The sequence below is a fragment of the Streptomyces sp. NPDC087310 genome (genome assembly GCF_044744405.1).
Classification (GTDB): domain Bacteria; phylum Actinomycetota; class Actinomycetes; order Streptomycetales; family Streptomycetaceae; genus Streptomyces.
In genome coordinates this window covers 55908-170479 of sequence record NZ_JBIUYF010000003.1, presented here as the reverse complement: position 1 = coordinate 170479, position 114572 = coordinate 55908, and the positions used below count along the sequence as shown (strand labels likewise).

Genomic DNA, 114572 nt, shown 5'->3' with positions numbered 1-114572 from the left:
CCTGATCAACGTCTGCTGTCCCGGCTATGTCGCGACGGACCTCAACGGCTTCCAGGGGGTGCGCACCCCCGAACAGGGCGCGGCGATCGCCGTCAAACTCGCGACCCTGCCCGACGGCGGCCCGACCGGCAGGTTCTTCGAGGACGCGGGCGAAGTGCCCTGGTGACGCACACGACAACCCGCTTGCGTGACCGGTCTCACCTGGGGTTTTCCTGAGAGTGGGCTCGGTCGGCACTTCCAACCAGCCTGCTCAGCGGTTGATCCGGGCACCGAGCAACACGAAGGCGGCTCCTCCGCCCCCGCGCAGGGGGTGGAGGAGCCGCCTTCGTCCGTCACGTCGACGGAACGTCCGGTGCGGGTGCGGCGTCCGGTTCTCCGATGTGCGCGCAGCCAAGGAGACCGTGGCCTCGGTGGAGAGGGCCGGAGGTGACCCGCCCGGTGACTCAGCCCCGGTAGAAGACGAACATGCTGCCCGGGTTCTGGGGGTCGCGTTCGCAGTGGACGATCGTGACGTGGCGGCCCGCTCCCTGGTCCATCTGCCGCTGGGTCTCCTGGGTGAAGCAGTCCGTCGCGGCGTCGCCCTGCGTTTCGACGAAGGGGAGGTCGGCGGCCTGGGCGGCTCCGATGGCCAGGCCGGAGAAGGCCAGGACGCCGGCGGCGGCGACTGCTGCGCGCTGGAACTTGCGCATGTTTTCTCTCCTTTACGTGCCTACGTGCAGCGGTGTGCGCCTCTGCGGCGCACGGGCCCGCTACTCGCGGAGCGCGGCTGGATCGGACCGGCCCCGCAGTCGGCCGGAGTCGTGTCCGGCCGCGACGAAGCGCCGCGCTCCAAGATCTTTTCGGACATCTGAACCCCACCACACGCTCGGATGACGCTTCAAGGGCTCAAGATCCTTCGTTACGGGGTTATCACAAGCCGGCCGGAGCCCTTGCTTTGCCCGACCCCTCCCACTGGCACGACCCCGACCCCTACTGAGGAACTGACACGCCCCTGAGACGGCACCTCAGCGACACGACCTGAGACCACCAGAAGAACCGCAGGTCACGGCGCTGACACCGCCTTCCGACCAGCGACGTCCCTGAGAGATGGCCACTTCGGCACTGTTTCGGCAAAGGGGTGCGCGTCGTGATGGCGGACGGGATCGCCGGTTACGTGGCCGGGCTGTGGGGATGCCCTCGGAGGGACCGCAGGGGCAGATCCCTCCGTGGGAAGGCACAACGCGCCGCCCGGACGGCGCCAGTTGTGCTCCTGTCGCCTTCTCGTGCCGTGCGGCACGTGCCGCACGCAAAACACCCCCCTGGCCGCGTTTCCGCAGGTCAGGAGGGTGTGAGAGCGGTAGCGGAGGGATTTGAACCCTCGGTGAGTTTCCCCACACTCGCTTTCGAGGCGAGCTCCTTCGGCCGCTCGGACACGCTACCGAGAGAGAGCTTAGCCCACGGTGGGCCGTGCTTTGAAATCGATAGGCCGTCGGGGGTCAGCGGGATCGGAAGAAGGCGGTCAGGAGCGTGGCGCACTCCTCGGCCAGGACGTCGTGGATGACTTCCGGGCGGTGGTTCAGGCGGCGGTCGCGTACGACGTCCCAGAGGGAGCCCGTCGCGCCCGCCTTCTCGTCGAGCGCGCCGAAGACCACCCGGTCCAGCCGGGACTGGACGATGGCGCCCGCGCACATCGTGCAGGGTTCCAGCGTCACCACCAGCGTGCAGCCCGTCAGGCGCCACGCGCCGAGCTTTTCGGCGGCCCTGCGGATCGCCAGGACCTCCGCGTGGGCCGTCGGGTCGCCCGTCGCCTCGCGTTCGTTGTGGGCCGTGGCGAGCGTCGTGCCGTCCGGGGACAGCACGACGGCGCCGACCGGTACGTCACCGGACCCGCCCGCCCGTACGGCCTCGTCCAGTGCGAGGCGCATGGGCGCGAGCCACGGTGCGCGTACCGGGTCGGGCGCCGGGTCGGACTCGCCCATCTAGCGCACGGTCTCCAGTACTTCCGCCGCGCCCAGCGCCTCCGCGATCTCGGCCATCGCGTCGGTCTCCAGCGCCAGCAGATCGGCCTCGGAGAGGCCCAGGTCGGTCAGGATCTCGCGGTCGCCGACGGCGCCCGTGGGCACGGTGTCGGCGGCCGTGGCGGGGGGGTCGGTGTCGGTGTCGGTATCGGTTCCTTCGTACTCGTCGTCCGGTTCGCCGTCCTCCGTACCGTCGAGGTCCAGCGCGTCGAGGTCGTCGGCCGGGTCGTCGTCGTCCCTGCCGAGCAGTTCATCAATGAGGATCTCCCCGTACGAGGAGCGTGCGGCCGCGGCCGCGTCGGAGACGTAGATACGAGGATCTTCCTCGCCCTCCACGCGGAGGATGCCGAACCAGGCGTCCTCCTGCTCGATGAAGACGAGCACTGTGTCCTCGTCCACCGAGGCTTCGCGGGCCAGGTCGGTGAGATCCGACAAGGTCTCCACATCGTCGAGCTCTGTATCGCTCGCTTCCCACCCGTCTTCGGTGCGCGCGAGCAGTGCGGCGAAGTACACCGTGACTCTCCCACTGGTCAGAGGTGTGACGGTCCGGCGGTGCGCTGCTCGGCGCCGCCTACTCGGAATCGTGGCAGAAACCGGCGCTTCGCGAGAGGTCTTCCGCCGTTGCGTCGTGGCGCCATTTTATTGGCCCCCTGTTCGGACCCGGTCGCAGGATGGCTTCCTCCGGGTCCGGGGGCGGGCAGGAGGCCGCCGGGATCCGGTCTCGTGGCCGGGCGTGGCTCCGCGTGGCTACCAGCGGAACGTACGCATCCGCATCTGCTGGCGCATCCGTGCCGCGCGCGCCTGCCGGGGCTTCACGCGCTCGCGGAGCGCCTTGGCCTCGTTCAGCTCCCGCAGGAACTGCGCACGGCGCCGGCGGCGGGCCGCCTCGGGCTCGCTCTCGCCGTCAGCGTTGCCGTCGCCCGTGGGCTCCGGACCCGAGGGCTCCGGACCCGAGGGTGACTGGGGACTCATCGACGCCTCACCACCTCAAGGCTGTGTCCTGGGCCCTTCTACCTTCCCTCGCCCACGGGGGTTGATGCCAGCCGGTTCCCGCCCGTTCCCGGCATTCCGTACGTTCCTGGCAGCGCGTAATGCCTTGGCCCCCGGTTACTGTGGACGCCATGCGGATTCACGTCGTCGACCACCCGCTGGTCGCGCACAAACTCACCACCCTGCGCGACCGGCGCACCGACTCCCCGACCTTCCGGCGGCTCGCCGACGAACTGGTCACCCTGCTGGCGTACGAGGCCACCCGGGACGTACGGACCGAACAGGTCGACATCGAGACCCCGGTGACGGGGACGACGGGGGTGAAGCTCTCGTACCCGCGTCCGCTGGTCGTCCCGATCCTCCGGGCCGGTCTCGGCATGCTGGACGGCATGGTGCGGCTGCTCCCGACCGCCGAGGTGGGCTTCCTCGGCATGATCCGCAACGAGCAGACGCTCCAGGCGTCCACGTACGCGACCCGGATGCCCGAGGACCTCTCCGGCCGCCAGGTGTACGTACTGGACCCGATGCTCGCGACCGGCGGCACGCTCGTCGCGGCGATCCGGGAGCTGATCAAGCGCGGCGCCGACGACGTGACGGCCGTGGTGCTGCTCGCGGCGCCCGAGGGCGTCGAGGTGATGGAGCGCGAGCTGGCGGGCACGCCGGTGACGGTCGTGACGGCGGCGGTCGACGAGCGGCTCAACGAGAACGGCTACATCGTTCCCGGGCTGGGCGACGCGGGCGACCGGATGTACGGCACGGTCGACTAGGGCCCGGTCCGGTAGGGCTTGGTGCGAAGGGGCGTTCCCTCCCCGCGGGGAGGGAACGCCCCTTCGGCCGGTTCAGCAGGACGGCGTCACCGGGGCGCTCAGCGTGGCCAGTGCCTGGTCCGCGTCCTTCTGGACGTTCAGTGTCTTGAAGGCCGAGCCGATGATCAGGTCGACGTCCTTCGTCGTACGGGTGTCGGCCTTCGGCGTGGCGCCCTTGAGCTGGGTCCCGAGGACGGTGAGGGCGCTGTCCGAGACGGTCGTCGCCCCGAGGAGCATCCCGGTGCCCGGGACCTTCTTGTCGTACGTCTCGGGGGCGTTGCCCACCTTGCCGATGACGAAGCCGCGTTTCCTCAGCTCGTCGGCGGTGGTCTTGGCGAGCCCGCCCCGCGAGGTCGCGTTGTAGACGTTGACCGTGATCTGCTCCGGCTTGGGGAGCGCCTTCGCGGGCGTCGTGGGGGAGGGGGACGGCTTGCAGTCGGGCGTGGTCCGGCCGCTGGCGGTCGTGGTCTTCGTGCTGTCGCCGGAGAAGACGTCGATGAGCTGGAGCGTTCCCCAGCCGGCCAGGCCGAGGGCGACGACGGCGGCGACGGCCGCGAGCACGATCCTGCGGCGGTGACGGGGGCGGCGCATACGCGGGTACTTGGACCCCGTGATGCGGTACTTTCCGCCCATGCCGGGGGGAGTGAGCATGCTCATGGGCGCAGCGTAGTGCGCGCCGTGTGTGTTTCCTACTAAATGATCAACCGTTTGGGCGATCGGGGGTGGTTAAAGAGCCCGAAAGGCTCAGTGAGAGCCACTCCGGGTTGCGGAACCCGGCCCCGTCAGCCCATGTCCAGCTCCAGCACGCGCGCGTGCAGCACCTGACGCTGCTGGAGCGCGGCGCGTACGGCGCGGTGCAGCCCGTCCTCCAGGTAGAGGTCGCCCTGCCACTTCACGACGTGTGCGAACAGGTCCCCGTAGAAGGTGGAGTCCTCGGCGAGCAGCGTCTCCAGGTCGAGCTGACCCTTCGTCGTGACGAGCTGATCGAGGCGGACCGGGCGCGGCGCGACATCCGCCCACTGCCGGGTGCTTTCCCGGCCGTGGTCGGGATACGGCCTCCCGTTACCGATGCGCTTGAAGATCACACGGAAAGCCTACCGGGCAAGCGGCTCCGGGCGCAGCCATGGCGCAGGAGCGCAAAGGTCGCATTCGGTGTCAAAGGGGGAGCGAAGCGAGAGTGGAGCGGGTGGGAAGGGCTGTGGAGGGGCGGCGGAATCAGGCCCTCCGCCTTGCGGCGCGCCGGCCCGTCGCCGGCCCGCCGGACGTCCTAGACCGGCGGCGTGCCCGGCGGGGACTGGCGGTGCGGGTGGGGTGGGGCGTGCGGGCCCGGGTGTGGGGAGAGCGGCGGGCGGCCCGGGTGGCCGTGTCCGCTGTCGCGCGCGGGCACTTTCACTCTTACCCGGCGCGGCATGAGCCCGTAGATTCCCAGCGGTGGAAAGAGGTCGACCCGTCTCGGATAGTTTCCCTGCGCGCATTCGAGGCAGAGAAGATCTCGTGTGCCGTCCGGTGTGGTGCGTACCGCCTCGACGCTGTTTTTCCAGCACGCCTCGCAGTACCAGCAATCCATTTTCGACAGCAGCACGGTCGCCCTGGGCAAGGGGTCCCCTTTCCTCGGCGGAGTTCGTCCCGTTTCCGCAGAAACGGTCATTCGTAAAGCGGCCCGAACGGTCCGAACGGTCAGAGAGGGGCGGTGCGCGCGATGGGGACGGTGAGAGCCGTGGGGGCGGCGGGGGCGCCCGGGGAGGTGCCGGGGACATGAAGGGACGGGAGAGGTGCGAGCGGCTTCGCCACGACGGGGCCCAATTCCGGTGTGGGGATAGGGATTGAGTTCGAATCACTGCGCATTGTCGTCCTCGGGGCGATACAACTACATTGCGTGGGACCAGCGTTGCCCTGCGCCAGGCGGGTGCGCAACGCCGTGTGCGTGCCAGACAGGATCTGTCACCTGAGGAAGGAAGACCAAATGGGGCGGCGCAATGCGGAAGGCGGGGAGAAGACAGCCGGTACGGCGGCCGTATTCGGTGAAGTGCTGAAGCATTCACGGGACTCCGTCGGCCTCACCCAGGCGGGACTCGCGGAGAGAGTTCCGTGTGACCGGTCGTTCGTAGCACGTGTGGAGGCGGGGACGCGCGTTCCCGACGACAAGTTCACCGACACGTGCGACACGGTTCTGCGGACCGGCGGGATCCTGCGCAAGCTCTGGGACCGGATCGACTGGTATCCGGAGGTGGAGCACCCCGACTGGTTCAAGCGCCGCGCCGCCATGGATGCCCAGGCGGTGGCCCTGCGGGAGTACCAGAACCAGGTGATGCCCGGACTGCTGCAGAACGAGGAGTACGCGCGCGCCCTTTTCGCCCAGGTCTACACGGGCGACGAATTGGAGGACATGGTCCGCGCGCGCCTCAGCCGGCAGCACCGGTTCCTTTCGACCGGAGGGCCGCTGCTCATCGCCGTTCTGGACGAAAGCTGTATCCGGAACATCGTCTTCAGTAATGCCGTCATGCGGAATCAGTGTGCGCATCTTCTCCGGGTGGGGAAGCTGCCCAACATTCGTGTGCAAGTCGTCCCGGCCGGCTCCCCGAGCGTGGTGCGCCCCAGTACGTCCATGTCGCTCATCACCATGCCCGACGGCCAGTTCTGGGTGTACTCGGAATCGCTCGACCGCGGGCACTTCAGCGACGATCCGGCGGTTACCGCCCGTCATGCCCAGTCCTATGATGTGCTCAGGGCGGATGCCCTGTCCGCTTCCGAGTCGGCCGCGCTGCTCCGTGACGCGATGGAAGGGTATGACCACCATGAGGAACCGCGATGTGACATCGGCGGCGTGGGTCAAGAGCAGCTACAGCAGCAACAGCGGCGGAAACTGCGTGGAAATAGGACTCGGTATCCCCGGATCCGTTCCTCTTCGTGACAGCAAGAGCATCGAGGGGCCCGTGCTCGTTTTCCGTACCGGCGCCTTCGGCACCTTCCTTTCGGGTGTCAAGAGACCCCTCCTCTGATCCACCTCCGGTCCCTCCTGTTCCCCCGTACCGGGCCTCCTGGCGTTTCGGCGGCATCTTTCCGGTCAATTCCGCCGTAATCTCTGGCCGCATGGCCACGGAATACAGGAATGCAGGAAAGGCAGGGTGTACGACGTGCTCACCACCGAATTCGTGACCGGCTCCCCCAACTGGCTCGATGTCGCCAGCCCCGACATCGCCACCTCGGCCGCCTTCTACACCGCCGTCTTCGGCTGGACCTTTCAGTCGGCCGGCCCGGACGCGGGGGGCTACGGCTTCTTCCAGCAGGACGGCAGGACGGTCGCGGCCCTCGGGCCTCTCACCGAGAACGGCGCCGACGCCGCCTGGACCGTGTACTTCAAGAGCCAGGACGCCGACGCCACCGCCCACTCCGTCACGCGGCACGGCGGCGCCGTACGGGTCGACCCCATGGATGTGATGGACGCCGGGCGCATGGCGTGCTTCACCGACCCCCAGGGCGCGGACTTCGCGGTCTGGCAGCCCGTCTCCGTACGCGGGCTCGAATCCACCTCCGAGCGCGGCACCCTCTGCTGGGCCGAACTGCACACGGACGACGGCGCGGGCGCGCTCGCCTTCTACCGGGCCGTCTTCGGCTGGCGCTTCCAGGAGTTTCCGATGCCCGGCATGACGTACACCGTGCTCTCCACCGGCGAGGGCGAGCAGGAGGACGCCACGTTCGGCGGGGTCGCCCCGGTCCAGGGGGACGAACGGTCGCGCTGGCTGCCGTACTTCGCCGTCGACGACGCCGACACGCTGGTCTCCGCGGTGCGGGACAACGGCGGCTCCGTCGTCATGCCCGCCACGGACGTGCCGGACGTCGGCCGCATGGCGCACCTCGCCGACCCCTTCGGCGCACGGTTCGCCGTCCTCAGGCCCGCCCCGCCGCAGGGGTAGGGGCTCCCGGGGACGGGTGGGGCACGCCGCGTTTTTCCTTGCGGCGTGCCCTGGCCCTGTTGTTTTTCGAGCGGCTACGAGGCCGGTGTGTGGCCCTTGTCGCGTGCCGGAGCCGCCTTCTTGGCGGACTGCGCCGACTGCGCCGACTGTGCCGACTGCGCCGTCGCCGGCTTCTTCAGCGAGCTGACGTCATGGGCGTACGTGCCCACGGCGTTCGCGATCACGTCGACGTTGATGTCGAAGGCCCGCATGCTGATGTTGGAGAGGTCGTCGCAGGCCGCGTGGTAGCACGGGTCGTACGCCACGCCCGCCTCGCCCCCGTACCGATTCGCCTGCTCCTGCGACTTGATGCCCTCCGCGCCCGTGAACGTGCCGCCCGAGGCGATGCCCGCGTCCATGAAGGGGCCGTAGTCGGAGCGGCCGTCGAAGTCCGTTCCCTCGTGCGGAACGTTTCTGCTGTCGAGGAAGTCGGTGATGCCCTTCTCGATCTGTGCCGAGCCCTCCGGTCCCGCGCCCGCGCCCTCGCCGTCCGAGTCGTCGCCGTCGTAGACGAACTGGGCGTGGTTCGGCGAGGCGATCATGTCGAAGTTGAGGTAGAGCGAGAGGTCCGCGCGCTGCTGGGCGGTGAGCTTTCCGACGTACGACTCGGCGCCCAGCAGGCCCAGTTCCTCCGCCGACCACCAGGCGAAGCGCACCTTGTTCGCCGGCTTGTCATGCGTCCTGGCGAGCTTGAGCGCGACCTCCAGCAGGCCCGCGGAGCCCGAGCCGTTGTCGTTGATGCCGGGGCCCTCGGTGACCGAGTCGAGGTGGGCGCCGAGCATCACCGTACGGTCGGACCTGCCGCCCCTGGTCTCGGCGATCACGTTGCGGGTGGTGCGCTCCTCCTGGAGCTGGCGTACGTCCAGGGAGACCGTCACGGGGCCGGCCGCCACGTCGGCGGCGAGCGCCTCGCCCGCCTCCTTGGTGACGCCCCCGGTGGGGATCACTCCGGCGTCAGGGCCGCCGAGCGTGCCGCTGAGGGAGCCCTCGGTGTTGTTGTAGATGACCGCGGCGATCGCCCCCGCGGCGCCCGCCTCCCGCTGCTTGTCGGCGAAGGCGCAGCCGCCGCGCTGGATGAGCGCGATCTTGCCGGTGTAGTCGGCGGAGGCGTAGTCGCCCGCCTCGCACCCGGTCGTCGCGTCGAGCGGTACGGCGGCCAACTCGGCCTCCACACCGCCCTCCGGGGTGGACCTGGTGTACGACATGGCGGTGATCGTGACGTCGCGGGGCGTCGGCGCGGTGACCGTCAGCTTCTCGGCGAGGGTCTCGATGTAGGTGATGTCGAAGGTGTCGTACGAGACTTTGTAACCGGCCTTCTTGAGCTGGCCGTACACATAGGCGGCCGACTTGTCGTGGCCGGTCGTGCCCGCCGCGCGGTTGCCGTTCGACTCCTCGGCGATCTGCTGGAACTTCTCCAGATGCCGGTACGCGTCCTTCGCGGAGGCCGAACGCACCAGCTTCTTCGAGAGTTTCGCGGCGTTCCGCGCGGCTTCCCTCGCCGGGTCGTGCGCTCGCGCGGCTGCGGGGGAGGAGGCGGAGAGCAGAAGCGGGGCGGCGAGCGCGGTGGCGGTCGCTACGGCCATGAGTCTGCGGGACGTTGCGTTCACAAGGGTCCTTCCGGTGCGAACGAATGTGAGCGAATGTCGGAGAAAAGTAGCGAGCGCCGCGTCTTCTGGGAACAGATGTGGCGCAGGTCACGGAACGTTCCGGTCGATCCCGTACTCCGCGTGGATCAGCGCCCCTTGGTCGACTTCTCCGTTTTCGCCGACTTCGCCGTTTTGGCCGCGCGCTTGGCCTCCTGCTTGAACGCCCGTACCTTCGCGAGCGATTCGGGGCCCGTGATGTCCGCCGCCGAGCGGTAGGCGCCCTGGTCGCCGTACGCGCCCGCCGCCGCGCGCCAGCCTTCGGGCCGTACCCCGAACTGCTTGCCCAGCAGCGCCAGGAAGATCTGTGCCTTCTGCTTCCCGAAGCCGGGCAGCTCGTTCAGCCGGTCCCGTAGCTCCGTACCGGTGGCGACATCGCGCCAGACCGCCGTGGGGTCGCCGTCGTAGTGCTCGACCAGGTACTGGCAGAGCTGCTGGACGCGCCGGGCCATCGACCCCGGGTAGCGGTGCACGGCGGGTTTGTCGGAGAGCAGGGCGGCGAAGGCGTCGGGGTCGTACGCGGCGATCGCCTGGGCGTCGAGGTCGTCGCCGCCCATGCGGACGGCGATGGTGTACGGGCCGGAGAAGGCCCACTCCATCGGGACCTGCTGGTCGAGCAGCATGCCGACCAGGGCGGCCAGGGGGCTGCGGCCGAGCAGTTCGTCGGCCTCGGGCTGCTGTGCGAGCCGGATTGTGGTGCTCATGGGCCGATGATCACCCGGGGCCGCGGGGACGCGCGGACAACACGCGCTGGTGATGTGCTCATATGACTATTTTGTGGTCCGTATGGGCGAGCAGGGGCACGGGTAGATCGCGGTGCAGGCTGAGACCGCCCGTATCGCCGGGCGGTCTGCATCGCTCATGTTTCGTGAAAGGCCGCTCACCCGTGACGCACCCCTTTGAACTGCCGGATTTCTACCTGGCGTATCCGGCCCGACTCAATCCGCACCTGGAGGAGGCCAGGGAGCACTCCAAGAAGTGGGCCAGGGACATGGGCATGCTGGAGGGCTCGGGCGTCTGGGAGGAGCACGACCTCGACTCCCATGACTACGCGCTGCTCTGCTCGTACACCCATCCCGACTGCGACGGACCGGCGTTGTCGCTGGTCACCGACTGGTATGTGTGGGTCTTCTTCTTCGACGACCACTTCCTGGAGGTCTACAAACGGCCACAGGACCGCGAGGGCGGCAAGGCGTATCTCGAACGGCTCGCGGCCTTCATGCCGATGGACCTGTCGGCCGGGTTCCCCGAGCCGACCAACCCCGTCGAGGCGGGGCTCGCCGACCTCTGGGCGCGTACGGTCCCGAGCATGTCCCTGGCCTGGCGCGAGCGGTTCGCCGAGTCGACGGAGAACCTGCTCAACGAGTCCGACTGGGAACTGGCGAACATCAACGCGGAGCGCGTCGCGAACCCCGTCGAGTACATCGAGATGCGCCGCAAGGTGGGCGGGGCGCCCTGGTCCGCGGGGCTCGTCGAGTACGCGGCGAACGCCGAAGTCCCCGCCGCCGTCGCGGACTCCCGGCCGCTGCGGGTGCTGAAGGAGACGTTCTCGGACGCGGTGCATCTGCGCAACGACCTCTTCTCGTACGAGCGGGAGATCGAGGAGGAGGGCGAGCTGAGCAACGGCGTGCTCGTCCTGGAGACCTTCCTCGGCTGTACGACGCAGGAGGCGGCGTACGCGGTCAACGACCTGCTGACCTCCCGTGTCCAGCAGTTCGAGAACACGGCGCTGACCGAGCTGGGGCCGCTCTTCGCGGAGCGCGGGCTCGGCCCGCAGGAGTGCGCCGACACGCTCGCGTACGTGAAGGGGCTCCAGGACTGGCAGTCGGGCGGCCACGAGTGGCACATGCGCTCCAGCCGCTACATGAACGGGGTGGGCGAGGGCGGAGGCGCCGGGGTGGTTGCTGCCGGGGCCGGTGCCGGAGCTGGGTGGCCCGGGTTCTCCATGACCCCCGTCGGGCTCGGGACGACCGCCGCCGACATCGCGCGCGCCATGGGGCTGGGGACGATCACCCCCCGGAGCATCGCCGCGGGCGCGCAGGCGCGGGTGCGCAGCCACAGCCATGTCCCCTACCAGCGCGTCGGGCCCTCCGTGCTGCCCGACTTCGACATGCCGTTCGCGCTCTCGCTGAGCCCGCATCTCGCCCACTCGCGCGAGCACGTGGCCGAGTGGGCCCACCGGATGGGCATCCTGGAGGCGCAGCCGGGGGTGCCCGGTTCCGATGTCTGGGACGAGGAACGGCTGCGCAGAATCGATCTGCCACTCTGCTCAGCCGGTATCCATCCGGACGCCACCCCGGAGGAGCTGGACCTGACGTCGGACTGGCTGGCGTGGGGGACGTACGGGGACGACTACTTCCCCGTCGTGTACGGCAACGCGCGGGATCTCGCGGGCGCGAAGGCGTGCAACGAACGGCTGGCCCTCTTCATGCCGGTCGACCTGTCCCCGACCCCGCCACCGGCCACCGGGCTGGAGCGCGGGCTGGCCGATCTGTGGGTCCGTACGGCGGGCCCCATGGAGGAGTCCGCGCGGCGCACGTTCCGCACGTCGGTCGAGGACATGACGGCGTCGTGGGTGTGGGAGCTGGCCAACCAGGTGCAGAACCGTATCCCTGACCCGGTCGACTACATGGAGATGCGCCGCGCGACCTTCGGCTCGGACATGACGATGTCCCTGTCCCGGCTGAGCCACGGCCGTCAGGTGCCGCCGGCGGTCTACCGCACGGGGCCGATGAAGTCCCTGGAGAACGCGGCGCAGGACTACGCGTGTCTGCTCAACGACGTCTTCTCGTACCAGAAGGAGATCGAGTTCGAGGGCGAGGTGCACAACAGCGTGCTCGTCGTGCAGAACTTCTTCAACTGCGACTACCCGACCGCGCTCGCCATCGTGGACGACCTGATGAAGTCGCGGATGCGTCAGTTCCAGCACGTGGTGGCCAACGAACTGCCCGTGCTGTACGACGACTTCGCGCTGGACGACGACGCGCGGCGGGTGCTCGACGGCTATGTGAAGGAGCTGGAGAACTGGCTCTCCGGAATCCTCAACTGGCATCACGGGTGCAAGCGTTACAAGGAGCACGAACTGCTGGAGGAGCGGGCCGGGACCACGCGCTGGGTTCCTCCGGTCCCGACCGGTCTCGGTGTCTCGGCGACGCGCGTCCGGTTCCCGGGGTGGTCCCCGACCGTCGGTGCCGTGCGTCCCGCGCCCGCGTCGGCTGTCCCCCAAATGGCGCAGTAACCCCCCTGCCCGGCAGGGAGTTTGACATCCGGTCGACGTGGTCGACGGCGAACGTGAACCGGATGGGGGGCCCTTGAGTGGCGAGCGGGCAGGTCCGGGGAGCCCGGGGTGCGCGGACGGCGGTGCTGGAGGCCGTCGCCGGATGGGTCCCGGGCGAGCCGGTCCGTAACGACGCGCTGCCCGCCGCGTGGGGTGTGGACGACGCGTGGGTCCGCAGGCGAACGGGCATCGGGGCCCGCCACCGCGCCGGGCCGGGGACCGCGACGGGGGACCTCGCGTACGAGGCGGCGCGCCTGCTGATCGGCGACGGGGGCGTGGGTGGGGGCGTGAGTGGGGGCGTGGCCCAGGGGGGTTCCGGGGCGCGTGAGGGCTCCGGGGCACACCGTGGTTATGGGGCGTACGGAGGTCTCGCGGGCTCCGGGTTCCACGGGGGCCTCGGGGGCTCGGGGTTCCACAGGGGCCCCAGGGACTCCGGGGGTGCCAGGGGTTCTGAGGGCTCCGGGGGCGCCAGGGGGTCCGGGGGCCCCGGAGGCGCCGGGGGCCTCGGGGTCGGCTGTGTACGCGCGGCGTGTGGTGCGGCGGTGGACCGGGCCGTGGACGGTGTCGATGTCGTGGACGCCGTCGTACTGGCCACCGCCACCCCCGACCACCCCTGCCCCGCGACGGCGCCCGAACTGGCGGCGCGGCTGGGGCTCGGCGCCGTGCCCGCCTTCGATCTGGGCGCCGTGTGCAGCGGCTTCGTCTACGGCCTCGCGGTCTGCCACGGCCTGGTGGTGTCCGGGCTCTACGACCGGGTGCTGCTGGTGGGCGCGGACACATACTCGACCTGGCTGGACCCACGGGACCGCGCGGCGGGCGTGGTGTTCGGGGACGGCGCGGGGGCGGCCCTGATCGGCGCCGGCAGAACCGGTTCCCCTGGCGAGTTGCTCGGGTTCGACCTGGGCAGCGACGGCTCGGGACGGGAGCTGATCACCGTGGCCGGAGGCGGTTCACGGGCCCGCGCCCAGGCCCGGCCCCCGGACCCGTCGCCCCCGGCGGCCGAGCGGGCCGGCTCCCCGGACCGGGCGGGGCCGGCCGACCCGGCCGCCGGAAGCGACACGGCGGGTCCGGCCGCCGGGGGCGACGCGTACTTCCGGATGCGCGGCCGGGCCGTCTACCAGCACGCGGTCGAGCGGATGACCGCCTCCTGCCGCACCCTGCTGGGCACCGTGGGCTGGGACCCGGCCCAGGTGGACCACTTCGTACCGCACCAGGCCAACGCCCGCATCCTGCGGGCCGTCGCCGACCGGGTGGGGATCGGCGCTGACCGCTGCGTCACCCACCTCGACCGCGTCGGCAACACCGGCGCGGCCTCCATCCCCCTGGCCCTCGCGGACGCGGCGGCGCGGGGGCGTCTGCGCGCGGGCGACCGCGTGCTGCTCACCGCTTTCGGCGGCGGCCTCACCTGGGGGACGGCGGCCCTGACCTGGCCCGGAACCGTACGGGCCGCGCCTCTCGACGGAAGGTACGCACCATGGGAAGGAACGCATCATGACGGGGACGGCTGAGCGGGTGGCGCGGGCCGGGGTGGCGGTGACCGGGCTGGGGGTGGTGACGCCCGCGGGCATCGGCGAACCGGCCTTCTGGGCCGGGCTGTGCGCGGGACGGTCCGTCGCCCGGCGGCGGCCCGAACTGGCGGGCATGCCGGTCGACTTCGTGTGCGCGATCGGCGACCCGTCGGATCCGGAGGTGGATCCGGGGGCGGACCCGGAGATGGATCCGGGGGCGGGCGGGGCGCCGTACGACACAGCGCCCGGCACCCCGTACGCCGCACACGTCCCGCACACCCCGCACGCCCCGCACGCCCCGTCGTACAGCGTGCTCGACGTGGACACGGCGGTGGGCGGGCGCTCCGTGTGGCGCATGGCGCGGTTCGTGAAGCTGGCGCTGATCGCCGCGCGGCAGGCGGTCGCTGACGCCGGTCTCGACCCGGCCACCTGGGACGGCGGCCGGGTGGGGGTGGTCCTCGGGGTGGGCGTCGGCGGGGTCTCCGTACTCGCCGACAACGCGCTCAAGCTCCAGGCGCACGGGCCGCAGTCCGTCTCGCCGCTGCTGGTGCCGATGATGATCCCGAACGCGGCGGCCGGCGAGGTCGCCATCGCGCTCAAGGCCCGGGGGCCCAGCCTGGCCCCGGTGACCGCCTGCGCTTCCGGGGCGACCGCGCTGATCCTCGCCCGCGACCTGCTGGTCGGCGGGCAGTGCGACGTGGTGGTCGCCGGGGGCGCCGAGTCCGTGCTGACCCCGCTGGTGGTGACGGCGTTCGCGCGGATGGGCGCGCTGTCGACGCGTACGGACGACCCGGCCGGGGCGTCGCGGCCGTTCGCCGCCGACCGGGACGGGTTCGTCATCGGGGAGGGCGCCGGGATGCTCGTACTGGAACGGGAGGCGGACGCCCGCGCCCGGGGCCGGGTGCCGCGCGCGCTGCTGGCCGGCGCGGGCGCGAGCACGGACGCGCACCATCCGACGGCGCCCGCGCCGGACGGCCGGATCGCGCAGGTGGCGGTGGAGACGGCGCTGCGGGAGGCGGGGTGGAGCGCGCACGACGTCGAGCACGTCAACGCGCACGGCACCTCCACGCCGCTCAACGACGCCATGGAGGCGTCGCTGATCGAGCGGGTCTTCCCGCACGGGCCGCCGGTCACCGCGGCGAAGGGCGTGGTGGGGCACACGCTGGCGGCGGCGGGGGCGATCGAGGCGGTGGCGACCGTACTGACGCTGGAGCACGGGCTGATCCCGCCGATCGCCAACCTGGACGCGCCCGCGGTGGAGTTCGACCTCGACTGTGTGACGAAGCAGGCGCGCCGGCAGCGGGTGCGGAGCGCGGTCAGCCACAGCTTCGGCTTCGGCGGGCACAACGTCGCGCTGGCGTTCGAGAGGGCCTGACGGGGTACGGGGCGTGCGGAACGTGAGGAACGCGCTGGTGACGGGCGCGCGGAGCGGATCGGCCGAACGAATGTCTTGTGGCCCGGAGTGCGGCAAAGTCGTTTCTTCATCAACCGTCGCTCGTTCTTCTCAGGTGAGCGTAATGATCAACAGCGGTGCCGTGGACGCGGGAAAGGCGACGGCGAGGCGGCTGACGCGCGTGCTGTACGGAGACGGTTTCGAGCGGGAGCACGGACCATGGCGGCGGTTCGCCGCCGACGGCCTCTTCCGCAGCCGCCCGGACGCGACACCCCCGGAGCGGCTGTCCCTGGCGTACGAACGGCTGCGGGCCGTGAACGGGGCGATCGACAGCCCGGCGGAGCTGGCCGCCGACCCGCGCGGGGTCGCGGCGCTGCACGAGTGGCTGGGGCCGATCGACCCGTCCTTCACGACCGTGGCGGGGATCCACTACAACCTCTTCCTCGGCAGCCTGCTCGACCACGACCACGCCGCAGACGGGGACCCCGGCGCCGCCGAGCGCGATCTGGCCGACTTCCTGACGCTGCGCCGGATCGGCACCTTCCTCTGTACGGAGGTGGCCCACGGCAACGACGCGGTCGCCCTGGAGACGACGGCCACGTACGACCGGGTCAGGGACGGCTTCGTCCTGCACACGCCGCACGCGGGCGCGCAGAAGTTCATGCCCAACACCAGCACCACGGGCGGCGCGAAGAGCGGGGTGGTGGCCGCCCGGCTGCTGGTGGACGGGGCCGACCACGGCGTCTTCCTCTTCCTGACGCCCCTGACGGACGGCTCCCGCACGCTCCCCGGGGTGCGGGTGCGGCTGCTGCCCGAGCGGTTCGGCAGCCCGCTGGACCACTGCGTGACCTCCTTCGACCGGGTCTTCGTCGGGCGGGACGCGCTGCTGGGCGGCGTACGGGGGCAGCTCGGCCGGGTCACCGGGGACGGCGCGTTCAGCAGCGCGGAGGCCAACCGGAGGCGGCGTTTCCTGGCCTCGATCGGCCGGGTCACCGCCGGGAAGCTCTCGATGAGCGCGGGCGCCCTCGGCGGGGCGCGCGTCGCGCTGGCGCTCGCCGTACGGTACGGCGGCCACCGGCTGATCTCGGGGCCCCGGGCGGTGGAGCGGGTGCCCGTCTTCGCGCACCGCAGCCACCACGGGCCGCTGACCGGGGGCCTGGCGACGGTCTTCGCGATGACACTGCTGCACCGTACGGTCGTCGACGCGTGGGAGACGCGTACGGAGGCCAACCGGGGCGAGACCGAGCGGCTGGTGGCGGTCGCCAAGGGGTGGATCACCTGGCGGGCCCGCGAGATCATCGTGGAGTGCCGTGAACGGTGCGGCGCCCAGGGGCTGTTGGAACACAACGGCATGACCGAGATGCTGGCGAACATCGAGGGCGCGATCACGGCGGAGGGCGACAACACCGCGATCTACGCGAAGGCGGCGGCGGAGCTGCTGTTCTCGGCGAGGACCCCGGAGCGGAAGCCGGGGGCGGGGGCGGCGGCGGGGGCGGCGCAGGATCCCACGGCGGATCGGGACGCGGATCCGCGCCCGGATCGGGACGCGGGGCAGGACGCGGATCGGAACGCCGGGCAGGACGCGGCGGGGACCCCCGATCCGGGCGCGGATCCGGTGGAATGTGACGCGAATTACGTCTCCCTGGAGCTGTCCGACACGGGCCATCTGGGTGATCTCCTGCTGGCGGTCGAGCAGTTGTGGCTGGACCGGGCCCGCCGCCGGATGGGCCGCGCGCCGCAGGGCGACCCCCTCGCCCGATGGAACGCGGCGTCCGGCGCCGCGCTGCGCGCCGTGGAGGCGCACGCGTACCGGCGGGCGGCCGAGGCGTACACGGCGGCGGAACGGAAGCTGTGGGAACGGGAGCTGAGGGATACGGAGCCGGGCGTGGAGGCCGGGTCCGTATCCGTCTCCGCGCCCGGCTCGGCGCCCGCCCTGCTCCGCTCGCTGCACCGGCTCTTCGTGCTCCAGTGGATCGACCGGAACAGCGGTGACCTGCTGGCCCATGGTCTGCTGACGGCCCGTCAGCTCGACGAACTCCCCGAGATGATCGAGCGACTCATCGCGGAACTCGCCACGTACGCGACCACCCTGGTCGAATCCTTCGCACTGCCCGAGGAGATGCTCGCCGACCGGCCCATCTCCGGCGCCGGGTACGCCGACGCGTACGACGATCCGGAGGGCGCGTGGACCGTACCGGAGGCGTTGTCGCGGTGCGCGGCCTGCCGGCAGTCGCCGCCGCCTGCCATGCCCGTATCAGATCGATTTCGTATTGTCCATCGGCTTTTGAGGTTTATCAACAATTTGAGAAACTTGCCGCACTGAGCCCCTTGGGCCCCTTGAGTGCCTTGAGTACCTTTTGAAAGGACATGCCATGAATGCGACCCGTCAGGCGATCCATCCGAAGATCACGGAGGTCCTTGCCGAGACCTTCAAGGTGCCGGCCGTCGAGATCCACCCCGAAGCCACCATGGACAGCCTGGAGATGGACTCCCTCGCGGTCGCCGAGTTCGCCGTCATCATCAAGGAGAAGCTGGGCGTCGACGCCGACTCGGAGACGCTGCTCAAGGGCGCCACCCTCGCCGAGATCACCGCGTTCCTCGACATGGCGGCCGTGGGCGTCGGCCGATGACCGGTGGAGCCAGGCCCGCCGTCGCCGTCACCGGACTGGGGATGATGACCCCGGCCGGGAACGACACGGAGTCCACCTGGAACGGGGTGTGCGCGGGCGTGTCCCCCGCGCGTACGGTGCCCGAACTGCGGGGCTGCGTCGTCGACTTCGCCTGTACGGTCGGCGGCGTCGACCTGGACGAGGCGATCGGCGGGCGGACGGCGTTCCGGATGGGCCGCCATGTGAAGTTCGCGCTGCTCGCCGCGCGCGAGGCCGTCGCCGACGCCGGGCTCGACCCGCAGAGCTGGGACGGGACCCGGGTCGCCGTCATCGTCGGGACGAGCAGCGGGGGTTCGGCGAGCGTCACGGAACAGGCCGTCGCGCTCGACCGGCGCGGCGCCGAGGCCATCTCGGCCACGGGCACCCTGCTGACCATCCCCAACATGGCGGCGGCCGAGATCGCCATCAAGATGCGGGCCACCGGGCCCAGCATGGCGCCGTGCACCGCCTGTTCCTCGGGGGTGACGGCGCTGTCCGTCGCCCGCGACCTGCTCGCCACCGGACAGTGCGACATCGCGGTGGCGGGGGCCACGGAGGCCACCGTCTTCCCGCTCGCCATGACCGGGTTCGCCCGCTCGGGCGCCACCGCGATCGCGGGACCCGGCGACGACCCCGCGCTGCTCTGCCGCCCCTTCGCGGCCGACCGCGCCGGGCTGGTCATGGGCGAGGGCGCCGCGATCATGGTGCTGGAGCGGGAGCAGGACGCGCGGGCGCGTGGCGCGCGCCCGCGCGCGCTGATCGCGGGCGCCGGCGCCACGACCGACGCCCACCACCCGACGAGCCCGCACCCCTCGGGCGCCGTCGCCCAGCGGGCCGTCGAGGTGGCGCTGCGCGACGCGGGCTGGCGGTCCGGCGACGTCGAGCACGTCAACGCGCACGGCACGTCGACCCCGCTCGGCGACGCGACCGAGGCCGCGCTGATCAGCCGCGTCTACCCGCACCGGCCGCCGGTCACCGCGCCCAAGGGCGTGCTGGGGCACTGCATGGGGGCGGCCGGGGCGATGGAGGCGGCGCTGACCGTGCTCACCCTCCAGCACGGCGTCGTACCGCCGATCGCCAACCTGGACGCGCCCGCCGTCGAGTTCGACCTCGACTGCGTGACGAAGCAGCCACTGCGGCAGCGGATCGACCGGGCGGTCAGCCACTCGTTCGGCTTCGGCGGCCACAACGCGGTACTGGCACTGGAACGCGCCTGAGCCCCCGCCCCGACCCGACCCGTGCGCCTCGTACGCCTCGTGAGGCACGACGAGGCGTACGGCACCACATTCACCCCCCCGTCCTCATCCCACCCCCTGTTCGCCCTGTTCGGAGGCCCACCCATGCGCAGGCGCCCGCCCCTCCGGGGCCGTACCGTCGTCATCACCGGCGCCGCGCGCGGTGTCGGCGCCCAGCTCGCCCGTACCCTCTCCGCACGCGGTGCCAGGGTCGCCCTCGTCGGCCTGGAGGAGCGCGAACTGGCCTATATCGCGACGGAGTTGGTCGGCGAGACCGCGTACTGGCACGTCGATGTCACCGACGCGGACGCCCTGCTCCGTACGGCACGGTCCGTCGAGGCGCTCTTCGGTACGGTCGACGCCGTCGTCGCCAACGCGGGTGTCGCGACGGGCGGCCTCTTCCGCCACTCCGATCCCGAGGCGTGGCGGCGCGTCGTCGAGGTCAACCTCTTCGGCAGCGTCAACACCGCCCGCGCCTTCCTCCCCGCGCTGATCCGGTCACGCGGCTACTACCTCCAGATCGCCTCGCTCGCCGCCCTCGCGCCCACGCCGCTCATGACGGCCTACTGCGCCTCGAAGGCGGCCGTGGAAGCCTTCGCGCACTCCCTGGAGGCCGAGACCGCCCACCACGGCGTACGCACCGGGGTCGCCTACCTGAGCTGGACGGACACGGACATGGTGCGCGCCCCGGAACAGCGGGCCGCGCTCGGCCGCCTCCGCGCCGACCTGCCCTGGCCCACCGGCCGCACCTACCCGCTGGCCCCGGCGGTGGACCGCATCGCCACCGGCATCGAACGCCGCGCCCGCCACGTCTACGCCCAACCCTGGCTCAGAGCCGCCCAGTTCCTCCGCGCCACCCTCCCCACCCTGGCCACCCGCAACGCCCGCCACGCCGTGGCCGAACTGGAATCCCGGCCGGGGGCGCCGGTACCGGCCCCGGCGGTCGCCGGTCCTGTGGTGTGACGCCGGGGTGCGAGCAGGAGGGTAGCGCCGTGTCACCGGTTCACTCCAAAGCGCCATCGAGCCGCCGACCAGGCGTGGGCCGAGGCGCAGCGCCTGCTCGACGGCTTCGACGCGGACGCGATCAAGGCCGTACAGACGGGCCTGGCACGCAGCGAGTCGGAGGGCCAGCAGCGCATGCCGGCCCTGCACGGCGGCTCCACGGACGGGCTGGAGATCTCACCGAACCTGTGGGCGCACCCGGCTGCGGGCGGCGGCACGGCCGTGGCTCCGGCGGCGGTGCCGTTCGCGACGGAGGTACGGCGCTGACGCGGCCCTGGGGAGCGAGGGCCGCGCTCACCTCGCCCTAGTGGCGATGCGTCCGCTCGGCGTTGTCGGCCTGGAGGGCGGTGTGGAAGGTGCGCCAGGCGGTGGGGGTGATGTGGAGGATGGGGCCGGACCGTCTCTTGGAGTCACGTATGGCGACGGTGGTGGGTATGTTGCGGGCGACCTCGACGCACGAGTTCTCGGGCGCGCCCCCGCTGTAGCTGGACTTGACAAACTCATAACCGGGCACGCGATTACAGCTCCTCGACGATTCCGTTGATCAGTGCAACTGAGTCCTGCTCGGACAGCCCCATCTGAGCGAGATGCGCGAAGAGCTGACCATGTCGCTTCGCATCAGTCTCTCCTTCCAGCCAGACACCCGACGAAGCGGTGTCCATATGCACGACATCGAGGGCGCCCGCTTCGGCGAACGACAGGATGCTGAACGCAATGCCCATGGTCGGATGAGCGCCTACGGAGTAGGGCACTACCTGCACCTTCACGTTCGGACGCTTGGCCATGTCCAGCAGGTGCCCGAGCTGGTCCTTCATCACAGTGTGACCACCGACGAGCTGACGCAGAACTCCCTCATGGAGAACTACCCACAGTTCGAACGATTGCTCTCCCAGTAGCCGTGCTTTTCGGGCCATCCGGGCCTCGACGAACGGCTCGATCTTCTCCGGGTCTGACCAAGCGCCACTGCCCACGGCAAGCGCTCTCGCGTAGTCCGGTGTTTGCAGTATCCCGGGCAGGACGGCGACTTCCCAGGAACGGATGTGTGTGGCGATGTCTTCAAGCGCCACCAGTTCAACCAGAGAGCGTAGATCGGTGTAGTGGTCCCACCAACCCTTCGCCTTGCGGCGGTTACGGTCGGCCTCTGCCAGCTCCAAGAGCAGGTCTATGGCACCTTCATCGCCTTCACCGTAGAGATGACACAGCGCGCGGATGTCCGGATCGCGCATGGGGACCAGACCGCGTTCCATCTTCGCGACCTTGGTGACGGAAGCCGTCAGTGCCTTGGCCGCAGCCGCCTGCCCCAAGTTGCACCGCAAGCGCATGCGCAGCAACTCGCTCCCAAGCCTTCGGCCGAGAACGGTTGAGACCGTCTTTCCGCGATCCGGGTTGCTACCGGCCACCTTGTGTCTTCCTCTCGTAGGTCGCCTCATCTTGGGGCCTCGACTGCGTCGAACTCAAACAGGGCAGCCAATTAGCTGCCCGCCATCTTGCTGCGCAGTGGACTTGCCCGCTACGGTGAGTGCGCAGCCGCTCGCGCAGCGGAGTCTCTGGCGGAAGTGCACCGCCCTGCCCTGCCTAACGGCAGCCGCAGGCCCTGGTATCGCCACCGCCGCGCTTCCGCCTGTACGGGCAACGTCCCCGACCGCACGTGGAGGTGCGCGTCCATGTCCTCACCCTTTGAAAGCCCTGACCGGGAGCCGGTGTTGTACGAGGACCGGTTGAACTACACCCCCGTGGCCGGCAGCGTGAGCCTGGCGCGGCATCGGACGTCGCGGCTCATTGCCGAGTGGGGGCACCCCGAACTCGCCTGGGTCACTGGCCTGGTCGTGAGCGAGCTGGGGACCAACGCCCTGCTCCATGGATGTCTGCGGGACCGGCTCTTCCAGGTCGCCGTCGTTCTGCGGTCCACGCTCTTCCGTATCGAGGTCAGCGACCCGCGTGGAGAGCGGCTGCCGATGCTGCGGAACGCCGACGAGGACGAGTGCTTCGGGCGCGGGCTGCCGCTGGTCGTCCAGGTCACCGACCGGTGGGGAACCGAGCCCCGGGTCGTCGGCAAGACGGTCTTCGCGGAGATCGACCTGAAGCCCGTACGGCCCGACTCGCTGCCCCGGCGGTGACCGCCGCCGTGGTCGACGAGACGTTCTGGGGAGTCGTCGCGCTCTCCATCAGCCTGACCGCGCTGGTGTTCGGCGTGCTGTACGCGGCCCATGGGCGACCCGGGGCGGAAGAGGGTGTCCCGGATCCGCCGTTCGTCGCGGCGGAGGAGACGTACTCGTACACCTGCCACTGCCATCGCGAACCGGTGCACATCACCATCCGCGCCCGCCAGATCCCCCGCATGGTCGGGCGGGGGCGATGGCTGCTGTGACGGTGTCGGGTGCGGGTTCGGGCCGGCCTGTGGGGGTGGGCCGGGTGTGTTTTATGGCGGACCGCCCGTCATGAGGCACCGCCGGACCGCCCCGGCAGGCCGGCCTGAACCCGCACATGCTCGGCCTCAGGGTGACGTCTGAATGCCGCCGGACTCCTTGCCTGCGGCGCGGAAGCATCGTCATGTACGTGAACCCCTACCTAGCGAAGAGATGGGCGAAATGACTGCGGTGACTGCCGTGCTTGACGGCAAAGTGGCATTCGTGACCGGCGGCAGCCGGGGTATCGGCGCGGCGGTGGCGCTTCGGCTTGCCGAGGACGGTGCCGATGTCGCGCTGACCTACCAGCAGAGTGAGGTGCGCGCTGCGGAGGTGGTCGACCGGATCAAGGCGCTGGGGCGCCGGGGCTGGGCCGTGCGGGCCGACAGTGTGGATCCGGCGGCGATGCGGGCGGCCGTGGACCGGGCCGCCGAGGAGTTCGGGCGGCTCGACATCGTGGTCAACAACGCGGGGCTCGGGGTGCTCGGCCCGGTCGAGGACCTGGCGCTGGAGGATGTCGACCGGGTGCTGGGCATCAATGTGCGGGCGCCGTTCGTCGTGTCCCAGGCGGCGCTGCGGCACATGGGCGCGGGCGGCCGGATCATCAACATCGGCAGTTGCATGGCCGAGCGGGCCGCGTTCGCAGGCGGCTCCCTGTACGCGACGAGCAAGACCGCGCTCGCCGGGCTGACCAAGTCGCTCGCCCGTGAGCTGGGCCCCCGGGAGATCACCGTCAACCTGATCCACCCCGGGCCGGTGGAGACGGACATGAACCCCGTCGGCGGCCCGGGGTACGAGTTGCAGAAGGGCCTTACCGCGCTCGGCCGTTACGGGCAGCCCTCGGACATCGCCGCGACCGTGGCCCACCTCGCGGGGGAATCCGGCCGGTATGTCACCGGGGCCGCCATCGCGGTGGACGGCGGCTTCGCGGCCTGAGGTGGCCCGAGACGGCCTGAGGCTGCCTGAGGCGGGGGCGTGCCCCCGCTTCAGGCGGCTCTGTCCGGGCCCGCGCTGCCGTGCGAGGCGTTGGAGCGGGCCTGGCGGTCGAGGCGGTGGCGGGCGTCGTCCCAGGTGGAGCGCGTCCCGGGTCTCCCAGGCGGACAGCAGGTCACCGGCTCGGTGTCGGCTCGGCACCGGCTCGTGAAGCGGAATGGGCGGGCCGGAAATATGATGAATGCGGTGATTCGTGCGGGCTGTGCTGACGGCTGTCCGCGCGGGTCGCCGTACGTACGCCGCCGCGCGGAGACCCCGGGGCGGTCCATGACAGACGGTCCATGACGGACGTACCTCGGAGCGGTGGATGAGCCGGCGTCGTCCCACACGGTCCACCCCCGCCACGAGCGCCGACGACCTGCTGACCACCCTCGGCCGGCTCACCGCCCAGGCGCGGCGGGGCGCGGAGCTCCAGCATGCCCGGGTGGAGCTGGCCGAGGCGTTGCAGCGCGAGATGCTGCCCGCCGTCCTGCCCGCGCTCCCCGGGCTGCGGACGGCCGCCCGGTACGCACCCGCGCGGGACGGGCTCGACATCGGCGGGGACTGGTACGACGGCTTCACGCTGCCCGACGGCACGCTCGCCCTCTGTGTCGGGGACGTACAGGGCCATGATGTCGAGGCCGCCGCGATCATGGGGCAGGTACGGATCGGGCTGCGGGCGGTGGCCGCGACGGCGACCGACCCGGGCGAGGTGCTGAGCCGCGCCAACGACCTGCTGCTCTCGGTGGGCTCCAGCCTCTTCGCGACCTGCTCCTTCCTCCGCTTCGACCCGGCCACCTGGGAGCTGCGGAGCGCCCGGGCGGGCCATGTCGCCTCCGTATGGGCCACGGCCGACGGGCGGTCGGGGGTCGCGGAGGACGCGGGCGGGCTGCCGCTGGGCATCCAGCCGGGCGAGGCGTACCCGGTGACCCGGCGCAGGCTGACCGAGGCGGGCGTCTTCGTGCTGCTGACGGACGGGGTGGTGGAGGGCCCCTCGTTCCCGATCGAGGAGGGGCTGGCGACGGTGGCGGGGGTGCTGGCCCAGGGCCTGCGCGAGGGTACGGATCCGGGGGAGCTGGCGGCCGAGGTGATGAAGGTGGCCGAGCTGACGGGCCACTCGGACGACGCCGCCGTCCTCGTCCTGTGCCACGACGCGGGACCCCCGGACGGCTAGGCCCTGTCCGGCGGAACTTGGCTGATGGTCGACAGCAGGCGTGGGACCAGGGGATTACGGTCGTGTGTGAACCCTGCTGCGGTGCACAGGCCGATGATCTGGTCGTGCAGTGGCGGGCCGGCCGTGCGGGGCAGCAGTACGAAGGGTGAGTCCGCCAACTGCGCAAGCCGTACGGTCCGTTGGGCGGCCAGAGGATGGGTGGACGGCAGCACGGCCACGAAGGGCTCGCTGAGTACCGTCCCGAAGCGAGCTCTCTCTCGCCGGTGGGGGGAGGGGGCATGGGGTTGCACCTTCCGTAGCGGCATGTGGTCCGGTGGACTTACGTCCTGGTCCCTTGAGAAAAGGTCCCTGCTCATGCATTCGTCCTTCATCCCACCGCGCCAGGTCAAGATCGGTGACGCGGCGGCCTTCGTCGGCACCACACCGCGGGCGATCCGTCACTACCACGAGATCGGCCTGCTCCCCGAGCCCGTGCGGGGTGGCGACGACCGACGCCGCTACGGGTACGAGGACATGATCCGGCTGCTGTGGATCCGCAGGATGGCCGACGCGGGGATCGCCCTGGACGACATCCGTGACGCCTTCGCCGACACCGCTTCCGCCGGAACGGACGCCGGTACGGACATCGGTACGGACGGTGGAGACGGTATCGCGGGCATCCTGGAGCGGGTGGAGGAATCCCTCGCCGAGCAGGAGGCGGAATTGCGGCGGCAACGGACCGCCGTGCAGCGGATGCGCACCGAAGGCAGCCGGATGGGCCTGCTCTCCGACCTGGTCACCGACCGCCTCAAGAGCCTGCCCGAGGGGTCCCTGCGCCAGGCGGACCTGGACAGTCTGCTGGTCACCGAGCGGATCTTCGGCCCGCTCGGCGCGGCTGTCCAGGCCACCCGCTTCATCGTCCTGGCCACGCATCCCACTCTGCGGGAGGACTCCGACCGTATCGATGACGCCGAGGAGGCGCTCGATGACAGCGTCGCCGTCGATGATCCACGGGTGGCTCACGTGGCCGTCGAGCGGCACGCCTTCGAAAGCGCCTTGCATGCCGTCATCGAGGAGTCCGGCCTGGACAAGGACGACGACGCCCTCTGCGACGCCTGGGAAACCCTGCACCCTGCCACCGCCGATGACGGCGAGGACGAGGCCGGCCTCGGCTCCGGCGGGCGGGAGGCCGGCTCCATGAGCGCGTTCGAAGCCATCGGCAAGATGCCCTACGACTTCTCCCCGGCCCGCCTGCGCTGTATGGAACTGGCCGAAGAACTCTCCGCCCAGGACTCACCCGGTACCTGAGAACACGGCCCGGTGCCGGGAGGGGCACGGGACCGGGCCTGGGGGCTTTCGTTGGCGTGTCACGGCCGACCTGGGCGGAGCGCGGCGGCGGACATTGTCTGATGGCCGGTGTGGTGCGTACCGAGCAACTCCGCCGTCTCACCGTCCGCGCTCTCCCGGCCCTCGGCGTCGCCGTCGCCTATTACGCGGTCGGGCAGCTCGGGCTGGTGAGACAGGTAAGGGTCGAAGGTGCGATCGTCACACCGCTGTGGCCGCCGACCGGCGTCGCCCTGGGCTGTCTGCTCCATCTGGGCCTCGGCGTCTGGCCGGGGATCTCGCTCGGCGCCCTGCTGAGCATCGTCACGATCAGCGTCTTCCACCCCACGGACATCGTGATCATCGCGGGGAACACCCTCGCCCCGGTCTGCGCGTATCTGATGCTCCGCCGGGCCGGCTTCCGCCGTGAGGTGGACCGGCTGCGCGACGGGGTGGCGCTGGTGTTCCTCGGTGCGCTGGGCGGGATGCTGATCAGCGCCACCGTCGGTACGGGCGTACTCGTGCTCAGCGACCGGCTGCCGCGCCACGGGTTCTGGCCGACCTGGACCGCGTGGTGGACGGGCGACGCCATGGGGGTCCTGGTGATCACCCCGCTGCTGCTCCTGCTGCGCCGGGTCCGGCTGCCCGGGACGGGCGACCCGGAGCGCGCCGGGCAGGACCGGGGAGAGGGCCACGGTCACGGGCGGCGCGGGCGGCGCTGGGGGGAGGCGGCGGCCCTGCTGGTCACGGCCGTCGTCGTCACCCCGGTCGCCGCCAGGAGCCCGCTCTGCCTGCTCTTCCTCGTCTTCCCGCTGCTGATCTGGGCCGCTCTGCGCTTCCAACTGGTGGGCAGCGCGCTGTGCGTCCTGCTGGTCTCCGTCGTGGTGATCTGGGCGGCGACCGACCATGTCGGCCCGTTCACCCACCACGACCTCACGGAGACGATGATCAGCCTCCAGGCCCTGAACGGCTCGGCCGCGCTGACCGGGCTGCTGCTGGCGGCGATCGTCACCGAGCAGCGGAACATCCGGCGGAAGGTGGAGCAGGCATGCATGGAACTGGCGGAGGTGGTCGGCCGCCTCGCCCCGGACCCGCCGGGGCGGCGCCCCGGCCCCGGCGGATCCGGCCCCGGTGTCTCCGGCAGAGCGGCCGAAGGAAGTGCCGACGACTAGTTCGTGGCGGTACGGGCTCGTGGAGCTACGCCGCGCGACCACAGGCCGTCCACGAAGAGCGTCGCGGCCAGCAGATGCGCGCTCCCCCTGGGGCGCAGCCCCGCCGCGCGCAGCCGGGTGTCGAAGGCGTCCAGCGCGGACCGGCCCGCCGGGGTGGCCGTACCGCCCGCGTCGAGGACGTCGCGGGCGCCGTTCTGCACCAGGCGCAGCCCGTGCGGGCCCGCCGTGTGGAGCAGGCCGGTGTCCTGGAGGGTGGACATCACCGTGAGCAGGGCGTCCAGCCGGGCCCTGGGCTCCCGCGCCCCGGCGTCCCGCGCGCTCCGCAGGGCCGCCAACGCCTTGCGTACGTGCGGGAATCCGGCCCGTGCCTCGCCGCGCGCGCCCGCCGCGCCGTACCGGGAGGCCACCGCGGAGCCGGGGGTGGGGCGGCGCGGGGCCGCTCCGTCGGTGAAGGTGACGATCCGCCGGGCGACGGCGAGCAGTTCGTCCGGGGCCTTCGCCGGTTCCAGCGCGGCGGCGGCCACCAGCAGGCCCAGCGGCCAGAGCGCGCCGTGGTGCAGCGCCGTACCGGCGTTGGCGCGCGCCATGGAGCGTTCGGTGGAGCGGCCGATCGAGCCCAGCTCCGCCCGTAGCTGACGGCTCGGTCCCTCTGCTGTACGGCGGGCAGCGGCGGCCATCGCCGCGAGGCCGGGCACCAGTGACCCGGCCGACCAGCGCAGGGCGCCGAAGTCGGCCTCGCGGGTGTCGGGGAGACCGGGCTTGGGGGTCAGTTCCGCCTCGGCCAGCAGGGCGTCCGACGCGGCCCGTGCCAGCGCCTCGTCCTCGCGCCGCACGGCTACGAGGTGGCGGACGAGGACGAGGACGAGGAGGACGCGGAGGATGCGGAGGATGCGGAAGCGGAGGCGGGCGCCGTGTCCCCCGCCGGGTCCGCCGCGAACGCGCTGTATCCGGCCGCGACCGCTCCCGCGCCCGCGACGACGCCCCCGCCGATGGCCAGTGCGCGCCGCCTGCTCACCTTGGTGTCCGCGTGTTTCGCTGTCATGCACGGGACCTTAGGGAGCGATGCTGGGAGTGGGGTGGCCCCAGGCTGTCAGCTTCCTGTGAGCCAGCTTCCTGTGAGCCAGTTCTCTGTGAGCCAGTTCTCTGTGAGTCAGTCCCCGTGAGCCAGTCCCTGTGAGTCGGCTTCCTACGGGCCCGCGTGGGCCCGTTTCCCCCCTCGCCTGATGTCCGTATCGTCCCGAACGTGTGGCCTGTGGGGCGGAGTTGTGTTCCTGGGGTCTGTTGACACGGGGGAGGCCCTCTCGCTTTACTCCTCGAAACGCCGGAGCTGAGCACCTAGAGCGCTGAGTCTGCGGTACCAGAGGTACGCCTAGCCGGTGAGCGCCAGGGCCCCCACGGCCCCGCAAGCCCGGACAGAGTCGCCAGGATCACTCCAGGGTCCGAGGCGGGGACGTGCCCCCCACTCCTTCTGGAGCTCGACAGTGAGCATCAACCGTGCCCGTACCCGCCGGATCTCCGCCGCGGTCGCGGCCATCACGGCAGCGCTGGTCGCCCCTCTCCTCTCCGCCTCGCCCGCGGGCGCGGCGGCGGCCGCCGTCACCCTTCCCCCGGCACACGCCGGGTTCGACTACCAGATCGGCGGCGCGTACACCCCGCCGGCCGGGGTGACCGTGGTCAGCCGTGACCGCGAGGCGTCGCCCGCCCCGGGCCTGTACAACATCTGTTACGTCAACGCCTTCCAGGTGCAGCCGAACGAGCTGGACGAGTGGGACGCCGACCTCCTCCTGCGGGACTCCGCGGGCAACGTCATCATCGACGAGGAGTGGGACGAGGCCATCCTCGACGTGAGCACGGCCGCCAAGCGCGACCGGATCGCGGCCAAGGTGAACGGCTGGATCGACGGCTGCGCCGCCAAGGGGTTCCAGGCGATCGAGCCCGACAACTACGACAGCTACGACCGCAGCCGGGGCAAGTTCGGCACCGACGCCGCCATGGCGTACATCGCCAAGCTCTCCGCCCACGCGCACACGAAGGGTCTGGCGATCGCGCAGAAGAACACCGCCGACCTCGCCGAGTACCGCGCCACCACCGGGCTCGACTTCGCCATCGCGGAGGAGTGCGGGGAGTGGAACGAGTGCGACTCCTTCACCGACCACTTCGGTGACAACGTCATCGTCATCGAGTACAGCTCCAAGGGCATGACGACCGCCTGCAACGGGTGGAAGGACAAGCTGTCCATCGTCCGCCGTGACATGGACGTCTCCCCGATCGGCAGCAGCGGCTACCTCCGCCAGACCTGCTGACCCCACACCCTCCCCGTCCGGAACCCCGGCTCGCCGGCCTTCTTGGAGGAAGGCCGGCGGCCCTCCGTGAACAGGGCCCTCGCTGAACTTTGCTGAACTTCGCCGAGCTTCGCCGAAATCCGGTGAACTTCGCCGGAATCCGGCGAACTTCGGTGAACAAGGGCCTTCGGCGATACGGCACGGCGTGCCCCGCACGCCTTCCAGGGAGGTAGACATGGCCGCGGACTCCCGCATGCCCAGCTCGTCCCCGTCCCAACCGCCTCATCGGCTTCACCCGTCCCTCCCGTCCCGGCGCGGGATGCTGCGCACGGGCACCGGACTCGCGCTCGGCGCCGCCGCGTCGGCCGCGCTCTCCGGGTGCGGCGCGGGCGCGGCGGACGAGGTCGGCGCCGACGGCCGGGTCACGGTGGAGCTGTGGCACGGCCAGACCGACTCCGGCCGCGCCACGATCGAGGCGCTGGTACGGGAGTTCAACCGCGGCCACCCCGGGATCCGGGTCAGGCCCGGCGGCGGTGTCCTCGCCGACGCGATGCTCCAGAAGATCACCGCGGCGCTCGCGTCCGGTTCCTTCCCCGACATCGCGTACGTCTTCGGCTCGGACCTCGCCAGCGTCTCCCGCAGCCCCTCGGTGGTCGACCTGAGCGGTACCGTCCGCTCGGGACCCGTCCCGTGGGACGACTACTGGAAGCCCGCGCGGGACGCCGTCACCGTCAACGGGCGGGTACGGGCGGCCCCCGCCCTGATCGACTCGCTCGCCGTCGTCTGCAACAAGAAGCTCTTCCGCGACGCCGGCCTGCCCCTGCCCCAACCCGGGTGGACCTGGCAGGAGTTCACCGACACGGCGGCGCGCCTCACCGACCGGCGGCGCTCCGTCTTCGGCACCGGCTGGCCGGGCGTGGGGGACGAGGACACGGTGTGGCGGCTGTGGCCCATGGTGTGGGACCTGGGCGGTGAGGTCATCGCGCCGGACGGGAAGTCGATCGGCTTCGCGAAGACCGGCGTACGGGCGCTGGAGACGGTGGACACGCTGGCCCGGGCGCGGAGTGTGTACGTCGACCCCAAGCCCGGCAGCGAGCAGATGTACCAGGTCTTCCTCTCCGGGCGGATGGGCATGGTCGTCACCGGGCCGTGGCAGCTCCCCGACATCCGCGAGGCGGAGATCGAGTATCACGTCGTCCCGCTCCCGAGCTACAGCCGTCGTCCGATGACCATCTCAGGGCCCGACACCTGGACGGTCTTCGACAACGGCTCAGCCCGGGTGCGGGCCGCCCGGACCTTCCTGACCTGGCTGATGCAGCCGGACCAGGACGTGCGCTGGGACATCCAGGCGGGCAGCCTGCCGCTGAGCCGGCCGACCGCGGCGCTGCCCGCCTGGCGGAAACAGGACGCGGAGACCGAAGGGCTCTCGGTGTTCACCCGGGCGCTGGACTCCGCCCGGGTGCGCCCCGCGCACCCCGCGTATCCGCAGATATCGCAGGCGCTCGGGCAGGCGATCGCCGCCGTACTCCTCGGCAGGAGCACTCCGGCCGAGGCGCTGCGCCGGTGCGCGCGGGAGGCCGACGCCGCGCTCCTCATCCCGCGCTGACCGGTACCGCAGCCCGTACCCCGGCACGGGACATGTGACCGGGGCGGCCCGCCCGCACCCCGCGCTGCCCGTACCCCGCGCCGGTCGGGTGAACAGCGCTGCCCGTGCCCGGCGTTGACCCGTGTAGTCCGCGTACACCGCGCTCAGGAGAACCGTCATGCCGCGACTGCCCGCCCCGCTCACGCTCCCCGACGCCGCCCGAGACCGCCGTACGGGCGGACAGGACCCCGGCGACCCTGCCGACCCGGCCGCCGGAGGCCGTTCCCGCCTGCCCGGCTTCCTCCGCCGCCCCGGTGGCTCGCCGCTGCGCCGTGGTGAGTCCGTCACCGCCTGGGCGTTCATCGCGCCCGCCGTCCTGATCATCCTCGGGCTGAGCATCGTCCCCGTCGGCTGGTCGTTCCTGCTCTCCTTCCAGGCGGACGACCTGGTCACCCCCAGCCGCTGGGTCGGCCTCGACAATTACCGGGCGCTGCGCCTGGATCCGCACTTCGGCCAGGCCGTACGGAACACCCTGCTCTACACGGCGCTGTACGTGCCGCTGTCCATCGGCCTCGGGCTGGCGCTCGCGCTCGTACTGAACCGCCGCATCCGGTTCGTGGGGCTCTACCGGACCCTGATCTTCGTGCCGTTCGTCGTCTCGGCCACCGCGCAGGGCGTGCTGTTCTCCTTCATCCTCGACCCGGAGTTCGGCGCCGCCAACTCCGTACTGCACACGCTCGGCATCTCCCCCCAGGGCTTTCTCTCCGACCCGGGACAGGCCCTGCTGGTGCTGGTGGCGATCTCGCTCTGGAGCGGCACCGGCTTCTGCGTCGTCGTCCACCTCGCCGCCCTCCAGGACGTCGAGCCGTCCCTGATCGAGGCGGCGCGGCTGGACGGCGCCGGGCGGTGGCACCTCCTGCGGCACGTCAAGCTCCCCGCGCTGACACCGGTGAGCGTGTTCCTGCTGGTGTGGCAGACCCTCAACGCCCTTCAGGTCTTCGACCTGGTGTACGTGACGACCAAGGGCGGCCCGCTCGGCTCCACCACCGTGATCGTCTACTTCATCTGGGAGCAGGCGTTCAAGAACTTCACGGCCGGTTACGGCGCGGCGGCGGCCTATGTGCTCGCCGTGGCGCTGGGCGTGGTCACCGTGGGGATGCGGCTGGTACGGCGCCGTTCCGCACGCTCCGTACGACCCGCACCCGTCGAAGGAGCCGCCACATGACGGTCACCACCCCCTCCGCGCCGCGCCCCCGGGGCCGGTCGTGGCTGCCCTTCAGCGCCTGGCACCTGCTGCTCGCCCCGCTCGCCCTGGTCTTCGCGGTCCCGCTGATCTGGCTGGTGCTCAGCTCCGTGATGAGCAACGCCGAGATCAACCGCTTCCCGCCGGCCCTGTGGCCCTCGGGGATCGACCTCGGCGGCTACCGCTATGTGCTCGGCAACGCGATGTTCCCCCGCTGGTTCGCCAACTCGCTGATCGTCTCGTCGGTCGCGGTCACGTCCAACCTGGTCTTCGGCGCGCTCGGCGGGTACGCGTTCGCCCGGATGCGGTTCGCCGGGTCCCGGGTGCTGATGGGGCTGATGCTGGCGACGATGGCGATCCCGTTCCAGCTCACGATGATCCCCACCTTCCTGGTCATGAAGCGCCTCGGGCTGATCGACACCCTCGGCGCGCTGATCGTGCCGTCGCTGGTCACCCCGTTCGCGGTGTTCCTGCTGCGGCAGTTCTTCCTCGCGCTGCCCAGGGAGCTGGAGGAGGCCGCCTGGATGGACGGCTGCTCGCGGCTGCGCGTGCTGTTCCTCATCGTGCTGCCGATGTCGCGGCCCGCGCTGAGCACCGTGGCGGTGCTGACCTTCCTGACCACCTGGAACGACCTCACCTGGCCGCTGATCGCCATCAACCACGACACGCAGTACACGCTGCAACTCGGGCTGACGACCTTCCAGGGCCTGCACCACACGCAGTGGGCGGCGGTCATGGCGGGCAACGTGATCACCGTGCTGCCGGTGCTGCTCGCCTTCCTCCTCGCGCAGAAGTCGTTCGTCCAGTCCATCACCTCCTCGGGGCTCAAGGGATGAGACGGCGCTGAGCCGGACCACCGCCCCGCCCACCCCTCCGTACTCAGGGAAGCCGGATGCCGCAGCACGCCACGCCGCACACGCCGCACACGCCGCACGCCTCGCACGCCTCGCACATCTCTCACTCCTCTCATACCTTCGATCTGCTGGTCATCGGGGACGCCAACCCCGACATCGTCCTCGGACCGCTCGACGCGCCCCTCGCCTTCGGCCAGCGCGAACAGCTCGTGGACACCGGCCTGCTGACCCTCGGCGGCTCCGCCGCGATCATGGCGTGCGGCGCCGCCAGGCTCGGGCTCAAGGTCGCCCTCGCGGGGCGCGTCGGGGACGACGAGGCGGGCCGGTTCGTCGTGGCGGCGCTCGCCGCGCGGGGCGTCGACACCGGCGCCGTACGGCTCGACCCCGCCCTGTCGACCCCGCTGACGGTCGTGGTGACGCGCGGCGACGGCGACCGTACGATCCTCACCGCGCCCGGCACCCTCACCGCCACCGGCGCCGACGACGTACCCGAGGCGCTGCTCCGCGACAGCCGGCATGTGCACGCCGCCTCGTACTTCCTGCTGCCGAATCTCGCCGGGGCGCTGCCCGCGCTCTTCCGTACGGCCCGCGCGCACGGGGCCACCACCTCGCTGGACACCAACGACGACCCGGCCGGGGCGTGGGACGCGGGCGGTTCCGGCGGGCTCGGGGCGGTGCTCGCCGTCACCGACTTCCTGCTGCCGAACGCCCGTGAGGCCCGCGCGCTGGCCGGGCTGCCCGAGGACGCGCCGGTGGCGGAGGCGGCCCGTCAACTCGCCGCCCGTGGACCGCTGGTGGCGATCAAGGACGGCGCGGACGGTGCCCTCCTGCACGACGGCCGCACCCTGTTCCGTACCCCCGGCATCCCCGCCGAGCCGCTGGACACGGTCGGCGCGGGCGACAGCTTCGACGCGGGCTTCGTCGCCGCCATGCTGGCCGCCCGGCCCGTCCCCGAGGCCCTCGAACTCGCCGCCGTCTGCGGGGCCCTGTCCACCCGGGCGTACGGCGGCACCCCCGCCCAGGCCACCTGGGACGAGGCGTGCGCCGCGCTCCCCGCCGATTCCTCTCCCTCTCCCTCTCCGACTTCTGACCTCTGACCTCTGTCTCCACCGTCTCCTCTGTCTCCACCGTCTCCACCCGCAACGGAAAGAACGTGTCATGACCACCACGAAGATCGCCTTCATCGGCGCCGGAAGCGTCGTCTTCACCCAGGGGCTCCTGACGGACCTCTTCGCCTTCCCCGAACTCCGCGACCTCCACATCGCCCTGCACGACATCGACCCGGAACGGCTGGAGACCGCCGAGGGCGCGGCCCGCCACATCGCCGACCGGGCCGGGATCACCCCGTACGTCACCGTCAGCGCGCACGCCGACCGCCGCGAGGCCCTGGCCGGCGCCGACTTCGTCATCAACATCGTCCAGGTCGGCATGGGCGGGTCGACCCGTACCGACTTCGACGTACCGGCCGCCTTCGGCGTGCGCCAGACCATCGGCGACACCCTCGGTGTCGGTGGCATCTTCCGCGCGCTGCGCACCTTCCCCGTACTGAAGGCGCTCGGCGCGGACATCGCGGAGCTGTGCCCCGACGCCTGGCTGCTCAACTACACCAACCCCATGGCGATGAACGTCCAGTACCTCACCGCCGCCACCGGGCTGACCCGCGTCGTGGGCCTGTGCCACTCCGTCTACTGGACGCTGCGCGACCTGTCCGCGCTGCTCGACGTCCCGTACCAGGAGGTCACGTACCGCGCCGCCGGGGTCAACCACCAGGCGTGGATGCTGCGGTTCGAGCACAACGGAGTGGACCTCTACCCCCGGTTGGACGAACTCATCGCCTCCGACCCGCAGTTGCGGCGCCGCGTACGCGTCGACATGTACCGGCGGCTCGGCTACTACCCGACCGAGACGAGCGAGCACTCCGCCGAGTACGTGCCCTGGTACCTCCACCACGACAGCGAGATCGAGCGGCTGCGGCTGCCCGTCGGCGCGTACCTGGAGATCGTCGAGGAGAACGTCGCCCTGTACGGGAAGACCCGCGACGCGCTCGCCGCCGGGACCCCGCTCGACGTCGAGGCCACGATGGAGTACGCGCCCCAGATCATCCACAGCGTCACCACGGGCACCCCGCGCACCGTCTACGGCAACGTCCCCAACCACGGGCTGATCTCGAACCTCCCCGCGACCGGCACCGTCGAAGTGCCGTGCCTGGTCGACGCGTCGGGCGTGCAGCCCACCAGGATCGGCGCGCTGCCCGCCCAGTGCGCGGCGCTCAACCGCACCTACCTGAGCATGAACGACCTGGTGGTCAAGGCCGCGCTGGAGGACGACCCGCGCGCGGTACGGCAGGCCGCCATGGCCGACCCGGCGACCGCCGCCGCGCTGCCCGTGGAGCGCATCTGGGAGCTGTGCGACGCCATGGTGGTGGCCCACGGCGACCTCCTCCAGCCGTCGCTGAGGGCCACGGGCCTGCTCTGACAAGCAAGAACAGAACCAGTAGCAAGAAAGCAAGAAAGCAAGAACGAGGAAGAGGAACCATGCCCCTGACCCCCACCGGCGACCTGGTCGACCGGACCGCGAGCGGCGTCGGTGCGTTCAACGTCGCCCTCCTCGAACAGCTCGAAGCCATCCTCGCGGGCGCGGAACGGGCGGCCCTCCCCGTCGTCGTCCAGATCAGCGAGAACGCCGCCGGCTACCGGGGCGCCCTCGGCCCGCTCGCCGCCGCCGCGCACGCGGCGATCGCGGACGCCCAGGTGCCCGTGGCGCTCCACCTGGACCACGCCACCAGCACCGACCTGGTCAAGGAGGCCGTACGGCGCGGCTTCACCTCCGTCATGTACGACGGCTCGCTGCTGCCCTGGGACGAGAACGTCTCCCGTACCCGCGAGATCACCCGCTGGTGCCACGACCACGGCGTGTGGGTGGAGGCCGAGCTCGGCGCCGTCGGCGGCAAGGGCGGACCCGAGGACGGCGTCGGCGTCATGGAGAGCGCCCACACGCCGGGGGTGCGCACCGACCCGGCCGAGGCGGCCCGGTTCGTGGCCGACACGGGCGTGGACGCGCTGGCCGTCGCGGTCGGCACCGCGCACCGGATGACCCGGCGCACGGCGGCGATCGACCTCGCGCTCGTCGCCGAGCTGCACGCGGCGGTGCCCGTACCGCTGGTGCTGCACGGCTCGTCGGGGGTGGACGACGGCACGCTGGTGGCGGCCGTGCGGGCCGGGATGCGCAAGATCAATATCTCGACGCATCTCAACGGCGTCTTCACGGCGGAGGTACGGGACCGGCTCGCCGCCCGCCCGGAGACCGTCGACCCGCGCCGCTATCTGGGCCCGGGGCGGGACGCGATGGCCGGGGAGGTGGAGCGGCTGCTGCGGCTGCTGGCGGGGAAAGCGGAGGCGGGACCTACGTGACGGCACCCAGCGCCGCCACGTCCGCCGCGCTCCAGTGCCCGGCCGCACCGGGGCAGGCCGCCAGGTAGGCCGCGATCGTGGCCGGGTCCCAGGCGCCCGTCTCCCGCAGTCCGGCGTACAGATGGGCGAGGTAGACGGCGGAGGGCGGGTTCCCCGGGACGTCGTGCAGATGCCAGGGGGCGGTGAAGGTGAGGAGCGGCAGGCCGTCCCGCGTGCCCGCGCGGACCAGCGTCTCGTACCGCCCGTCCCCGAGCGTCTGCCGGCCGGTGGTCAGCGCCCGCGTCAGATCGAGATCGGTGCCCGGCTCCCGGTACATCTCCTGCGCCGCGATGTCCGAGAACTGGCCCACGGTGACGAGATGCGCGCGGGCGAGGACGCGGCCGGGGGCGTCCGGGTCGTAGAAGGCGCGTCCGCCGCCCCACAAGTCCGATTCGGTGGCGAAGTACAGCGCGCCCGGCAGCTCGACGGGTACGGAGGCGGCCGGTGGACGCCGGTCCCGGCACCCGGGGTGGACGCGCGAGGCGCCGGGCGGGCGACCGCCGTTGATGTAATGGGCGAGCCGGCCGAGGTGCGTGTTGGAACCGTACGAGGTGTACCAGACCTGGCGCGATGAATGCGGGGCCGTATCCGCGGACGAATGCGGAGACGTGTCCGAAGACGTGTCCGAAGACGAACGCGGAGGCGTGTGCGGAGGCGGGTACGGGCGCGAGCGGGACGGTTCGTCGCCGACCGGGCGGAGGTACCCACTCCTTTCCACTCTCAACGTATAGCGCATGGGGGGCCTTGCCACAAGCCCCGGTACGTACCGCAGAATCGGCGGCCGAAGCGGGAATCCGCGGGAATCCGATGGACATCTGGGGGTCATGAAGTGCGTGTGCTGTTGTCGACGTACGGGTCGCGTGGGGACGTCGAGCCGCTGGTGGGGCTCGCGATGCGACTGCGGGAACTGGGCGGGGAGGTGCGGGTGTGCGCCCCGCCGGACGAGGACTTCGTGGCGCGGTTGGCGGGCGTCGGCGTGGAGCTGGTGCCGGCCGGCCCGTCGGCGCGTGCGATGACGAAGGCGGCGCCCCCGCCGTCCTCGCTGCCGCAGCGCGCGGCCGAGGTGGCCGCCGGCATGGTCGACGCGGTCACCGCGGCGGCCGACGGCTGTGACGTGGTGGTGGCGACCGGTGTGTACCCGGCGGTGGCCGCCGCGCGGTCGGTGGCCGAGAAGCTGGGCATCCGCTCGGTGCACGTGACCTTCCAGCAGCTCACCCTGCCGTCGCCGCACCGCCCGCCGCTGGCGTACCCGGGCCGGCCGTTCCCGCCGGAGGTGACCGACAACCAGGAGCTGTGGGACCTGGACGCCCGGAGCATCGACGCGCTGTTCGGCGCGGCGGTCAACACCCCGCGGGCGTCGATGGGCCTGCCCCCGGTGGACGACGTCCGCGGGTACGTCATCGGTGAGCGGCCCTGGCTGGCGACGGACCCGGTCCTGGACCCGTGGCGGAGGACGCCGGACCTCGACGTCGTACAGACCGGTGCGTGGCTCCTCCCCGACGAGCGCCCGCTGCCGGACGGGCTGCTGGCGTTCCTGGAGGCGGGACCGCCGCCGGTGTACGTGGGCTTCGGCAGCATGCCCCTGCACGGTTCGGGGGACGCCGCGCGGGTGGCCGTCGAGGCGGTGCGCGCGCAGGGCCGCCGCGTACTCGTCTCCCACGGCTGGGCCGACCTGGCGCTGATCGACGACCGGGACGACTGCTTCGCCGTCGGCGAGGCCAACCACCAGGCGCTGTTCGGCCGGGTGGCCGCCGTCGTGCACCACGGCGGCGCGGGGACGACGGCGACGGCCACCCGGGCGGGCGTGCCGCAGGTGGTGGTCCCCCAGTTCGCGGACCAGCCGTACTGGGCGGGCCGGGTGGCTGAGCTGGGCATCGGCGTGGCGCACGACGGTCCGGCGCCGGCTTTCGCGTCCCTGTCGGCCGCACTCGCCACGGCCCTGGCCCCCGGGACCGGGGCACGGGCGAAGGCGGTGGCCGCCACGGTCCGTACGGACGGGGCGACGGTGGCTGCGGAACTGCTGCTCGCGGCCGGCGCCGGGAGGGACGCCGGCTAGGACCGCGGCCGGTGCCGGGAGAGGCACCGGCTAGACCGCGGCCGGCTAGGACGGCAACCAGTGTGGACCGCAGTCAGTCAGGACCGCAGTTCCAGTACGACGAAGCCGCCCGCCTCCCCGGCGATCCGGAACGCCTCCTTCGGGTGGAGCTGTCTCGCGAACGCCAGTGAGTCGCGCTCCGGGGAGCGCCGGTTGTCGAGGGCGATGTAGTCCGGTGCGACGCCCCGCGTGTTGCCCAGCCAGAAGACCCGGCAGCGCGAGGTGAGCCGGCTGATCGGGGCGGTGTTGGCCTCGACGCTCGCGCCGTCGGGGATCCGGTCCAACAGCGCCTCCACCTCTCTGACCTGGTCGGTCACCCGGTACGCTGCGGGCTCGGTCAGCGCGGAGAGCGGCAGCGACGGCGTCAGGGCGAGCGCGGCGGCGGCGACCGCGGGGGGCAGGTGGTACGCGTACGAGCGCACCCACGGCCGGGCGCGCGAGGCGCGGCGCACGCCCGCGCACGCGTCCGCGAGCGCCAGCGTGACGACGGGCATCAGGACGGCGCTGTAGTGCCAGGAGGTGCCCCAGTAGTGCTCCTCCGACGAGAGGAAACGCCAGCCGAGGGTGGGCAGGGCGGCGAGCAGCAGCGGGGAGCGGAGGGCGAGGAGGCCGGTGGTCGGCAGCAGCACCCACAGGAGCGTACGGAACTTGATGTCGACGCCGTCGAGCGGACCGCCCCCGCCGCCCATCTTGGCCCAGTAGTCGTACGTTTCGGCCGAGTTGAAGGCCGGGATGACGACGGTGAAGGTGAGGAGCGCGGCGAGCGTCGTCAGCGCCGCGGCCCCGAGGGCGTACGGGACGACGCGCGAGGCCGACGGCGTGCGCCGGGCGCGTACCGCCACCAGCAGCGCGAGGGCGGCGGCGGTCAGCCCCAGGTCCTCCTTCACCAGGACCAGCGGGACGGCCCACCACAGCGCGGCCCGCCAGCGGTGCGAGAGCAGCGCTTCGAGGGAGAAGGCGATCAGCGGGACGGCGAAGGCGATCTCGTGGAAGTCGACGGCGATCGCGCGCTGGAGCCCCCACGACATGCCGTACGCGACGCCGAGCGCGAGCCCGGGGCGGCGGCCGAGGAGACGGCTCGCGGCGCGGGTGACGGGCACGGCGGAGAGCGCGAACAGCGCGGCCTGGGCGATCAGCAGGGTGAGGGGGGTCGGGAAGAGCCGGTACGCGGGCGCGAGGAGCGCGGTCACGGGGCTGAAGTGGTCGCCGAGGATGTGCGTGCCGCGGCCCTTGATGTCGGCGATCGGGGCACGCAGCTCCGCGTACGCCCGTACCGCCTGCTCGAAGATCCCCAGATCCCAGGAGGCGGTCGCCATCAGGCGGTGGCGGCAGACGGTGAGGGTGGCGTACGCGCAGAACAGGGCGAGGGCGAGGGCGTACGGGGCCAGGGCGCCCGGGTCGCGCAGCAGGCCGCGGACGCGCTCGCGCAGGGGCCGGCGCGGGGCCGGCTCGGGTATGGGGTCCGGTGTCCGGCCGGCCCCCGCCGGGTCGGTCGGGGCGAGGCTGGCTCCGTGCATGAGGTCGGTCCCGTTCTCGCGGTCTCGGGTGTGTCAGGGCGTAGGAGCGATGGTCTCCCACGCTGGTTCCCGGTTCCGGAGAGGGGCCGCCGGAGTTTCGCGCCGGGCCCGCGAGCGCCCCGCGTTTTCAGGGCCGGGCGAGTGTCTCCCCGAGGGCGTCGGCGAACCCCGTGACCATCGCCGCGGCGGCCGGGGTCGCCGGGAAGCGGGCGCGCAGGAAGAGGCCCTCGTGCGTGCGGGAGAACCAGAACTGGGCGTCGTCGGCCGTGGTCACGCTGCTGATGTGGTGGGCGTTCGCGTCCTGGTGGTGCGCGGCCCCCGGCAGCCGCCGGTAGTCGATGTACGACACCATGAACACGTCGTCGCGGGTACGCCGGAAGGCTCCGCCCAGCAGGGGCAGGACCTGCGCGAACGGCACCTCGGCCAGCGCCCGCGCCGCCCGGAACGCGTCCCGCGCGCCGCGTACGCCGTCCTCGATCCCGCGTACGCCGGTGATGTCCAGGGTGAGCGGGGCGATCGTCGTGAACCAGCCGACCGCGTGCGTCCACCGCTCCTCGTACCGGGTGTGGAGCGGTGTGCACAGCCGCAGGACGTCCCCGCCGCCGAGCCCGCGCGCGGCCAGGGCGACGGCGGTGAGCACCCCGGTGAAGGCGCTGCCCCCGGCCGCCCGGCAGCGCGCCTCGAACGCGTCCGCCGCGTCCGGGCCGAGCAGCGGGCGGGTATCCGTACCCTGCGGGACCCGTGCGCCGGGCGGCACGCCGAGGGGGAGCGGGAAGGCGGGCGTGGTCCCGCCGCAGCCGGCGAAGAACGCCGCCCAGTCGCGTACCCGGGGATCGCCCGCGTCCACCGTCCGGGCCGACGCCCGCGCGGCCTCCTCGGCGCAGTGGTCGACGAAGCTGCCGGTGGCGGGCAGCGCGCCGGCGGCGCCGGCGTAGCTCTCGCGTATCTCCCGCACGGCGACGGCCAGCGAGTAGGCGTCGGCGTTGCAGTGGTCGAACCCGCAGTACACCGTCCCGCCGCCGGGCCGTACCACCACGGCGAAGAGGTACGAGGGCCAGTTCAGCGGCCGGCAGGCCGCGCCGAGCCGCCGCGTCAGCCACTCCCGTACCTCCGCGCCGCGCGCGAACGCCCCGGCGTCGCGCGCGACCAGCCGGTACGCCGGGGCGCCCACCACGAAACGCCCCGGGTCGGCGGCCGGGGCGCGGAAGCCGCTGCGCAGCGTCTCGTGCCGCCGCCCCCACGCCTCGAACGCGGCCCGCAGCGCTTCGAGGTCGACGGGCCCGTCCGGGAGGTCGAAGGCGCAGGCGAGCCAGTGCCCGGCGCCCTCCGGGGTGTGCTCCGCGGTGGCCAGATGGAAACGCTGGTTGACGGACGGCGGTACGGGGACGGGCGGGGCGCCGTCCGCCGCGCGGAGCGCCGCGGGGGACGGTACGAACTCGACCACCCGGCCGGGGGCGGGCTCGTACCGGTCCATCGTCGTGACGCGCACGGACTCAGTCCCCCGTGGCCCGCACCCGGTACTCGCCGCTCCGGGCGATCTCGCGCAGCACGTCCCGCAGCCGCTCCAGGAAGCGCGGCACGTTCTCCCGGGCCGCCGCCGTGTCCGGGTAGGTGACCTTCACATACGTACGGTCCCAGAGGCGGTTCACCCAGATCGGTACGTCGGTGCTGGTCCCGGGCCCGGCCAGGCCGTGGCAGTTCGCCTCCGCCCAGTCCTTCGAACCGGGCGCGTGGCGCAGGTCGATGTACGACACCATGGGCAGCACGGCCCCGGCGCCCGGCTGCACGGCGAGCCCCGGCACCAGCTCGGCGACCCGCACGGGGGAGACCCCGGCCAGCTCACGGGCGCGGGCGAAGGCGGTCCGCGCGCCCGCCAGGATGTCGGCGAGGGTCGGCTCGGTGTCGGCGGGTGTCGCCTCGGTGCCGGCCGTCGTCTCGGAGCCGGCCGGGGCGACCGGGAACTGAACCGGCACCAGATTGATGAACCACCCCTGGGACAGCAGCCAGCGCGGCTCGTCCCTGGTGTGGACGACGGAGAGCGCACGGTACGTACGGTGCCCGCCCAGCTCGTACCCGCTGATGCCGAGCGCCCCGAGCACCCCGGCGGAGAACCCGGCGCCGTGCGTCCGGCAGACCTTGGCGAAGGCGTCCGTCTCGGCGGCGTCGAGCAGATCCACGGAGAGCGAGAGCTTGGGGTACGTCGCGCCCGGCTCGGTGCCCAGGTCCAGCGGGAAGGTGGGGGGCGGCCCGGCGCGGAAGAACTCCAGCCAGCGGTGCACCTCGGGCGAGTCGGCCGTCAGCAGCGCGGACCGCTCGCGCTCCAGGGCGCAGAAGTCGACGTAACTGCCGGCCGGGGGCAGCTCGGCGACCGTCCCGGCGACCTCCGCCTCGTACAGCGCGCGCAGTTCGCTGAAGACGAGGAGCGCGGAGAGGCCGTCGCTGTGACAGTGGTCGACGGCGTAGTAGACGGTCGAGACATCGTCCCGTACCACCGAACCCACCACGAAAGGCGGCCAGTTGAGCGGGTCCGTACCGGTGTCGAAGAGCTCCAGCAGCCAGTCGCGGATCGCGTCGGGGGAGTCGTAAGGGCCGAGGGACGCGGCCTCCACCGCGACGGCGGAAGGATCGACAACACGCCGCACGATCCCCGACCCGCCCTCGCCCTCCTCACCCTCCTGGAGGGAGAACCAGGTGAGCAGGGTCGGATGCCGCAGCACCCACCGGTTCAGCGCGGCGGCCATGGCGTCGGTGTCCAGCCGCCCCGGCACGTCGTACATGATCCCGACCCACGCGGACTGGGCCCGGCCCGCCGCACGGTTCGCGAGCAGCCGCCGTACGTGGTTCTCCTGGACGTACGAGAGCGGCGCGGGCGAGACGGCCGAGGGCGCCTCGTCGGCACCGGGCACCTGGAAGCGCACCAACTCGCCCGGCGCGGGCGAGAGTTCGAGAAGGGGTGTCATCAACACGGGGCGGGCTCCTGCTGCCGGGCGGGCACGAGGTCCCGCAGAAGAACGTCTTTCACATCGGCCGGTTCGCCGGGCGGACCCACACCGGCGACACGGTTCATCAGCCGTCCGGTCCCGGCGACGAGGCGGGAGACGGCGAGCCGGGCGTGCTCGGTGGCGGGGTGGCGGAAACTCAGGTACACGCCTTCGTACGTGCGGTTGATCCACAGGTAGACCTCGTCGGGGTCGACGCAGCGGCTGCGCAGCGCCGCCGCCTTCCACGCACCCCACTGGCGCGCGCCCGGCGTCCTGCGCATGTCCATGTACGACACGACGAACCGCGGCCGCAGCGGCGTCCCGAGCAGTTCGGAGACCCGGGGGAACGGTATCGCCGCCATCTCCCCGGCCCCGTCGAGCGCGGCGGAGGCGGCGGGCAGCAGGTCGGCGAAGGTGTCGCCGCCGCGCACGGCGAAACGCAGCGGCGCCAGCCCGACGTACCAGCCGACGGAGTACGCCCACCGCGCGTCGCTGCGCGTGTGGAACGGGGTGAGAGCCCGGAACTCGCCCTGGCCCCGCGGGTCCAGGCCCATGTCCGGATCCAGGTCCCGGCTCGCGAGCGCGAGGCAGGCGAGGACACCGGTGAGGAAGTTGCCGCCGTGGTCGCGGCAGGCGCTCTGGAAGGCACCGGCGGCCGAGGCGTCCAGGAGCCACTCGCACCCGCCGATCTGCTCTCCCACGGCGTCGTCCGGCCGGCCCGAAGCGCCCGGCCCGTCCGGCCCGGTCAAGGCGCCCAGGCCGCTGAAGGCGCCGCCGGCCGCGCCGGGAAATTCAGGCAGCCGACCACCCCCGGAGCCAAGGAATTCACGCCACCTCACCACGGCCTCGTGCTCGTCGTGCACGAGCGCCGCGTATTCCCGTTCGGTGTCGGCGAAGTCCAGATAACTTCCGACCTCGGTGAGCGCGGCCGGAGTTCCGGAGGCGACCGCCGCATACAGCTCACGTATTTCATGCGCGATGAGCAGGATGGAATATCCGTCCACATTGGAGTGGTCGAAGCCGAGATACAGCGTGAGACCACCGGCATGCTCAACGGTGGCGAACACGAATGACGGCCAGGCGAGCGGATCGGTCTCCGCGTCGAACACATCCTCAATACGGGAGGCGAGCAGCTTCCCCGACTCGAAGTGCCCCTCGACACCGCGCCGCAGCGCCACAGCTCCGGCCGGCAGGGTGACACGCCGCAGCCCTCCACCGGCCGCCTCGTCCACCTCGTCCGCCTCGTCCGCCGGTACGAGCCGGCTGCGCAGCGACTCATGCCGGTCGATCCACGCGAGCAGCGCCCCCTCCAGCACCCCCGCATCGGCCCCCGGCATCTCAAAAGCGCTGGCCAGCCACGCAGGAGCCCGCTCCGCACCCCTTCCGCCCGCCAACGCCCCGGCGATATGGGCCTCCTGCACATACGAGGCGGCCCGCCCATCGGCCACCCACCCGGCACCCCCCACCCCCACCGGCGCACCCCGCGGCACGGCCCGCCAGACGGTGAGCAGTCCCGGCGTTACATCCAACTCGTCCATACTCGTGAATTTCACGTGCCTGCCTTGCGCTCAATTCGTGCGTGTGGGGGTGAGCGTGGTGAATGAGCTGTTTCCCCGCTATTCCATAGGGGTTTCATTCCGCTCCGCGGCCGGATGAGGCCATCGCCACTCGGCGCCCGGCGGACAGCGGTGGCCATCGGCGCGTGACGGGATCGTGGCCGGATTCCGTCGGTGACGAATGCTACGCAGATTCGAGCCGACGCTGCAACAGCGCAAATGTCAGGTATTCGCAGGTCGTTGGCGGTAGCGGCACATCGGCGGCACATTGTTTTCACCTCTGTGTCACGTGAGTTACGGGATCCACTCTTCGATGAAGTCCGTGCCGTTCTCGCCACCCCTCCACCCGTGGGTGCGGTCGGCGTGCCGTACTCCGGTCACGTCCGTTCCGTGGGCGTCCGGAGCCTTGCCGACCCGGCGGGGAGCGCCCTACCCTCACGGTTGGAAAGCGCTTTCTCCCGCTTGGTGTCATGAAATGTCATGCGCATGGCATGTGGCGACGAACGATGAACGACGAACGAGGAGAGACGGATATGACGGATATGACGAAACGAGTCGCACCACGATTCCGTGCTGCGCTGGTCACCGTGGCCCTCGCGGCCGTGACCGGTGCGGTGGTGTCGGTACCCTCGGCGTCGGCCGCGGTCGGTGGCGCCACCGGCTACGCGACCCAGAACGGGGGGACCACCGGCGGGGCCGGCGGGCAGACCGTACGGGCCACCACGGGGACCGCGATCCATCAGGCGCTGTGCGGCCGGGCCAGCAGCAGTACCCCGATCACCATCGAGGTCGAGGGGACCATCAACCACGGCAACACCAGCAAGGTGTCGGGCGCGAGTTGCAACACCGCCGCCGGTCTGATCGAGCTCAAGCAGATCAGCAACGTCACGATCTTAGGTGTCGGCAGCGGCGCCGTCTTCGATCAACTCGGCATCCACATACGCGAGTCCAGCAACATCATCATCCAGAACGTGACCGTGCGGAACGTCAAGAAGTCCGGCTCGCCCACGTCCAACGGGGGTGACGCCATCGGCATGGAGCGGAACGTCCGCAACGTATGGGTCGATCACACCACCCTGGAGGCGTCGGGCGGGGAGTCGGAGGGGTTCGACGGCCTCTTCGACATGAAGGACAACACCCAGTACGTGACCCTGTCCTACAGCGTCCTGCGCAACTCCGGCCGCGGCGGGCTCGTCGGGTCCAGCGAGAGCGAGCTGTCGAACAGCTTCATCACGTACCACCACAACCGGTACGAGAACATCGACTCCCGTACGCCCTTGCTGCGCGGCGGCGTCGCCCACATGTACAACAACCACTACGTGAAGCTCAACGAGTCCGGCATCAACTCCCGGGCCGGGGCCCGGGCCAAGGTGGACAACAACTACTTCGAGGACTCCAAGGACGTCCTCGGTACCTTCTACACCGACACGGTCGGTTACTGGCAGGTCGGCGGCAACACGTTCGACAACGTCACCTGGTCCACCCCGGGCAGCGAGAACAAACCCGCCGGGCCCAACCCGCAGTCCACCACCACGGTCAGCATCCCGTACTCCTACAGCCTCGACGGGGCGGCCTGCGTACCGAACATCGTGAGCCGGACCGCGGGCGCCGGCAAGGGGCTACAGGTGTCGGACGGTAGCTGCTAGGCAGCGACCGGGGCCGGTTCCGCGTCCAGGGCGGCGCGCAGCCACTCCTGGGCGGCGCCGAGGGTCGGTTCGAGGGGGCCGGACAGTTCGCCGCTGAGTTCCCAGTAGCGGTCGAGGACGGGATCGGCGGTCACCGTGAGCAGGACGCGGAGCCGCTGCCGGAAGACCGGGGTGTCCCGCGCGTGGTACGTACGGGCGTGGGCGGCGACGAAGCAGTCGAGCGCGTCGCCCGCGTACGGCCGCCGCCGCGCCCGCAGTTCCGCCGAGGCCAGCTCGAACGCCTCGCCGAGCCCCTCGAAGAGCACGGCGGGGCGCACCTCGTCGTCCGTCCTGCCGCACATGGTCCGGCCGGCCGGGGAGCGCCAGTGGTCGACGGGGGGCCTGGCGTCGGATACGAGCGCGTGCAGCCGGGCGAAGACCAGGACCTGGGCGGGCGTCGGATCCACGGGAGGCTGCGGAACCGCCGCGTCCACGATCGAGGCGCGCAGCCCGGCCGGCAGCCGCGCGGGCAGTTCGCGGCGCCAGAAGCGGGCGAGCGCGGTGGTGCTGGGCGGCGCGGTCATGGCGCCGACGAGGCGCAGCCGTTCGGCACGTTCCCCGGGGGCGCAGTCACGGAGCGACTGGAGCGCGGCCTCCTGCCAGCGCAGCGCGGCCAGCCGCGAGCCGACCTCCCGCAGCCGCGCGGCGACGGCGTCCTCCAGCGCGGCGTCCTCCAGCGTGGCTTCCTCCCCGAGGACCCGGCCCACGTCGGGGACCGGCAGGTCGAGGGAGCGCAGTGAGCGGATCAGCCGGAGCCGGTCGAGCGCCTCGGGACCGTACCGGCGGTGTCCCCCGGAGCTGCGGGCGGCCTCGGGCAGCAGCCCGCGGTCGGAGTAGAAGCGGACGGTCTTGACGGTGACGCCCGCGCGCCGGGCCAGCTCCCCGATGCTCCATGTGCCGTCATCCACGGCTTGAACCTCCCTCAGGGGGAGTTCCTACGGTACCGGCGTACGAGATCGGCGTACGAGCCGATGCAGGCCGATATGAGCCTGTACGGGCTGATACGGAGCGAAGGAGCGGTGGTCATGACGGCGTTCGTGCTGGTGTCGGGCAGCCATACCGGCGGCTGGGTGTGGCGGGAGGTGACCGCCCTGCTCCGGGCGGCGGGATCCGAGGTGTACGCGGCGACGCTCACGGGCATGGGCGACCGCCGGCATCTCGCGGGCCCGGACACGGACCTGGAGACGCACATCCAGGATGTGGTGAACCTGATCGACACCATCCCCCCGGCCGATCCCGCGGACTCCGCCGTTCCAGGGGATGTGGTGCTGGTGGGCCACTGTTACGGCATCCACCCGGTGCTCGGCGCGGCGGACCGGCGTACGGAGCGGGTCGCCCGGATCGTCTACCTCGACGCGGGCCTGCCCCAGGACGGCGACACGGCGCTCGCGCTCGCCCCCGACCAGGCGATCCGCGACCGGCTGGCGGCGGAGGAGCGCGACGGGAGCGACGGGAGCGGTGACGGTGACGGGGACGGCTGGCTGATCCCCCCGCCGCCGCTCGACGAGCCGGAGCGCTGGGGCGGTACGGCCGGCATCCCCGAGCCCGCGCTCGAACGGCTGGCCCGGCACGCCGCGCCCCAGCCGCTGGGCACGCTCACCCAGCCGCTCCGCCTGCCGCACGCGGACGCGCTCGCCGCGCTGCCGACGACCGGGATCTTCTGCACGGCCAACGGGTCAGGCATCGCCCTGGTCGAGATGCTGGTCGGGACCGGACAGCCGCGCTTCCAGGCGCTGGCCCAGCCCCGGGTGGGCTTCTTCGAGCTGGACACCGGCCACTGGCCGATGCTCTCGGCCCCCGACGAGCTGGCCGGCGTACTCCTGCGGGCTGCGGCGGACGAGGGGCGCCGGGTGACGGCGGAGAAGCGTGAACGCCCCGCGCACCTGGGCCCCTTCCTCCTGGACGTACCGGACGCAGTCGACGTGCCGGAGGAGACGTCGGAGGAGGCGTCGCACGAGAGCCAGGAGAGAACGGAACGCACCACCCTCTACTTCCCCCGAACCCCGAACCCGCACCCCCGCCCGGCGGTCGTCTTCGTCCACGGCGGCCCGCTCCCCGCCGACACCCGCCCCACCCCGCGCGACTGGCCGGTCTTCATCGGTTACGGGCGGTACGTGGCGAGCCTGGGAGCCGTCGGCGTCACGGTGGACCACCGCCTGTACGGGCTGACCGACTACGCCCGCGCCGCCGAGGACATCGTCGCGGCGGTCGAGCGCGTACGGGCCGATCCGCGCGTCGACCGGGAGCGCGTCGCCCTGTGGTTCTTCTCCGGCGGCGGACTGCTGCTGGCGGACTGGCTCGCGGCGCCGCCGCCGTGGCTGCGGTGCGTGGCGGCGACGTACCCCGTCCTCGCGCCGCTCCCCGGCTGGGGGCTGGTGGAGCCGCGCTTCCGCCCCGCGGCGAAGGTCGGCTCCGCCGGGGGGCTGCCGATCGTCCTGACCAGGGTGGGCCGGGAGCGCCCGGAGATCGCGGCGACGGTCGAGGAGTTCCTGACCGCTGCTGGAACCGCGGCCGGGGGCGGCGGGGCGCGGGTGGAGGTGATCGACGTACCGCTCGCCCGCCACGGTTTCGAGACCGTCGACCACGCAGCCGACCCGGAGGCGGCCGAGCAGGCGCGGCACGCGGTGGAACGCGCGGCGCGGTCGGTTCTGACCCATCTGACCCGGGTGGCGGCGGAGCCGGGGACGCCGTCCACCACATGAGGCGTCCCCTCCATCGGCAACGACCTGGTCCCGTAGAAGTCACGCAATCGGACTGACGTACTGCGGGTGAATACGACGAGATGGCGGTGTGCCCGGGGCGGGGGACCGGCACTCTGCTGAGTGCTGAGGTGTCCGTCCGGTTGACGCCTCAAGGGCCCGGAACGGGCCGGTGCGAGGCGGAGGGGGACTGTTGTCACGGCAGCCGGGGGAGCGTCCATGACGGCTGACCGAGCCGACGGCACGTCCGCCGACCCGTCGCAGGCCCCAGGGGAGCCCCGAGGGGTTCCGCGTCACGTCGCGTGCGTGATGGACGGGAACGGCCGGTGGGCGGCGCGGCGGTCCCTGCCGCGTACGTCGGGCCACCGGGCGGCCGAGACCACGGTGATCGACGTCATCGAGGCGGCGCGGACGGCGGGCGTGGAGTGGCTGAGCCTGTACGCGTTCTCCACCGAGAACTGGCAACGCCCCAGCAGCGAGGTCGACTTCCTCATGCGCCTGGTGCGCCGCGTCGTACGCAAACACGCCGCGCTGCTGCACGCGCGCGGCATCCGCTGCCGCTTCCTGGGCGTGGCGGACCCGCGGATCCCCGTACCGCTGGCCAGGGACTTCGCCGACCTGATGACGCTGACGAGCACGAACCGGGGCATGACGCTGACCGTGGCGTTCGACCACGGCGGACGCGGGGACATCGTCGAGGCGGCACGCTCCCTCATCCGCAGCGGGGTGCCGGCCGACGCCGTCGACGAGCGGCGCTTCGCCGCCCATCTGCCCTTTCCCGACACGCCCGATGTGGACCTCGTCATCCGGACCTCCGGTGAACAGCGCATCTCCAACTTCATGCTCTGGCAGGTGGCCTACGCCGAGTGGACCTTCCCGCAGGTGCTCTGGCCCGACTTCCGCGCACCGCACTTCCTGGAGTGCCTGCACGCCTACCGGCAGCGCGATCGCCGCTTCGGCGGCGTGACGCCGTACACGAACGGAGAACCTCACCCGTGACGGACCCAGGCACCGGCCTCCCCGGAGCCCCCCACGCCAACAGCACCCCCACCCCCACCTCCACTCCCACCCCACCGACGGCAGACACACCGCCGGGCTCCCTCTTCGGCCCGGACTCCCAGTTCCACCGCTTCTTCAACGATCCGCGCTGGGCACTGGCCGTGGTCAGGGCCACGGTGCTGGAGGCCGCCCACCCGCGGATCGGCGCGGCCCTGACCGACAACTCGACGTTCGTGGCGCACCCGTGGCGCCGGCTGCGCAACACCCTCTTCAGCCTCCAGCGCATGTTCGGCGCCGACGAAGACGAGCGGCAGCGGGAGGCGGCGCGCCTCAACCGCCTGCACGCGCGGATGAGCGGTACGGACGCCCGGAACCGGCCGTACGACGCGATGGACCCCGAGCTCCGCGCCTGGGTGGTCGCGACGCTCTTCGAGAGCTCCGTCACCATGTGCCGACTGAGCGGCCAACCGCTCGACCCGGCCACCATGGAACGCCTCTACGCCGAATTCCAGGCATTCCTGGCGGCGTTGGGGGACAGCGAAGGCCATCTGCCGCCCACGCTCCAGGAGTTCTGGCCGTACTACGACCATGTGGTCGAGGAGGAACTGGAGAACACGGAGGCGCTGCGCGTCATCCTCTACCAGCTCTTCGACCACCTCCCGGCACCGGCCCTGCTGGACGGCCTGCCCACGGTCTGGGCGGCGGGCCGCGCGCTCGCGGGCCCGGTCATCGGCGCCGTCACCGTGGCGTCCCTCCCCGAGCCCTTCCGGCGCCGCGCGGGCCTGCCCGAAGTCCCCGGCGCCCGGACGCTGATGCACAGCGCCTACCTGGCCGCGGGCCTGGCCCGGTTCCTGCCCGACCACTGGATCAGGACCGAGAACCTCATCGGCCTGCTCCACCTCTCCTCCACGGACACGGAGGCCGCCCGAACCGCCGCCCTCACCGCCCTGCGCGGCCGGATGGACCAGGCCGGCGCCCTGTTCCGCCTGGTCACCCCGTTCCCCGTACACGACGCTCCCGCCGAGGACACCGGGACGCGGCGGAGCGCCGACGCCTTCTTCACCGAGGTCCTGGACCAGACCGGCAACGGATACCTGGACTGGCCCGATCTCGCCGCCATGGCCCGGGAGTTGTCGACCCGCCTCGACCTGGCGGAACCGGAGGAGACCAGGCTCTACCAGGCGTACGCCGCGTGGTGGAGGGAACTCCAGGCAGCCCTGGACACCGACGGCGACGGCCGCATCAGCAAGGAGGAATACGCCGCGGCCACCCCCTCCCTCGCCGGCCCCGCACTGATCAGGGTCGCCGAAGTGCTCTTCGACGTCACCGACGCCGACGGCAACGGATTCATCGACGAGGCCGAGTACCGAACCCTGTTCCGGACCGCCTTCCGACGCACGATGCCCGAAGCCGACCCGCGATACACCCGCACCGCCTTCGTGAAGGACTTCCTCACCTTCATGTCGGGCCGCCGCCGCTCCACCCCGTACGACCCCCTGCTCGCGGACGCGTAGACCGCCGTACGTCTGCCCTGTACGACCTGTCGCCCTGTCGCCCTGCGGGTGATCGACTACCGTCGTGACCTCCCGAACGGTGGCAGGGGAAGGAAGATATGGGCGACACGGGCAAGGTCCTGGACATCTCCACCCAGGACTTGAAGAGGGCAGCCCCGACATTCCAGGAGCAGAGCGAGGCTCTCGGGAATGCGGCGAAGGCGCTCAAAGAGTCGCTGGCCGCGCTGGGCTCCCCATGGGGGGATGACGAGCAGGGCGCGAAGTTCGGAGACGCGTACACGCCGAGGCGTAAGGAGATCGAGCGAGGGGTCGGCATTCTCACGCTCGGTCTGATGAGCATCCATGCTGCCATGGTCGACATGGCTGACGGCCACGTGGACAACGACGAACTCATCGAAGGCATGTTCACCAAGGTGGCGATGCCCGGCGCGGACGGGGACAAGGGCGCCCGGTGAGCGCTGAGGACATCGCCAAAGACCTTCTGATGAAGGCCGGCATGTGGTGGCCGGACGCGAACTCCGGCACATTGCGATCGGCTGCGAAGGCATGGCGGACCTTCGCCGAAGCGGTGGACGATGTCATCGGGCCGGTGAACGGCAAAGCCGGTTCGATCATCCTCCACAACAAGGGGGAGGCGATCGATGCGTTCGAGCTGTTCTGGTCCCGCTACCACAAGAGCGAAGGCGTGGGGTGGCTGGACGACACGGCCGCGGCCGCCCGAGCCATGGCCAAGGCGCTCGAAGAATTCGCCGACGCCGTCGACGACGCCATTGAGCAATTATGGATCGAGATCGGCATCGGAGCCACGGTCATCGCCGCCGGCGTGGGACTCGCGGTGTTCACCTTCGGTGCGTCCACGGCGGCCTCCGCAGCCGCGACCGCGACCATCATCGAAGTCGCCGCCGGGCTCGGCGTCACGGTGTCCACCACCGTCGCCACCATCACCGCGACCACTCTGACCGGCATCGCCTTCGGCGCGATCGAGGGCATCACCATCGACCTCGCGGTCGCCCAGCCGCTGAGGATGGCTACGGGCCTCCAGGACGGCTTCAGCCTCGACTCGGTGGAACAGGCAGGCATCTACGGCGGCGCGTTCGGTGGCGCTTTCGGGGGTGCGGCCGGTGCGGGGCGTGTCGCGGGCGAGGTGGGAGGATTCCGTAACCTTTACGGGCAGGACATCCCCATCGGAATCGCGAATCCGAATCTTGCGGGACTCGGGCGAGGCCCCCTCGTACTTGACGACATGGGGAAGCGGCGCACCTGGGATCTGTTCCGGAGCGAGGACTCGAAAACTCCCGTTCCGCCGAAGGTGCCGGGCGATCACGCACTCATATCAGGAGATCCCGTTTACTTCGGAAAGCGGGTCACGACCATCGGATACGACGAACGTACGTTGGGAAATACGCAACGCGTCGCGCGTGTCCCCGGAAAGCATGATGTCGTTATTCACGGTACGAACCAGGGTGTGTTTTTGCCTGGCCGGGTGAACAGTTCGGGAAAGATCCTCATGGATTTCGAGGTGCACCCGAGTCATATTTCGGACGCCATCCGCAGCAACCCGAACTACGGTGGTGGCCCGGTCCGCCTGATCTCGTGTCACTCCGGCTACGCGGCGCCGAACTCCGTGGAGCTTCCGCTCGCCCAGAGCGTGGCCAATGACCTGGGGGTGCCCGTCATGGCGCCGACCAACAAGGTGGGGACGTCTGCCGGGCTCGGCATGGAACAGACGCCCGAAATCGGTAACAATGGATATTGGCGTACGTTCCTGCCGATGGCCAACTGACAGAACGAACAACGGAGACGCAATGATCAAGCGAATCGGGTTCTATCGAGAGTTCGAGTCGCAGGACCCTGATGCCTCGGCTCCGTCCATTCGTGACGCCGTTCGGCCCCATGCGCTGTACGATGAGTCGCGGATTCTGGAGTACATGTCGTCAGGTGTCGAAATTTTCAGCACCATGGGGGCGGACCGCGATGTAATTTCCTCTGACGAATGGATTTCGGGCGCCGGATCGCTCGTCACCGATGGCACCTGGCTGTGGCCTGTCGAACTCCAGCATTATGTTCATCGCTACCATGTGGAACTGCCGGAAGAATTTCTGACGGATGTCCGTGGTTCGTATTACACCGTTCCCGCGGTTTCGTCCGTGCGTGCCGGAGAGATCGTGCGGGAGGTCTTCGGCCCGTCCGCCTTTCGTGCGGACGGGAACGGTGTGCGGGGCGCGGGAGGTTTCTTCGCCTGGTATCTGTCGGATCTGAATGCGCAGAGCTGGGGCCGACTGCTGGGAGCCCTGAAGTCCGCCGGGCTGAACACGCGTCATCGCCTTACCGGCGACATGGTCCTCTCCCGTACCGACGTGGGCGGTGAGCACCCCCGGCCCGTGGAGAACGCGCCCGACGTGGCCGCGCTCCTGGCGGACCCCGGTGACGGAGAGGTCGCGCTCCACCTGTGGTTCGCTTCGGACACCTATACGGTCGTTCGGGTCCGCCGGCTGGATGGTGCCACGACGGCGGTGGTGTACGACCTCGCCGGCCTGATGGAGCCGGAGCGCGAGCAGGTGGTGGCGGCACTGGTGCGAGCGCTGCACCCCTTCCGCGATGACTGCCAGGGTTTCGTTCTCGACCGTGCGGGACGCAGTTCCCGCGACACCTGGAACACGCTGATCCTCGAACACGCCTGGCCGTCCGAGCCTTTCCCGGACAGTGTCGCGGTCGACACGGACCGGGGTGCCCGGCCGCCGGCGTCCGACGTCGTCACGCGCACCGCGTACGGGCATCTGACGGTGTTCAACAGGAGCCGGACGGACGATTCCCAGGCGTAGGGCGCTGCCCGGACATCACGGCCGGAGCTACCCTCTGGTTCCGGTGCGTTCCCCCATGGTTCCGGTGTGCACCCCGAGGTGGCCGGGCTCACCCCCGTGAAACCCGGCCCCTGCCTGGGAGTTCACGTACACCCCAAGGAGCGGAGACGCCTGACCAGTGCGTGAACACTCTGGTGTGAGCCGCTCCCCCATGAACGTACACCCTGGTTGCGGTGGATGGGCAACTACAGTGGGGAAGATGTCAGGGAACTCCCTGCTCCTCACGCACCGGAGTGGACACAGCGATGATCGTGACAAGGACGTACCGGACGTGACAGACGACGAGCCGCGTACCTTCGCACAGCTTCTGGACTACCTGTTCGAGGAGGTCCACCCGGAGAACCGCGGGCCCTACACGTACGCCGAGGTCGCCGCGGGTATCCAGGAGGCTTCGGGGGACCAGGGCAAGGGGCTGACCGCGAGTGCGATCCAGCAACTGCGCACCGGGGCCAAGAAGAACCCCACCAGGTACACCATCAAGGCGCTCGCCGACTTCTTCGGTGTGCCCGCCGGGTACTTCGTCGACGAGGAGGCCGCCCACCGCACCCGGGCGGAGATCGCCGTCCTCGCGGCCATGCGGGACCGTAACGTCCGTACCGTCGCCCTGCGCGCCAACGGGCTGAGTACGGAGACCCTTCAGATGGTGGCGACGGTGATCGAGCAGGCGCGGATCCTGGAGGGGCTGCCGGGCGAACCCGCCCCGGACAACCTGAACTTGGACGACTGACGGCCGCTTTCGGCATCCGGTCGTCAACTCCCGCCAGGGGAACGGGAATCCCTTGGCCGGGCATGAGTATTCGCCTAAGCTTTCGATCGGTTCGGCGCGGGGGCACCCGGATCACTCCCCTCCGTGCAGGGGTGTGTTCGCAGGAGGGCAGACCCGGGCGACGTCAGGACCGACCATGGACCTTGAGCGGCTTCGCGAGGCGTGCGAGGAGCGCGTAGCGGCCCTTCGGCTTCCCCACCGCTTCAGCACCCGCGATCTGTGCGACGCCGTGGCGGAGCAGCGCGGCCGTCCGATCGTTCTCAGGCCGCTGAGCACGCTCGGCGCGATCGACGCACCGTGTGGCATCCGCCTGGAGACCTCCGACGCCGACCTCCTCTTCTACGAGGAGGGAACGTCCGCCCTGCACCAGAACCACATACTCGCGCACGAGGTCAGTCACATCATCTGTGACCACCCCGGCAGTCTGGAGCTGGACGCCGACACCTTCCGCGCCATCGGCTTCAACCCCACCCTCGTCCGGCGTATGAACGGACGTACGAGCTACTCCACGGACGACGAGCGCGAGGCCGAGATGATGGCCACCGTCATCCGACAGCACATGTACCGCGGACGTGAACTTCCCCCCAGCGAGCCCGCGAAGGGCGCCGAGCGCTGGGAGGCCCTGTTCGCCGAACCCACCAGGAAGGGCCATCGGCACACATGATCAACCTGTTGTTCTCCGGCGTCGCCCTCGTGCTACTCCTCGCCGCCGGCTACTGGGTACGCGGGCGAGGCGGCCACAGACCCACCGGCACCTGGCCCATGGCCGCGCTGCTGGCGTCCTTTGCCCTCGCCTTCGCCTCGTACATACCGTTCGTGGAAAGCGCCGCCGAGAGCGTCGTTCCCCACGTCGGCCGCCTGCTCAGCAACTCGTTCACGCTGGCCGCCGCGACCGCCGTCCTCGTGTTCATGCTCCAGCTCAATCTGGAGCCCGAGGAGGCCCGGCGGAGCGTCCGTCTCCGTCTGCTGTGCCTCGGGGGCTCCGTCGCCGGCATGACGGTGCTGTTCGCCGCCGAGCAGATGAACGACCGGTCGCCCCAGCTCTACGCGCTCTACGTGCTGATCTACATCACCTATCTGGGTGTCACGGCGAAGGACTTCTGCGCGCAGACCTGGAAGCAGTCCCACCGCTCACGGCGCAGGAGCCAGCGCATCGGGCTGCGCGTCACCGCCGCCGGCTGCGTCTTCGCGCTGCTGTACGCCGCGTACAAGGTGTTCACGCTGGTGTCCATCGGGCTCGGACTGGGCCTCATCCCGGACGGCGCCCGCTGCTCGACGCCCTTCACCCCCGTCCGCTGCGTGTTCAGTGTGACGGCGCCCGCCCTCGCCGTACTCCTCATGGCCCTGGGCCTCACCCTCCCCGCGGTCGTCTGGCCGTTCAGCCAGTTCCTGCGCCGGCGCTGGGAGTCGCGGTCGCACGCCGCGCTCGGCCCCCTGTGGGAGGCCGTCACCGGCGCGGCACCCGAAGTCGTCCTGGCGGAGGCCGAGTTCGGCGAGGAGAAGAAGGCCGACGACTTCGCCTTCTTCCTGCACCGCCGCGTGATCGAGATCAACGACGGCGGCCTCGCCCTGCGGCCCCACCGTTCCCCGCGCGTCCAGGAGCACGCCGAACGGGCCGTCGCCGAACTGGGCATCGCGGGCAGCCCGGAAGGGGACGCGACCGTGGAGGCCGCGGTCCTGCGAGCCGCCGTACACGCCAAGAAGGCCGGGAGCGCACCGCGGACGGAAGCCGCGGCGCCCGCCCCCGGTGCCGCGGCCCGGGCGGGCAACCTCCGCGCCGAGACCGAGTGGCTGCTCCTGGTCGCCCACGCCTATGCGCGGAGCGAGACCGTACGTACCGTCGCCGAGGAACCGGCGCCCTCAGAAATGGAATCACCGGCGTGAGCGACCCGTTGCGGGACCCGCGGTTCTTCGCAGACCCCTACCCGACCTACGCCAAGCTGCGCGGCACCGCCCCCGTACAGAAGGTGCCCACCGGTTCAGGAGGCCACTACAGCTACCTGATCACCGGCTACGCGGAGGCCCGGGAGGCATTCACCGACCCCCGGCTGTCGAAGAACACCGCACGCTTCTTCGCGGACAAGCCGTCGCGGCGCGCACTCCATCCCGCCGTCTCCCGGAACATGCTGGCCACGGACCCGCCGCAGCACTCCCGGCTACGGACCCTGGTGACCAAGGCGTTCACCACCGGGGCCGTCGCGCGGATGCGCCCGTACATCGCCGCACTGGTCGACGAACTGCTCGACGCCTGGCCCGACCACGGCCCGGTGGACCTCGTCGCGAGCCTCGCGGTCCCGCTGCCGGTCACCGTCATCTGCGAAATGCTGGGGGTACCCGCATCGGACCGCCCCCTCGTCCGTACGTGGTCGAGCGAACTGTTCGCCGCCGGCGACCCCCAACGGATCGACGCCGCCTCCCACGCCCTCGCCGACTACCTGACCGACCTGGTCGCCACCAAACGCGCCTCGCCCGGCGAGAGCCTCCTCGACGACCTCATCGCCGTACGCGACGCCCAGGACCGGCTGACGGAGGACGAACTCGTCTCGCTGGGCGTACTCCTGCTGGTGGCCGGCCACGAGACCACCACCAACTTCATCGGCAACGCGGCCCTGGCGCTCCTCCAACACCCCTCGTCCCTCGCGCGATTGAGGTCCGATCCGCGGCTGCTCGGGGATTCCCTGGACGAACTGCTGCGCTTCGACTCACCGGTAGGAATCGCCACGTTCCGCTACAGCACGGAAGCGCTCACACTCGGCGGTACGGAGATCCCGGCAGGCGTCCCGGTACTCATCGCCCCCGGCGCAGCCGACCGCGACCCGACCCGCTTCCCCGCCCCGGACCAACTCGACCTCGACCGCGACGCCACAGGCCACCTCGCCTTCGGCCACGGCATCCACCGATGCGTGGGCGCCCCCCTGGCCCGAGCGGAGGGCGAACTCGCCCTGGGGGCAGTCCTCTCCCGCTTCCCGGACGCGCGACTGGCGGTGCCGGAGGAGGAGTTGGAGTGGCGGCACACCCGCCTGATGCGGGGCCTCGTGTCCTTGCCGCTCCTGGTGTGAGGGAGCGGGCCGGAACCGAACCCTTGGGCTGAGGGTGACCCGGCAGTGGCGCGCGCCGCGTCACCTTCGGCCGAAGGGCTCCACCCGTGAGGGGTGCCCCCAACACGCTTCCCGAGCGTTCGTTCGCGCGTTCGGATACGGTCGTGGGCGTCCTGAACAGCGGCGGAGTGGTCTGTGCAGTGACGTTCGGACGCCATTGAACGTAGGTCAACAAGACCAGAGCTGAGACCACTGGGTGGCGGGCCTGGAGTTCGCCTCATTCGGCGAGCGCTGCCGCTAGCCGGAATTCCTACTTATTTGATGATCGTGCCCCATGAGTGAGATCCCGTACAGCGTTGGTGAAGGGCCGGCGACCAGGGTCAGCCTCTCCCTCCCGGAGGGACGGTTCCGCGCACGAGTAGGAGCGGGCACGCCAGGTCTTCGACGAAGTGTTCGCCGAGGAGGGGCTGTGGCCCGCCGCAAGCCGAGCGACGAAGACCCCTCGCTCTCGACTGCGAGGGCCTGTCGAAATTCGTCAGTGACCACGAACGTTCGGAATAGTTCTGACTTGGGGTGGAGCCGGGGCAACTCGGGCGACCGAACGATGCTGTTACGCCGGTCAACGTGTCCAGAACTGGGGCCTTTACGAGGCATGGCCGAGGCGGTAGGAAGCCCGGCTCGAAGGTTCGACGGGCATCAGTTCAGCGGTGGACCGGCCGGGCCCATGCCGAGGAACTGAGCGAGGCGTTGTGCGCCTGGGTGTGCGCCCTGCGCATCAACTCATGATGTTCGTCCTCTGTCGTACAGCGCTCTCAACTGCTCTTCTGAGACCGAAAGGATCTCCTGAGTCAGGCACGGATCACAGTCGCGGCGGAGAAGGTGGGAGCTTGACAACAGAGTCCGAATCCCAAGGTCAGCAGGAGTGGCCCGTCCGAAGCTTTCTGGGCGGGCTGTCGGACCCCATTCGTACTTGTCTGCTGCGGCTCGGAACCCGCTGCCGCTATCTGCCCGGGGAGGTCCTGATCCGTGAGGGCGACCGCTCCAACCATGTGGTGCTCCTGCGCTCCGGATTCGTCAAGGTCACTGCCCAGTTGGACAACGGTCACGAGGCGCTGCTCGCCATCCGGGTGGGCGGGGACATAATCGGCGAGATGGCTGCCATGGACGACGGCGCGCCGCGGTCGGCCACAGTCACTGCCTGTGGGGAGATTGCCGCCAGCGTCGTTCGCGAATCCGACTTGCATGTCTTCCTCGCTTCCCACCCCGAGGCTGCGCGGGCAGTCAACCGCATCGTCGTCCGTCGGCTGCGCTGGGCGAACCAGCGGCGGGTGGAGTTCGGAGGCTATCCCGTCAAGGTGCGGCTCGCCCGCGTAATCGCGGAACTGGCCGTCTCTTACGGACATCCGGTCCCCCGCGGGTTAGCCATCGGTGTTGACCTCACTCAGCCGGAACTGGCCGCACTCACCGGTTCGGCAGAGGTCACGATCCACAAGGCGCTCGCCGAGCTGCGCAGGGATGGCCTCATCACGACTGGCTACCGGCGCAACGTGGTACTCGATCTGGCCCGACTACGGGAAATCGCCAGGCTGGGGCCACCTCTCCCGTAACGCGTGTATCGCCCACCTCTCCTACCGAAAACCGTATTTCTACGACCTAGAGCGGTGTTCTCCGTATCCGGCCGCACAGTTGACGCGCACATCAACTACGGCAGGCAGGAGAACCGGTCCGATGACATCGCAGTCGCATTCGTGGTCCCGCTCGCAGGAGATCATCACCCGCCATCTCTGCATGGCCGCCGACGTGGAGAGGTACAGCTTCCGCGACACCCTGGACCAGGAGACGGTCCAGGCCGACCTGGTCCGGGTGCTGGAGGAAGCTGCGGTGCTCAGCGGTCTGGACCGTACGGCGTGGGAACGTCAGCCGCAGGGTGACCAGGAGTTCGCCGTGCTGCCGCTCGATACTCCGGAGCCGGAGGTGCTCGGTGGCTTCGTACGGAACCTGGCCACTCGGCTCGGCGAGTCCAATGCCAACCGCGCCGAGAAGGAGCGGATGCGGCTCAAGCTGGCCATCGACTTCGGTGTGGCACGTACGGCCGCCCTCGGCCACAGCGGGCCCGCGCCGGTTTCTGTGGCCCGCTACCTCAACGCGGAGCAGCTCAAAGGGGTGTTGAAGGCCATCCATTCGACCGATCTCGCGGTCATCGTCTCCGACCGGCTCTATCAGGACGTGGTCAGGCTCCGAGGCGAAGGAGAGGGCCTGGACCCGGCCCGGTACGTCCAGGTGCATGTTCAGGAGAAGGAATTCAGCGGCTACGGATGGATCCACGTACCGGAACACGGCCCGGAGGAGCTGGAACCGCTGATCTCCGTCCCGGATCCGGACCAGAACCCGTCCCCCGCACCCACCAATGTGGTGAAGCGGAACAAGGGCGGCGTCTTCCACTTCGGCAGCGGAGACGCGGCGAAGACCATGAACAAGAACTACCAGCGGTGACGGGTGTGCTTGCCATGGAGGGCATAACCGATCCCGTCAACGAATCCCTTGACAAGCCGTCGACGGAACCGTCTGCCACCGGGCAGGACGACGTGTCCGTGGAGACGGCTGACGACCAAGCCGACCACATCCGTCGGTTGCGTGAACAGGGCCTGTTCTCGGTTTCTGTCGAAGGGGGAATCAAGAGCAGAGCGGTCGGCTTCGGCAGTGGGGACGCCGCCGCGACGATGTACAAGAACTACTTCACTGTCCCGGACGTCGATCCCGTCGACGGTCGGATCCCCGAGGACTATCTGGATGAGCTGAGCGAGTTCTACGTCGCGCCCGCCAGCCATGAAAGTCTTGTCAAGCACCTGGTCAAGCACGGTGTCGCGGTGTTGCGTGGCGCTCCCGGTACCGGACGTTACGCCACGGCACTGCTCGCCGCGCGAAAGGTGATGCAGACCGGTGTCGTCGTACTGGACTCGGACACGGGCGTGCGCCGGCTCGTCAAGAAGGACGGGGGACTTCAACCGGGCCGGGGGCATGTCGTCGAGAGCGATGGCAGGAAATGGGCCAACGAGCTGAGTGCGCACGTGCTCATCCGGTTACGGGAAACGACCTACGGGCGCTCCCCGTTGGTGATCGTCGTCGACGATCAGGTTGCTGTCCGGGGCCTGGACGAGCACGTGGTCGAGCACGAGATCGCGGTCGACATGCGGTTCGAGGTGCTGGAGCGGCACCTGACGGTCCTGCTCGCCGATCAGCCGGAGCGCTGCCAGAGACTTTTAGAGCACCAGCGTCTCCGGGAGGACTTGCGCGGTCGCCGATCCATGCAGAAGATCGCCGTTCTGGCCCGTCGGCTGGCGCGGCGTGTGCGGGACGGCGATGACATCGACCGGATTGCGCAGGGGCTCGGGGACGAGTTGCGGGTCAAGGCGGCGAAGCTGTTGGGGCCGCACCCCGCGACAGGGGGTGACGACGCCAGGAAAACGGAAGTGTCCTTGTGGTCCCGGGCCTTTCTGCTGGCCTGCGTGGTGCTCGACGGGACGACGCTGAGCCGGGTCAGCCGGGAGTCCCACCGGCTTGCCGAGCTGCTGCACGGCGTGCGCTCGCCGTCCTCCGTGCCCGAGATGCCGCTGTTCCGGGAGAGCGTGCAGGACTGGCTGGGCGATGCCGATGTGGAGTTCATCGACCGCAACGGGCACCGAGTGGATGCCCGGCATCCCGAGTGCCGGGTTCGGGTCAGTCACCACGGGCTCGGTGAGGCAGTCATGGAGGTGCTGTGGCATGACCACAGCGGGGCACGGGGCCCATTGCTGGAGTGGCTGGACAGCCTCGTCGTCGGAGGGGAGGAGGAGATCCGGGTGTCGGCCGCCCAGACAGTCGGTCTCCTTGCCACCTTCGACTGGAACTACGTACTTGAAGAGCGTCTCGTGAGTTGGGCCGCTGACAAGGAGCATGCTCCCCGGCGGCAGTTCGCGGCGGCGTGGGCACTGGAACGAGCGGTGACCGAAGGGCTGCCGACCTCCCGCGTCCGGATGCTGCTGCGGCGTTGGTCCCAGCGGCGAAGCTTCCGGAAATGCGCACAGGCTGCGTACGGAACCCGGATCGGCGCGATGTTCCCCACCGAGGCACTGAGCGGTCTCGAACAGATCGCCCAGTCGGGGATGTGGAGCGTGGGGGACGCCGTGCGGGAGATCTATGCGGCCGGATCGCGGGTCCAGGTGCTGGAGCGACTGGCGAACTGGTCCGCATCTTCCCGGCATTGGCTGCGGGATGACGCCGCGAAGTGCCTCCTTCGGCTCAGCAGATTTCGAGGAGCGCAAGCTGTCACGGCCTTCCTGGGCGAACAGGGCCCACGTGCCGACCTTCTGCGGCTCACTCGGCAGGTCTTGCTCAGTCCCACCCGACACCACCGCGGGTACGGGTGGAACGCCATCCGGATGTGGGTGGAGCGGGCCGGCGAGGAGCCGGGGCTCGATGAACTCCTGGCCGAGTTCATCGCCGAGCTGCCCGAGCCGGGAGCCGAGGGCGCCGACATGCGTGAGCGGTTCCTGTTCTACCTGCGGCTGTGGGGGCATCAACTGCCGGACGGCCAAGCGGCAGCCCATATCGGATCTCTGGTGACGGAAAGGTGGTCGATGTGATCAGGACACGGCGCCGCAGTGCTCTGGCATGGTTGCGAGCTCTGTTCGGCGGTCTGTCTGAGCCGTTTCTGCCCTTCGCGGCTACGACAGCCGATGTGCCGGAGATAGAAAAGGTGCACCGCAACTCCACCGTTTCGTTCGAAACGCCCTCCAGGGGCGGTGGGTTCGACTTCCGGGTCGAGATCCGCTGCGAGTGGTGTGCCGAAGGGCGCTTGGACCAGGAGACGCTGGGTCGTGCCATCGACAGTCACCAGGAGGCCATGCCGCAGTACCTCCTCGACCGGGTTCGCGACATCGCCCGCCTCTACGAGCCGTTCCGGGTTGAGGAGGCGGAGCTGGCTGTCAACGATGACCTGCGACAGGGCGAATGCTTCGAGAACGGGCTCGTGCGCTGCCGTACCGTCGCCTATTTCCAGCCCTCGCCGGAGGTGCTCGAGCGGCAGCGTAAGGCCGCCTTGGAACTTCAGGACATCGAGCACCGGTACGCGAAGTCCGCGCTCCAGGTGGAGTTGCTGGGGCAGGTCTCCGAGAAGTGGCGCACGTTCCTCGCCGGTGGGCTCGCCGGTGTGCGCCAGGACGATGACGTGCTGTCCTGGCTGACACCGTGGGCGGTGTTGCTCGCCGAGAGGCCGGATCAAGCGGCCACTGAGGTCGGGGACATGTTCCAGCAGCGGCAGAAACAGCTCGACGAGTTCGGGAAGATCCTGGAACGGCAGGCAAAGGGGCACCAGGAGCGGGACCTCTTCGATTTCGTCATCACCAACGAGAAGCAGCTCGGCCACGCTATGCGGTTGTTCGGTCTTGAGCTGCCGGGCTCCCCCGCTTCCGGGGGCGGACCGGCCGAGCCGCTGCCTCAGCAGAACAGGAGCTGACGGAACGCGGCGCGATCTCTCAAGACAGCAGCGGGCCGGTGAGGAGGGAGAGTCCGGCTGCCACCGCCATCAGGCCCGTCCAGATCACGCCCCGGGCTATGTACCGGTGCTTGGTCATCGCCACCCGGGCGAGTACCGGGATGAGCTGCCAGATCTCCCGCCGTTCGCGGTCCTGATCCGCTGGGGGAGGGGTGCCGTCGGCGATGGCCAGCAGCGGCAGGCTGAACCGGTTGGGGGCGGGGGGAGGTCCCAACCGGGGACGCAACGCCTGAACGACGCAGTAGACGGCCGGCAGGAACCCGGTCACGTGCAAGAGCAGCAAACAGAAGGCGATCCAGGCTCCTGGCCCACCACGCTTCCAAGCCTCTTGTACGACGTCCCCCTGCGGCAAGGCTGCGGCCAGCAGCCCTGCCTGCACCGCGCTGAGAACTCCGACCTTCGCGTCGGCGAACTGGGCCGCGCTGCGAAGCGAGGCGCAAATGGCCAGTCCCGTCTCCATGCCTGTGGTCTCGGGTGTGTCCGAGGTGGTCGATCCGGCTGGGCTCCTGGTGGGGCGTACGGGACTGGACACGAGTGCCTCCTAGGACCGAGTGGTCGAGAGATCCCAGTAACCCCCCCAGCACTGTCCGACAAAAGTTACAAATACGTATTTCACCATGGAGAGTTCAATGAGTCCTTTGATGCGAATGTCCTCCACTCGGTTTCTCTCTGCCGTAGTCGTGCTGACCGCCCTGGTGGCGGGCAGCGGGTGCAGCGCCTTCGAAGGGCCTACCGCGCGGCCCTGTGCGTGGCTTGACCGTGTTTCCGACGGCGCTTCCGGCGGCACCGGAAAGACCCGGCCACGTACCGCAGTGCTCCTTGACCGCAGCTCCTCCACCCGGCCTGACAAGACGAGCGGGCCGGGGGTACGGGTGCCGGACTGGGCAGCCACGCTCGTGGCCGCCGAGGGACTTGCGCCGCCGGAACTGGAGGGAGGGTTCCTCTCCGTCGCCGGCTTCGACGGAACCCGAGCCACTGTCGATTGGGGTGTGGACCAGGTGTCCGTCACACCGGTGAAGGGCAACGACACGCTGAAGAAGGATCGACGGAGCGCGCAGCGCCGCTGTCTGGAGAAACGACTGCGGGAGTTGTCCGCCGGAGCGCCGGGCACCGATCGTACGGATGTGCTGGGCGCACTCGCCGCAGCTGCCGACCAGCTCAGCTCTGCCCGTGGTGACCGCAAGATCGTGGTCGCGACCGACGGGCTGACCAATACCGGCTGCGCGGACCTGCGCTCCGCCGGATTCGACGGCACGGAGGAGATCAAGGCGACGGTGGAACGCTGCCGCAGGGCGGGTGAGCTACCCAACTTGAAGGGAGCCGAGGTGGACCTCCTCGGCATCGGCCGCTCGCCTCGGGGCGAGGCACCGTCGTCCCCACAGACCGCTTGGCTGACCGCTCTGTGGACACATCTGTGCGAGGCGACCGGAGCATCGTCCTGCGAGGTGGCCGCTACTGCCCGCGCTCGAGAGCCCGAGGTGGGGAAGGGAACCACAGCCGGCACGGCCGAACCCCAGGTGACCTATCCGACTGTCTCCGAACGACCGAAGGGCCGGGTCACCACGATCACCCTTCCCGGGTCCGTCCTCTTCGACACCGACCGCGCGGAGCTGTCACCTGCGGCACAGAGCACCCTGGACCGAGCGGCGCGCCGTATACAGAAACTCGATCCCCTCGTGGTCGCAGTCTCAGGGCACACCGACTCCCGTGGCGGAGAACGACACGGAAGGCAGCTCTCCCTGGCCCGGGCGCAGGCCGTACGGTCCGCCCTCGCCGGACGCGGGATCGCGGTCGATTCGGCCCACGGCTACTCCGACGAACGGCCCACCTGCACTCCCGAGTACCGAGACGGTGCTCCGGATTACGCAGCCATGGCCTGCAACCGTCGGGTGGAGATCGCTGTCACGGTCCGTCGATGACCGCCTCCCGACCGGTGCACACCGCGGTGAGGGGGCACTCCTTCACAACTCGCAGAAAAGGACGTCATACATGTCCCAGAACCACCAAGGCTTCCCCTGTCATCACGGCTGCGGATGCGACATACGGCACCTGGTGAAGAGCGCGGAGCAGGGTCCGGAACGCGCCCCGGAACATCTGGACAACGGCGAGATGCGGATGCTGCTGCGCGCGGCCCGCGAGGTCGCAGACCTTGTCAGCCACAACCGAGAACAACTCGCGGCTGCCCGCGCCCGTACGATTGGCGCCCACGCCCGGACCGAGGAGGCCGTCCAAGCCCTCGCCCGCTTCGAGGCGATGGCTTCGCTCCGGACGGCTCGTGCGGCGCAAGAGACAGTTGAGGCACGTCATGCGGAGGATGGCGCCCACGACCGACGTCGCCGTGAGCTGTGGATACGAGTGCTGCGCTGGCCGGTCATCGCCGCCATGGCCGTGTTCGACGCCTGGTATTTCATGCAGGTCTTCCAGTACCTCACCGTCAATGAGGCAGCGGTCTCCTTGGCCGAGCAGACAGTCTCCTTCCTGCCCGGTGTCGTTCTCGCCCTGGCTCTGATGCTCTCCGGATACACGATCGCGGCTCCGTTGCACCGTGTACGCGAGCGGCTGCACGCACTGCGCGAGTGTCGCCCCGTACTCGCGTTGCTCGGCTCTCTCAGCCTGCCCGCTCTCTACCTGCTCACCGTGCTGACCACTGTCACCGTGTGGGCCCTGCTGCGGGCTCGTGATGCGGGAGTGGGGGACGTTGAGGGAGCCAGGTTCGCGCCCGGGTGGGTCGCCTTGCTGATGCTCGTGCTCGCGATCACCGCGGTGGCTATGAAGATCGTGGCCTATAACCCGTACGCGGACAGCGCCGTCGAGGCTCGCCGCGGCCTGTTACGTGCTCGGATGACCTACGCCTTGCTGGTGCGGAGGGCGGGAGCCGCCCTCCGCAAGCATGAGAGAGCGTGGAGTGACCTGTGCGCGCTGCGTGACGAATTGGCCTCACAGGTACGACTGGAGAGCATGCGAGTCTGGGAGGCTGCGATCCTCACCGCCCGCATGTTTCACGGTCAGGCTGGCCACATCCCGCCCGCTCCGGCCGTCTTGCTCGAAGGAACGGAGGCGTCGGCGCCGACGGCTGCCTGGATGGCGCCGCTCTTCTCCGGCGTGGTTGAGCCCCCGCCAGAGCTCGGGCCCCTGGTCGAAGCCCACCGAATCACCGTCACATGCACTCCCGCCGAGCTACGCGAGCGCCGGACAGAACTGATCAGCCGCATCGACCGTCAACTCGGACCGGCCTGATGGCTGAGCGACAGGAAAGCATCGAGGCCACTGCGGCAGATGCCGGTTCGGCCCTGTTGGAGCTGGTCCGGGGCAACCGCCAGTTGTATAGGCGATTGGTCACGGCTTTTGCAGGGACGAAGCCGACAGACCTCGTCATTGACGTCGTCCTGACATCGCTGGACCCCATCCAAGTGCGTATTGCTCCGCCCCGGCAGGAACTCACCCTGGCGCGACGGGCGGTCATGACGGTAAAGCCGGGGCCTGCCTGGACTCCCTTCGTACAGCGGGGGCTCGCCACTCTGGCCGGGTGGCAGGCCGGTGATCAGATTCTGAGTGCGGAGGCGAGACCAGAACGCTCCAGGGCCTCCGACCGAAAGTGCCTACCGGAATGCTTCCGCAGTGGTGGTGCCGGAAGGCTTCGTATCGGAAGTGGGCGTGTTTATCCAATCCGGCCCGGCGAATCGGCGCAGGTCAGCTCCGAGACAGGACATGAGAGGACAGAGCAATGACCGTTCCGCTGTTTGGCGACGCATTCACCCGTGTCTGCAGATGGGTGGAGGACCAATATGCCGACACGTACCTGTGCTTGCGCACGGGGACAGACACCATGCCTCTCTGCGATGAGGAACGCATCTCGCTGAGCGATTTACGTTCCAAGGCTGTACAGGGGGATTTCGGTAGCCCTGCACGCGCCGACGTCTGGTGTCACATTGCGCACCACATCCACGAAGAGACCGGGAGCGGGCGGGAAGAGCGGTGGACGTTGATTGTCCTCTGGCTGCTCACACCCCGCTTGAGAGGGGCAGCACGCGTGATCGCCCGGCGTACGGGGGCGGAACAGGCCGACGTGTGTTCCGCGCTGCTACAGGGAGCGTTGGAGGGGGTGCGGACTCTCGACAGGGCGGACCCTGCGGGAGCCGAGCAGCACCTTGTTGATGCGGCGTTCGCCGTCGGATGGCAAACCGGGCGGCGGAGCTCCCACGAGACGCCAATCGGGGAGTGGGACGTGGTGAAAGGCATGGTACCCGGCCAGCTTGTTTCGGCGACGGCAGACTGCGACCTCGTGCGGGGTGACGCGATGTCCATCGCGCTCGCCCGGCGGGCGCAAGGTGAGCGACTGGGTTCTCTGGCATACCGCTTGGATCTCCTGACGCATGTGCGCCGGGTGCGCCAGCTCCGGCGCGCCCGGCCGCGCCCGGCGGGTAGCGAAGCCCACCACACACCGATGGGACAAGATTCACTGTTCGATATGCGGGGGCCTGCAGATGACACGCCATCGTGATGAGTCCGTCCCGTTCTCGGAGATCTTCGGACTCCCTGCCGAGTTGGATCTCAGGACGGCGGCGAAAGCGCTGAACCTGGGATTGGCTACTGCGTACCGGCGAGCCAAGCGGGGCGACTTCCCCTGCCCCCTTCGGAAGGTGGGACGACGTTATGTCGTGCGTCTGCCTGACCTGATGCGTGGACTCGGTATCCAGGACGTGCGGGTGCTCTATGACGACATCGAGGCGGGTGCGAGATTCGCCAGTGGACAGACCGAGACCTAGCCGCGCCCACGGGCTGCGACGCCTGACTGCCGGCACCGCTGAACTCAACAGCGCACGCAAGACGCTCGGCTGGGTAACCCCAGCCGAGCATCTGTCTACACTGCTCACCGCCACACATCGGTGATCACGTGGCGCGACAGCCCCTGGAATTCGCCGCCCCGCAATTCCGCAGTGGCGACAAGGCTCACCGCGCCCGCACTAGGGCTCCAAGTCAGGGTTTGGCTGTCATCCGAGTTTTCCTGGTGGAGCATATGTGCACTGTTGACGAGGTCGTGGCACTCTCGCACGATCGCACGGGGTAGCTGGAGAAGTGTGCTGTCGGTGTAGGCGATCGTGGGGATCCTGTGGCGCTGGGTGATGCCGCGTTGAGCAGGTGCTTTGCATGTCTGAGCGAGGTTCGTGCCGGAGAAGGGAAGGAACGTTGGCACACCATGGACCACGGTGCAGTGACTGCGGCGGTGCCACGGGGGTTCTCAGGCAGACGGCAGGTGAGACGCAGGCGGGGGTTCACCGGGGATCCTTGTACGATCCGTTCCAGTCCTCGGCCTCGTCCGTGCGGTCGATCCGGCGCAGAATCTCGTCGCCCTGCGGAACCCCGATATCGCTGAGGACTCGAGCCAGGTTGACTCCGACGAAGCTGTGGTCTTCCGGTGTCAGTGACTGAAGCGTCGCCGCGAGGGTGTGCTCCCAATTGTCCTTGTCGGACAGGAGGTTGCGGTGGGTCACAGTCCAGTCGAGCACGTCCTTCGCCTGTTCCGGCTGGTGCAGGAGCCAGAGAGCGGCCAGGCCGACGGGACCGCCGGCGACAACCTCCCGGTAGAAGCGGTAAGCCTCACGGTGGGCTTCGCCGAAGCCTGACGGGAGGGCGGGTTCCGCACCGGTGCCGGGGGTGGGCAGAAGCGCGGCAGGCGGATCCAGGAACCAGTATGTGAGGCCGAATCCGTCGATCACCTGTGGTTGGCCGGGCGGTTCGACCTCGGCCGTACCGAAGTGGGGCGGTGGCTTCCGCAGTGGGTCGGCGGCTCCGGGCAGAGTGGCGTTCTCGCTGATGTGTCCGACCACCAGGTGCCGGGCCTGTTCTTCGGTGATCCGGTTTCTCGCCGCGACGACCGGGTTGCTGATTCTCCAGGCGACGCCGTAACGGGCAGGGGGTTTCGGCGGCCGTCGCGGGATGTCGACCGCAAACCGCCGTTCCGCGAGCGAGACCCAGACGATCTCGAAGAATTCCCCCTGACGGACCGCGCGCGAGGTCGGCCGTGGATAGCCCCAGTAGTCGCCGCCGTTCGGCGCCACCATGCCGTCGGCCCCGTTGTCCGCGAGAAACACCAGGGCTCGGTCCTCTGAGGAACTGATACGGAGGCGGATCAGTTGCCAGACCGGCGAGGAGTTCAGAGGGGTGATGAGCGGACCGGTCACGGGGCGAACCCTTCTGCTGAGGAGGCCGTACGGACGCGATGGCGGCGCAGGACGAACCGCAGGACGCCTCGGTGGCTCCGCGCCGTGTCCGAGAGTGCGGTGAGGAAGTGTGGGAAGGCGGTGCGATGCCGTAGGGCCGGGTCGCTCTCGATCCGGGACAGGCCCGTCGCCGTCGCTTCGTACGTTGCGGGATCGTCCAGGGCCGCGACCACGAGGCCGAACGTCCACTCGGGGTGCTCCACGAGCAGGTCGGCGAGACTCACACGCCGTTTGCATGGTGCGCCGGGCGGGGGGAAGGCCGCCCGGCTCATTGATTCGATGGCGTGCACGGCCAGGGCATGACGCGGGGTGTCCGGATCGGCTGCTTGCCATTCCCGCAGGCGATCGAGGACGAGAGCGTGGTTGGCATTCTCCGAGAGGAGAGTGCTGAGGGCGAAGGACACCGCAGTACGCAACCTGCCATCCAGGCTTTGGTCCGGCTTGCCGAGTACGGCGTCCAGAAGGTCCAGGGCGACGACGGGGCGGGCCAGGCCGAAGCTGCCCGCGCACGTCTCTGCCACGGTGCAGCGGAGGGGGACAGCGGCGGAGCGGCTCCATTGCCGTAGCTGGTTCCGTACCGCGCCGGTGATGGAGGGGGACTCAACCATTTCCCCGAGCGCGTAAGCCACCAGACGGCGGCGCCAGCGCGTGTCCGAGGCCGCGAAGGAGTGCAGCTGGCGCAGTGTGTCCGGGCCGGTCGAGTGGGTCAGTACCCTTCCGATCGCCTGACCAGCCGCGAGCTCGATGCCGGAGTGATGGGGAGCCTGGTCCAAGGCATTCCACAGCAGGCCCGCCATGCCTTCGTAATCCAGCCACAGGCACCGGAGCAGGGTCTCCGCCCGGTGCCGGCCGGAGAAGGCGACCGGCTGGACCGGAAAGCGCTGCCCCGCCTTGAACCGGGTCGGCAACGGGCGTGCGCCGATGGCCTTCAGCCGGGCCTCGAAGGCTGGTCCGAGAACGTCACGCCGCGGCTGCGGCCCCTCAGCGACCGGTCCGCGCGTATCGATGCGCTCCGGCCGTCCGGCCGTGGCCAGTGCCGGGGCGCCGCGTGCGTCGATATGCGTGCGGAGAATCGCGCTGAATGCTTCGACGACCGTACGGTCCTGTTCGGAAAGCAGCGAGATTGCCGCAATGAGGGCGAGATGGTCGGCCTGGTGGCTCGATTCGGCCAGCGCTCGGTGGGCCGCCGCAGGGCTTCCGGTCCGCAGCTCGTCGATGACGGAGGAGGCGGCCTTCCCCGACACGATGAGATCGCACAGTCCCGCCGCCACGTCGACACCGTCCTGGGGCAGTCGATGGCTGCGCAGATAGCTGGTGAAGTCTGCGGAGGCGAGGTGTCCCAACGCCGCAGCGCCTTGCGCAGGGGTGAGTTCACCAGCTACGACCACGGTGTTCAGGCGCTTCGTGGCCACCTCGGCCGGTGGCGGCGGACGGTGTACGACCTGCCAGGCCGTCGTGTCGCCAGGCAGGGATGTCTCGGCCCCTACAGTGACGACCAGGTGAGCTCCCGTTCGTCGCAGCAGCGTGGCCAGCGCATTGAGCACGACTTCGCCGAGCGAATCGGCCGCCGCCGGGGACAGGCCCTGGAGCAGATAGCCGCGTGCCTCCGTCGGGCTCCAGCGCGAGAGGTCGTCCGGTGAGTCCAGGCCGGTGATGCCGTCGGCTCCGTACCGCTCCGCGAGCAGTGCGAAGGCGGCGGTGCTCGCGCCCGTCCCCCTGTCGGCCCGCAGCAGCAGAATGTGGCTGTCCAGCATCTTCCGGCACTGCGCGTAGGAGGGTGGTTCGACGAATGCCCGCAAGCGGTCACGGACATCGGCCGCGGGATACGGGCCTTCCCGCAGCCGAGGTTCGACGATGTGGTCCGTAACGGCCTCGTCGCGGATATGCACGGTGACGTCGCCGTGGATTGCGCCCATGACAGCCAGGCCCTGCTTCAACCGCTGCTGGTTGTCCCGGTAGGAGTCCCGCACCTCCGTCAGGCCGTCGTCCTCCGGGCTGTCCACGCCCGGGTGGTCGTCCGCTTCGGAGTTCACCGGTGATCCCCGGCTCCGCCGACCTGCTTGTCGCCCCCCACATTGTCGCCGCTGCCCCAGTGCTGGTTGGTGCCCTGGTACGACGTGGAACCGCCGGTGTACGTGACGTCCCGCCCGACGCTCCCCATGACGGCGGCGCCCTCGCCCACGTGCTGCTTGTTGCCGCTGTAACGCGTGCCGGAACGCGTCTTCGAGACCCGTTCCTGACCGGCGGCCGAGTCGGCCGGCGCCGCGGATTCCTCGCGCGGTCGCACACCGGCCTGGAGGAGGTTTCCGGACGGCGACGGGACATACAGCCAGGCACGCTGCGAGAAGTTCTTCCCCTCCACCGTGGCCGGAACTTCCACGCAGCGGTCGGGGTGCAGTGCGGTGTACGCGCCGAGTACCACGTCCTCGTAAACGCGCTGGGAGATGACCGCGGCCAGGTGGGTGACCTGCTCGCTCGCGGCGGCCAGGATGGCCTTGACCGGACGGGAGTCCAGCAACCGGTGCGTGTCGTTGCGGGCTGTGCCGCTACCGTCGTCCGGCCCGTCCGCGTCGGGCAGCGGTCCGACGTGGACGCTGGCCCGGAGCCGGATGCGAGGGCCCACACATTGCTTGTTGTACGCGCCGAGGATGTCGTCCAGCACACCCAGGAAAGGCCAGAGGACGAAGGGCAGCAGAGCCGGATCGAAGCCGAACACCACGCCGTCCCCGGTGTTGGCCGGAAACCGCTTGGAGTCGCGGAGTCCGTGAAGTCCGGCTCGTTCCAGCGCCTGATCGACGAGTTCGGGGATCAACTGGCTCACCGGACCGTGCTGTATGGCGGGAAGGCCAGTGAAGTCCTTCGCGTCGACGGCGAACAGGGCCCGGTAGGGAGGCAGAGGCCGGCTCTCGGCGTACGGGGAGGGAACGTGCGTGGACATGCGTGAGCTCCTCGTGGACGGTGGGACGGTGACGAAGCCGGTGGTCGGCTGATTCGAGGTTCCGTCGGTTTCAACCGTCCGACTGCACAGCGCTGGGCACTTCACCGGTGTCCCACGTCACAGCGGGGGCGGGCTCCGGCGATGTTCCAGCTCCCCCGCGCGGGTGCGTTCATTCAGCCGGGGACGGTGAGCGGGGCGGCGTCGGCGTGGTGTTCGGGGTGGACATCGCCCAGTCGTGCAGTGTCTTCATGTCCTTGATAATGATCATTCTGCGGGCCGTCTCCACCGCGCCGGACTCCCGTAACCGTTGCAGTCCGGTGATGACCGCGTTGCGCGTCACTCCGGTTGCCTGGGCGATCTCCTCCTGGCTCAGGCCGGTAAGCCGTACCACATCCGATTCGGAGCCAGGCGCGGTGAGTTCGGCCAGCCGCAGGAGTGCCCGTGCCAGTCGGACGACCAATGGAAGGGTCAGCAGTTCGGTGCGGTGTGCGTCGGACTCTCGCAGTCGGGAGAGCGCTTGGCGCATCAAGTCCATAACAAGCCCACGCTGTTCGACAAATCGGCGGAACCGTTCGGCGTTCAGCACGACAGCGGTGCACGGGGTGAGGGCGATTACTTCCGCCGTGCGCGCGGTGCCCTGGAAGACGGACACCTCGCCCAGCAGGTCGCCCGGCCCTCGGAAGGCAAGCCAGGTCAGTACTCCGTCCGGCTCCCGGCACACGACCTTGGCGAGACCACCGGTGAGGGCGAGCAGGTGCGTTCCCGCGGACCCCTGTCTCAGCATTACGCTGCGTTCGCGAAAGGTGCGGGGCGTCCCCTGGCCACATAACTCGCGCCATGTCTCTTCCGGCAGCACTCGTCGCCTTCCCCATACGCGGGCTCGTCCTGCACTGTCGCGGCCTCATGAGTTCTACGGTCGCTGCCCGACTGCGCTCAGTCAGGCGCCATATGACGAGAACGACTGCCGCGTCCATGCCAACACACGGACATGTGTGAGGGCGAGTGCCGAACAGGTCTGCCCAAAGAATCCCGCCGGACACAACTGATTGGCGCGAGAGATGGACGCGCGGGCGAACGCCGAGGCGCGCATGCGCTACTGCCTCTCCGCGCTGCTGACCGCGGTTGATGAGATACGAAGCAATCTCATCGCGGGCAATCCGGTCGTCGTGGAGAGCTGCTTTGCCCGTTGCCTCGCCAACCACCGTGCTCTCGGCGTCGACCTCGATGTCACCCTGCCCCTGACCTGCCGCAGCCTGTCACCTACCACTTGGTCTGTACGGAGGACGAACGCCGGCCCCGCCTCGCTCACCGGGGCAAGCCGGTCTCCCGCTGGGACGTCCTCACGGAGAACGTCGCCGACCGGATCACCCGTGCCGAGCCCCTGGGCGTGCTCTGCGACGCGGTCTGGACGAGCTGCTCCTGGCATTAACGACCTTCAGGCCCGGCTGACCGCGCTCGGTGCCGTCCAGGCATTCCCTCGCACCCTCCTCACCCGCAAGATCTTCGAGAACGACGCGCTCGACAGCGGTGCCTGGGTACGCCTGCGCGACGAGGGCACGCGCTCGACGCTCACGCTCAAGCAGGTCACCTACGCGACCACGACCGACGGCACCACAGAGATCGAGACCGAGGTCACGGACCTGCACGCCATGGCCGAGATTCTCCGGAACGTCGGCATGCGTGAGGTCCGCTACCAGGAGAACTACCGCGAAGAGTGGCGCCTGGGCGAGGTCGCCTTCGACTTCGACACCTGGCCTGACCTCCCGACATTCGTCGAGATCGAGGGCCCCGACGAGACATCCGTCCGGCAGGCCGCCGCGCTTCTCGAACTCGAATACTCCGAGGCACGGTTCGGCAGCGTCGACGAGATCTACAAGAGCGAGGCCGGCCGCGACATCCTGGCCGAACCCACCCTCCTCTTCGCCGACGAGGAGAAGAAAAACGCTGGATCGGTCCCGGCATCCACCCAGGGCCACTGACCGCAGGCGCTGAGCCGTGCTGATGGAAGTGGCCGTACCGCATCAGGTGATCAACGGGATGACCGAGATCGCCCGCAGCGGTCCGCCTACCCCGGCAGCCACCGACGACGGCAACGCGTGAGTGGACGGCTTCTGCTGGCTCTATTTCGGCCAGCCGTTCCCGCCGAAGTGGAGCGGCCGCGTGGACGCCGGAGCGGAAAGCACCGAGCGCCAGGACGTCTGGGCCGCGGCCAGAGCCTCTCGTTTGGGTCTTGCGGGGCTCGCGTGGCCTGGTGCCGCGCCCTGATCCAGCCAGATACAAACGAGAGGCTCTGGGTGCTCACTACTACGAGGCCGGCGTGCCGCGCGTATCCAACCGAACAGGACGCACGATCCGACGGAAGTGCCGCTCATCCCTCACCGGGGTAGCCGGTCCCTGACCGCTCAGAGGATCCGGCGGTATCCAGGGGCCCGGGCATCTGCCCCTTCATGCCGAGGAGTGTCGGGCAGGGCGCCGCCGACCAACTGAGACCACGCACGTCGAAGGGCCCCACCGCGACCGGTGGGGCCCTTCGACGTATTGCCCGGTGAGAGCAATGGCGGAGGATACGAGATTCGAACTCGTGAGGGGTTGCCCCCAACACGCTTTCCAAGCGTGCGCCCTAGGCCACTAGGCGAATCCTCCGCGGCAAACAATACAAGACGCTGGGCCGTGCTCGCGAACTCGTTCGCCGGGGTCGGGATCGGGTACTGTGTGCGGAGCCCCTCACGTGGCGCTATCTGACTGAACTCCCCCAGGGCCGGAAGGCAGCAAGGGTAGGTTGGCTCTGGCGGGTGCGTGGGGGGCGCTTGCGTTGTGGGTGGCGGTGGAGGGCGGGTTTGTCGTAGGGGGCCGATATCGTCGTAGGTGTGTCGTCCCTTGCGCTGTACCGCCGTTATCGCCCCGAGTCGTTCGCCGAGGTCATCGGGCAGGAGCATGTCACTGACCCGCTGCAGCAGGCCCTGCGCAACAACCGGGTCAATCACGCCTACCTGTTCAGTGGGCCGCGTGGCTGTGGGAAGACGACCAGTGCGCGCATCCTCGCGCGCTGTCTGAACTGCGAGCAGGGGCCGACGCCCACGCCGTGCGGTACGTGCCAGTCGTGCCAGGACCTGGCCAGGAACGGGCCGGGGTCGATCGATGTCATCGAGATCGACGCCGCTTCGCACGGTGGTGTGGACGATGCGCGTGATCTGCGGGAGAAGGCGTTCTTCGGGCCGGCCGGCAGTCGTTACAAGATCTACATCATCGACGAGGCGCACATGGTCACCTCGGCGGGGTTCAACGCCCTGCTGAAGGTGGTCGAGGAGCCGCCGGAGCATCTCAAGTTCATCTTCGCGACCACCGAGCCCGAGAAGGTCATCGGGACGATCCGGTCGCGTACGCACCACTACCCGTTCCGGCTGGTGCCGCCCGGGACGCTGCGGGACTATCTCGCCGAGGTGTGCGGCAGGGAGGGCGCCGTCGTCGCGGACGGGGTGCTGCCCCTGGTCGTACGGGCAGGTGCCGGGTCCGTGCGTGACTCGATGTCCGTGATGGACCAGTTGCTGGCGGGCGCGGCCGACGACGGTGTGACGTACGCCATGGCCACGGCCCTGCTCGGGTATACGGACGGCTCGCTGCTCGACGCCGTGGTGGACGCGTTCGCCGCCGGGGACGGCGGCGCGGCCTTCGAGGTCGTGGATCAGGTGATCGAGGGCGGCAACGATCCGCGGCGCTTCGTCGCTGACCTGCTGGAGCGGCTCCGGGACCTGGTCATTCTGGCCGCCGTGCCGGACGCGGGCGAGAAGGGGCTGATCGACGCCCCCGCCGATGTCGTCGAGCGGATGCAGGCCCAGGCGTCCGTCTTCGGCGCGGCCGAGCTGAGCCGGGCCGCCGATCTCGTCAATACGGGGCTGACGGAGATGCGGGGCGCCACCTCGCCGCGGCTCCAGTTGGAGCTGATCTGCGCGCGGGTGCTGCTGCCCGCGGCGTTCGACGACGAGCGTTCGGTCCAGGCGCGCCTCGACCGGCTGGAGCGGGGAGCCGCCGCCACCTCCTCGGTCGCCGGGGCCGCCTTCTCCGGTGCGGGCGCCGGGCCCGCGGCCGGGTACGTTCCCGGTCCCGACAGCCATGCCGCCGTACCGCCGCCCGCTCCGGTGGAGGATCCGGCCGCTGCCGCCGCTCGGGCAGCCGCCGCGGCGCAGGCCGCGCAGGCCGCCGCCCAGGCGGCGCCCGCCCCGCCGGCCCCGGCCCCCGAGCCCACACCAGCCCCTGCCGCCGAGCCCCAGCGGCCCGGGGCCTGGCCCGGTGCCGGCGCGGGTGCCGCCGAGAGCGGGCGGCGCCCCGGCGGCTGGCCCACCGCTTCCACGCCGGGGCAGGGCGCGCCTCAGGGGGCCGGTACACCCGCCCCCGCGCCCGCCGCCCCGACGTCCGCTCCCGCGGCCGGCCCCGCTGCGGGCGCGGCGAGCCCGGGGATGGCGCAGGGCGCCGGGCAGGTGCGGCACATGTGGCCGGACATCCTGGAGGCCGTCAAGAACCGCCGCCGCTTCACCTGGATCCTGCTCAGCCAGAACGCGCAGGTCGCGGGGTTCGACGGGACGACGCTCCAGGTCGGCTTCATCAACGCGGGCGCCCGCGACAACTTCACGAGCAGCGGCAGCGAGGCCGTGCTCAAGCAGGCCCTCGCCGAGCAGTTCCACGTGCAGTGGAAGATCGAGGCGATCGTCGACCCGTCCGGCGGCACCCCGCCCCCCGCACCCTCCGGCGGCGGTCCGGGCGGCGGCGGTGGGGGTTACGGAGGTGCCGGTGGGGGGTACGGAGGCGGCGGTTACGGCGCTCCTGGAGGCGCGGGAGCCCCGTCCGGCGGTGGCGGGGGCGGTTACGGCGCTCCCTCGGGCCCCGGCCCCGGCTCGGGCTCCGGACCGGGCCCCGGCTCGGGCTCCGGCCCCGCGTCCGCCTCCCAGGCGTCGCGCCCCGCCGCGCCCGCCCCCTCCCGCCCCGAGCCGCCGCGCTCCGACAACAGACCCGCCTCACCGCCCCCGCCGCACACCGTGGCCCCCGAGGACGACACGGCGGAGGAGGACGATCCGGATCTCGTCGACTCCGCGCTCTCCGGCCACGACCTGATCGTCCGCGAGCTGGGAGCGACGGTCGTGGAGGAATACACGAACGAATGACGGGCCGCCCTTCGGCGTCTCAGCCAACGGCCCGCACACGGGCCGGCCCGCCCGCCCGGTTAGGCTGCCTCACGTGAAGGTCCTTGTCATCGGCGGCGGCGCCCGCGAACACGCCCTGTGCCGCTCTCTCTCCCTCGACCCCGAGGTCACCGCTCTCCACTGCGCGCCCGGCAACGCCGGCACCGCCGAGGTGGCCGTGTCGCACCCGGTGGACGCGCTGGACGGCGCGGCCGTGGCCCGTCTCGCCACCGAGCTGGAGGCGGATCTCGTCGTCGTCGGACCCGAGGCGCCGCTGGTGGCCGGGGTCGCCGACGCCGTACGGAACGCGGGCATCCCCTGCTTCGGCCCGTCCAAGGAGGCCGCCGAACTGGAGGGCTCCAAGGCGTTCGCCAAGGACGTGATGGCCGCGGCGAACGTCCCGACGGCACGCAGTTACGTCTGCACCACCCCGGAGCAGGTCGACGAGGCGCTCGACGCGTTCGGCCCGCCCTACGTCGTCAAGGACGACGGGCTCGCGGCCGGCAAGGGTGTCGTCGTGACCGACGATCTCGCCGCGGCCCGCGAGCACGGCATCGCCTGCGGCCGGGTCGTCATCGAGGAGTTCCTCGACGGCCCCGAGGTCTCGCTCTTCGCGATCACCGACGGCGAGACGGTGCTGCCGCTCCAGCCCGCGCAGGACTTCAAGCGCGCGCTCGACGGCGACGAGGGCCCCAACACCGGCGGCATGGGCGCGTACTCCCCGCTCCCGTGGGCCGACCCCAAGCTCGTGGACGAGGTCCTGGAGACCGTCCTCCAGCCCACGGTGGACGAACTGCGCCGCCGGGGCACGCCGTTCGCCGGGCTGCTGTACGCGGGCCTCGCGATCACCCGTCGCGGGGTACGGGTCATCGAGTTCAACGCCCGCTTCGGCGACCCCGAGACCCAGGTGGTCCTGGCCCGCCTCAGGACCCCGCTGGCCGGTGTCCTGCTGGCGGCGGCCGAGGGGAACCTCGCGGAGCTTCCCCCGCTGACCTGGCGCGACGACGCGGCGGTCACGGTGGTCGTCGCCTCGCACAACTACCCGGACACCCCGCGCACCGGCGACCCGATCGAAGGGCTCGACGAGGTCGCGGCCCAGGATGGACCCGACGCGTACGTCCTGCACGCCGGGACCCGGCTGGAGAGCGGCCGGGGCGTCGGCGGCGACACGGTGGTCAGCGCCGGGGGGCGCGTGCTGTCCGTGACGGCCACCGGCAAGGACCTGACGCAGGCCCGCGAGCGCGCGTACACGGCGCTGGGCCGGATCCGCCTCGCGGGTTCCCAGCACCGTACGGACATCGCGCGCACCGCCGCCGGCGCCTCGGACGCCTCTGGCGCCTTGGAGGGCTGATACCGGCGGCCGGTCCTCGCCGGTCGGTCCCCCCAGGTAGTCGCGTACGTATGCGAGCCGTAGCCCGTCGCCGGGCCACGGCTCGCAGTCGTACGGAGGCCCAGGGAGCCCCGGAGGAGTCGTGACGAGGCTCTGAAGCGTGGGCGTCAGCAGCTTTGACCAGAGCCATTCCATCGGGTGACGGTTGGGCCATCCGGATGACGGGTCTTCGGGGTCCAACTAGGGTGCGGCGCATGCGTTCCGGCACTTGGCCCACCGGCATTGCGATGTCAGTGGCGGGTGCCACAGTGGGGGAGTGAGCAACGCAGCCGACACGGCAGAGGGGGTGAGGTCCGACCATGTCCGGTTCCGGGATCGGTGACGAGCTGGGCGCTCAGGGTGCCCGTGTCCGCGCGCTCGCCGTGCTGCGGCTGCGTGGCAGGGCTCTGGCCGTCGCGCTGCTGCCCGCGGCCTTCGCCGTCGTGCTGCTGGCCGGCGGGGCGACGGGGCACCTCGGCGGCGCGGGGTGGAATGTCGCGCGCTGGGTGGTCTCGGTTCTCGCCGTGGCCGTGCTGGTGCTCGCCGCCGCTGTCGCCGTCGTCGTCGTGCGCGCCAAGCCCGCCCTCAGCCCCACCGTCGCGGTCTCGGAGAAGGCCGCGCCCGATCTCTACCGGCTGGTCCGCGATCTCGCGGAGCGCCTTGAGGTTCCCGCTCCCTCCGCCATAGCGCTGACCCCGGACTGCGACAGTTGGCTGGAGGACCGTACGCATCCGGGGCACCTTCAGTCGCGTGGACGCATGTTCGATCGTGCACTCGGCCGGGCGGTTCTGTCCCCGGCCGCTCCGGGCGGTCCCGCCGGTGGACGGGGCGCCGAATCGGCCGCCGGTACGAGCAGCGGCGCGGGGCCCGGCGGAGTACGGGGCGGGGCCGTCGCCACCCCCGTTCTCGTGATCGGCTCGCCCTTCCTCTGGTGGATGCGCGTCGCGGAGCTGCGCGCCGTCCTCGCCCCGGTCGTCGCCGGTACGGGGCTCTCCGCGCACCCGGACATAGCCGCGGCCCGCCGCTTCGTCCGGGGGCTCGACGCGGCGGTCGCCGTCGCGGCGGCCCCGGGGCTCGGGCCGGTCCGCAGGGTGGCCCTCGGCATCGTCGGACGCGTCGCCCGCGTGCTGCTGCGCGGCTGTGGCGAGCACGCGGCGCTGATGGAGCGGGGCGTGGCCTCCGCCGCGTCCGAGCGCGCCCAGGCGGTGGACTACGGCCTGCGGATCGTCGCCCAGGAGCAGGTGGGCCTCGCGTACGCGGGGTGGGACCGGCTGCTCACGCGCGTCGCGCTGCCCGCCTGGCGCATGGGGCGCTGGCCCTCCCGGCTCGACGCCGGTGTGGTCTCCGCCCTGACGGAGCTGTCCCGCCGCGACCGCCTCGCCGAGGGCTTCGCCTCCCGGCTCGGCGAGCGCCCCGCCTGTGACCTGCTCGAAGAGCCGGGCACGGTCGACGAGGCGGCCTCCCTGCTCGCCGCCCGCCTCTTCCACGGCGGCCCGGCCGAGGCGGGCCCGGACTGGTCCCCGGTGGACTGGCAGCAGTATCCGGAGGAGGTCGTCGACCGCAAGTGGCGTACGGAGGCCGCCCGGCTGCACCGCGTCCTGGACAGCATGGAGGTCGGCGCCGGGGTCGGTACGGGCGCCGGTGCGGGTGTCGTACCGGTTGCCGCGCCCGTTGCCGGTACGCGCGGGCGGGGCGCCGGCTCCGTGTTCGGCCCCGGCGCCCAGGGCCCCGGCGCCCAGGGCCCCGGCGCCCAGGGCCCCGGCGCCCAGGGCCCCGACGGCTCGGGCCGCTCTGTGGGCTCGGACGGCTCTGTGGGCTCGGGGGGTTCCGGCCCCGTCCAGGGGCCCACCCTGGCGCGCGTCATGGACCACCTCTCCGGCTCCCGACGCGGGGGCGGCGAGACCGGTGAGGCCCTGGCCGCCGGCATCAGCGCCGAGCTGGCCAGGGAGGAGGCGGCGGCCCCGGCCACCCCGGCCGAGGCCGGAGGGGACGCCCTCGCGCTCTGGGGCACCGACCCGCTGCCCCTCTTCCCGCTCCAGCCGCCCCGCACCGGCCGTGAACTGCTCGCCGACCACGTCACGGCGATGGTCTGCTGCTCCGCCGTCGACACGGCGGGCGCCGCCCCCGGCCTGGACTGGCTCGACGGCCCGGCCCTGCTGGTCGACGGCGTGCGCAGGGCCGATCTCGGCGGGCGCGTCCTCAGCCTGGTCGAGGGCGGCGACGCGGAGCCGCTCCGCTCGTGGCTGGCCTCCCTGGGCGTCCGCGCGGAGAAGCCCGTACGCCTCGTGTGAGACCGCCCGCGACCGCGTGCCCCGACCGCCCGACCCGACCGACCCGGTCGCCCGCGCCCGCCTGGCCCACCGCCTGCCCCGACCGCCCGCGCCCGCCTGACCACCCCGCTCCCGACCCGGCGGTCGTCGCAGGGGCCCCGCCCGCTCCGGACCGGCCGCGATCAGCCCGCCCCCGTACCCCCGGAATCTCCGCTACCGGGTGGCTGAATGCGTTCCCCGCTCGCGCCGCCGCCTGTTCCGTTTCGCCCTCGTACGCGGATATTTGGCCCCCTGGAACGCCAACCCCCCATCCTGGCCCGCGTTCCGGAGCGTTCCGTTCCGTTCACTTCAATTCGCGACGAACGGTGACGGGCCACACGCGTTTTGTGATGTGCTGGTGTCCGGAGCCGACCGTCGACCGTGTCACTGACCGGTCAAACGGCCGTATTACCGTCGTATTACCGGCGCGTCGGCGCACGCATCGACGCGTGCATCAACATCCGTGCCCCCTGAGGGCGCGGCGGCACGGAGGAGGGGCGCACCATGGGGGCGGACCAGATCCGGCGGTGGGAATCGGGCGCTCTCGCCCACGCGGTCAGCGACCCGTTCGGCCAGGGCCCGCTGCCCTGGCTGCGCGGCAGCGAGAACTACCTCGACGACACCGGCCAGGTCGTGCCCTGGTACGCGGACCCGACGCTGGGCGCGGGCCGCAGCGGCGGCCCCCGTACCGCCGACGACGTACGGCGGCAGATCAAGGGCTTCGTGTCCGACGGCGCCGTGGCCCCGGGTGAGGCGATCGACTTCCACGTCACCGTCGACCCGCCGCAGGACTTCTTCGTCGACATCTACCGGATCGGGCACTACGGAGGCGACGGCGCCTTCAAGATCACCACCAGCCCGCGCCTCCCCGGCGTCGTGCAGTCCCCGCCCCTCACCGCCGACCGCACGGTCTCCTGTCACCACTGGTGGCTCTCCTGGCGGCTCCAGGTCCCGTCGTACTGGTCCCTCGGCGCCTACGTCGCCGTCCTCACCACCGTCGACGGCTACCGCTCCCACGTTCCCTTCACGGTCCGCGACAGCCACCCCGCCGATCTGCTCCTCCTGCTCCCCGACATCACCTGGCAGGCGTACAACCTCTATCCCGAGGACGGCCACACCGGCGCCAGCCTCTACCACGCCTGGGACGAACAGGGCCGGCTCCTCGGCGAGCAGGACGCCGCGACGACCGTCTCCTTCGACCGCCCCTACGCGGGCGCGGGCCTGCCCCTCCACGTCGGCCACGCCTACGACTTCATCCGCTGGGCCGAGCGCTACGGCTACGACCTCGCGTACGCCGACGCCCGCGACCTGCACGCGGGCCGCGTCGACCCCACCCGCTACCGGGGCCTGATCTTCCCGGGCCACGACGAGTACTGGTCCGTTCCCATGCGGACCACCGTCGAAGCCGCCCGCGACCACGGCACCTCGCTCGTCTTCCTCTCCGCCAACTCCCTCTACTGGCAGGTGGAGCTGGGCCCTTCGGCCTCCGGCGTCCCCGACCGCCTCCTCACCTGCCGCAAGCGCCGCGGCCCCGGGCGCCCCGCGCTCTGGCGTGAGGTGGACAGGGCGGAGCAGCAGCTCCTCGGCATCCAGTACGCGGGCCGGGTCCCCGAGCCGCACCCTCTTGTCGTACGGAACGCCCACCACTGGCTCTGGGAGGCCGTCGGGGCGGCCGAGGGCGACGAGATCGCGGGGCTGGTCGCGGGCGAGGCGGACCGGTACTTCCCGCGTACGGCGCTGCCCGAGCACCAGGACCGGATCCTGCTCGCGCACTCCCCGTACCGCGACAGCGAGAACGCCAAGCGCCACCAGGAGACTTCGCTCTACCGCGCCCCGTCCGGCGCGCTCGTCTTCGCCTCGGGCACCTTCGCCTGGTCCCCGGCGCTGGACCGCCCGGGCCATGTCGACCCCCGGATCCAGCGCGCGACCGCCAACCTCCTCGACCGGATCTGCAAACGGGACTGACCGGGACCGCACCACCGTCCGGCCGACCCCCGACCGACCCTCCGGACGCCCCTCCGACCGACCCTCCGGACACTCCTCCGGCCACCCCTGCGAGCTGCGGCTTCCGGCATACGGGAGAATCAAGGCGATCTCCTAGATCGGACAGAACCACGGGGAGGAACCGTGTCCGGATTCGTAGAAAAGCCCGAGCCCGTTCAGGTGCCGGGTCTGGTGCACATCCACACCGGCAAGGTGCGCGATCTGTACCGGAACGAGGCGGGCGACCTCGTGATGGTCGCCAGCGACCGCCTGTCCGCGTACGACTGGGTCCTGCCCACCGAGATCCCGGACAAGGGCCGGGTCCTCACCCAGCTCTCGCTCTGGTGGTTCGAACGGCTGACGGACCTCGTCCCCAACCATGTGATCTCCACCGAGGTCCCCGAGGGCGCCCCCGCCGACTGGGCCGGCCGCACGCTCGTCTGCGAGTCCCTCGACATGGTCCAGGTGGAGTGCGTCGCGCGCGGCTATCTCACCGGCTCGGGCCTCGCCGAGTACCGGCAGACCCGTACCGTCTGCGGGCTCGCGCTCCCGGAAGGGCTGGTCGACGGGTCCGAGCTGCCCGCCCCGATCTTCACGCCCGCCACGAAGGCGGCCGTCGGCGACCACGACGAGAACGTGTCGTACGACGAAGTGGTCCGCCTGATCGGCACCGAGAACGCGTCCCTGCTGCGCCGGACGACCCTCGACGTCTACGCACGGGCCCGCGACATCGCCCGCGACCGGGGGATCATCCTCGCCGACACGAAGTTCGAGTTCGGCTTCGACGGCGAGCGCCTGGTGATCGCGGACGAGGTGCTGACGCCCGACTCCTCGCGCTTCTGGCCCGCCGCCACCTGGGAGCCGGGCCACGCGCAGCCGTCGTACGACAAGCAGTACGTACGCGACTGGCTGACCTCGCCGGCCTCCGGCTGGGACCGCGCGAGCGAGCAGCCGCCGCCCCCGCTGCCGCAGGAGATCGTGGACGCGACCCGGGCGAAGTACCTGGAGGCGTACGAACTCCTCACCGGCAAGAGCTGGTAGGGCTCCAGATAACGAAAAGCCCCCGGCCGAATCGGCCGGGGGCTTCCCGTTCTCTGAGCGGACGACCAGGTTCGAACTGGCGACCTCAACCTTGGCAAGGTTGCGCTCTACCAACTGAGCTACGTCCGCATGCGCCGCTGTGCTTCCGCCCTGTTGCGCGGTGGCGCGACGCCAACTATACCCAACCCCGCTCGCGTGCGAGACGCACTGCGGCATGCCGGTTCTCCGCCCCCAGCTTGGTGGCCGCGGACGACAGGTAGTTCCGTACAGTCCCCTGCGAGAGGGAGGCGCGCTCGGCGATCTCCGCGATCGGCGCACCGTCCACCGCCAGCTCCAGGACCTCGGCCTCACGGGCGGTCAGCGGCGAGTCCCCGGCGGAGATCGCGTCCGCCGCCAACTCCGGGTCCACGAAGCGGTTACCGGCGTGGACGGCACGGATGATCTCGGCGAGCTGCCGCGCGCTGACCGTCTTGGGTACGAAGCCGCGCACCCCGGCCGCGAGCGCCCGCTTGAGATGGCCGGGCCTGCCGTGGCTCGTCACGATCATCGTCCGGCAGCCGGGCAGTTCGGTACGGAGGGATGTGGCGACTTTCACACCGTCCGCCCCCGGCATCTGGAGGTCCAGTACGGCGACGTCGGGCCGGTGGGCCAGCGCCATCGCCAGCGCCTCGGGTCCGGTGGCCGCCTCGGCGACGACGATCAGGTCGTCCTCAAGGGCGAGCAGCGCGGCGACGGCCCCCCGGATCAGATGCTCGTCATCGGCCAGGAGGACCCGTACCGGAGCGGGGCCCGACGCCACGGAGGGTACGGAAGGCCAGGAGGGTACGGACATCACGCCGCCACCTCCGTGCCCGTGCCCGCGCCCGTGTCCGCGCCGGCCGGCGTCGTCGGCCGCGGGCCTGGCCGCTCCTTCGGCAGCGGCACCCGTGCCGTCAGCCGGAAGCCGCCGCCGCTCCCCGTGGGGCCCGCCTCCAGCGTGCCGTCCACGGCGGCCAGCCGCTCCCGCAGCCCGGCGAGCCCGGACCCCTTCGACCGCTGCCCCGCGGAGCCGTCGGCCTCCGCGCCGCCCTCGGCCGGATCGGGCTCCGGCACGCCGTCGTTCTCGACGATCAGAACCGCCTCCCAGCCCCCGGATCCGCCCTTCTTGGACGTCCGTTCCGACGTCCGTTCCAGCGGCTGTTCCAACAGCCGTACGGTGCACCGCCGCGGGTCCCCGTGCCGCAGGACGTTCGTCGTCGCCTCGCGCACCACCCACCCCAGCGCGGACTGGACCCCGGTCGGAAGCCCGCCGCCCTTGCCCTGTCCGCCGCCTCTGCCCCCGCGCCCGCTCCGTGCGCCGTTCAGCATGTCGCCCTCGATCGTCTCGATCCCGTCGATCCGGCAGTCGATGCCCGCCGCTTCCAGCACGCTCCGGGCGCCTTCCAGCTCGGTGTGCAGATTCGCCTCGCGGTAGCCGCGTACGACATCCCGCACCTCCCGCTGCGACTCCCGTGCGATCCGCTGCACCTCGGTCATCTGCGTCATCGCCTCCGGCCGTCCGCGCTCGGCGAGCTGCACCGCCAGCTCGCTCTTCAGCGCGATCACCGCCAGATTGCGGCCCATGACGTCATGCATGTCGCGGCCGAAGCGCAGCCGTTCCTCCGCGACCGCGAGCCGCGTCCTCAGCCCGTTCGCCGCGTCCAGCTCCCAGACGACCCTGACCAGCCAGATGGAGAAGACGAAGGCGCTGGTGAGCACCGAGACCATGGCCAGGACCCCGATGAAGTTCAGGCCGGCCTGGCGCCATCCCATGCCCAGGAGGAGGGTCGCGACGGCCGTCGCGACGGGCGTGCCGAGCACGGCGTACACCCGCTGCTCCGTCGTCCGCAGGCCCAGGGCGAGCGAGGCGACACCGAAGCCCCCGAGGGTCATCAGCAGGGCGGCGAACCTCCCGTCCGCGGGTATCGCGCCGGTCTCGATCAGCACGAGCAGTCCGACGATCCCGGCCGCCGACAGCCCGCCCACGGCCAGCATCAGATGGACGGGCCTCGGGCGCCGGCCCAGCCGCCACTCCATGGCCTGCACCGTGAGGGCGCAGCACAGCACGGAGTGCACGAGCAGCAGCAGGGTCGGCCAGGGCCCCTCCCGGCCGGTGAGGTTCAGGGAGAGCGCCCCGAATTCGAGGCCCCCCAGCCCGTAGAACGTGTAGCGGGTGTACACCTCCACCACGTGGGCGGAGTTGGTTTTGGCGGACATGTGGCGCAGGTTCCACAGACCGGTCAGCCTGGTCATGGGCCCAAGGTCTCCTCTCCCCGTTCGGCGGATCTCGGTGAATCCCGGTGCGGCCCGGCGACTCCGCGCCGTCTCAGCGGCGCGGCTCCCAACGGAACCACCGCTGTACGGCGAAGCCGGCGAGCACGATCCAGGCCAGCGCGTTCAGTGCCGCGCCGAGCAGGTCGTACCCCTCCGTACCGCCCAGCCAGCCCGCCCGGATCAGGGTCATGACCCCGGTCACCGGCAGCAGCTCGCATATGGAGGCCACCCGGTCGGGCAGCACTTCCAGGGGTACGAACAGGCCGGAGCCCGCCACCGACACCAGGAACAGCGGCATGGTGGTGATCTGGGCGCTCTCCACGGTACGGGTGAATGCCGAGGTCGCCGCCGCCAGCGCGCTGAGCAGCACCAGACCCCCCAGCAGCCCGCCGATCAGCAGCAGCGCGTTCTGCGGCGCGCGCACCCCCAGGAACGCCACACCGCCCGCGATCATCAGACAGGACTGGGCGAAGGCCAGCACGACCGCGGGCAGCGCCGTACCGATCAGGATCTCGCGGTCGGACGTCTCGACCGTACGGAGCCGCTTGAGCACCAGGTCCTCGCGCCGGGCCGTGTAGGCGGCGGAGAGGTTGGCGTACACGGCCATGATCAGCACCATGCCGATGCTGCCGGCCATCGCGACCTCGATACCGCTCAGCCCGACCTCGCCCAGGTCGACCTCCTTGAGCGACATCTTGATCGCCCCGATCATGGCCACGGGCACGATCAGCGCCGAGAAGAGCGCCGTCCTGTTCCGGACGAGCATGACGAACTCCGCCCGTCCGAGCGCCTTGAGGCGCCCCGTGACCGTCGTCCGCCTCCCGCCGGGCGGGTCGTTCTCCGTACGCGCCATGGCCGGACCGTTCGTCCTCTTCACCTGATCCGTCCTGTTGCCCGTCGTGTTGCCCATCGTGCTGTCCGTCGTGCTGTCCGTCCCGCTGTTCGTCGTGTTCATCGCGTGTCCCCCGATTCCGTGCGCTGTGAAGCGATGTCGAGAAATGCCTCTTCGAGAGAGGCGGAGCGGGCGTCCAGCGCCTCCAGCTCCAGGTCCGACTGCTCGGCCCAGCGGATGAGTTCGCCCAGGTCCCGCTGGAGCCGCTCGGTGCGGATCTCCACCCGTCCCTCGCCCTGCTCGGCCGCGCGCAGCGACAGCGGGAGCCGCCCGGCGGGGACGCCCGCGGGCAGCTTGAAGCGGATCCGCGCGGGCCGCGCCGCGGTCACCTCGGCGGGGGTGCCGGAGGCCACGATCCGGCCCCTGTGCATGATCGCCAGCCGGTCGGCGAGGCTCTCGGCCTCCTCCAGGTAGTGCGTGGTCAGCAGGACGGTGGTGCCGTCCGCCCGCAGCTCCCGCACCAGCTCCCAGGTGTCACGCCGCCCTTCGGCGTCCAGCCCCGTCGTCGGCTCGTCCAGGAAGAGCACCTCGGGCCGCCCGAGCAGCGCCAGCGCCAGGTCCAGGCGCCGCTTCTCGCCGCCGGAGAGCTGCTTGACCCGTACGCCCGCCCGGTGGCCCATCCCCACCAGCTCCAGCGCCTCGCCGATCGGGCGTGCGCCGCTGGTGCATCCCGCGCACATCCGCACCGTTTCCGTGACCGTCAGGTCGGAGGGGAAGCCGCCCTCCTGGAGCATCACGCCCACCCGGGGGCGCACGGCGGACCGTTCGGTGTACGGATCGTGGCCCAGCACCCGGATCGCGCCGCCGCTGGGCCGGGCCAGGCCCTCCAGCAGCTCGACGGTGGACGTCTTGCCCGCGCCGTTCGTCCCGAGCAGCGCGAAGAGCTCGCCGCGCGCCACGGAGAAGGAGATCCCGTCGACCGCCGTGAACCCGCCCGTGTACGTGCGCCGCAGGGCGTTCACGTCGATCACCGCGCTGCCGTCGTCCCGGGGCGCTTGAGTCGGTACCTGCGTCGAAACCTGAGTCATGACTCCAGGATTTCGGCGGAGCGGGCTGTTCGGCAGTGCACCCTGTCACCGTCTCCGATGACATTTGTCATCAGCGCCGAACGCCGCACACGAAGAAGGCCCCGGTCCGGAGACCAGGGCCTTCATTTCTGAGCGGACGACCAGGTTCGAACTGGCGACCTCAACCTTGGCAAGGTTGCGCTCTACCAACTGAGCTACGTCCGCATCGCACCGATCGAGCTCTGCTGAGCGATGCGTCCATCACTGTACCTGATCCATTGAGCCGGACCTGAAGTGATGTAGAGCGGGTGACAGGAATTGCACACTGCGCCTCCCCCTTGGAAAGGGGGCGTTCTACTACTGAACTACACCCGCACGCTGCCCGGGCTTCGGCTTTTCGGCCTTGCCCCTCGGCGTGTTCCAAACTCTAGCCGATCAGTGGGGGTGCTGTGCAACTCGGTGCGCATACCGGTCACTCGACCGGCTGCGCCCGGCGTGCACCGGGGCGTGGACCCGGCGCGCGCCGCGCGGGCCCTGCCACTCAACTCGCCTCGTGGAACGCCTCGTACACCCGCTTCGGGATCCGGCCGCGGGCCGGCACCTCCACCTTGTGGGACTGGGCCCAGGCCCGCACCGCCGCGGGGTCGGGTGCGAGCGCCGTGTGCCGGTAGGTCGAACGGGCCTTGCCGCGCTTGCTGCCATTTGTCTGCTTTCGGCCGGCCGCCATGAAGGGCGCCAGGGCCTTACGCAGTTTCTTCGCGTTGGCGGGATTGAGGTCGATCTCGTACGACTTCCCGTCCAGGCCGAACGCGACCGTTTCCGCCGCGTCCCCGCCATCGATGTCGTCGGAGAGCGTGACCACTACGCGCTGCGCCACGGATACAGGTCCTTTCTTGCGGTACCGCTTGTGCCCGAACGCGCCCGACATGTGCGGGAAACGTGTTGACGTGCGGCGATACCGGCCTTCCGGCTGTTATGGGGCAATGCTTCTTTCCGCTGTATTCCTTTGTACAGCGAAAGAGGGCGCATTGTGAAGCCCAGCCAATTACATCAGCGTGTCCCCCGGCAATGGGTGGCCAGATTTTTTCCCGGGATTTTTCCCGGCGTTGTCCCGTGGTGGTCCCATCGGCCTCAGTGTTCGCACGGATCCGGAAAACGGACATATCTACCCGCGTAGATTTTCTGGCCGGGTACGCTGAGGTACCTCGGGGGGTCTGGGGGATTCCCCGGAGAACGCAACAGCGAGAACCAGCCGCACCACACCACCGGGAGTGCACGTGGCACGCGTCGTAGTCGACGTCATGCTCAAGCCGGAGATCCTCGACCCGCAGGGCCAGGCGGTGCAGCGCGCACTGCCCCGCCTGGGCTTCGAGGGAATCGCCGACGTCCGCCAGGGAAAGCGTTTCGAGCTGGAGGTGGCGGGGCCGGTCGACGAGGCCGCCCTCGCCCGCATCCATGAGATGGCCGAAACCTTTCTCGCCAACACCGTCATCGAGGACTTCGTCGTGAAGGTCGACGAGTCCGTCTCCGCCGATGGCGTCGAGGTCGTCGGTGCCGCCGACCAGGGGGCGAAGTGACTTCTCGTATCGGAGTCGTCACCTTCCCCGGCACGCTCGACGACCGGGACAGCCTGCGTGCCGTCCGTATCGCCGGTGCCGAGCCCGTATCGCTCTGGCACCGCGACAAAGATCTCCATCAGGTCGACGCGGTTGTCCTGGCGGGCGGTTTCAGTTACGGCGATTATCTCCGGGCCGGGGCCATCTCCCGGTTCTCGCCGGTGATGGAAACGATCATTGAGCAGGCGAAGGCCGGTATGCCGGTTCTCGGCATCTGCAACGGCTTCCAGATCCTCACGGAGTCGCATCTCCTTCCGGGCGCGATGCTCCGTAACAACCATCTCCACTTCATCTGCCGCGACCAGAAACTGCGGGTGGAGAGCGCGGACACCGCCTGGACCGCCGACTATTCCGCCGGTCAGGAAATCTCCGTACCGCTCAAGAACATCGACGGCCGGTACGTCGCCGACGAGCGCACGCTCGACGAGCTGGAGGCCGAGGGCCGGGTCGCCTTCCGCTACCTGGACGGGAACCCGAACGGTTCGCTGCGCGACATCGCCGGGGTCACCAACGCGGCGGGCAACGTCGTCGGCCTCATGCCGCACCCCGAGCACGCCGTGGAGCCGCTGATCGGTACGGGCCGTACCGACGGCCTCGGATTCTTCACCTCGATCCTGAAGAAGCTGGTAAGCGCCTGATGACCATCAAGAACCTCGACACGGTCAAGCACGCGACCGGTACCCCCGACGCCGACCAGCCCTGGAAGGAACTCGGCCTCAAGGAGGACGAGTACGCCCGGATCCGCGAGATCCTGGAGCGCCGTCCCACCGGCGCCGAGCTGGCCATGTACTCCGTCATGTGGTCCGAGCACTGCTCGTACAAGAGCAGCAAGGTCCATCTGCGGCAGTTCGGCGAGAAGGCCCCCGCCAGCGAGGCGATGCTCGTCGGCATCGGCGAGAACGCGGGCGTCGTGGACGTCGGCCAGGGGTACGCGGTCACCTTCAAGGTCGAGTCGCACAACCACCCCTCGTACATCGAGCCCTACCAGGGCGCGGCCACCGGCGTCGGCGGCATCGTCCGCGACATCCTCGCCATGGGCGCCCGCCCGGTCGCCGTCGTGGACCCGCTGCGCTTCGGCGCTGCCGACCATCCCGACACCAAGCGGGTGCTGCCCGGGGTCGTCGCGGGCATCGGCGGTTACGGCAACTGCCTCGGCCTGCCGAACATCGGCGGCGAGGTCGTCTTCGACGCCTGCTACCAGGGCAACCCGCTCGTCAACGCCGGCTGCATCGGCGTCATGAAGCACGAGGACATCCACCTGGCGAAGGCGTCGGGCGCGGGCAACAAGGTGATCCTGTACGGCGCCCGCACGGGCGGCGACGGCATCGGCGGCGTCTCGGTGCTGGCCTCCGAGACCTTCGAGTCCACCGGCCCGGCCAAGCGCCCGGCCGTGCAGGTCGGCGACCCGTTCCAGGAGAAGCTCCTCATCGAGTGCACCCTGGAGATCTTCGCGGAGAAGCTCGTCGCCGGGATCCAGGACCTCGGCGGCGCCGGCCTCTCCTGCGCCACGAGCGAGCTGGCGTCGGCCGGCTCCGGCGGGATGCGGGTCGAGCTGGACACCGTACCGCTGCGTGACGCGACCCTCTCGCCCGAGGAAATCCTCATGAGCGAGTCGCAGGAGCGCATGTGCGCGGTCGTGGAGCCCGACAAGGTCGACCGCTTCATGGAGATCTGCGAGAAGTGGGACGTCATCGCCACCGTCATCGGTGAGGTGACCGAGGGCGAGCGCCTGGAGATCTTCTGGCACGGCGAGCAGATCGTCGACGTACCGCCGCGCTCCGTCGCCCACGACGGTCCGGTGTACGAGCGGCCCTACGCGCGCCCCGACTGGCAGGACGCCCTCCAGGCGGACGACGCCAACAAGCTGGCCCGCCCGGCCACTTCGGCGGAGCTGCGCGAGCAGGTCCTGAAGCTGGTCGCGTCGCCGAACCAGGCGTCGAAGGCGTGGATCACCGACCAGTACGACCGCTTCGTCCAGGGCAACACGGTGCTGGCGCAGCCCGAGGACGCCGGCATGGTCCGGATCGACGAGAACACCAACCTCGGCGTGGCCATGGCGACGGACGGCAACGGCCGCTTCGCGAAGCTCGACCCGTACACGGGTGCGCAGCTCGCGCTGGCCGAGGCGTACCGCAACGTGGCCGCCTCCGGCGCGACGCCGCTCGCGATCTCCGACTGCCTGAACTTCGGCTCGCCCGAAGACCCGGCCGTGATGTGGCAGTTCGCCGAGGCGACGCGCGGACTGGCCGACGGCTGCCTCCAGTTGGGCACCCCGGTCACCGGCGGGAACGTCTCGCTCTACAACCAGACGGGCGAGACGGCGATCCACCCGACGCCGGTCGTGGCCGTGCTCGGCGTGATCGACGACGTCAACCGCCGTACGCCGATCGCCTTCGCGGCGGAGGGCCAGCTCCTCTACCTGCTCGGCGACACGCGCGAGGAGTTCGGCGGCTCGGCCTGGTCCCAGGTCGTCCACGACCACCTCGGCGGACTGCCGCCGGCCGTGGACCTGGACCGCGAGAAGCTGCTCGGCGAGATCCTGATCTCCGCCTCCCGCGACGGCATGATCGACGCGGCGCACGACCTGAGCGACGGCGGTCTGATCCAGGCGGTGACGGAGTCCTGCCTGCGCGGCGGGCACGGCGCGCGGCTGGTCGTGCCGGACGGGCTCGACGCCTTCACGTTCCTGTTCAGCGAGTCGGCGGGCCGCGCGGTCGTCGCCGTACCGCGCAGCGAGGAGCTGCGGTTCACGGACATGTGCGGGGCGCGGGGCCTGCCCGTCACCCGGATCGGTGTGGTGGACGGCGAGGAGATCGAGGTGCAGGGCGAGTTCAGTCTTCCGCTGGGTGAGCTCAAGGACGCGCACGAGGCGACGATTCCGGCGCTGCTGGCCTGAGCGGCCGGTCAACCATCAGGAGGGGAACGCATCATGGCGTACGAGTACAAGGTCGTCACGTTCAGGGAATCGCTCATCGGCGACGCCCTGGACAGCGACAAGCTGGAGAAGGTCCTCAACAAGCACGCCGAGGACGGCTGGGCGCTGAAGGCCATCACGGCGGCGGACGTCAAGGGCCGGATCGGCCCGGGTGCGGTCGAGGGCCTGCTGCTGACGCTGGAGCGCCCGCGCGCGTGACGGCGTGAAGGTGTGAGGCGTGACGGCGTGACGGCGTGACGCGCTGAACTGAGCCCCTGTCCCGGGTTGTCCGGGATGGGGGCTCAGTCGTCCGCGCGCCTGCGTGCCCAGGTTTCAAGGGATTACGTAATTACGTACTATCGGCGCGTGGAACCGTCGAGGGGGAACGAAACGATGTCCGCGACCGAAGCAGAAGTACCGGAGACACAGGAGACACAGGAGATACGGGAGAGCCGCCGCGGCCGGAGGCTCGCCATGAACGCCTTCCGGCTGTCCTGGCTGGTCTTCTGCGCCCTGGTCCTCGCCGGGGCCTTCGCCGAACTGCCCTTCGGCTACTGGTGGACGTGGCTGCCGGCCGGGATCGGGATCGCGCTGCTCGTCTGGATGGGGCGCACGGCACGGGCCCAGCACGCGGTGCGCCCGCCGACGGTGGAGGTGGACGCACCGGTCAGGGGCCGCTGGTCGGCGGTGAACAGCCCGGCGAACAAGGTGCCGAGCCATGGGACGTACGCGTACGGACAGGCGTACGCGATCGACATCGTGGCGGATCCGGATCCGGGCTCGGATCCGGATCCGGAGTCGGAACCAGAGCCGGAGCCGGGCTCGGAGCCGGAATCAGGCTCGGAACCCACCGCGCCGTCCTCCCGCCCGGCCTTCGCGTGGCTGTGGCCGGTCGTCCGCCGCAACCGCGACTTCCCGGCCTTCGGCGAACCGCTCCTCGCGGTGGCCGACGCGACGGTCGTGCACGCCTCCGACGGCCAGCGCGACCACCTGAGCAGGAACTCCCTGCCCGCGCTGGTCTATCTGATGCTCTTCGAGAGCGCGGTACGGGAGTTGGGCGGCGCGCACCGGATCACCGGCAACCATGTGGTTCTCGACCTGGGGAACGGTACGTACGCGATGTACGCCCATCTCCGGCGCGGCTCGCTTCAGGTCCGCGCGGGCGACCGTGTCGTGGCGGGTCAGCTTCTGGGCCGCTGCGGAAACTCCGGCAACTCCACCGAGCCGCATGTCCACTTCCAGCTCATGGACCACCCGGACCTGGACATCGCCCGCGGTGTCCCGTTCCGCTGGCGGGGCGTCGGCGTTCCGCTGAGCGGCGAGCCCTTCGTGGGCTGAACGGCACCCCTGGGGCCCCGCTCAGCCCACGCTCACCTTCAGGCCCCCTCAGGCCCCTCAGGCACCCGGTCTCCCGCCAGCCCCAGCAGCGTGCCCGCCGCGAGGGCCATGCGGTCGGGGAGGTCGGCCAGGGTGACGTGTTCGTGACGGGCGTGCGCGCCGTCGCCCAGGGCGCCCATGCCGCACAGGACCGGGCGGCCGAGGGCGGCGACGAAGTTGGCGTCGCTGCCGCCGCCGACGTACAGCTCGGCCAGCGGGCCCCTGAGGTGCGTCGCGACGCCGTCCACCAGCGCGAAGAGGCGGCGGCCCGCGGCGCCGGGCCGCATCGGCGGGCGGTTCCAGCCGCCGCCGACGGTGAGGGTGACCCGGGGGTCCGTGGCGGTCAGCCCCGCCAGGACGCCGTCCATCCGCTCGATCTCCTCCTGCGTGCTGACCCGGATGTCGACGAGGCAGGTCGCCTCGCCCGCGATGACGTTGCGCGCCGTACCGCCGCTGATACGGCCGACGTTGACGGTCGTCCCGCGCTCCGGGTCGGCGGCGGCGACCAGGTCGCGGATGACGTCGGCCAGTCCGTGGATGGCGCTGGCACCCTTGGCCGGGTCGAGGCCGGCGTGGGCCTCCAGCCCCGTCGCCGTGAGGTTGAAGATGCCGACCCCCTTACGGCCCGCCTTGATCCCCCACGCGCCGCCCGGCTCCATGACCAGGGTGGCCACCGCGTCCTCCGTCGCCCGTTCGATGAGCGGCCGGGAGATGACGCTGCCTGTCTCCTCGTCGCCGTTGAACACGAAGCGCACGGTGGGGCGGGGCAGTCCGAGGGCGCGCAGCGCGCGCAGCGCCCAGATCCCCTGGGCCAGGCCGGCCTTCATGTCGAAGACCCCCGGACCCGAGAGGGTTCCCTCGGTGAGGGTGAACGGCCAGTCGGTGACGGTACCCGCGGGCCACACGGTGTCGTAGTGGCCGACGACCGTGACCGTACCGCCGGAGTCCCCGTCGTACTCGGCCTCGATGACGTCGCCCAGTTCGGGGTGGCGGTGGCGGACCGTACGGCTCGGCTCGCCCAGCCGTACGGACAGCAGCTCCAGGATCAGATCCGCGGTGGCGTCGAGGAGGGCCTTGTCCTCGCTGGGCGACTCCTGTTCCACCAGACGGCGCAGATCGGTGAGGTAGCCGTCCCGTTGCTCCCGCTCGTCGCACCAGGACGCGATACGGGAGAGCGCGGCCGGGTCGGGGCCGTTGGGGGAGTGCGGCATGGGGGCGGGGGCGGGTGCGGGTGACGGCATGGTTTCCGTGTTTCTCCGAGTTCTCTTCGACAGATGGGTGAAGGGGGTCAGTGCGTCGGCGCTCCCGGGCCGAACGGCAGGCCGAGCGCGTACCAGGCCAGGAACAGCAGCGTCCATACGACGAGCATCGACAGCGCGACGGGGAGCGTCAGGGACATGAGGGTGCCGATGCCCGCCTTGGGGCGGTAGCGGCGTACGAAGCCCAGACAGAGCACGAAGTACGGGCTCATCGGAGTGATGGGGTTGGTGCAGGAGTCGGCGATCCGGTACAGCGCCCAGGTGGTCTCGGGGGCGACCTTCAGCAGCATCAGCATCGGCACGAACACCGGGCCGATCAGCGCCCACATGGCGGAGCCGCTGGTGAGGACCAGGTTCATCACGCTGACGACGAGGATGACGCCGACGAAGATGACCGCGATCGGCACCCCGGACGAGTCCAGCAGCTCCGCCCCGGTGATGGCCATGACCTCGCCGATGGAGGTCCACTTGAAGTAGGCGAGGAACTGCGAGATCGCGAAGAACAGCACCAGGATCGGGGTGAGTTCGCGCAGTCCCAGCGCCATCATGTCCGGGATGTCCTTCGCCGTACGGACGACTCCCACCGCCCGGCCGTAGGCGACGCCGGTCGCGAAGAAGAGCAGCGACAGGAAGACGGCGATGTTGTGGACGAGCGGCGAGTCGATGACGGCGCCGTGGTCACCGCGCAGTGGTGAACCGGTGGGCATGGCCGCAAGGGCGATGGCGGCCAGCAGGGCGAGGGCGGTGAACCCGGCGGCGCGCAGTCCGCGGCGCTCGTCGTCCGTCAGGGAGAGGTCGGGCAGTTCCTCGGTGGCCTCCGGGGCCGCGACGGTCTCCGGGGCCGCGGCGGCCCCGTCGGCCTTCCCGGACTCCCCCGCCTGCCCCGCCTGTCCCGCCTGTCCCGTCTTCCCGGACTCCCCCGTCTTCCCGGCCTGTCCCGCTTCCGCCTCGTCGTCCGCCGTCATCATCGCCACCCGCCGGACCAGCAGCGTCTCCGCGACCAGGGTGATGACCAGCGCCAGAACGACGGAGGAGACGAGCGAGAAGAAGTAGTTGGCGACCGGCGTGACCGTGTACGAGGGGTCGATGGTGTGGGCTGCCGCCGTCGTCAGCGCGGCCAGTGTGGCGTCCGAGGGCGTGACCAGCGGGCTGGCGGCGTGCCCTCCCGAGACCGCGACGAAGGCGACGACCGCGCCCAGCACGGGGTTGCGCCCGACGGAGCGGTAGGCGATCGCGCCCAGCGGGATCATCACCACGAACGCCGCGTCGGAGGCGATGTGGGCGACCATCCCGGTGAACGCGATCATGAAGGTGACGGCCCGGACCGGGACCTTCGCGAGCGCGGCCCGCAGCATGGCGGTGAGGAGCCCCGCCCGGTCGGCGACCGATACGCCGAGCATGACGACGAGGACGACCCCGAGCGGCGGGAACGTCGCGTAGTTGTCGATCAGGCCGTCGAGCATCATCGTCACGCCCGCGTCGGAGATCAGGCTCCGCACCGTGACCGTCGCGCCGTCCGTGGGTGATTCGGCGGAGACCCCGAGGCCGTGCAGCGCCCAGCTCAGGACGAGCAGCACCGCGCTGAGGATCACGAACAGCCAGAAGGGGTGGGGCAGCCGGTTGCCGACGCGTTCTATGACACCGAGCACGCGCAGCGTGATCGCCACCGAGCCGGAGACCGGGCCGGGCGCGGAGCCCTCGGCGCCGTCGGCCCCCGGGTCCGCCGAGGGGTCCTTCGGGCGGTCCTCCGTCGTCCTGGTCACCACATCGGTCCCTCTCTTCTCGCGTGATGGTGCATTGGTTCGCTATAAGACTTCAGAATGAAAGATTGTGTCAATGGATTCGAGGCGTGCGGCTGTTTCGTCCTCGTAACTTCCTGATGATGGAGTGGCTCAGCAGGGGCAACGACTAGGATCAAGAGATGCCGCCGTCGTCAGCGCTTTCCTCACCGAACCCCTCCACCGCCTCCACCACCGCCCCCGCGTCCCCCGCGTCTGCCTCCGCCATCTCCGCCATCTCCACCGTTTCCACCGTCTCCACCCGGCGGTCATCGGCGCGTCCGGAGGAGCGGCTGCTCGACGACGTCGACCTCGATCTGGTCGCCGCGCTCCAGCTCGCCCCCCGTACCCCGGTCAACGCCCTCGCCGAAGTGCTGGACAGCTCGCCGAGCACCATCGCCCGCCGCCTCGCGCGGCTGCGCGCCGAGCGGCTGCTCCGTGTGGTCGGCCGACTGGACTGGCCGCTGATCACCACCGAGAACCCGCGGCAGGTGTGGATCACGTGCGAACCGGGGCGCTCCCAGGAGGTCGCGCGGCGCATCCTGGAACTGGCCGAGGTGCAGACCCTGCTGCTGACGACCGGCAGCGCCGACCTCTACTGCAGCGTCTACCCCCTGCTCGGGACCGATATCTTCGACCTGCTGACGCACCGGCTGCCCGGCATACCCGGCATCGTCTCCACCGAGTCGCAACTGGTCCTGCGCGCCTACACCATGGGCCAGAGCTGGCGGCTCCACCGGCTCTCCGAGGAGCAGACCGGGCGGCTGCGCGAACACGCCGTACAGATCACCCAGGAGCGCAGGACCTCGCCCGACGAGCTCTCCGAGCTGGAGCGGCGCACGCTGGAGCTGATGGTGGACAACGGCCGGATCCCGGCCGCCGACATCGCCCGCGAGCTGGACGTCAGCCGCTCGACGGCGTACCGCACCTCACAGGCGCTCCTGGAGTCCGGCGCCCTCTGGCCCCGGGTGGAGATCGAACCGGCCCTGCTGGGCTATCCGCTCACCGCCCTGCTCTCCCTCACGGTGCTGCCGCAGGCGATCCCCCGTCTGCTGGACACCCTGGGCGGGCACCCGTCGGCGCGTTACGTCTCGATGGTGGCCGGATCCACCTCGGTGATCCACCACGGCGTCTTCCGGGACGAGGAGGACCTGGCCGACTTCATCACCACGGACCTGGGGGCGTTTCCCGAGGTCACGCGGGTCAACACCTGTGTGGGTGTACGGGTGCTGCGCCGGCACTGGACCGCGCGGGACGGGGTACGGCTCGGCAGCCGGGTCGACGGCTTCCTGCGGCGGAACGCGCCCGATTAGCCTCAGCCCATGCCACCTGCCAAGAAGCGCGCCCGCCGGTACGACTCCGCCAAGATCCGCGCCGCCGTCACGGCCCAGTTCGGACACGTACGGGAGGCGGTCGCCGGGCTCACGCCCGAGCAGCTCGCGCTGCCCAGCGGGCTCGGGGAGTGGAGCGTGCGGGAGCTGGCCGCGCACATGTGCATGGGGGTCGAATTCGTCAACCGCGCCATCGAGCAGGACGGGCACGGGCAGGGACAGGGGCACGGACAAGGGCACGCGGGGCCGGACGGCGACCTGCCCGCCGTCACCGTCACCCTCGCCGCGTGGCCGCTGGCCACCGCCGCGCACGCCGGCGCCATCTCCGAGGACGTCGAGGCGTACGCGGCGTCCGCCCCCGCGGAGGAGCTGTTCGCCCGTACCGCCGCGCGGCTCGACGCCCTGCTCCCCGGCGCGGACGACGACCAGGTGCCGGTGATCCGGCTCGGACCGATGCGGTTCGGGGACTTTCTCGTCACCCGGACCGTCGAGCTGATCGTCCACACCGACGACCTGAACCGGGCCACCGGGCTCGCCGTGCCGTTCGACCGGCAGGCGCTCGCCGCCTGTACCCGGGTGCTGGCCGACGCGCTCGCCACGAAGGCGCCTGGGGCGTCGACGGAGGTACGGGTGCCGCCGTACGCCGTCGTGCAGTGCGTGGAAGGGCCGCGCCACACCCGGGGGACCCCGCCCAATGTCGTGGAGACCGATCCGCTGACCTGGATCCGGCTGGCCACCGGCCGTACGGGCTGGCGCGAGGAGGTCGAAGCGGCGCGGGTCCGCGCGAGCGGGGAGCGGGCGGATCTCGGCGGTCTGCTCCCGCTGATGGGGTGAGGGCGCGGGGGACGCGCGGGGGAGGCGGAACCGTACCGCGCCCCTCCCCGTCCCACCGATATGCGGAAACAGAAGATCACCCACATCACTCGTGTCACGGACACCACTCGTGTCACGTACACCACTCGCACCACTCCTCTCATGCGCGCCACTCGCACCACTTCCCTCACGCACGGCACGCGCGTCACCCACATCGCCGCCGTCACCTCCGCCGCCCTGCTCGCGCTGACCGCCTGCGGCACCGAGACCAAGGACGGTGACGGGGCCGGTACCGGGAACCGGGCCGTGGGGACCGAGCTGCCGCTCACCGATGTCCACTGGCGCGTCGACAGCGTGACCACGGACGGCAAGAAGACCGCCGCGCCCGCCGGCGCCGGCGTGGAGATCAGCTCCGAGGGCCGGGCCAGCGCGCAGACCGGCTGCAATCGCGTCAGCGCGAAGGTCACCGTCAAGGGCGACACCGTCACCATCGGAGACAAGGAGTCCACCCTGATGGGGTGCGACAAGGAGATGGGCGGCTTCGAGAAGGCGCTCGACGGCGCGTTCGCCGGGAAGCTCACCGCCAAGCTCCAGGACAAGAAGCTCACCCTCACCACGACGGACGGCGACACGATCGCGCTGACCGCGGAGGAGCCCGCGCCCTTCGCCGGGACGAAGTGGACGGTCAACTCGCTCGTCGACAAGGGCGTCGCGTCCTCGCTGCCCGAGGACGCCGCGGGCAAGGCGTTCTTCACGTTCACTGTGAGTAAGGAAGCGCAGGCGGGCAAGGAAGGGGAACAGACCGGCACCATCGAGGGGAACCTCGGCTGCAACCGCTTCAAGGCCCCCGCCACCGTCTCCGGTACGACCCTCACCCTCGGCCGCCTCACCGCCACCCGCATGCTCTGCACCGGACCCGGGATGACCGTGGAACGCCAGGTGCAGAAGGTGCTGGAGGGCAAGGTCACATATGAGCTGCGCCACCGTTCCGTCACCCTCAGGACCGCCGAAGGGGCGGGCATCGAGGCCGGTGCGACCACCCCCGGGAAGTAATCAGGAGGACGCCGGAAGGGCCCGCGAGGGCCCCGGTCCGTATCCCCAATTCGGACCAGTGGTCGATCTCGCCTACACTCGGTGGCGTGCCTCGTGGTGATGGACGACTCAACCACGACCTGCTCCCCGGAGAGAAAGGCCCCCAGGACGCTTGCGGCGTCTTCGGAGTCTGGGCCCCGGGTGAAGAGGTCGCCAAGCTCACCTATTTCGGACTGTATGCCCTACAGCACCGTGGACAGGAGTCCGCGGGCATCGCAGTGAGCAACGGGTCCAAGATCCTGGTTTTCAAGGACATGGGCCTCGTCTCACAGGTCTTCGACGAAACCTCGCTCAGCTCCCTCGTGGGGCATATCGCGGTGGGCCATGCCCGCTACTCCACCACCGGAGCCTCGGTGTGGGAGAACGCGCAGCCGACCTTCCGGGCCACGGCCCACGGCTCCATCGCGCTCGGCCACAACGGCAATCTGGTCAATACCGGCCAGCTCGCCGAGATGGTCGCCGACCTGCCCAAGGAGAACGGCCGGACGACGCGCGTCGCCGCCACCAACGACACCGACCTGGTCACGGCCCTGCTGGCCAGCCAGTCGGACGCCGACGGCAAGCCCCTCACCGTCGAGGAAGCCGCCGCCAAGATCCTGCCCGATGTCCAGGGCGCCTTCTCGTTCGTCTTCATGGACGAGCACACCCTGTACGCCGCCCGTGACCCGCAGGGCATCCGCCCGCTCGTCCTCGGCCGGCTGGAACGCGGCTGGGTCGTCGCCTCCGAGGGCGCGGCCCTCGACATCTGCGGCGCCTCCTTCGTACGGGAGATCGAGCCCGGCGAGCTGATCGCCATCGACGAGAACGGTCTGCGCTCGCAGCGATTCGCGGAAGCGAAGCCCAAGGGCTGCGTTTTCGAGTACGTCTACCTGGCCCGTCCCGATACGGACATCGCCGGTCGGAATGTCTATCTGTCCCGGGTCGAGATGGGGCGGAAACTGGCCAAGGAAGCTCCGGCCGAGGCAGATCTGGTCATAGCCACGCCCGAGTCCGGCACCCCCGCCGCCATCGGGTACGCGGAGGCCAGCGGCATCCCCTACGGATCCGGCCTCGTCAAGAACGCCTATGTCGGCCGGACCTTCATCCAGCCGTCCCAGACCATCCGCCAGCTCGGCATCCGTCTGAAGCTGAATCCGCTGAAGGAAGTCATCCGCGGCAAGCGCCTGGTGGTCGTCGACGACTCGATCGTCCGCGGCAACACCCAGCGCGCCCTGGTCAAGATGCTCCGCGAGGCGGGCGCCGCCGAGGTCCACGTCCGGATCTCGTCCCCGCCGGTCAAGTGGCCCTGCTTCTTCGGCATCGACTTCGCCACCCGCGCGGAGCTGATCGCCAACGGCATGACGGTCGAGGAGATCGGCGTCTCCATGGGCGCCGACTCGCTCTCGTACATCTCCATCGACGGGATGATCGAGGCGACCACGATCGCCAAGCCCAACCTCTGCCGCGCGTGCTTCGACGGCGAGTACCCGATGGCTCTCCCCGACCCCGAGCTGCTCGGCAAGCAGCTCCTGGAGACCGAGCTGGCGGCGGGACCGGCCGGTACCGCCGCGTCGGAAGCGCTGCGCCGCCCGTAGCGCCCGGCCGGGCCGTTCCCGACCTCTCCGCATGATGTTCGACGACCTCACGACGACAGGAAAGTACCCAGCCATGTCCGAAACGACTACTGGTGCCAGCTATGCCGCCGCGGGCGTCGACATCGAAGCCGGTGACCGCGCGGTCGAGCTGATGAAGGAGTGGGTGAGGAAGACGCAGCGCCCCGAGGTCCTCGGCGGCCTCGGCGGCTTCGCCGGCCTCTTCGACGCCTCCGCCCTCAAGCGCTACGAGCGCCCGCTCCTCGCCTCCGCCACCGACGGCGTCGGCACGAAGGTCGACCTCGCCCGCAAGATGGGCGTGTACGACACGATCGGCCGCGACCTCGTCGGCATGGTCGTCGACGACCTCGTCGTCTGCGGCGCCGAGCCCCTCTTCATGACCGACTACATCTGTGTCGGCAAGGTCCACCCCGAGCGGGTCGCCGCCATCGTCAAGGGCATCGCCGAAGGCTGTGTGCTGGCCGGCTGCGCCCTGGTCGGCGGCGAGACCGCCGAGCACCCCGGACTTCTCGGCGAGGACGACTTCGACGTCGCCGGCGCGGGTACGGGTGTGGTCGAGGCGGACCGGCTGCTCGGCGCGGATCGTATCCGTACGGGTGACGCGGTCATCGCGATGGCGTCCTCGGGACTTCACTCGAACGGGTACTCGCTCGTCCGCCACGTGGTCTTCGACCGGGCCGGCTGGTCGCTGGAGCGCGAGGTCCCGGAGTTCGGGCGCACGCTCGGCGAGGAGCTGCTGGAGCCCACCAAGATCTACTCGCTGGACTGCCTGGCGCTCACCAGGACGACCGAGGTGCACGCGTTCAGCCACATCACCGGTGGCGGCCTGGCGGCCAACCTCGCCCGGGTGATCCCGGACGGGCTGCACGCCACGGTGGACCGCTCGACATGGACGCCCGGCGCGGTCTTCGACGTGATCGGCGCCGCGGGCCGGGTGGAGCGCCTGGAGCTGGAGAAGACGCTGAACATGGGCGTGGGCATGATGGCCGTCGTCCCGGCGGAGTCGGCCGACGCCGCGCTCACCACGCTCGCCGACCGCGGGGTGGACGCCTGGATCGCCGGCGAGATCACCGAGCGGGCGGGTCACTCCACCGGAGCGGCGCTGACCGGCGACTACGCGAGCTGATGTGCCGCCCCGCGCCGACTACGCGCCGCCCCGCGCCGACCGAGGGACCGCCGGCAGGACCCCGTACGGGAGTGCCCGGCCGGCGCGGGAGCGCGTGGACAGCAGTGCGTGGACAGCACAGAACCCGGTCCAGGGCTGCGGGCCCCGGACCGGGCCGGATGCTGATGACGAGCTGACGCTCGGGATGTACGGACGTCAAGCGCCGCGGCGCCGTGCCGAGGGTCCGGACTCGTCGTCCTCGTCCTCGTCGTCCTTGTACGGGTCCGCGTTGTAGCGGTCCGCGTACTGTGCGTACGGGTCATCTTCCTCTTCGTCGTCCTCGAACGGCTCGCCGTTCGGCGGTTGACTTGAAGGCGATGCGCCCAGCTCGTTGGCCAGACGCGACAGGTCTGTCCCGCCGCTGTTGTACTTCAGCTGGCGGGCGACCTTCGTCTGCTTGGCCTTGGCCCGGCCGCGCCCCATGGCTCGACCCCCTCGGTGACGGGGCTCGACGGCCCCAGAGTCTTGACACGCGTTCATGAATCAGAACGAGCTCTCCGCGGAGAGACCCGTCCGTAGGGCTTCAACGGTACCTGCTTCCGCGGCCATACGGTACGCCGCCCGCATGACGTGCCCCGGTGCAGGGTCGGCGAGACGCCCCGTCCTCGCTGGTCAGCAGCGATTTTAACCTCTTCTGGAGGGGCGACCCGCCGACCGGCGTGAGTCTGGTCTCCCCGCTCGCCGCCGCCCGCTCCGGCGCTCCGCGCACGCGCCGGGATCACCCCTCGGCGTTGAGGTGAGCACGCTCAGGAACGGCTCAGGAAGACTCAGGAACGGCGGGCTTCGGCCATCCTGTGCTCGGCGATCCGGTCGGCCGCCGCGGCCGGCGGAACCCCGTCCTCCTTCGCACGTGCGAAGATCGAAAGGGTCGTGTCGAAGATCTTCGCGGCCTTCGCGTGACACCGGTCGAAGTCGAAGCCGTGCAGCTCGTCCGCGACCTGGATGACCCCGCCCGAGTTCACCACGTAGTCGGGCGCGTACAGGATCCGGCGGTCGGCGAGGTCCTTCTCGACGCCCGGGTGGGCGAGCTGGTTGTTGGCCGCCCCGCAGACCACCGTCGCGGTGAGCGCGGCCACCGAGGTGTCGTCCAGCGCGCCGCCGAGCGCGCACGGCGCGTAGATGTCCAGGCCCTCGGTGCGGATCAGCGCGTCCGTGTCGGCCACGGCGGTCACCCGCGGGTGGGCGTCCGTGACCCGGCGTACCGAAGCCTCCCGTACGTCCGTGATCAGGACCTCGGCGCCGTCCTTGAGCAGGTGCTCCACCAGGTGGTGCCCCACCTTCCCGACGCCCGCGACCCCGACCCGGCGTCCGCGCAGCGACGGATCGCCCCACTGGTGCTGGGCGGACGCCCGCATGCCCTGGAAGACCCCGAAGGCGGTCAGCACGGAAGAGTCGCCCGCGCCGCCGTTCTCGGGGGAGCGCCCGGTGGTCCAGGCGCAGGTGCGGGCCACGACGTCCATGTCCGCCACGTACGTACCGACGTCGCAGGCGGTGACGTACCGGCCACCGAGCGAGGCCACGAAGCGGCCGTAGGCCAGCAGCAGCTCGTCGCTCTTGATCTGCTCGGGGTCCCCGATGATCACGGCCTTGCCGCCGCCGTGGTCGAGCCCGGCGAGGGCGTTCTTGTACGACATGCCCCGGGAGAGGTTCAGCGCGTCGGCGACGGCCTCCTCCTCGGAGGCGTACGGGTGGAAGCGGGTGCCGCCGAGGGCCGGGCCCAGGGCGGTCGAATGGATCGCGATGACGGCCTTGAGGCCGCTGGCGCGGTCCTGGCAGAGCACGACCTGCTCGTGGCCCCCCTGCTCCGAGCGGAAGAGGGTGTGCAGTACGTCGGTGTGCGCGCCGGAAACATCGGTCACGGTGGTGACTCCCCAGTAAGAAACGGCGTTGGGCGGTCCCTCCCGTGGGTGGTGGAGCGACCGGTCGGGCAAGCAAGAGGGTAAGTCCTCGGCAGGCGTGGATCAGCCGCAGTGCTGAGGATCACCCCCTCGGGGGTGACGGGCATGGGACGATGCGGCCCATGCCGGCGGTGTCTTCTGTCCATGTCCCTTACGCGTCCTACCTGCGGGTGTACGAGCCGCTGGGAGCCTTTCCCGAACCGGAGAGAGGCCACTGGGCGCGTTACGCCAAGCGGGACCGTACTCCCAGCGCCCAGGACGAACTGCGGCGTTCCCTGGCGGACTTGCTGCCCACCCCGCCGGTGCCGGTACCGGTGCACGAGAGCGGGGACGCGTTCGTCACCGAGGTGGACGGCGTGGTGTGCGTCTGTCCCTGGCGGACGCGGCTGCGCGGCTGGCTGGCGCTGGAGGAGCTGACGGAGACGCTGCCCGCGCCGCTGCTGGACGCGGTGCTGCCCCCGGTGGTGCGATTTCAGGCCACATCGGACTACGAGCACTGGCGGGACCGGAATCCGGACGCGCGGCCCTGGATCAGGACGGCGCTCTGGCAGGTCCCGCCGGGCTGGTTCGCCCTCTTCTCCGACGAGGAGCGGCTGTACGAGAAGGAGGGCCCGGCGGAGGAGGACGGCGACGGGGCGCCCGTACTGCGCTACCGGACCCCGATGGTGCAGGCCAGGCGCCGGCTGGCCCGGGCGCTGAAGACGCTGCGGGAGACGCTGGACGACGGTCCGATGGTCGAAGGGCTGATCGAGGTGGGGCGGTGGCTGGAGGAGTTCCACCCGCGTTCACTGGTCGAACTGGACTACGGCGGTCTCGTCCATGTGATCTCCCGGGAGCAGTTGGCCGACGACCACTCGGCCGCCGATGTGGCGGCGGCCGTCGCTGCGCTGCGTGACGGGGACGGCGAGGCGGCGGGGACCGCGTACGGCCGGCTCATGGAGCGCTGGCGCGCGGTACGGGACCGGCAGTACGCGAGCTGAGCCGCCGCCCGGCCCGCCGGAGCGACGGGAACATCCGGGACATCCGGGACGGATCGGCCGAACGGTCAAACGGGCATGGGGAGACCGTGGAACGGGCTTGGTCAGACCTTGAATCGGACATCGGGGCAGAGGTCCCGAACCGGGCCTTTGCCTCAAGCGTGACGGACCGCACTAACGGGGCTCTTGCGTCCATCACCCTTCCTCGTGTCAAAATAGGACAAGGAGTCCGGGGAGGGCTCCATCCGTCCAAGTGTGGGCGGAATGCTCGGCATTGCACTCTATGTAGGGGGGCCAGTGACTCCTGATCATTCTGTGACTGATCGTATCTGTGACGTGACTGTCCGCTATGGCATGGTCCATCGGCTTCCGCCGCTGATGAACACCTCAGAGGGCAATTCCATCGGTTTGGCCTACGTGGCTGGACGGATGGTGTAGTTGTAGTGCCGAGGACAAGCCGTTCGTCCTATAACCGACTCGGCCCGCGTCCGCCATTTCGGGCAACGCGGGTCAAGGTGCAGAATTTAGAGGAAAGAACCGAGATGGTTCGGTTCTCCCGAGGAGGCCGCTCATGACCGCTCGCACCCCTGATGCCGAGCCGCTGCTGACCCCGGCTGAGGTTGCCACGATGTTCCGTGTGGACCCGAAGACGGTCACACGCTGGGCAAAGGCCGGCAAGCTCACGTCCATCCGCACGCTCGGTGGGCATCGCCGGTATCGCGAGGCAGAGGTCCGCGCACTGCTTGCGGGTATTCCGCAGCAGCGCAGCGAGGCCTGAACACCCCAGTAAGGCTCATTTAGGGCTCAAATCAACCAGGGCACAGCCGGGTCCCCCATATCCGGTCGTCCCGACCCATGGCTCCACACGACGGGCACCTGCCCCAACAGGTCCCATGCCCACGCACAACGGGTAAGTCGTCGATCGCGCCGGACTCCGCCGAGTCCGGCGCGATTTTTTTGTGCGCGGGCCAGTGCGGAACGAGTGGTTCCGGGGAGTACGGGAAGCGGGAGGAGAGGGTTCGGAGGAGCAGTGCAATTGCACATATTAAATTCGTGTCTTGTAGGAAGGGTGTAAGTCCTGTCCTGTGCAGGAAGTTACCGCGTGACTCCCGTCACACCTCTTGGCTCCTGTCGACGGGGCGCGAGCCCCTCGTCGGGTACGTGTCAGATGATGGTGGCCGCCCCGCCGGAACGCACACCGCCACGCGGGCCGGTGCGGAACGAGGCGGGCCGGCCGTCGGCCGGCGGCTGAACGGCAGTCAAACGTCAGCTCACGGGAGGGGGTTGGTCCCCGGGTAACTTCTCCACGAGGAAACCCCCGCGCCCGGGAGCCGGGTCGAGAGCCGCCACGGACTCGTCGACGAGCCGCTGGAGGCGATGGCAGACCGGGCAGTACCCGGTGGCGTGCGGGCGCCCTGAAGCGGCTGCCAGGTGAGCGCGCAGCAGCGCGCCCGTCTCATGTTTCGTCTGCCTGACGGGCCCGGGCCTGTCGGCCGGCCTCGCTGTCGATGCGGTCACGCACACCACCCCCGGTGCGGCCCCGGGATGTGACGGACAAGGGGCCTTCTGTTTAGGTACCCCCGGGCCATGAACCCCGTCAAGGCGCATCGCCCCGGGCGCGGCGGATTTGGGCACGCCATTACTGCGGCGTTACCGCCGCGTCGACGGCGCTTGCCGTATGCAATGGAGTCGGGCGTCCAGGGCCGAGGGGCGCCAGATACGGCGAAAGGCCCGCATCCGCGGGAGGTCGCGTACGCAGAAGGCCCGCGTCCGGTGGGGATGCGGGCCTTCCCCACTGCGGTCCTGACGGGATTTGCTGTGTCCGACGGCGGCTTCGCCGTGGGCGCGGCCTCCGGGCGGCGATCGGGAGCCCCGCGTACGTAGGAGGTCGCGTACGCGAAAGGCCCGCGTCCGTCTCCGGATGCGGGCCTTTCCTGCTGCGGTCCTGACGGGATTTGAACCCGCGGCCTCCACCTTGACAGGGTGGCGAGCACTCCAAACTGCTCCACAGGACCTTGCTTCGCGGCCCCGTAGTGGCGGCTGCGAAACCAGACTCTACAGCAGCTCGGAGGGTGCGGTCGAACTGGATGAGCGAGGCCCCCGCGTCACGGCGCCGCCGCGTCGATCGCCTTCACGATCCGCTTGTCCGAGACGGGGTGCGCGGTGCCCAGCGCGTGGGCGAAGTAGCTCACCCGCAGCTCCTCGATCATCCAGCGGATGTCCAGGACCTCGCGCGGCACCGGCCGCCCCCGCGGAAGCTGTTCGAGCAGCCACGCGTACTCGTCCTGCATCTCGTGGACCTTCTCCATGCGCGTCGTGTCGCGCTGGACGGCCGTGGGCATCTGCTGGAGCCTGCGGTCCACCGCCACCAGGTAGCGCATCAGGTCCGGCAGCCTGCGCAGCCCCGTACGGGTGACGAAGCCCGCCGGTACGAGGGCCGCGAGCTGGTCCCTGACGTCCTGGACGTTGTTGACCAGCACCAGACTGTTCGTGGCCTTCAGGCGGCGCTCACAGGACTGCCAGGCGGCCAGGATCTGCTGGACCTGGCCGACGGTCCGTACCGTCGCGTCGACCAGGTCGGCGCGCACCTTGTCGAACAGCTTCCGGAACGACTCCTCGTCCCACGCCGGGCCCCCGTGGTCGGCGATCAGCTTGTCCGCGGCGGCCGTCGCGCAGTCCTCGAAGAGCGCCTGGACCGATCCGTGCGGATTGCGGGACAGCGCCAGCTTCTGCTGGTTGCTGAGCTTGTCGGAGGCGAACTTCGCCGGGTTGACCGGGATGTTCAGCATGATCAGCCGCCGGGTCCCGGCCCACATCGCCTGCTGCTGCTCGGCCTCCGTGTCGAAGAGCCGTACGGCCACGGTCGCGCCCTGGTCGACCAGGGCCGGGTACGCCTTCACCGGCTGGCCGGCCCGGCGGGTCTCGAAGATCCGTACGAGCGTGCCGAGCGTCCACTCCGTCAGGCCCGTGCGCTCGATCGTCTCGCCGCCCGCCCGTTCCGCGGTGGCCGCGGCGGCCTGGGAGAGGGCCTGGCGGGCCTTGGGGCGGAGCTGGAGCCTGAGCGCCTCCAGGTCCTTCGCCTCGGCGACCTTGCGGCGCCGTTCGTCGACGATCCGGAACGTGATCTTGAGGTGGTCCGGGATCCGGCTCAGATCGAAGTCCTCGGCCGTGACCGGCACGCCGACCATCCGCTGGAGCTCACGCGCCAGCGTGACCGGCAGCGGCTCCTGGAGGGGCACCGCGCGGTCCAGGAAGGCGGCGGCGTAGTTCGGTGCGGGCACGTAATGGCGGCGTACGGGCTTGGGAAGTGACCGGATGAGCTCCACGACCACCTCCTCGCGCAGCCCCGGGATCTGCCAGTCGAAGCCCTCCGAGGTGACCTGGTTGAGGACCTGGAGGGGGACGTGGACGGTGACGCCGTCCGCGTCCGTGCCCGGCTCGAACTGGTACGTCACCCGGAACTTGAGCGGTCCCTGGCGCCAGGAGTCCGGATAGTCGTGCTTGGTGACCGAGCCGGCCTTCTCGTTGATGAGCATCGACCGCTCGAAGTCGAGCAGCTCCGGCTCGTCGCGCCGCTTCGCCTTCCACCAGGAGTCGAAGTGCGCCCCGGAGACCACGTCGTCCGGCACCCGCTGGTCGTAGAAGTCGTACAGCGTCTCGTCGTCCACGAGGATGTCGCGGCGCCGGGCGCGGTGCTCCAACTCCTCGACCTCGCCGAGCAGTTTGCGATTGTCATGGAAGAACTGGTGGTGCGTCCGCCAGTCGCCCTCGACCAGCGCGTGACGGATGAACAGCTCCCGCGACGCCTCAGCGTCGATCCGGCCGAAATTCACCTTGCGCTGGGCGACGATCGGCACCCCGTACAGCGTGACCTTCTCGTACGCCATGACGGCCGCCGCGTCCTTCTCCCAGTGCGGCTCGCTGTACGTCCGCTTGAGGAGATGGCCGGCCAGCGGCTCGATCCACTCGGGCTCGATCCGCGCGTTGACGCGCGCCCACAGCCGGGAGGTCTCCACCAGTTCGGCGGACATGATGAAGCGCGGCGGCTTCTTGAAGAGGGCCGAGCCGGGGAAGACCGCGAACTTGGCGCTGCGGGCGCCCAGATACTCGTTCCGGGCGGAGTCCTTCCGCGCGCCGTCCTTCCCGCTGTCCTTCTTGGAGGACTCCTTCTCCTTCACGTCCTTCATGCCGACGTGCGACAGCAGGCCCGCGAGGAGCGAGACATGGACGGCCTGTTCGGCGGCGTCGTCCTCGTTGAGGTGGATGCCCATCTGCCGGGCGACCGTACGGAGCTGCGAGTAGATGTCCTGCCACTCGCGGATCCGCAGGAAGTTCAGGTACTCCGTCTTGCACATCCGGCGGAACGCGGAGGAGGAGAGCGCCTTCTGCTGCTCCCGTACGTACCGCCAGAGGTTGAGGAAGGCGAGGAAGTCGGAGGTCTCGTCCTTGAAGCGGGCGTGCTGCTGGTCGGCCTGCGTCTGCTTCTCGGAGGGGCGCTCGCGCGGGTCCTGGATGGAGAGCGCGGCGGCGATCACCATCACCTCCCGTACGCAGCCGTTGCGGTCGGCCTCGATGACCATCCGGGCGAGCCGCGGGTCCACGGGGAGCTGGGAGAGCTTGCGGCCGAGCGGGGTGAGCCGCTTGGTCCGCTCCTTCTCCCCCATGTCGAAGGCGCCCAGTTCCTGGAGGAGTTGCACACCGTCGCGGATGTTGCGGTGGTCCGGCGGGTCGATGAACGGGAACTTCTCGATGTCGCCGAGCCCGGCCGCGGTCATCTGGAGGATGACGGACGCCAGGTTCGTCCGCAGGATCTCGGCGTCCGTGAACTCCGGGCGGGACTCGAAGTCCTCCTCGGAGTAGAGCCGGATGCAGACGCCGTCCGACGTACGGCCGCAGCGGCCCTTGCGCTGGTTGGCGCTGGCCTGGGAGATCTTCTCGATCGGCAGGCGCTGGACCTTGGTGCGGTGGCTGTAGCGGGAGATCCGGGCGTTGCCCGGGTCGATCACGTACTTGATCCCGGGGACGGTCAGCGAGGTCTCCGCGACATTCGTCGCGAGGACGATCCGGCGACCGCTGTGGCGCTGGAACACCCGGTTCTGCTCGGCGTGCGAGAGCCGGGCGTAGAGAGGGAGGACCTCGGTGTTGCGGTGCGAGAGCTTCTGCAGCGCCTCGGCGGTGTCGCGGATCTCCCGCTCGCCGGAGAGGAAGACCAGGACGTCGCCGGGCTCCTCGTACTGGAGCTCCTCGACGGCGTCGGCGATCGCGGTGATCTGGTCGCGGTCGCGCTCCGAGCTGTCGTCCTCCAGGAGCGGGCGGTAGCGGACCTCGACCGGGTACGTACGGCCGGAGACCTCGACGATGGGCGCGTCCCCGAAGTGCCGGGAGAAACGTTCCGGGTCGATGGTCGCGGAGGTGATGATCACCTTGAGGTCGGGGCGTCTGGGCAGGAGCTGGGCGAGATAGCCGAGCAGGAAGTCGATGTTGAGGCTGCGTTCGTGGGCCTCGTCGATGATGAGCGTGTCGTACGCGAGCAGTTCGCGGTCCGTCTGGATCTCGGCGAGCAGGATGCCGTCCGTCATCAGCTTGACGAAGGTCGCGTCCTGGTTGACCTGATCGGTGAAGCGGACCTTCCAGCCGACCGCCTCGCCCAGCGGGGTGTCCAGCTCCTCCGCGACGCGCTCCGCGACCGTACGGGCGGCGATCCGGCGCGGCTGGGTGTGCCCGATCATGCCGCGGACGCCACGGCCCAGCTCCAGACAGATCTTGGGGATCTGGGTCGTCTTGCCCGACCCGGTCTCCCCGGCGACGATCACGACCTGGTGGTCGCGTATCGCCTCCAGGATCGTGTCCTTCTTCTGGCTGACGGGCAACTGCTCGGGGTACGAGACGACGGGCACCCGCCCGGCGCGCAGCCGGGTCCGCTCGGCGGCCTTCTCGGCCTGACCTGCGATCTCGTCGAGCACGGCCTGTCGCGCTTCGGGCTTACGGATGCGCCGTGCGCCTTCGAGACGGCGGCCGAGCCGCTGCGCGTCGCGCAGCGGGACGTCGGCCAGCAGGGTCTGGAGGTCGGCGAAGGAAGTAGACATACCGAAACCAGGATCTCACCCGGGCCGACGGGGAGGCGAACGATTTCGTCGCGGGCCGGGGGCGGGCCGGGGGCTGAGCCGGAGTGCCGTACGGGAAAACCCCCGCCGGATCTCCCTGGCGGGGGTTCGTGCCCTTGCGGGCGGTGGTGGCTGGGGCCGGGATCGAACCGGCGACCTATCGCTTTTCAGGCGATCGCTCGTACCAACTGAGCTACCCAGCCACGCAGCCTCACGGCTGCAAGCGGTCCTGACGGGATTTGAACCCGCGGCCTCCACCTTGACAGGGTGGCGAGCACTCCAAACTGCTCCACAGGACCAAGCAATGTGCGAGCACCAGTCTCGCACACAGTGTTGCGTGCCCCCAACGGGATTCGAACCCGAAATCGTCACCTGGCTGACCTGCGGAGATCCGCGAGTGCCGGGCAACCACGCCCGTTTGCGTCGCCCTGGGCCCGGGGCGCGGGGGTGGTGTCGGACGCCCATGATTCCAGGGTTCTGCGCGATTTCGTGGTGTTTTGTGGAGTTCTGGAGTTCTGGAGTGCGATGAGCGTGAAGCGGCCGAGCGTGGGGTGAACCCCGGGTAGCGGCGGGTGGCCGCTACCCGCGGTCACTACAGGCCGAGGGCCTGGGCGGCGAGCTCGGTGCCCCGCAGGCGGGCCTCGATCTTGGCGAAGGCCGTGTCCCGCGAGGTGGAGGTGTCGTCGGCGAAGGGGGCGAAGCCGGCGTCGTCGCAGGTGCCCAGTTGATCGACCGGGATGTGGCGGGCGGCCTCCAGGACGCGGTCGCGTACTTCCTCGGGGGTCTCGACCCTGGGGTCGGTCGGGTCGGTGACGCCCACGAACACCCGGATCCCGGGACGCAGTTGTTCGGCGATCATCCCCAGGACGCGCTCGCGGTCGGGCTCGCCGGCCAACTGGAGGTAGAAGTTGCCGACCGTGAGCTGGAACAGCTTGGGCAGCAGCCCGGCGTAGTCGACGTCGAGGCTGTGGGTGGAGTCCTGGTCGGCCCCGGGGTCGGTGTGTACACCGAGGCGGGCCCGTTCGTCTTCGGTGAACCGGCTCAGGACCTTGTTGTTGAGGGCGACGAAGTCGTCGAGGACACCGCCGGAGGGGTCGAGCTTCAACGACAGCCGGCCTTCCGTGAAGTCCATCTGCACGCGGTGCGCGCCCGCGTCGAGGCATCCGCGGATCTCGGCCTCCGCCTCGTCGGCGAGGTCACCCAGGAACGCCTCACGGGAGTATCCGTCGATGCCGTCGGCCGGGTAGAGCAGGCTCAGGGCCGAGGGGGCGACCACAGCCTGCTTGACGGGGAGGT

The 114572-nt window shown here is 70.5% G+C and carries 95 protein-coding genes, 8 tRNA genes, 1 other RNA gene and 5 pseudogenes (2 of these 109 cut by a window edge); 65 read left to right on the top strand and 44 right to left on the bottom strand.

Translation table 11 applies throughout. From position 1 onward, the window contains the following. A protein-coding gene (locus ACIO3P_RS11280) for an SDR family oxidoreductase (RefSeq protein ID WP_401848976.1) crosses the window boundary here: on the top strand, nt 1–166 show its end. 566 nt of this gene lie to the left of the window's left edge; the window shows 166 of its 732 coding nt (coding positions 567–732); its start codon lies off the left edge, out of view; its stop codon occupies nt 164–166. 277 nt (nt 167–443) lie between these two features. On the opposite strand, the gene ACIO3P_RS11275 is transcribed toward ACIO3P_RS11280, so the two are convergent. From ACIO3P_RS11275 to ACIO3P_RS11255, 5 genes are all read right to left on the bottom strand, one after another. Further along, complete coding sequence (locus tag ACIO3P_RS11275; RefSeq protein WP_329827472.1) at nt 444–689, bottom strand: hypothetical protein; 246 nt, start codon at nt 687–689, stop codon at nt 444–446. A gap of 645 nt (nt 690–1334) precedes the next feature. Continuing rightward, nucleotides 1335–1419: transfer RNA gene (locus tag ACIO3P_RS11270), tRNA-Ser, on the bottom strand. A 56-nt stretch (nt 1420–1475) separates the two neighbouring features. Next, nucleotides 1476–1958 carry a tRNA adenosine(34) deaminase TadA gene (gene tadA, locus ACIO3P_RS11265; RefSeq protein ID WP_329827473.1) on the bottom strand — a complete coding sequence of 161 codons (483 nt, stop codon included), beginning with the start codon at nt 1956–1958 and terminating at the stop codon, nt 1476–1478. After that, nucleotides 1959–2510 carry a hypothetical protein gene (locus ACIO3P_RS11260; RefSeq protein WP_329827474.1) on the bottom strand — a complete coding sequence of 184 codons (552 nt, stop codon included), beginning with the start codon at nt 2508–2510 and terminating at the stop codon, nt 1959–1961. Between the two features lie 234 nt (nt 2511–2744). Continuing rightward, nucleotides 2745–2969 (bottom strand): hypothetical protein, encoded by a 225-nt coding sequence (locus ACIO3P_RS11255; protein WP_329827475.1) that lies wholly within the window; start codon nt 2967–2969, stop codon nt 2745–2747. Between the two features lie 149 nt (nt 2970–3118). Between ACIO3P_RS11255 and upp the strand changes: the two genes are divergently transcribed. Then, nucleotides 3119–3754: a uracil phosphoribosyltransferase gene (gene upp / locus ACIO3P_RS11250; protein ID WP_329827476.1), complete on the top strand. Its 636-nt coding sequence runs from the start codon at nt 3119–3121 to the stop codon at nt 3752–3754. 72 nt (nt 3755–3826) lie between these two features. Here upp and ACIO3P_RS11245 read toward each other — a convergent pair whose 3' ends face one another. Both ACIO3P_RS11245 and ACIO3P_RS11240 read right to left on the bottom strand, forming a co-directional pair. Next, nucleotides 3827–4450 (bottom strand): LytR C-terminal domain-containing protein, encoded by a 624-nt coding sequence (locus tag ACIO3P_RS11245; protein WP_401793820.1) that lies wholly within the window; start codon nt 4448–4450, stop codon nt 3827–3829. 125 nt (nt 4451–4575) lie between these two features. After that, on the bottom strand, nt 4576–4878 hold the full coding sequence (locus tag ACIO3P_RS11240) for a type II toxin-antitoxin system VapB family antitoxin (RefSeq protein ID WP_329827479.1): 303 nt from the start codon (nt 4876–4878) through the stop codon (nt 4576–4578). Nucleotides 4879–5756: 878 nt separating this feature from the next. On the opposite strand from ACIO3P_RS11240, the gene ACIO3P_RS11235 reads away from it, so the two are divergent. From ACIO3P_RS11235 to ACIO3P_RS11225, 3 genes are all read left to right on the top strand, one after another. Further along, entirely contained in the window at nt 5757–6704 is a 948-nt protein-coding gene (locus tag ACIO3P_RS11235; protein WP_401848973.1) for a Scr1 family TA system antitoxin-like transcriptional regulator, read from the top strand. After that, on the top strand, nt 6661–6792 hold the full coding sequence (locus ACIO3P_RS11230) for a DUF397 domain-containing protein (protein ID WP_329827482.1): 132 nt from the start codon (nt 6661–6663) through the stop codon (nt 6790–6792). Before ACIO3P_RS11235 ends, ACIO3P_RS11230 begins: the two co-directional genes overlap by 44 nt. 135 nt (nt 6793–6927) lie before the next feature. Then, nucleotides 6928–7707 (top strand): VOC family protein, encoded by a 780-nt coding sequence (locus ACIO3P_RS11225; protein WP_401793824.1) that lies wholly within the window; start codon nt 6928–6930, stop codon nt 7705–7707. A gap of 74 nt (nt 7708–7781) precedes the next feature. Here ACIO3P_RS11225 and ACIO3P_RS11220 read toward each other — a convergent pair whose 3' ends face one another. Further along, the gene (locus ACIO3P_RS11220; protein WP_329827605.1) at nt 7782–9329 is read right to left on the bottom strand and encodes a M28 family peptidase; all 1548 of its coding nucleotides are present in this window, start codon (nt 9327–9329) and stop codon (nt 7782–7784) included. A 149-nt stretch (nt 9330–9478) separates the two neighbouring features. Further along, nucleotides 9479–10093, bottom strand: a complete 615-nt coding sequence (locus ACIO3P_RS11215) for an HhH-GPD-type base excision DNA repair protein (protein ID WP_329827485.1) — start codon at nt 10091–10093, stop codon at nt 9479–9481. A gap of 182 nt (nt 10094–10275) precedes the next feature. Here ACIO3P_RS11215 and ACIO3P_RS11210 point away from each other — a divergent pair, with 182 nt between their 5' ends. From ACIO3P_RS11210 to ACIO3P_RS11170, 9 genes and pseudogenes are all read left to right on the top strand, one after another. After that, a complete protein-coding gene (locus ACIO3P_RS11210; RefSeq protein WP_401848971.1) occupies nt 10276–12627 on the top strand; it encodes a germacradienol/geosmin synthase in 2352 nt (783 codons plus the stop codon). A gap of 122 nt (nt 12628–12749) precedes the next feature. Further along, nucleotides 12750–12929, top strand: a pseudogene (locus ACIO3P_RS11205) (3-oxoacyl-ACP synthase); the annotation flags it as partial. 291 nt (nt 12930–13220) lie between these two features. Then, the gene (locus ACIO3P_RS11200) at nt 13221–14174 is read left to right on the top strand and encodes a beta-ketoacyl-ACP synthase 3 (protein WP_329827606.1); all 954 of its coding nucleotides are present in this window, start codon (nt 13221–13223) and stop codon (nt 14172–14174) included. Next, complete coding sequence (locus ACIO3P_RS11195) at nt 14158–15549, top strand: beta-ketoacyl-[acyl-carrier-protein] synthase family protein (RefSeq protein ID WP_401848969.1); 1392 nt, start codon at nt 14158–14160, stop codon at nt 15547–15549. Before ACIO3P_RS11200 ends, ACIO3P_RS11195 begins: the two co-directional genes overlap by 17 nt. Before the next feature lie 142 nt (nt 15550–15691). Beyond that, entirely contained in the window at nt 15692–17890 is a 2199-nt protein-coding gene (locus ACIO3P_RS11190) for an acyl-CoA dehydrogenase (protein WP_401848968.1), read from the top strand. A 49-nt stretch (nt 17891–17939) separates the two neighbouring features. Next, nucleotides 17940–18197, top strand: a complete 258-nt coding sequence (locus tag ACIO3P_RS11185) for an acyl carrier protein (RefSeq protein WP_329827491.1) — start codon at nt 17940–17942, stop codon at nt 18195–18197. Then, nucleotides 18194–19432 carry a beta-ketoacyl-[acyl-carrier-protein] synthase family protein gene (locus tag ACIO3P_RS11180; protein ID WP_329827492.1) on the top strand — a complete coding sequence of 413 codons (1239 nt, stop codon included), beginning with the start codon at nt 18194–18196 and terminating at the stop codon, nt 19430–19432. The genes ACIO3P_RS11185 and ACIO3P_RS11180 overlap by 4 nt, the downstream gene beginning before the upstream one ends. A 123-nt stretch (nt 19433–19555) precedes the next feature. Beyond that, nucleotides 19556–20413, top strand: a complete 858-nt coding sequence (locus ACIO3P_RS11175) for an SDR family oxidoreductase (protein ID WP_329827493.1) — start codon at nt 19556–19558, stop codon at nt 20411–20413. A 63-nt stretch (nt 20414–20476) separates the two neighbouring features. Further along, a pseudogene (locus tag ACIO3P_RS11170) lies at nt 20477–20647 on the top strand (alkanesulfonate monooxygenase); the annotation flags it as partial. Nucleotides 20648–20756: 109 nt separating this feature from the next. Here the strand turns inward: ACIO3P_RS11170 and ACIO3P_RS11165 are convergent. Together ACIO3P_RS11165 and ACIO3P_RS11160 are read right to left on the bottom strand one after the other, a co-directional pair. Further along, the gene (locus tag ACIO3P_RS11165; RefSeq protein WP_329827494.1) at nt 20757–20966 is read right to left on the bottom strand and encodes a DUF397 domain-containing protein; all 210 of its coding nucleotides are present in this window, start codon (nt 20964–20966) and stop codon (nt 20757–20759) included. Between the two features lie 4 nt (nt 20967–20970). Next, on the bottom strand, nt 20971–21852 hold the full coding sequence (locus ACIO3P_RS11160) for a DUF5753 domain-containing protein (RefSeq protein ID WP_329827496.1): 882 nt from the start codon (nt 21850–21852) through the stop codon (nt 20971–20973). A 264-nt stretch (nt 21853–22116) separates the two neighbouring features. Between ACIO3P_RS11160 and ACIO3P_RS11155 the strand changes: the two genes are divergently transcribed. The 4 genes from ACIO3P_RS11155 to ACIO3P_RS11140 all read left to right on the top strand — a co-directional run bounded on the left by ACIO3P_RS11155 (nt 22117) and on the right by ACIO3P_RS11140 (nt 25003). Then, nucleotides 22117–22569, top strand: a complete 453-nt coding sequence (locus tag ACIO3P_RS11155) for an ATP-binding protein (protein ID WP_401793842.1) — start codon at nt 22117–22119, stop codon at nt 22567–22569. Continuing rightward, complete coding sequence (locus ACIO3P_RS11150; protein ID WP_329827498.1) at nt 22566–22820, top strand: hypothetical protein; 255 nt, start codon at nt 22566–22568, stop codon at nt 22818–22820. The genes ACIO3P_RS11155 and ACIO3P_RS11150 overlap by 4 nt, the downstream gene beginning before the upstream one ends. Before the next feature lie 220 nt (nt 22821–23040). Further along, nucleotides 23041–23793: a 3-oxoacyl-ACP reductase family protein gene (locus ACIO3P_RS11145; RefSeq protein WP_401848966.1), complete on the top strand. Its 753-nt coding sequence runs from the start codon at nt 23041–23043 to the stop codon at nt 23791–23793. Nucleotides 23794–24157: 364 nt separating this feature from the next. Further along, a complete protein-coding gene (locus ACIO3P_RS11140) occupies nt 24158–25003 on the top strand; it encodes a PP2C family protein-serine/threonine phosphatase (protein ID WP_329827501.1) in 846 nt (281 codons plus the stop codon). On the opposite strand, the pseudogene ACIO3P_RS11135 reads toward ACIO3P_RS11140, so the two are convergent. Continuing rightward, nucleotides 25000–25274 (bottom strand): annotated as a pseudogene (locus ACIO3P_RS11135) (LysR substrate-binding domain-containing protein); the annotation flags it as partial. The gene ACIO3P_RS11140 and the pseudogene ACIO3P_RS11135 overlap by 4 nt on opposite strands. An 83-nt stretch (nt 25275–25357) precedes the next feature. Between ACIO3P_RS11135 and ACIO3P_RS11130 the strand changes: the two are divergent. Both ACIO3P_RS11130 and ACIO3P_RS11125 read left to right on the top strand, forming a co-directional pair. Further along, nucleotides 25358–26290, top strand: coding sequence for a MerR family transcriptional regulator (locus ACIO3P_RS11130; protein ID WP_401848964.1), 933 nt, complete (start codon nt 25358–25360; stop codon nt 26288–26290). A 110-nt stretch (nt 26291–26400) separates the two neighbouring features. Continuing rightward, entirely contained in the window at nt 26401–27477 is a 1077-nt protein-coding gene (locus tag ACIO3P_RS11125; protein WP_401849523.1) for an MASE1 domain-containing protein, read from the top strand. Here ACIO3P_RS11125 and ACIO3P_RS11120 read toward each other — a convergent pair. Together ACIO3P_RS11120 and ACIO3P_RS11115 are read right to left on the bottom strand one after the other, a co-directional pair. After that, entirely contained in the window at nt 27474–28310 is an 837-nt protein-coding gene (locus ACIO3P_RS11120) for a triphosphoribosyl-dephospho-CoA synthase (RefSeq protein ID WP_401848963.1), read from the bottom strand. The two genes, ACIO3P_RS11125 and ACIO3P_RS11120, sit on opposite strands and share 4 nt — an antisense overlap. 2 nt (nt 28311–28312) lie before the next feature. Further along, nucleotides 28313–28519 carry a hypothetical protein gene (locus ACIO3P_RS11115; protein ID WP_401793853.1) on the bottom strand — a complete coding sequence of 69 codons (207 nt, stop codon included), beginning with the start codon at nt 28517–28519 and terminating at the stop codon, nt 28313–28315. Nucleotides 28520–28958: 439 nt separating this feature from the next. Between ACIO3P_RS11115 and ACIO3P_RS11110 the strand changes: the two genes are divergently transcribed. The 7 genes from ACIO3P_RS11110 (at nt 28959) to ACIO3P_RS11080 (ending at nt 36851) form a co-directional block, all read left to right on the top strand. Beyond that, entirely contained in the window at nt 28959–29780 is an 822-nt protein-coding gene (locus tag ACIO3P_RS11110; protein WP_401848962.1) for an endo alpha-1,4 polygalactosaminidase, read from the top strand. Between the two features lie 298 nt (nt 29781–30078). Then, on the top strand, nt 30079–31365 hold the full coding sequence (locus tag ACIO3P_RS11105) for an ABC transporter substrate-binding protein (protein ID WP_401848961.1): 1287 nt from the start codon (nt 30079–30081) through the stop codon (nt 31363–31365). 157 nt (nt 31366–31522) lie between these two features. After that, nucleotides 31523–32569: a carbohydrate ABC transporter permease gene (locus tag ACIO3P_RS11100; protein ID WP_401848960.1), complete on the top strand. Its 1047-nt coding sequence runs from the start codon at nt 31523–31525 to the stop codon at nt 32567–32569. Further along, nucleotides 32566–33423, top strand: coding sequence for a carbohydrate ABC transporter permease (locus tag ACIO3P_RS11095; protein ID WP_401793861.1), 858 nt, complete (start codon nt 32566–32568; stop codon nt 33421–33423). Before ACIO3P_RS11100 ends, ACIO3P_RS11095 begins: the two co-directional genes overlap by 4 nt. Nucleotides 33424–33479: 56 nt before the next feature. Continuing rightward, entirely contained in the window at nt 33480–34538 is a 1059-nt protein-coding gene (locus tag ACIO3P_RS11090; protein ID WP_401848959.1) for a carbohydrate kinase family protein, read from the top strand. Nucleotides 34539–34599: 61 nt separating this feature from the next. Then, nucleotides 34600–35916, top strand: a complete 1317-nt coding sequence (locus tag ACIO3P_RS11085) for an alpha-glucosidase/alpha-galactosidase (protein ID WP_329827516.1) — start codon at nt 34600–34602, stop codon at nt 35914–35916. Between the two features lie 59 nt (nt 35917–35975). Continuing rightward, nucleotides 35976–36851, top strand: a complete 876-nt coding sequence (locus tag ACIO3P_RS11080) for a ketose-bisphosphate aldolase (protein WP_401848958.1) — start codon at nt 35976–35978, stop codon at nt 36849–36851. Here the strand turns inward: ACIO3P_RS11080 and ACIO3P_RS11075 are convergent. Continuing rightward, nucleotides 36844–37458, bottom strand: a pseudogene (locus tag ACIO3P_RS11075) (histone deacetylase); the annotation flags it as partial. The gene ACIO3P_RS11080 and the pseudogene ACIO3P_RS11075 sit on opposite strands and share 8 nt — an antisense overlap. 261 nt (nt 37459–37719) lie before the next feature. Here ACIO3P_RS11075 and ACIO3P_RS11070 point away from each other — a divergent pair. Next, the gene (locus ACIO3P_RS11070) at nt 37720–38946 is read left to right on the top strand and encodes a glycosyltransferase (protein WP_401793870.1); all 1227 of its coding nucleotides are present in this window, start codon (nt 37720–37722) and stop codon (nt 38944–38946) included. Between the two features lie 77 nt (nt 38947–39023). Here ACIO3P_RS11070 and ACIO3P_RS11065 read toward each other — a convergent pair whose 3' ends face one another. From ACIO3P_RS11065 to ACIO3P_RS11050, 4 genes are all read right to left on the bottom strand, one after another. After that, nucleotides 39024–40502, bottom strand: coding sequence for a DUF2079 domain-containing protein (locus ACIO3P_RS11065; protein WP_329827520.1), 1479 nt, complete (start codon nt 40500–40502; stop codon nt 39024–39026). A gap of 127 nt (nt 40503–40629) precedes the next feature. Further along, complete coding sequence (locus tag ACIO3P_RS11060; protein ID WP_401848956.1) at nt 40630–41991, bottom strand: condensation domain-containing protein; 1362 nt, start codon at nt 41989–41991, stop codon at nt 40630–40632. A gap of 4 nt (nt 41992–41995) precedes the next feature. Then, nucleotides 41996–43462, bottom strand: coding sequence for a condensation domain-containing protein (locus ACIO3P_RS11055; RefSeq protein ID WP_329827608.1), 1467 nt, complete (start codon nt 43460–43462; stop codon nt 41996–41998). Further along, a complete protein-coding gene (locus ACIO3P_RS11050; protein ID WP_401793878.1) occupies nt 43462–44820 on the bottom strand; it encodes a hypothetical protein in 1359 nt (452 codons plus the stop codon). The genes ACIO3P_RS11055 and ACIO3P_RS11050 overlap by 1 nt, the downstream gene beginning before the upstream one ends. 761 nt (nt 44821–45581) lie before the next feature. Between ACIO3P_RS11050 and ACIO3P_RS11045 the strand changes: the two are divergent. Then, a pseudogene (locus ACIO3P_RS11045) lies at nt 45582–46682 on the top strand (polysaccharide lyase family 1 protein); the annotation flags it as partial. Here the strand turns inward: ACIO3P_RS11045 and ACIO3P_RS11040 are convergent. Next, the gene (locus ACIO3P_RS11040) at nt 46682–47632 is read right to left on the bottom strand and encodes a MerR family transcriptional regulator (protein ID WP_401848954.1); all 951 of its coding nucleotides are present in this window, start codon (nt 47630–47632) and stop codon (nt 46682–46684) included. The pseudogene ACIO3P_RS11045 and the gene ACIO3P_RS11040 overlap by 1 nt on opposite strands. Before the next feature lie 117 nt (nt 47633–47749). Between ACIO3P_RS11040 and ACIO3P_RS11035 the strand changes: the two genes are divergently transcribed. The 14 genes from ACIO3P_RS11035 (at nt 47750) to ACIO3P_RS10970 (ending at nt 64095) form a co-directional block, all read left to right on the top strand. Further along, nucleotides 47750–49426 (top strand): alpha/beta fold hydrolase, encoded by a 1677-nt coding sequence (locus tag ACIO3P_RS11035; RefSeq protein ID WP_401848953.1) that lies wholly within the window; start codon nt 47750–47752, stop codon nt 49424–49426. Nucleotides 49427–49642: 216 nt separating this feature from the next. Then, complete coding sequence (gene uppS, locus ACIO3P_RS11030) at nt 49643–50422, top strand: polyprenyl diphosphate synthase (RefSeq protein WP_401848950.1); 780 nt, start codon at nt 49643–49645, stop codon at nt 50420–50422. Beyond that, nucleotides 50419–51936, top strand: coding sequence for an oxygenase MpaB family protein (locus ACIO3P_RS11025; protein WP_401848949.1), 1518 nt, complete (start codon nt 50419–50421; stop codon nt 51934–51936). Before uppS ends, ACIO3P_RS11025 begins: the two co-directional genes overlap by 4 nt. A 98-nt stretch (nt 51937–52034) precedes the next feature. Then, nucleotides 52035–52391, top strand: a complete 357-nt coding sequence (locus ACIO3P_RS11020; RefSeq protein WP_329827528.1) for a hypothetical protein — start codon at nt 52035–52037, stop codon at nt 52389–52391. After that, nucleotides 52388–53719, top strand: a complete 1332-nt coding sequence (locus ACIO3P_RS11015) for a hypothetical protein (protein WP_329827529.1) — start codon at nt 52388–52390, stop codon at nt 53717–53719. Before ACIO3P_RS11020 ends, ACIO3P_RS11015 begins: the two co-directional genes overlap by 4 nt. A gap of 22 nt (nt 53720–53741) precedes the next feature. Beyond that, on the top strand, nt 53742–54758 hold the full coding sequence (locus tag ACIO3P_RS11010) for a hypothetical protein (RefSeq protein WP_401848947.1): 1017 nt from the start codon (nt 53742–53744) through the stop codon (nt 54756–54758). A gap of 238 nt (nt 54759–54996) precedes the next feature. Beyond that, nucleotides 54997–55524 carry a Secondary metabolite protein gene (locus ACIO3P_RS11005; protein ID WP_401848945.1) on the top strand — a complete coding sequence of 176 codons (528 nt, stop codon included), beginning with the start codon at nt 54997–54999 and terminating at the stop codon, nt 55522–55524. Nucleotides 55525–55699: 175 nt separating this feature from the next. After that, on the top strand, nt 55700–56227 hold the full coding sequence (locus ACIO3P_RS11000; protein ID WP_329827532.1) for a regulator component: 528 nt from the start codon (nt 55700–55702) through the stop codon (nt 56225–56227). Further along, nucleotides 56224–57447: an MAB_1171c family putative transporter gene (locus ACIO3P_RS10995; RefSeq protein ID WP_401848944.1), complete on the top strand. Its 1224-nt coding sequence runs from the start codon at nt 56224–56226 to the stop codon at nt 57445–57447. The genes ACIO3P_RS11000 and ACIO3P_RS10995 overlap by 4 nt, the downstream gene beginning before the upstream one ends. Continuing rightward, complete coding sequence (locus ACIO3P_RS10990) at nt 57444–58622, top strand: cytochrome P450 (protein WP_401848943.1); 1179 nt, start codon at nt 57444–57446, stop codon at nt 58620–58622. The genes ACIO3P_RS10995 and ACIO3P_RS10990 overlap by 4 nt, the downstream gene beginning before the upstream one ends. A gap of 866 nt (nt 58623–59488) precedes the next feature. Then, a complete protein-coding gene (locus tag ACIO3P_RS10985) occupies nt 59489–60208 on the top strand; it encodes a Crp/Fnr family transcriptional regulator (protein WP_401848942.1) in 720 nt (239 codons plus the stop codon). Between the two features lie 121 nt (nt 60209–60329). Continuing rightward, the gene (locus ACIO3P_RS10980) at nt 60330–61094 is read left to right on the top strand and encodes a hypothetical protein (RefSeq protein ID WP_401848940.1); all 765 of its coding nucleotides are present in this window, start codon (nt 60330–60332) and stop codon (nt 61092–61094) included. A gap of 5 nt (nt 61095–61099) precedes the next feature. Continuing rightward, nucleotides 61100–63223 (top strand): hypothetical protein, encoded by a 2124-nt coding sequence (locus ACIO3P_RS10975; RefSeq protein ID WP_401848938.1) that lies wholly within the window; start codon nt 61100–61102, stop codon nt 63221–63223. Beyond that, complete coding sequence (locus ACIO3P_RS10970; protein WP_401848936.1) at nt 63211–64095, top strand: hypothetical protein; 885 nt, start codon at nt 63211–63213, stop codon at nt 64093–64095. Before ACIO3P_RS10975 ends, ACIO3P_RS10970 begins: the two co-directional genes overlap by 13 nt. A 19-nt stretch (nt 64096–64114) precedes the next feature. Here the strand turns inward: ACIO3P_RS10970 and ACIO3P_RS10965 are convergent, their stop codons facing one another. Next, nucleotides 64115–64594 carry a hypothetical protein gene (locus ACIO3P_RS10965; protein WP_401848934.1) on the bottom strand — a complete coding sequence of 160 codons (480 nt, stop codon included), beginning with the start codon at nt 64592–64594 and terminating at the stop codon, nt 64115–64117. 529 nt (nt 64595–65123) lie between these two features. Here ACIO3P_RS10965 and ACIO3P_RS10960 point away from each other — a divergent pair. From ACIO3P_RS10960 to ACIO3P_RS10950, 3 genes are all read left to right on the top strand, one after another. Beyond that, nucleotides 65124–66053: an OmpA family protein gene (locus ACIO3P_RS10960; protein ID WP_401848933.1), complete on the top strand. Its 930-nt coding sequence runs from the start codon at nt 65124–65126 to the stop codon at nt 66051–66053. 70 nt (nt 66054–66123) lie between these two features. Beyond that, the gene (locus ACIO3P_RS10955; RefSeq protein ID WP_401848931.1) at nt 66124–67371 is read left to right on the top strand and encodes a hypothetical protein; all 1248 of its coding nucleotides are present in this window, start codon (nt 66124–66126) and stop codon (nt 67369–67371) included. A gap of 487 nt (nt 67372–67858) precedes the next feature. Then, nucleotides 67859–68635 carry a hypothetical protein gene (locus ACIO3P_RS10950; RefSeq protein WP_401848930.1) on the top strand — a complete coding sequence of 259 codons (777 nt, stop codon included), beginning with the start codon at nt 67859–67861 and terminating at the stop codon, nt 68633–68635. A 772-nt stretch (nt 68636–69407) separates the two neighbouring features. Here ACIO3P_RS10950 and ACIO3P_RS10945 read toward each other — a convergent pair. The 4 genes from ACIO3P_RS10945 to ACIO3P_RS10930 all read right to left on the bottom strand — a co-directional run bounded on the left by ACIO3P_RS10945 (nt 69408) and on the right by ACIO3P_RS10930 (nt 74149). Further along, a complete protein-coding gene (locus tag ACIO3P_RS10945) occupies nt 69408–70316 on the bottom strand; it encodes a hypothetical protein (RefSeq protein WP_401848928.1) in 909 nt (302 codons plus the stop codon). After that, a complete protein-coding gene (locus ACIO3P_RS10940) occupies nt 70313–72388 on the bottom strand; it encodes a hypothetical protein (protein WP_401848926.1) in 2076 nt (691 codons plus the stop codon). The genes ACIO3P_RS10945 and ACIO3P_RS10940 overlap by 4 nt, the downstream gene beginning before the upstream one ends. Beyond that, nucleotides 72385–73293, bottom strand: a complete 909-nt coding sequence (locus tag ACIO3P_RS10935; protein ID WP_401848925.1) for a hypothetical protein — start codon at nt 73291–73293, stop codon at nt 72385–72387. Before ACIO3P_RS10935 ends, ACIO3P_RS10940 begins: the two co-directional genes overlap by 4 nt. A 169-nt stretch (nt 73294–73462) precedes the next feature. Then, nucleotides 73463–74149 carry a Crp/Fnr family transcriptional regulator gene (locus tag ACIO3P_RS10930; protein WP_401848924.1) on the bottom strand — a complete coding sequence of 229 codons (687 nt, stop codon included), beginning with the start codon at nt 74147–74149 and terminating at the stop codon, nt 73463–73465. 568 nt (nt 74150–74717) lie between these two features. Between ACIO3P_RS10930 and ACIO3P_RS10925 the strand changes: the two genes are divergently transcribed. Continuing rightward, nucleotides 74718–75272: a class IV adenylate cyclase gene (locus tag ACIO3P_RS10925; RefSeq protein ID WP_401849521.1), complete on the top strand. Its 555-nt coding sequence runs from the start codon at nt 74718–74720 to the stop codon at nt 75270–75272. A gap of 576 nt (nt 75273–75848) precedes the next feature. Here ACIO3P_RS10925 and ACIO3P_RS10920 read toward each other — a convergent pair. Next, a tRNA-Ser gene (locus ACIO3P_RS10920) sits at nt 75849–75936 on the bottom strand. A 72-nt stretch (nt 75937–76008) separates the two neighbouring features. Between ACIO3P_RS10920 and ffs the strand changes: the two genes are divergently transcribed. The 6 genes from ffs (at nt 76009) to ACIO3P_RS10890 (ending at nt 85169) form a co-directional block, all read left to right on the top strand. Then, nucleotides 76009–76107, top strand: an RNA gene (gene ffs, locus ACIO3P_RS10915) — signal recognition particle sRNA small type. A 53-nt stretch (nt 76108–76160) separates the two neighbouring features. After that, nucleotides 76161–78449 (top strand): DNA polymerase III subunit gamma and tau, encoded by a 2289-nt coding sequence (locus ACIO3P_RS10910; RefSeq protein ID WP_401848922.1) that lies wholly within the window; start codon nt 76161–76163, stop codon nt 78447–78449. Between the two features lie 73 nt (nt 78450–78522). After that, nucleotides 78523–79818 (top strand): phosphoribosylamine--glycine ligase, encoded by a 1296-nt coding sequence (gene purD, locus ACIO3P_RS10905; RefSeq protein ID WP_401848921.1) that lies wholly within the window; start codon nt 78523–78525, stop codon nt 79816–79818. A gap of 338 nt (nt 79819–80156) precedes the next feature. Continuing rightward, nucleotides 80157–82127, top strand: a complete 1971-nt coding sequence (locus tag ACIO3P_RS10900) for a hypothetical protein (RefSeq protein ID WP_401848920.1) — start codon at nt 80157–80159, stop codon at nt 82125–82127. 522 nt (nt 82128–82649) lie between these two features. Next, nucleotides 82650–84110, top strand: a complete 1461-nt coding sequence (locus ACIO3P_RS10895) for a N,N-dimethylformamidase beta subunit family domain-containing protein (RefSeq protein ID WP_329827541.1) — start codon at nt 82650–82652, stop codon at nt 84108–84110. Nucleotides 84111–84272: 162 nt separating this feature from the next. Next, nucleotides 84273–85169: a phosphoribosylaminoimidazolesuccinocarboxamide synthase gene (locus ACIO3P_RS10890; RefSeq protein WP_329827542.1), complete on the top strand. Its 897-nt coding sequence runs from the start codon at nt 84273–84275 to the stop codon at nt 85167–85169. Between the two features lie 56 nt (nt 85170–85225). Here ACIO3P_RS10890 and ACIO3P_RS10885 read toward each other — a convergent pair. The 8 genes from ACIO3P_RS10885 to ACIO3P_RS10850 form a co-directional block, all read right to left on the bottom strand. Beyond that, nucleotides 85226–85298, bottom strand: a tRNA-Gly gene (locus ACIO3P_RS10885). 46 nt (nt 85299–85344) lie between these two features. Continuing rightward, entirely contained in the window at nt 85345–86001 is a 657-nt protein-coding gene (locus ACIO3P_RS10880) for a response regulator (protein WP_401848918.1), read from the bottom strand. After that, entirely contained in the window at nt 86001–87440 is a 1440-nt protein-coding gene (locus ACIO3P_RS10875) for a sensor histidine kinase (RefSeq protein WP_401848916.1), read from the bottom strand. The genes ACIO3P_RS10880 and ACIO3P_RS10875 overlap by 1 nt, the downstream gene beginning before the upstream one ends. Before the next feature lie 73 nt (nt 87441–87513). Continuing rightward, nucleotides 87514–88314: an ABC transporter permease gene (locus tag ACIO3P_RS10870; protein WP_401794067.1), complete on the bottom strand. Its 801-nt coding sequence runs from the start codon at nt 88312–88314 to the stop codon at nt 87514–87516. A gap of 98 nt (nt 88315–88412) precedes the next feature. Continuing rightward, the gene (locus tag ACIO3P_RS10865) at nt 88413–89381 is read right to left on the bottom strand and encodes an ABC transporter ATP-binding protein (RefSeq protein ID WP_329827544.1); all 969 of its coding nucleotides are present in this window, start codon (nt 89379–89381) and stop codon (nt 88413–88415) included. Between the two features lie 131 nt (nt 89382–89512). Next, a tRNA-Gly gene (locus ACIO3P_RS10860) sits at nt 89513–89585 on the bottom strand. 78 nt (nt 89586–89663) lie between these two features. Beyond that, nucleotides 89664–89735 (bottom strand) — tRNA-Gly (locus tag ACIO3P_RS10855). A gap of 166 nt (nt 89736–89901) precedes the next feature. Continuing rightward, nucleotides 89902–90237: an Lsr2 family protein gene (locus ACIO3P_RS10850; protein ID WP_329827545.1), complete on the bottom strand. Its 336-nt coding sequence runs from the start codon at nt 90235–90237 to the stop codon at nt 89902–89904. Between the two features lie 400 nt (nt 90238–90637). On the opposite strand from ACIO3P_RS10850, the gene purS reads away from it, so the two are divergent. The 5 genes from purS to ACIO3P_RS10825 all read left to right on the top strand — a co-directional run bounded on the left by purS (nt 90638) and on the right by ACIO3P_RS10825 (nt 95228). Beyond that, on the top strand, nt 90638–90937 hold the full coding sequence (gene purS, locus ACIO3P_RS10845) for a phosphoribosylformylglycinamidine synthase subunit PurS (protein ID WP_329827546.1): 300 nt from the start codon (nt 90638–90640) through the stop codon (nt 90935–90937). After that, on the top strand, nt 90934–91614 hold the full coding sequence (gene purQ, locus ACIO3P_RS10840) for a phosphoribosylformylglycinamidine synthase subunit PurQ (RefSeq protein ID WP_365810596.1): 681 nt from the start codon (nt 90934–90936) through the stop codon (nt 91612–91614). The genes purS and purQ overlap by 4 nt, the downstream gene beginning before the upstream one ends. Continuing rightward, nucleotides 91614–93872 carry a phosphoribosylformylglycinamidine synthase subunit PurL gene (gene purL, locus ACIO3P_RS10835; RefSeq protein WP_401848915.1) on the top strand — a complete coding sequence of 753 codons (2259 nt, stop codon included), beginning with the start codon at nt 91614–91616 and terminating at the stop codon, nt 93870–93872. The genes purQ and purL overlap by 1 nt, the downstream gene beginning before the upstream one ends. Before the next feature lie 33 nt (nt 93873–93905). Continuing rightward, entirely contained in the window at nt 93906–94109 is a 204-nt protein-coding gene (locus ACIO3P_RS10830; protein WP_329827550.1) for a DUF4177 domain-containing protein, read from the top strand. Between the two features lie 255 nt (nt 94110–94364). After that, nucleotides 94365–95228, top strand: a complete 864-nt coding sequence (locus ACIO3P_RS10825; RefSeq protein ID WP_401849520.1) for a M23 family metallopeptidase — start codon at nt 94365–94367, stop codon at nt 95226–95228. Nucleotides 95229–95266: 38 nt separating this feature from the next. Here the strand turns inward: ACIO3P_RS10825 and ACIO3P_RS10820 are convergent, their stop codons facing one another. Both ACIO3P_RS10820 and ACIO3P_RS10815 read right to left on the bottom strand, forming a co-directional pair. Continuing rightward, the gene (locus tag ACIO3P_RS10820; RefSeq protein ID WP_401848913.1) at nt 95267–96508 is read right to left on the bottom strand and encodes a M20 family metallopeptidase; all 1242 of its coding nucleotides are present in this window, start codon (nt 96506–96508) and stop codon (nt 95267–95269) included. A gap of 47 nt (nt 96509–96555) precedes the next feature. Beyond that, entirely contained in the window at nt 96556–98289 is a 1734-nt protein-coding gene (locus tag ACIO3P_RS10815) for an AbgT family transporter (RefSeq protein ID WP_401848912.1), read from the bottom strand. 158 nt (nt 98290–98447) lie between these two features. Between ACIO3P_RS10815 and ACIO3P_RS10810 the strand changes: the two genes are divergently transcribed. From ACIO3P_RS10810 to purM, 5 genes are all read left to right on the top strand, one after another. After that, entirely contained in the window at nt 98448–99617 is a 1170-nt protein-coding gene (locus ACIO3P_RS10810; RefSeq protein WP_401848911.1) for an Lrp/AsnC ligand binding domain-containing protein, read from the top strand. 9 nt (nt 99618–99626) lie between these two features. Next, nucleotides 99627–100469 (top strand): sterol carrier family protein, encoded by an 843-nt coding sequence (locus ACIO3P_RS10805; protein WP_401848910.1) that lies wholly within the window; start codon nt 99627–99629, stop codon nt 100467–100469. A gap of 141 nt (nt 100470–100610) precedes the next feature. Beyond that, nucleotides 100611–101501, top strand: coding sequence for an META domain-containing protein (locus tag ACIO3P_RS10800; protein WP_401848909.1), 891 nt, complete (start codon nt 100611–100613; stop codon nt 101499–101501). Nucleotides 101502–101587: 86 nt separating this feature from the next. After that, nucleotides 101588–103114, top strand: coding sequence for an amidophosphoribosyltransferase (gene purF, locus ACIO3P_RS10795; protein WP_329827559.1), 1527 nt, complete (start codon nt 101588–101590; stop codon nt 103112–103114). Nucleotides 103115–103187: 73 nt separating this feature from the next. Continuing rightward, nucleotides 103188–104258, top strand: coding sequence for a phosphoribosylformylglycinamidine cyclo-ligase (gene purM, locus ACIO3P_RS10790; RefSeq protein WP_329827561.1), 1071 nt, complete (start codon nt 103188–103190; stop codon nt 104256–104258). A 195-nt stretch (nt 104259–104453) separates the two neighbouring features. Here purM and ACIO3P_RS10785 read toward each other — a convergent pair whose 3' ends face one another. Both ACIO3P_RS10785 and ACIO3P_RS10780 read right to left on the bottom strand, forming a co-directional pair. Next, complete coding sequence (locus ACIO3P_RS10785) at nt 104454–104720, bottom strand: DUF3073 domain-containing protein (protein WP_329827563.1); 267 nt, start codon at nt 104718–104720, stop codon at nt 104454–104456. 344 nt (nt 104721–105064) lie between these two features. Then, nucleotides 105065–106156 carry a Glu/Leu/Phe/Val dehydrogenase dimerization domain-containing protein gene (locus ACIO3P_RS10780; protein ID WP_329827564.1) on the bottom strand — a complete coding sequence of 364 codons (1092 nt, stop codon included), beginning with the start codon at nt 106154–106156 and terminating at the stop codon, nt 105065–105067. Nucleotides 106157–106317: 161 nt separating this feature from the next. Between ACIO3P_RS10780 and ACIO3P_RS10775 the strand changes: the two genes are divergently transcribed. Both ACIO3P_RS10775 and bldC read left to right on the top strand, forming a co-directional pair. Beyond that, entirely contained in the window at nt 106318–107175 is an 858-nt protein-coding gene (locus tag ACIO3P_RS10775) for a hypothetical protein (RefSeq protein WP_329827565.1), read from the top strand. 568 nt (nt 107176–107743) lie between these two features. After that, nucleotides 107744–107950, top strand: coding sequence for a developmental transcriptional regulator BldC (gene bldC, locus ACIO3P_RS10770; RefSeq protein ID WP_003949541.1), 207 nt, complete (start codon nt 107744–107746; stop codon nt 107948–107950). 488 nt (nt 107951–108438) lie between these two features. On the opposite strand, the gene ACIO3P_RS10765 is transcribed toward bldC, so the two are convergent. From ACIO3P_RS10765 to ACIO3P_RS10740, 6 genes are all read right to left on the bottom strand, one after another. Next, complete coding sequence (locus ACIO3P_RS10765; RefSeq protein WP_329827613.1) at nt 108439–108780, bottom strand: DUF6274 family protein; 342 nt, start codon at nt 108778–108780, stop codon at nt 108439–108441. A gap of 332 nt (nt 108781–109112) precedes the next feature. Further along, a tRNA-Asp gene (locus ACIO3P_RS10760) sits at nt 109113–109187 on the bottom strand. Nucleotides 109188–109277: 90 nt separating this feature from the next. Further along, nucleotides 109278–113258 carry an ATP-dependent RNA helicase HrpA gene (hrpA, locus tag ACIO3P_RS10755; protein ID WP_401848907.1) on the bottom strand — a complete coding sequence of 1327 codons (3981 nt, stop codon included), beginning with the start codon at nt 113256–113258 and terminating at the stop codon, nt 109278–109280. A 144-nt stretch (nt 113259–113402) separates the two neighbouring features. Then, a tRNA-Phe gene (locus ACIO3P_RS10750) sits at nt 113403–113479 on the bottom strand. A 21-nt stretch (nt 113480–113500) separates the two neighbouring features. Then, nucleotides 113501–113575: transfer RNA gene (locus ACIO3P_RS10745), tRNA-Asp, on the bottom strand. Nucleotides 113576–113868: 293 nt separating this feature from the next. Continuing rightward, nucleotides 113869–114572, bottom strand: the 3' portion of a protein-coding gene (locus tag ACIO3P_RS10740) for a cobalamin-independent methionine synthase II family protein (RefSeq protein WP_401848905.1). 361 nt of this gene lie beyond the right edge of the window; only the last 704 of its 1065 coding nucleotides appear in the window; its start codon lies beyond the right edge, outside the window; it ends in the stop codon at nt 113869–113871.

What these genes read in the sequence shown, in the direction of transcription:
- ACIO3P_RS11275 (WP_329827472.1), bottom strand. Translation starts at nt 689, where the DNA reads ATGCGCAAGTTCCAGCGCGCAGCAGTCGCCGCCGCCGGCGTCCTGGCC.
- tadA (WP_329827473.1), bottom strand. Translation starts at nt 1,958, where the DNA reads ATGGGCGAGTCCGACCCGGCGCCCGACCCGGTACGCGCACCGTGGCTC.
- ACIO3P_RS11255 (WP_329827475.1), bottom strand. Translation starts at nt 2,969, where the DNA reads ATGAGTCCCCAGTCACCCTCGGGTCCGGAGCCCTCGGGTCCGGAGCCC.
- upp (WP_329827476.1), top strand. Translation starts at nt 3,119, where the DNA reads ATGCGGATTCACGTCGTCGACCACCCGCTGGTCGCGCACAAACTCACC.
- ACIO3P_RS11245 (WP_401793820.1), bottom strand. Translation starts at nt 4,450, where the DNA reads ATGAGCATGCTCACTCCCCCCGGCATGGGCGGAAAGTACCGCATCACG.
- ACIO3P_RS11235 (WP_401848973.1), top strand. Translation starts at nt 5,757, where the DNA reads ATGGGGCGGCGCAATGCGGAAGGCGGGGAGAAGACAGCCGGTACGGCG.
- ACIO3P_RS11220 (WP_329827605.1), bottom strand. Translation starts at nt 9,329, where the DNA reads ATGGCCGTAGCGACCGCCACCGCGCTCGCCGCCCCGCTTCTGCTCTCC.
- ACIO3P_RS11215 (WP_329827485.1), bottom strand. Translation starts at nt 10,093, where the DNA reads ATGAGCACCACAATCCGGCTCGCACAGCAGCCCGAGGCCGACGAACTG.
- ACIO3P_RS11195 (WP_401848969.1), top strand. Translation starts at nt 14,158, where the DNA reads ATGACGGGGACGGCTGAGCGGGTGGCGCGGGCCGGGGTGGCGGTGACC.
- ACIO3P_RS11190 (WP_401848968.1), top strand. Translation starts at nt 15,692, where the DNA reads ATGATCAACAGCGGTGCCGTGGACGCGGGAAAGGCGACGGCGAGGCGG.
- ACIO3P_RS11185 (WP_329827491.1), top strand. Translation starts at nt 17,940, where the DNA reads ATGAATGCGACCCGTCAGGCGATCCATCCGAAGATCACGGAGGTCCTT.
- ACIO3P_RS11180 (WP_329827492.1), top strand. Translation starts at nt 18,194, where the DNA reads ATGACCGGTGGAGCCAGGCCCGCCGTCGCCGTCACCGGACTGGGGATG.
- ACIO3P_RS11175 (WP_329827493.1), top strand. Translation starts at nt 19,556, where the DNA reads ATGCGCAGGCGCCCGCCCCTCCGGGGCCGTACCGTCGTCATCACCGGC.
- ACIO3P_RS11155 (WP_401793842.1), top strand. Translation starts at nt 22,117, where the DNA reads ATGTCCTCACCCTTTGAAAGCCCTGACCGGGAGCCGGTGTTGTACGAG.
- ACIO3P_RS11145 (WP_401848966.1), top strand. Translation starts at nt 23,041, where the DNA reads ATGACTGCGGTGACTGCCGTGCTTGACGGCAAAGTGGCATTCGTGACC.
- ACIO3P_RS11140 (WP_329827501.1), top strand. Translation starts at nt 24,158, where the DNA reads ATGAGCCGGCGTCGTCCCACACGGTCCACCCCCGCCACGAGCGCCGAC.
- ACIO3P_RS11130 (WP_401848964.1), top strand. Translation starts at nt 25,358, where the DNA reads ATGCATTCGTCCTTCATCCCACCGCGCCAGGTCAAGATCGGTGACGCG.
- ACIO3P_RS11115 (WP_401793853.1), bottom strand. Translation starts at nt 28,519, where the DNA reads ATGACAGCGAAACACGCGGACACCAAGGTGAGCAGGCGGCGCGCACTG.
- ACIO3P_RS11105 (WP_401848961.1), top strand. Translation starts at nt 30,079, where the DNA reads ATGCTGCGCACGGGCACCGGACTCGCGCTCGGCGCCGCCGCGTCGGCC.
- ACIO3P_RS11100 (WP_401848960.1), top strand. Translation starts at nt 31,523, where the DNA reads ATGCCGCGACTGCCCGCCCCGCTCACGCTCCCCGACGCCGCCCGAGAC.
- ACIO3P_RS11095 (WP_401793861.1), top strand. Translation starts at nt 32,566, where the DNA reads ATGACGGTCACCACCCCCTCCGCGCCGCGCCCCCGGGGCCGGTCGTGG.
- ACIO3P_RS11090 (WP_401848959.1), top strand. Translation starts at nt 33,480, where the DNA reads ATGCCGCAGCACGCCACGCCGCACACGCCGCACACGCCGCACGCCTCG.
- ACIO3P_RS11085 (WP_329827516.1), top strand. Translation starts at nt 34,600, where the DNA reads ATGACCACCACGAAGATCGCCTTCATCGGCGCCGGAAGCGTCGTCTTC.
- ACIO3P_RS11080 (WP_401848958.1), top strand. Translation starts at nt 35,976, where the DNA reads ATGCCCCTGACCCCCACCGGCGACCTGGTCGACCGGACCGCGAGCGGC.
- ACIO3P_RS11065 (WP_329827520.1), bottom strand. Translation starts at nt 40,502, where the DNA reads ATGCACGGAGCCAGCCTCGCCCCGACCGACCCGGCGGGGGCCGGCCGG.
- ACIO3P_RS11055 (WP_329827608.1), bottom strand. Translation starts at nt 43,462, where the DNA reads ATGACACCCCTTCTCGAACTCTCGCCCGCGCCGGGCGAGTTGGTGCGC.
- ACIO3P_RS11050 (WP_401793878.1), bottom strand. Translation starts at nt 44,820, where the DNA reads ATGCCGGGGGCCGATGCGGGGGTGCTGGAGGGGGCGCTGCTCGCGTGG.
- ACIO3P_RS11035 (WP_401848953.1), top strand. Translation starts at nt 47,750, where the DNA reads ATGACGGCGTTCGTGCTGGTGTCGGGCAGCCATACCGGCGGCTGGGTG.
- uppS (WP_401848950.1), top strand. Translation starts at nt 49,643, where the DNA reads ATGACGGCTGACCGAGCCGACGGCACGTCCGCCGACCCGTCGCAGGCC.
- ACIO3P_RS11020 (WP_329827528.1), top strand. Translation starts at nt 52,035, where the DNA reads ATGGGCGACACGGGCAAGGTCCTGGACATCTCCACCCAGGACTTGAAG.
- ACIO3P_RS11010 (WP_401848947.1), top strand. Translation starts at nt 53,742, where the DNA reads ATGATCAAGCGAATCGGGTTCTATCGAGAGTTCGAGTCGCAGGACCCT.
- ACIO3P_RS11005 (WP_401848945.1), top strand. Translation starts at nt 54,997, where the DNA reads ATGTCAGGGAACTCCCTGCTCCTCACGCACCGGAGTGGACACAGCGAT.
- ACIO3P_RS11000 (WP_329827532.1), top strand. Translation starts at nt 55,700, where the DNA reads ATGGACCTTGAGCGGCTTCGCGAGGCGTGCGAGGAGCGCGTAGCGGCC.
- ACIO3P_RS10995 (WP_401848944.1), top strand. Translation starts at nt 56,224, where the DNA reads ATGATCAACCTGTTGTTCTCCGGCGTCGCCCTCGTGCTACTCCTCGCC.
- ACIO3P_RS10980 (WP_401848940.1), top strand. Translation starts at nt 60,330, where the DNA reads ATGACATCGCAGTCGCATTCGTGGTCCCGCTCGCAGGAGATCATCACC.
- ACIO3P_RS10965 (WP_401848934.1), bottom strand. Translation starts at nt 64,594, where the DNA reads ATGGAGACGGGACTGGCCATTTGCGCCTCGCTTCGCAGCGCGGCCCAG.
- ACIO3P_RS10955 (WP_401848931.1), top strand. Translation starts at nt 66,124, where the DNA reads ATGTCCCAGAACCACCAAGGCTTCCCCTGTCATCACGGCTGCGGATGC.
- ACIO3P_RS10950 (WP_401848930.1), top strand. Translation starts at nt 67,859, where the DNA reads ATGACCGTTCCGCTGTTTGGCGACGCATTCACCCGTGTCTGCAGATGG.
- ACIO3P_RS10935 (WP_401848925.1), bottom strand. Translation starts at nt 73,293, where the DNA reads ATGTCCACGCACGTTCCCTCCCCGTACGCCGAGAGCCGGCCTCTGCCT.
- ACIO3P_RS10900 (WP_401848920.1), top strand. Translation starts at nt 80,157, where the DNA reads ATGTCCGGTTCCGGGATCGGTGACGAGCTGGGCGCTCAGGGTGCCCGT.
- ACIO3P_RS10895 (WP_329827541.1), top strand. Translation starts at nt 82,650, where the DNA reads ATGGGGGCGGACCAGATCCGGCGGTGGGAATCGGGCGCTCTCGCCCAC.
- ACIO3P_RS10880 (WP_401848918.1), bottom strand. Translation starts at nt 86,001, where the DNA reads ATGTCCGTACCCTCCTGGCCTTCCGTACCCTCCGTGGCGTCGGGCCCC.
- ACIO3P_RS10875 (WP_401848916.1), bottom strand. Translation starts at nt 87,440, where the DNA reads ATGACCAGGCTGACCGGTCTGTGGAACCTGCGCCACATGTCCGCCAAA.
- ACIO3P_RS10870 (WP_401794067.1), bottom strand. Translation starts at nt 88,314, where the DNA reads ATGGCGCGTACGGAGAACGACCCGCCCGGCGGGAGGCGGACGACGGTC.
- ACIO3P_RS10865 (WP_329827544.1), bottom strand. Translation starts at nt 89,381, where the DNA reads ATGACTCAGGTTTCGACGCAGGTACCGACTCAAGCGCCCCGGGACGAC.
- purL (WP_401848915.1), top strand. Translation starts at nt 91,614, where the DNA reads ATGACCATCAAGAACCTCGACACGGTCAAGCACGCGACCGGTACCCCC.
- ACIO3P_RS10830 (WP_329827550.1), top strand. Translation starts at nt 93,906, where the DNA reads ATGGCGTACGAGTACAAGGTCGTCACGTTCAGGGAATCGCTCATCGGC.
- ACIO3P_RS10825 (WP_401849520.1), top strand. Translation starts at nt 94,365, where the DNA reads ATGAACGCCTTCCGGCTGTCCTGGCTGGTCTTCTGCGCCCTGGTCCTC.
- ACIO3P_RS10820 (WP_401848913.1), bottom strand. Translation starts at nt 96,508, where the DNA reads ATGCCGTCACCCGCACCCGCCCCCGCCCCCATGCCGCACTCCCCCAAC.
- ACIO3P_RS10810 (WP_401848911.1), top strand. Translation starts at nt 98,448, where the DNA reads ATGCCGCCGTCGTCAGCGCTTTCCTCACCGAACCCCTCCACCGCCTCC.
- ACIO3P_RS10805 (WP_401848910.1), top strand. Translation starts at nt 99,627, where the DNA reads ATGCCACCTGCCAAGAAGCGCGCCCGCCGGTACGACTCCGCCAAGATC.
- ACIO3P_RS10800 (WP_401848909.1), top strand. Translation starts at nt 100,611, where the DNA reads ATGCGCGCCACTCGCACCACTTCCCTCACGCACGGCACGCGCGTCACC.
- purM (WP_329827561.1), top strand. Translation starts at nt 103,188, where the DNA reads ATGTCCGAAACGACTACTGGTGCCAGCTATGCCGCCGCGGGCGTCGAC.
- ACIO3P_RS10785 (WP_329827563.1), bottom strand. Translation starts at nt 104,720, where the DNA reads ATGGGGCGCGGCCGGGCCAAGGCCAAGCAGACGAAGGTCGCCCGCCAG.
- ACIO3P_RS10775 (WP_329827565.1), top strand. Translation starts at nt 106,318, where the DNA reads ATGCCGGCGGTGTCTTCTGTCCATGTCCCTTACGCGTCCTACCTGCGG.
- bldC (WP_003949541.1), top strand. Translation starts at nt 107,744, where the DNA reads ATGACCGCTCGCACCCCTGATGCCGAGCCGCTGCTGACCCCGGCTGAG.
- ACIO3P_RS10765 (WP_329827613.1), bottom strand. Translation starts at nt 108,780, where the DNA reads ATGCGCCTTGACGGGGTTCATGGCCCGGGGGTACCTAAACAGAAGGCC.
- hrpA (WP_401848907.1), bottom strand. Translation starts at nt 113,258, where the DNA reads ATGTCTACTTCCTTCGCCGACCTCCAGACCCTGCTGGCCGACGTCCCG.